The sequence below is a fragment of the Brumimicrobium sp. genome, assembly GCA_023957385.1.
GTDB lineage: Bacteria > Bacteroidota > Bacteroidia > Flavobacteriales_D > Crocinitomicaceae > Brumimicrobium.
Genome location: JAMLGZ010000001.1, coordinates 1614800 through 1730142 on the forward strand (window position 1 = coordinate 1614800; position 115343 = coordinate 1730142).

At 33.1% G+C, this 115343-nt stretch carries 107 protein-coding genes (2 of these 107 running past the window's edge); 73 read left to right on the plus strand and 34 right to left on the minus strand.

Features of this window, described 5'->3' with window-relative positions; all coding sequences use genetic code 11:
• The 4 genes in view from M9897_07075 to M9897_07090 are tightly spaced (at most 28 nt apart) and all read left to right on the plus strand, a layout consistent with a single transcriptional unit that may run on beyond the window.
• On the plus strand, positions 1 to 176 hold the end of the coding sequence (locus tag M9897_07075; GenBank protein MCO5268638.1) for a DUF3822 family protein. It extends 589 nt beyond the left edge of the window; 176 of the gene's 765 nt are visible here — the last part of the coding sequence; the start codon falls outside the window, past its left edge; the stop codon is at positions 174 to 176.
• Positions 167 to 709, plus strand: coding sequence for an RsmD family RNA methyltransferase (locus M9897_07080; GenBank protein MCO5268639.1), 543 nt, complete (start codon positions 167 to 169; stop codon positions 707 to 709). The genes M9897_07075 and M9897_07080 overlap by 10 nt, the downstream gene beginning before the upstream one ends.
• Positions 710 to 732: 23 nt before the next feature.
• The gene (gene coaD, locus M9897_07085) at positions 733 to 1197 is read left to right on the plus strand and encodes a pantetheine-phosphate adenylyltransferase (protein MCO5268640.1); all 465 of its coding nucleotides are present in this window, start codon (positions 733 to 735) and stop codon (positions 1195 to 1197) included.
• Positions 1198 to 1225: 28 nt separating this feature from the next.
• On the plus strand, positions 1226 to 2656 hold the full coding sequence (locus M9897_07090) for a hypothetical protein (protein MCO5268641.1): 1431 nt from the start codon (positions 1226 to 1228) through the stop codon (positions 2654 to 2656).
• Positions 2657 to 2662: 6 nt separating this feature from the next.
• Here the strand turns inward: M9897_07090 and M9897_07095 are convergent, their stop codons facing one another.
• Both M9897_07095 and tsaD read right to left on the minus strand, forming a co-directional pair.
• Positions 2663 to 3076 (minus strand): DCC1-like thiol-disulfide oxidoreductase family protein, encoded by a 414-nt coding sequence (locus M9897_07095; protein ID MCO5268642.1) that lies wholly within the window; start codon positions 3074 to 3076, stop codon positions 2663 to 2665.
• Between the two features lie 2 nt (positions 3077 to 3078).
• Positions 3079 to 4101 (minus strand): tRNA (adenosine(37)-N6)-threonylcarbamoyltransferase complex transferase subunit TsaD, encoded by a 1023-nt coding sequence (tsaD, locus tag M9897_07100; GenBank protein ID MCO5268643.1) that lies wholly within the window; start codon positions 4099 to 4101, stop codon positions 3079 to 3081.
• Between the two features lie 23 nt (positions 4102 to 4124).
• Between tsaD and M9897_07105 the strand changes: the two genes are divergently transcribed.
• Complete coding sequence (locus M9897_07105) at positions 4125 to 8780, plus strand: translocation/assembly module TamB (protein ID MCO5268644.1); 4656 nt, start codon at positions 4125 to 4127, stop codon at positions 8778 to 8780.
• A 69-nt stretch (positions 8781 to 8849) separates the two neighbouring features.
• Here M9897_07105 and M9897_07110 read toward each other — a convergent pair whose 3' ends face one another.
• On the minus strand, positions 8850 to 9569 hold the full coding sequence (locus M9897_07110) for a hypothetical protein (GenBank protein ID MCO5268645.1): 720 nt from the start codon (positions 9567 to 9569) through the stop codon (positions 8850 to 8852).
• A gap of 223 nt (positions 9570 to 9792) precedes the next feature.
• Between M9897_07110 and M9897_07115 the strand changes: the two genes are divergently transcribed.
• Positions 9793 to 9996 carry a hypothetical protein gene (locus tag M9897_07115; protein ID MCO5268646.1) on the plus strand — a complete coding sequence of 68 codons (204 nt, stop codon included), beginning with the start codon at positions 9793 to 9795 and terminating at the stop codon, positions 9994 to 9996.
• A gap of 70 nt (positions 9997 to 10066) precedes the next feature.
• Here M9897_07115 and M9897_07120 read toward each other — a convergent pair whose 3' ends face one another.
• The gene (locus tag M9897_07120; GenBank protein ID MCO5268647.1) at positions 10067 to 11500 is read right to left on the minus strand and encodes a S1C family serine protease; all 1434 of its coding nucleotides are present in this window, start codon (positions 11498 to 11500) and stop codon (positions 10067 to 10069) included.
• Positions 11501 to 11871: 371 nt separating this feature from the next.
• Between M9897_07120 and M9897_07125 the strand changes: the two genes are divergently transcribed.
• The 3 genes from M9897_07125 to M9897_07135 are packed head-to-tail and all read left to right on the plus strand — an operon-like array spanning position 11872 to position 14406.
• Positions 11872 to 12273 carry a hypothetical protein gene (locus tag M9897_07125; GenBank protein MCO5268648.1) on the plus strand — a complete coding sequence of 134 codons (402 nt, stop codon included), beginning with the start codon at positions 11872 to 11874 and terminating at the stop codon, positions 12271 to 12273.
• 17 nt (positions 12274 to 12290) lie between these two features.
• The gene (locus M9897_07130; protein MCO5268649.1) at positions 12291 to 13484 is read left to right on the plus strand and encodes a CHASE2 domain-containing protein; all 1194 of its coding nucleotides are present in this window, start codon (positions 12291 to 12293) and stop codon (positions 13482 to 13484) included.
• Between the two features lie 7 nt (positions 13485 to 13491).
• The gene (locus M9897_07135) at positions 13492 to 14406 is read left to right on the plus strand and encodes a hypothetical protein (protein ID MCO5268650.1); all 915 of its coding nucleotides are present in this window, start codon (positions 13492 to 13494) and stop codon (positions 14404 to 14406) included.
• 1 nt (position 14407) lies between these two features.
• Here the strand turns inward: M9897_07135 and M9897_07140 are convergent, their stop codons facing one another.
• From M9897_07140 to M9897_07175, 8 genes are read right to left on the minus strand one after another with little or no spacing between them, the layout of a single operon-like run.
• Positions 14408 to 14764, minus strand: a complete 357-nt coding sequence (locus M9897_07140) for a DUF488 domain-containing protein (GenBank protein ID MCO5268651.1) — start codon at positions 14762 to 14764, stop codon at positions 14408 to 14410.
• Positions 14765 to 14811: 47 nt separating this feature from the next.
• The gene (locus M9897_07145) at positions 14812 to 16491 is read right to left on the minus strand and encodes a C45 family peptidase (protein ID MCO5268652.1); all 1680 of its coding nucleotides are present in this window, start codon (positions 16489 to 16491) and stop codon (positions 14812 to 14814) included.
• Complete coding sequence (locus M9897_07150; GenBank protein ID MCO5268653.1) at positions 16475 to 18007, minus strand: FAD-dependent oxidoreductase; 1533 nt, start codon at positions 18005 to 18007, stop codon at positions 16475 to 16477. The genes M9897_07145 and M9897_07150 overlap by 17 nt, the downstream gene beginning before the upstream one ends.
• Positions 18004 to 21672 carry an MMPL family transporter gene (locus M9897_07155; protein ID MCO5268654.1) on the minus strand — a complete coding sequence of 1223 codons (3669 nt, stop codon included), beginning with the start codon at positions 21670 to 21672 and terminating at the stop codon, positions 18004 to 18006. The genes M9897_07150 and M9897_07155 overlap by 4 nt, the downstream gene beginning before the upstream one ends.
• Positions 21665 to 22831: a DUF2062 domain-containing protein gene (locus M9897_07160; protein MCO5268655.1), complete on the minus strand. Its 1167-nt coding sequence runs from the start codon at positions 22829 to 22831 to the stop codon at positions 21665 to 21667. Before M9897_07160 ends, M9897_07155 begins: the two co-directional genes overlap by 8 nt.
• 5 nt (positions 22832 to 22836) lie before the next feature.
• Complete coding sequence (locus tag M9897_07165; protein MCO5268656.1) at positions 22837 to 23322, minus strand: hypothetical protein; 486 nt, start codon at positions 23320 to 23322, stop codon at positions 22837 to 22839.
• A gap of 1 nt (position 23323) precedes the next feature.
• Complete coding sequence (locus M9897_07170; protein MCO5268657.1) at positions 23324 to 23695, minus strand: 3-hydroxyacyl-ACP dehydratase; 372 nt, start codon at positions 23693 to 23695, stop codon at positions 23324 to 23326.
• A 2-nt stretch (positions 23696 to 23697) separates the two neighbouring features.
• The gene (locus M9897_07175; GenBank protein ID MCO5268658.1) at positions 23698 to 24927 is read right to left on the minus strand and encodes a tryptophan 7-halogenase; all 1230 of its coding nucleotides are present in this window, start codon (positions 24925 to 24927) and stop codon (positions 23698 to 23700) included.
• A 79-nt stretch (positions 24928 to 25006) separates the two neighbouring features.
• Here M9897_07175 and M9897_07180 point away from each other — a divergent pair, with 79 nt between their 5' ends.
• The 8 genes from M9897_07180 to M9897_07215 all read left to right on the plus strand — a co-directional run bounded on the left by M9897_07180 (position 25007) and on the right by M9897_07215 (position 32608).
• Positions 25007 to 26524, plus strand: coding sequence for an aromatic amino acid ammonia-lyase (locus tag M9897_07180; protein ID MCO5268659.1), 1518 nt, complete (start codon positions 25007 to 25009; stop codon positions 26522 to 26524).
• 35 nt (positions 26525 to 26559) lie between these two features.
• Positions 26560 to 27291, plus strand: coding sequence for a 3-oxoacyl-ACP reductase FabG (gene fabG / locus M9897_07185; GenBank protein MCO5268660.1), 732 nt, complete (start codon positions 26560 to 26562; stop codon positions 27289 to 27291).
• A gap of 2 nt (positions 27292 to 27293) precedes the next feature.
• Complete coding sequence (locus tag M9897_07190; protein MCO5268661.1) at positions 27294 to 28514, plus strand: beta-ketoacyl-[acyl-carrier-protein] synthase family protein; 1221 nt, start codon at positions 27294 to 27296, stop codon at positions 28512 to 28514.
• A gap of 3 nt (positions 28515 to 28517) precedes the next feature.
• Complete coding sequence (locus M9897_07195; GenBank protein MCO5268662.1) at positions 28518 to 28760, plus strand: acyl carrier protein; 243 nt, start codon at positions 28518 to 28520, stop codon at positions 28758 to 28760.
• 14 nt (positions 28761 to 28774) lie between these two features.
• On the plus strand, positions 28775 to 29653 hold the full coding sequence (locus M9897_07200; protein ID MCO5268663.1) for a lipid A biosynthesis acyltransferase: 879 nt from the start codon (positions 28775 to 28777) through the stop codon (positions 29651 to 29653).
• 57 nt (positions 29654 to 29710) lie between these two features.
• Complete coding sequence (locus M9897_07205) at positions 29711 to 30844, plus strand: WG repeat-containing protein (GenBank protein ID MCO5268664.1); 1134 nt, start codon at positions 29711 to 29713, stop codon at positions 30842 to 30844.
• A gap of 140 nt (positions 30845 to 30984) precedes the next feature.
• Positions 30985 to 32052, plus strand: a complete 1068-nt coding sequence (locus M9897_07210) for an SAM-dependent methyltransferase (protein ID MCO5268665.1) — start codon at positions 30985 to 30987, stop codon at positions 32050 to 32052.
• A 73-nt stretch (positions 32053 to 32125) separates the two neighbouring features.
• Positions 32126 to 32608 carry a shikimate kinase gene (locus M9897_07215; GenBank protein ID MCO5268666.1) on the plus strand — a complete coding sequence of 161 codons (483 nt, stop codon included), beginning with the start codon at positions 32126 to 32128 and terminating at the stop codon, positions 32606 to 32608.
• On the opposite strand, the gene M9897_07220 is transcribed toward M9897_07215, so the two are convergent.
• On the minus strand, positions 32595 to 32984 hold the full coding sequence (locus M9897_07220; GenBank protein ID MCO5268667.1) for a hypothetical protein: 390 nt from the start codon (positions 32982 to 32984) through the stop codon (positions 32595 to 32597). The two genes, M9897_07215 and M9897_07220, sit on opposite strands and share 14 nt — an antisense overlap.
• A gap of 277 nt (positions 32985 to 33261) precedes the next feature.
• Here M9897_07220 and M9897_07225 point away from each other — a divergent pair, with 277 nt between their 5' ends.
• The 6 genes from M9897_07225 (at position 33262) to M9897_07250 (ending at position 37371) form a co-directional block, all read left to right on the plus strand.
• Positions 33262 to 34293 carry a DNA cytosine methyltransferase gene (locus M9897_07225; protein ID MCO5268668.1) on the plus strand — a complete coding sequence of 344 codons (1032 nt, stop codon included), beginning with the start codon at positions 33262 to 33264 and terminating at the stop codon, positions 34291 to 34293.
• Positions 34268 to 34510, plus strand: coding sequence for a hypothetical protein (locus tag M9897_07230; protein MCO5268669.1), 243 nt, complete (start codon positions 34268 to 34270; stop codon positions 34508 to 34510). Before M9897_07225 ends, M9897_07230 begins: the two co-directional genes overlap by 26 nt.
• A 32-nt stretch (positions 34511 to 34542) precedes the next feature.
• On the plus strand, positions 34543 to 35280 hold the full coding sequence (locus M9897_07235; GenBank protein ID MCO5268670.1) for a hypothetical protein: 738 nt from the start codon (positions 34543 to 34545) through the stop codon (positions 35278 to 35280).
• Between the two features lie 312 nt (positions 35281 to 35592).
• Complete coding sequence (locus tag M9897_07240) at positions 35593 to 36180, plus strand: nitroreductase (GenBank protein MCO5268671.1); 588 nt, start codon at positions 35593 to 35595, stop codon at positions 36178 to 36180.
• Positions 36165 to 36587 carry a hypothetical protein gene (locus M9897_07245; GenBank protein ID MCO5268672.1) on the plus strand — a complete coding sequence of 141 codons (423 nt, stop codon included), beginning with the start codon at positions 36165 to 36167 and terminating at the stop codon, positions 36585 to 36587. Before M9897_07240 ends, M9897_07245 begins: the two co-directional genes overlap by 16 nt.
• On the plus strand, positions 36580 to 37371 hold the full coding sequence (locus M9897_07250; protein MCO5268673.1) for a PorT family protein: 792 nt from the start codon (positions 36580 to 36582) through the stop codon (positions 37369 to 37371). The genes M9897_07245 and M9897_07250 overlap by 8 nt, the downstream gene beginning before the upstream one ends.
• Here M9897_07250 and mtaB read toward each other — a convergent pair.
• The 5 genes from mtaB to M9897_07275 all read right to left on the minus strand — a co-directional run bounded on the left by mtaB (position 37368) and on the right by M9897_07275 (position 41447).
• Positions 37368 to 38705, minus strand: a complete 1338-nt coding sequence (gene mtaB, locus M9897_07255; GenBank protein ID MCO5268674.1) for a tRNA (N(6)-L-threonylcarbamoyladenosine(37)-C(2))-methylthiotransferase MtaB — start codon at positions 38703 to 38705, stop codon at positions 37368 to 37370. The two genes, M9897_07250 and mtaB, sit on opposite strands and share 4 nt — an antisense overlap.
• A gap of 181 nt (positions 38706 to 38886) precedes the next feature.
• A complete protein-coding gene (locus M9897_07260; GenBank protein MCO5268675.1) occupies positions 38887 to 39309 on the minus strand; it encodes a DoxX family protein in 423 nt (140 codons plus the stop codon).
• 74 nt (positions 39310 to 39383) lie between these two features.
• Positions 39384 to 39878, minus strand: a complete 495-nt coding sequence (locus M9897_07265; protein MCO5268676.1) for a hypothetical protein — start codon at positions 39876 to 39878, stop codon at positions 39384 to 39386.
• A 1-nt stretch (position 39879) separates the two neighbouring features.
• Positions 39880 to 40650, minus strand: coding sequence for a hypothetical protein (locus M9897_07270; GenBank protein MCO5268677.1), 771 nt, complete (start codon positions 40648 to 40650; stop codon positions 39880 to 39882).
• On the minus strand, positions 40647 to 41447 hold the full coding sequence (locus tag M9897_07275) for a hypothetical protein (GenBank protein MCO5268678.1): 801 nt from the start codon (positions 41445 to 41447) through the stop codon (positions 40647 to 40649). Before M9897_07275 ends, M9897_07270 begins: the two co-directional genes overlap by 4 nt.
• Before the next feature lie 205 nt (positions 41448 to 41652).
• Between M9897_07275 and M9897_07280 the strand changes: the two genes are divergently transcribed.
• Genes M9897_07280 through M9897_07295 form a run of 4 tightly spaced genes read left to right on the plus strand, consistent with a single transcriptional unit; the run spans position 41653 to position 47859 of the window.
• A complete protein-coding gene (locus M9897_07280; protein MCO5268679.1) occupies positions 41653 to 42144 on the plus strand; it encodes a MarR family transcriptional regulator in 492 nt (163 codons plus the stop codon).
• A 9-nt stretch (positions 42145 to 42153) separates the two neighbouring features.
• Complete coding sequence (locus M9897_07285; GenBank protein MCO5268680.1) at positions 42154 to 43281, plus strand: efflux RND transporter periplasmic adaptor subunit; 1128 nt, start codon at positions 42154 to 42156, stop codon at positions 43279 to 43281.
• Positions 43282 to 43303: 22 nt separating this feature from the next.
• On the plus strand, positions 43304 to 46435 hold the full coding sequence (locus M9897_07290) for an efflux RND transporter permease subunit (GenBank protein MCO5268681.1): 3132 nt from the start codon (positions 43304 to 43306) through the stop codon (positions 46433 to 46435).
• A 23-nt stretch (positions 46436 to 46458) separates the two neighbouring features.
• Positions 46459 to 47859, plus strand: coding sequence for a TolC family protein (locus M9897_07295; GenBank protein ID MCO5268682.1), 1401 nt, complete (start codon positions 46459 to 46461; stop codon positions 47857 to 47859).
• Between the two features lie 27 nt (positions 47860 to 47886).
• On the opposite strand, the gene M9897_07300 is transcribed toward M9897_07295, so the two are convergent.
• From M9897_07300 to M9897_07315, 4 genes are all read right to left on the minus strand, one after another.
• Complete coding sequence (locus tag M9897_07300; GenBank protein ID MCO5268683.1) at positions 47887 to 48810, minus strand: alpha/beta hydrolase; 924 nt, start codon at positions 48808 to 48810, stop codon at positions 47887 to 47889.
• Positions 48811 to 48881: 71 nt separating this feature from the next.
• Entirely contained in the window at positions 48882 to 49778 is an 897-nt protein-coding gene (locus tag M9897_07305) for an outer membrane beta-barrel protein (GenBank protein MCO5268684.1), read from the minus strand.
• A 308-nt stretch (positions 49779 to 50086) separates the two neighbouring features.
• On the minus strand, positions 50087 to 51946 hold the full coding sequence (locus tag M9897_07310) for an ABC-F family ATP-binding cassette domain-containing protein (GenBank protein MCO5268685.1): 1860 nt from the start codon (positions 51944 to 51946) through the stop codon (positions 50087 to 50089).
• 3 nt (positions 51947 to 51949) lie between these two features.
• Entirely contained in the window at positions 51950 to 52522 is a 573-nt protein-coding gene (locus M9897_07315) for a DUF4293 domain-containing protein (protein ID MCO5268686.1), read from the minus strand.
• A 171-nt stretch (positions 52523 to 52693) separates the two neighbouring features.
• Between M9897_07315 and M9897_07320 the strand changes: the two genes are divergently transcribed.
• A complete protein-coding gene (locus M9897_07320; protein ID MCO5268687.1) occupies positions 52694 to 54760 on the plus strand; it encodes a caspase family protein in 2067 nt (688 codons plus the stop codon).
• Positions 54761 to 54961: 201 nt separating this feature from the next.
• Complete coding sequence (gene msrB / locus M9897_07325; protein ID MCO5268688.1) at positions 54962 to 55426, plus strand: peptide-methionine (R)-S-oxide reductase MsrB; 465 nt, start codon at positions 54962 to 54964, stop codon at positions 55424 to 55426.
• Here the strand turns inward: msrB and M9897_07330 are convergent.
• From M9897_07330 to ligA, 8 genes are read right to left on the minus strand one after another with little or no spacing between them, the layout of a single operon-like run.
• Positions 55423 to 56286 (minus strand): FKBP-type peptidyl-prolyl cis-trans isomerase, encoded by an 864-nt coding sequence (locus M9897_07330; GenBank protein MCO5268689.1) that lies wholly within the window; start codon positions 56284 to 56286, stop codon positions 55423 to 55425. The two genes, msrB and M9897_07330, sit on opposite strands and share 4 nt — an antisense overlap.
• Position 56287: 1 nt before the next feature.
• The gene (locus M9897_07335) at positions 56288 to 56809 is read right to left on the minus strand and encodes an FKBP-type peptidyl-prolyl cis-trans isomerase (GenBank protein ID MCO5268690.1); all 522 of its coding nucleotides are present in this window, start codon (positions 56807 to 56809) and stop codon (positions 56288 to 56290) included.
• 1 nt (position 56810) lies between these two features.
• Positions 56811 to 57821: a DHH family phosphoesterase gene (locus M9897_07340; protein MCO5268691.1), complete on the minus strand. Its 1011-nt coding sequence runs from the start codon at positions 57819 to 57821 to the stop codon at positions 56811 to 56813.
• Between the two features lie 13 nt (positions 57822 to 57834).
• Positions 57835 to 58335, minus strand: coding sequence for a hypothetical protein (locus M9897_07345; protein MCO5268692.1), 501 nt, complete (start codon positions 58333 to 58335; stop codon positions 57835 to 57837).
• Positions 58336 to 58346: 11 nt separating this feature from the next.
• Positions 58347 to 59234, minus strand: coding sequence for a hypothetical protein (locus tag M9897_07350; GenBank protein MCO5268693.1), 888 nt, complete (start codon positions 59232 to 59234; stop codon positions 58347 to 58349).
• A gap of 54 nt (positions 59235 to 59288) precedes the next feature.
• Positions 59289 to 60161 (minus strand): 4-hydroxy-tetrahydrodipicolinate synthase, encoded by an 873-nt coding sequence (gene dapA, locus M9897_07355; GenBank protein ID MCO5268694.1) that lies wholly within the window; start codon positions 60159 to 60161, stop codon positions 59289 to 59291.
• A gap of 1 nt (position 60162) precedes the next feature.
• Complete coding sequence (locus M9897_07360; protein MCO5268695.1) at positions 60163 to 60588, minus strand: hypothetical protein; 426 nt, start codon at positions 60586 to 60588, stop codon at positions 60163 to 60165.
• Positions 60588 to 62600: an NAD-dependent DNA ligase LigA gene (gene ligA / locus M9897_07365; protein MCO5268696.1), complete on the minus strand. Its 2013-nt coding sequence runs from the start codon at positions 62598 to 62600 to the stop codon at positions 60588 to 60590. The genes M9897_07360 and ligA overlap by 1 nt, the downstream gene beginning before the upstream one ends.
• Positions 62601 to 63494: 894 nt before the next feature.
• Here ligA and M9897_07370 point away from each other — a divergent pair.
• Positions 63495 to 63917: a hypothetical protein gene (locus M9897_07370; GenBank protein MCO5268697.1), complete on the plus strand. Its 423-nt coding sequence runs from the start codon at positions 63495 to 63497 to the stop codon at positions 63915 to 63917.
• 106 nt (positions 63918 to 64023) lie between these two features.
• Entirely contained in the window at positions 64024 to 65082 is a 1059-nt protein-coding gene (locus M9897_07375) for a T9SS type A sorting domain-containing protein (protein MCO5268698.1), read from the plus strand.
• A 1-nt stretch (position 65083) separates the two neighbouring features.
• Here the strand turns inward: M9897_07375 and prmC are convergent, their stop codons facing one another.
• Entirely contained in the window at positions 65084 to 65932 is an 849-nt protein-coding gene (gene prmC / locus M9897_07380; GenBank protein ID MCO5268699.1) for a peptide chain release factor N(5)-glutamine methyltransferase, read from the minus strand.
• Between the two features lie 326 nt (positions 65933 to 66258).
• Here prmC and M9897_07385 point away from each other — a divergent pair, with 326 nt between their 5' ends.
• From M9897_07385 to M9897_07395, 3 genes are all read left to right on the plus strand, one after another.
• Positions 66259 to 67296 carry a site-specific integrase gene (locus M9897_07385; protein ID MCO5268700.1) on the plus strand — a complete coding sequence of 346 codons (1038 nt, stop codon included), beginning with the start codon at positions 66259 to 66261 and terminating at the stop codon, positions 67294 to 67296.
• Between the two features lie 155 nt (positions 67297 to 67451).
• Positions 67452 to 68321 (plus strand): hypothetical protein, encoded by an 870-nt coding sequence (locus M9897_07390; protein MCO5268701.1) that lies wholly within the window; start codon positions 67452 to 67454, stop codon positions 68319 to 68321.
• 27 nt (positions 68322 to 68348) lie between these two features.
• A complete protein-coding gene (locus tag M9897_07395; GenBank protein MCO5268702.1) occupies positions 68349 to 69248 on the plus strand; it encodes a hypothetical protein in 900 nt (299 codons plus the stop codon).
• 158 nt (positions 69249 to 69406) lie between these two features.
• Here M9897_07395 and M9897_07400 read toward each other — a convergent pair whose 3' ends face one another.
• On the minus strand, positions 69407 to 70117 hold the full coding sequence (locus M9897_07400; GenBank protein ID MCO5268703.1) for a LytTR family DNA-binding domain-containing protein: 711 nt from the start codon (positions 70115 to 70117) through the stop codon (positions 69407 to 69409).
• A complete protein-coding gene (locus M9897_07405; GenBank protein MCO5268704.1) occupies positions 70114 to 71166 on the minus strand; it encodes a histidine kinase in 1053 nt (350 codons plus the stop codon). Before M9897_07405 ends, M9897_07400 begins: the two co-directional genes overlap by 4 nt.
• A 141-nt stretch (positions 71167 to 71307) precedes the next feature.
• Here M9897_07405 and M9897_07410 point away from each other — a divergent pair, with 141 nt between their 5' ends.
• The 3 genes from M9897_07410 to M9897_07420 all read left to right on the plus strand — a co-directional run bounded on the left by M9897_07410 (position 71308) and on the right by M9897_07420 (position 72722).
• Positions 71308 to 71760: a DUF420 domain-containing protein gene (locus M9897_07410; protein ID MCO5268705.1), complete on the plus strand. Its 453-nt coding sequence runs from the start codon at positions 71308 to 71310 to the stop codon at positions 71758 to 71760.
• Between the two features lie 114 nt (positions 71761 to 71874).
• Positions 71875 to 72558 carry a sel1 repeat family protein gene (locus M9897_07415; GenBank protein ID MCO5268706.1) on the plus strand — a complete coding sequence of 228 codons (684 nt, stop codon included), beginning with the start codon at positions 71875 to 71877 and terminating at the stop codon, positions 72556 to 72558.
• Positions 72555 to 72722 carry a hypothetical protein gene (locus M9897_07420; GenBank protein ID MCO5268707.1) on the plus strand — a complete coding sequence of 56 codons (168 nt, stop codon included), beginning with the start codon at positions 72555 to 72557 and terminating at the stop codon, positions 72720 to 72722. Before M9897_07415 ends, M9897_07420 begins: the two co-directional genes overlap by 4 nt.
• 50 nt (positions 72723 to 72772) lie before the next feature.
• Here M9897_07420 and erm(F) read toward each other — a convergent pair whose 3' ends face one another.
• Positions 72773 to 73573, minus strand: a complete 801-nt coding sequence (gene erm(F), locus M9897_07425; GenBank protein MCO5268708.1) for a 23S rRNA (adenine(2058)-N(6))-methyltransferase Erm(F) — start codon at positions 73571 to 73573, stop codon at positions 72773 to 72775.
• A 515-nt stretch (positions 73574 to 74088) separates the two neighbouring features.
• On the opposite strand from erm(F), the gene M9897_07430 reads away from it, so the two are divergent.
• From M9897_07430 to M9897_07605, 36 genes are all read left to right on the plus strand, one after another.
• Positions 74089 to 75255 (plus strand): adenine-specific methyltransferase EcoRI family protein, encoded by a 1167-nt coding sequence (locus tag M9897_07430; GenBank protein MCO5268709.1) that lies wholly within the window; start codon positions 74089 to 74091, stop codon positions 75253 to 75255.
• Positions 75252 to 76415, plus strand: a complete 1164-nt coding sequence (locus M9897_07435; protein ID MCO5268710.1) for a DUF262 domain-containing protein — start codon at positions 75252 to 75254, stop codon at positions 76413 to 76415. The genes M9897_07430 and M9897_07435 overlap by 4 nt, the downstream gene beginning before the upstream one ends.
• 156 nt (positions 76416 to 76571) lie before the next feature.
• Positions 76572 to 78350 (plus strand): serine/threonine protein kinase, encoded by a 1779-nt coding sequence (locus M9897_07440; GenBank protein MCO5268711.1) that lies wholly within the window; start codon positions 76572 to 76574, stop codon positions 78348 to 78350.
• Between the two features lie 226 nt (positions 78351 to 78576).
• Positions 78577 to 79428, plus strand: a complete 852-nt coding sequence (locus M9897_07445) for a site-specific integrase (protein MCO5268712.1) — start codon at positions 78577 to 78579, stop codon at positions 79426 to 79428.
• Positions 79425 to 80585 (plus strand): IS91 family transposase, encoded by a 1161-nt coding sequence (locus M9897_07450; protein MCO5268713.1) that lies wholly within the window; start codon positions 79425 to 79427, stop codon positions 80583 to 80585. The genes M9897_07445 and M9897_07450 overlap by 4 nt, the downstream gene beginning before the upstream one ends.
• Positions 80586 to 80702: 117 nt before the next feature.
• Entirely contained in the window at positions 80703 to 80942 is a 240-nt protein-coding gene (locus tag M9897_07455; GenBank protein ID MCO5268714.1) for a hypothetical protein, read from the plus strand.
• 58 nt (positions 80943 to 81000) lie between these two features.
• Complete coding sequence (locus M9897_07460; GenBank protein ID MCO5268715.1) at positions 81001 to 82014, plus strand: hypothetical protein; 1014 nt, start codon at positions 81001 to 81003, stop codon at positions 82012 to 82014.
• Between the two features lie 200 nt (positions 82015 to 82214).
• On the plus strand, positions 82215 to 83066 hold the full coding sequence (locus tag M9897_07465) for a site-specific integrase (protein MCO5268716.1): 852 nt from the start codon (positions 82215 to 82217) through the stop codon (positions 83064 to 83066).
• A complete protein-coding gene (locus tag M9897_07470; GenBank protein MCO5268717.1) occupies positions 83063 to 84223 on the plus strand; it encodes an IS91 family transposase in 1161 nt (386 codons plus the stop codon). The genes M9897_07465 and M9897_07470 overlap by 4 nt, the downstream gene beginning before the upstream one ends.
• A gap of 117 nt (positions 84224 to 84340) precedes the next feature.
• Positions 84341 to 84580, plus strand: coding sequence for a hypothetical protein (locus M9897_07475; protein MCO5268718.1), 240 nt, complete (start codon positions 84341 to 84343; stop codon positions 84578 to 84580).
• A gap of 184 nt (positions 84581 to 84764) precedes the next feature.
• Entirely contained in the window at positions 84765 to 85943 is a 1179-nt protein-coding gene (locus M9897_07480) for a hypothetical protein (GenBank protein MCO5268719.1), read from the plus strand.
• A 51-nt stretch (positions 85944 to 85994) separates the two neighbouring features.
• Positions 85995 to 86666, plus strand: a complete 672-nt coding sequence (locus M9897_07485) for a hypothetical protein (protein ID MCO5268720.1) — start codon at positions 85995 to 85997, stop codon at positions 86664 to 86666.
• Positions 86667 to 87100: 434 nt separating this feature from the next.
• The gene (locus M9897_07490; GenBank protein ID MCO5268721.1) at positions 87101 to 87304 is read left to right on the plus strand and encodes a helix-turn-helix transcriptional regulator; all 204 of its coding nucleotides are present in this window, start codon (positions 87101 to 87103) and stop codon (positions 87302 to 87304) included.
• Positions 87297 to 88679, plus strand: a complete 1383-nt coding sequence (gene dcm / locus M9897_07495; GenBank protein MCO5268722.1) for a DNA (cytosine-5-)-methyltransferase — start codon at positions 87297 to 87299, stop codon at positions 88677 to 88679. Before M9897_07490 ends, dcm begins: the two co-directional genes overlap by 8 nt.
• Positions 88663 to 90225, plus strand: a complete 1563-nt coding sequence (locus tag M9897_07500) for an ATP-binding protein (protein ID MCO5268723.1) — start codon at positions 88663 to 88665, stop codon at positions 90223 to 90225. Before dcm ends, M9897_07500 begins: the two co-directional genes overlap by 17 nt.
• A 3-nt stretch (positions 90226 to 90228) precedes the next feature.
• A complete protein-coding gene (locus M9897_07505) occupies positions 90229 to 92472 on the plus strand; it encodes a Z1 domain-containing protein (GenBank protein MCO5268724.1) in 2244 nt (747 codons plus the stop codon).
• Complete coding sequence (locus M9897_07510) at positions 92465 to 93457, plus strand: PD-(D/E)XK motif protein (protein MCO5268725.1); 993 nt, start codon at positions 92465 to 92467, stop codon at positions 93455 to 93457. Before M9897_07505 ends, M9897_07510 begins: the two co-directional genes overlap by 8 nt.
• Before the next feature lie 4 nt (positions 93458 to 93461).
• Positions 93462 to 94460 (plus strand): virulence RhuM family protein, encoded by a 999-nt coding sequence (locus M9897_07515; GenBank protein MCO5268726.1) that lies wholly within the window; start codon positions 93462 to 93464, stop codon positions 94458 to 94460.
• Between the two features lie 343 nt (positions 94461 to 94803).
• Positions 94804 to 95973 (plus strand): HEPN/Toprim-associated domain-containing protein, encoded by a 1170-nt coding sequence (locus tag M9897_07520; protein MCO5268727.1) that lies wholly within the window; start codon positions 94804 to 94806, stop codon positions 95971 to 95973.
• A 212-nt stretch (positions 95974 to 96185) separates the two neighbouring features.
• A complete protein-coding gene (locus M9897_07525; protein ID MCO5268728.1) occupies positions 96186 to 97037 on the plus strand; it encodes a site-specific integrase in 852 nt (283 codons plus the stop codon).
• Positions 97034 to 98194, plus strand: coding sequence for an IS91 family transposase (locus M9897_07530; GenBank protein ID MCO5268729.1), 1161 nt, complete (start codon positions 97034 to 97036; stop codon positions 98192 to 98194). Before M9897_07525 ends, M9897_07530 begins: the two co-directional genes overlap by 4 nt.
• Before the next feature lie 117 nt (positions 98195 to 98311).
• Entirely contained in the window at positions 98312 to 98545 is a 234-nt protein-coding gene (locus M9897_07535; GenBank protein MCO5268730.1) for a hypothetical protein, read from the plus strand.
• 248 nt (positions 98546 to 98793) lie between these two features.
• Positions 98794 to 99243 (plus strand): hypothetical protein, encoded by a 450-nt coding sequence (locus M9897_07540; GenBank protein MCO5268731.1) that lies wholly within the window; start codon positions 98794 to 98796, stop codon positions 99241 to 99243.
• Between the two features lie 17 nt (positions 99244 to 99260).
• Positions 99261 to 99752, plus strand: coding sequence for a hypothetical protein (locus M9897_07545; GenBank protein ID MCO5268732.1), 492 nt, complete (start codon positions 99261 to 99263; stop codon positions 99750 to 99752).
• A 313-nt stretch (positions 99753 to 100065) separates the two neighbouring features.
• Entirely contained in the window at positions 100066 to 100800 is a 735-nt protein-coding gene (locus M9897_07550; protein ID MCO5268733.1) for a hypothetical protein, read from the plus strand.
• A 191-nt stretch (positions 100801 to 100991) separates the two neighbouring features.
• Positions 100992 to 101675, plus strand: a complete 684-nt coding sequence (locus M9897_07555; GenBank protein ID MCO5268734.1) for a DUF4468 domain-containing protein — start codon at positions 100992 to 100994, stop codon at positions 101673 to 101675.
• Between the two features lie 28 nt (positions 101676 to 101703).
• Positions 101704 to 102099 carry a hypothetical protein gene (locus M9897_07560; GenBank protein MCO5268735.1) on the plus strand — a complete coding sequence of 132 codons (396 nt, stop codon included), beginning with the start codon at positions 101704 to 101706 and terminating at the stop codon, positions 102097 to 102099.
• 244 nt (positions 102100 to 102343) lie between these two features.
• On the plus strand, positions 102344 to 102697 hold the full coding sequence (locus M9897_07565; protein ID MCO5268736.1) for a hypothetical protein: 354 nt from the start codon (positions 102344 to 102346) through the stop codon (positions 102695 to 102697).
• A 59-nt stretch (positions 102698 to 102756) separates the two neighbouring features.
• The gene (locus tag M9897_07570; protein ID MCO5268737.1) at positions 102757 to 103788 is read left to right on the plus strand and encodes an aspartyl protease family protein; all 1032 of its coding nucleotides are present in this window, start codon (positions 102757 to 102759) and stop codon (positions 103786 to 103788) included.
• A 423-nt stretch (positions 103789 to 104211) separates the two neighbouring features.
• A complete protein-coding gene (locus tag M9897_07575; GenBank protein MCO5268738.1) occupies positions 104212 to 105243 on the plus strand; it encodes a S41 family peptidase in 1032 nt (343 codons plus the stop codon).
• Positions 105244 to 105504: 261 nt separating this feature from the next.
• Complete coding sequence (locus M9897_07580; protein ID MCO5268739.1) at positions 105505 to 107262, plus strand: carboxypeptidase-like regulatory domain-containing protein; 1758 nt, start codon at positions 105505 to 105507, stop codon at positions 107260 to 107262.
• Between the two features lie 273 nt (positions 107263 to 107535).
• Positions 107536 to 109497 carry a hypothetical protein gene (locus M9897_07585; GenBank protein MCO5268740.1) on the plus strand — a complete coding sequence of 654 codons (1962 nt, stop codon included), beginning with the start codon at positions 107536 to 107538 and terminating at the stop codon, positions 109495 to 109497.
• Complete coding sequence (locus M9897_07590) at positions 109494 to 110810, plus strand: ATP-binding protein (GenBank protein ID MCO5268741.1); 1317 nt, start codon at positions 109494 to 109496, stop codon at positions 110808 to 110810. Before M9897_07585 ends, M9897_07590 begins: the two co-directional genes overlap by 4 nt.
• Positions 110807 to 112936 (plus strand): DEAD/DEAH box helicase, encoded by a 2130-nt coding sequence (locus tag M9897_07595; GenBank protein ID MCO5268742.1) that lies wholly within the window; start codon positions 110807 to 110809, stop codon positions 112934 to 112936. The genes M9897_07590 and M9897_07595 overlap by 4 nt, the downstream gene beginning before the upstream one ends.
• A 546-nt stretch (positions 112937 to 113482) precedes the next feature.
• A complete protein-coding gene (locus M9897_07600) occupies positions 113483 to 115021 on the plus strand; it encodes a type I restriction-modification system subunit M (protein MCO5268743.1) in 1539 nt (512 codons plus the stop codon).
• On the plus strand, positions 115014 to 115343 hold the start of the coding sequence (locus M9897_07605; GenBank protein MCO5268744.1) for a restriction endonuclease subunit S. Its footprint extends 834 nt past the window's final position; the window shows 330 of its 1164 coding nt (coding positions 1-330); its start codon is at positions 115014 to 115016; its stop codon lies off the right edge, out of view. The genes M9897_07600 and M9897_07605 overlap by 8 nt, the downstream gene beginning before the upstream one ends.

Sequence of the window (115343 nt, forward strand, 5' to 3'; positions counted from 1 at the left end):
TTGAAAAGGAAAAGCTGAACACCGAAAAAGGAGAACTTTTTTTTCTATATTCCAACGAGAAAACTTTAAATGCTGTTCAAGCTGCTCAAAATACAATTAAAAATTTACACAAATTAGGATCTTTAGCTCTCACTGAAGCAGACTCTTCTATAAAACTTCAAACACTGTGCGTATAATTAGTGGTTTATTAAAGCGATATCGATTCAATCCACCCAAAGGATTCCCTTCTCGCCCTACAACAGATTTTGCCAAAGAAGGCTTGTTCAATTTGATTGTAAATGAATTTGATTTAGAAAATTTGAATATTTTGGATTTGTTTGCAGGAACGGGAAATATTTCTTTTGAATTCGCTTCTCGTCAAGCTGGGAAAATTATAGCAGTAGATAGCGATTTTAGAAGCATAAAATTTATTCAACAATTTGCCAAAAATCATAAGTTAGATGAATATCTTACTGCGTTGAAGTCAGATGCTTTTCGGTATATTGAAAACTCGAGGTTAGAAAATGATATCATTTTTGCAGATCCTCCTTTTAATTTTGAGCAGTATGAAGAGTTGATTGAAGCTATCTTGGCTAGTAAGATTTTAAGTGAAGATGGTTTATTTATTTTGGAACATGATCCACATCATGATTTTTCTAATCACCCTAAATTTAGGAGTAGTAGAAAATATGGGCATATTGTTTTTAGTTTTTTCGAACATAATCCGTAATTTGCCATTAATTTTAAAGAAGTATGAAGAAAATTGCTGTCTTTCCAGGTTCTTTTGATCCTTTTACCAAAGGCCATGAATCTGTGGTAAAAAAAGCTGTCGATTTATTCGATGAAGTAATCATTGGAATAGGATTCAATACATCTAAAAACTATTTATTTGACCTACAACAACGTAAAACACATATTCAATCAATCTTTCAACTTGAGTCAAAAGTAAAAGTGCAAGAATATACAGGGATGACAGTTGATTTTTGTAAACAAGTTGGTGCAGAATTTATCGTGAGAGGCCTCCGTGACACCAAAGACTTTGAGTACGAACGCAGTATTGCGCAAATGAATCTTGAAATTTCTGGCATAGAAAGTGTATTTTTTATGACCGTTCCAGAATTTGCTGCAATAAATGCTACAATTGTACGTGAGATATATAAAAGCGGTGGAAAAATTGATGCTTTTGTAACAAATTCAGAATTGCTCGTTACAAAATAGTTTGTAGCACACAGTAAATTTTTTGTGTATGAATAAGATGCTTGTTTTTATTTTATCTGTTTTTATTTCTGTAGTTGGATTTACTCAAACAAATACGATCTCAGGAAGAGCAAATGCGTATGTAGGGCAAGAAGTTAAGGTTTATTTCTATAAAGATTATTTAAGTCTTTTAAAAACAGAAGTAGCCAGAACGGAAGTGAAAACTGATTCTACATTCCAACTCAATTTCTCTAACTATAAAACGCAAAAGATTTACGTGGAGATTGGCCCAAATTTCTTTTCCATGTATGTTCAACCAGAAGGACAATACAATTTATTTGTAACTCCGGGGACACCGTATGAAGGACAAGGCACCATTGGTGTAGATGCCGAATTTTATTTCCTCGAATTATCTCCTGATGACATTAACTATAAAATCTTAGTTTTTGAAGATGAGCAACTTGCTTTTCTGGAAAATTTTTATGGACAAAAATCTGTAAATCCCACTTCTTTTGTAGTTCAATTAGAGAAATTTAAAGAAGATATTTCTACCAAATATAAGAGTGATACTAGTCTATTTTTGAAAACTTATATTCGATTTTCTATTGCTGATTTAGATAATCTGGCTTATTTGGGAGAAAGAAATGAATATGAGAAATATGATTTCTACCTAAAAAAATACCCGGTCAGCTATGACAACGATAGGTATATGAATTATTTCACTCATTACTACCAGAAATATGAAGCTCAATTATCCAATGAAGCACATGAAGGATTGGAGAAGGGGATTCATGCTGGGAGTCCCTCTGTAGTGATGAATGCTCTTGGTAAAGATTATACGCTCCAAAATGTTCGTATCCGTGAGCTTGTAATGATTGATATATTATCAGATATTTATCATACAAATTTATTTGATAAAGAAGGTATTATTCATATTTTGGATAGTTTGTCTGTAAAATCACTATTTCCTGAACATATGGAAATTGCTTCAAATATTAAATTTAGACTGCTTGATCTTGTGCCTGGATCTAGTATGCCAAAAATTCAATTCTCTGTAAATGGGAAAGTAAAAACATTGGAAGATTATAAGGGAAAACATTTGTATATACAGTTTCTTTCTAAAGAAATGAAAGCTTCATTGGATGATATTAAGCTTTTAGCACAAATTCAACAACGCTTTGGTCAATATATTCAGTATGTTACGGTTTTGGTAGTAGATAAAAATGATCCTCTACTAAAAAATGCAACTTCATTTATAAAGGAATATAAAATCAGTTGGGATCTGGCTGTAGTTGATAAGGATGATGAGTTACTTTCTAAAATAAGTGTGGTTAAATATCCATATTATATCTTGATAGATGCAGCATCATATATAGTGGCTGCTCCTGCGTTGAGTCCACGCCCTGACAGCAACTACAATACCATAGATAATTTGTTGATTAATATTACCCGCTATTATAAGAGTATAGACCATAAATAGCCTCATTTATTTCCTGTCTAAAAAATATTTCCGTTCATTTTCTGTTGGAATAATACAAGAGGGACTTTTTAACTGCAATCTTTTACGTGCAATCAAATTATAAAAAGAATCACGTATTAGACGAGGAAATATCCAGCCTAAATAAGAAAGAAGAAGGTATCTAGTTTTGAGATGTCGGCAGATCTTTAAGATAGCGGTAGAACGATTAAATAACTTCCCTTTCTCATAATAAAATAGAGAATTCATATCTATCTTTGTATGAAAGGTGGAAAGGAATTTGGTTGCTTCGGTTGATTGTAGTGCAATGAAATAAAAAGAATGTTTTCTATTTTTTAAAATAAACTGAATAGCAGCACTACAAAAGCCACAATCTCCATCATAAAAAACAATTCGCTCGAAGGAAGTAATGGAGGATTTCATAATTAGAATTTCAGTCTCGCTTCGGGACTAATATCTTGTGAGGCAAATTCACCATTAAGATAGAGATACCTTCCAGTAATGGCTACCATAGCTGCATTGTCGGTACAATATTCAAATTTGGGTATATGGGTTTTCCAATTTCTTTTCTGACCTTCTTCTTGTAGGCGTTTTCGTATTCCTGAATTAGCAGACACACCTCCTGCAATTGCAATTTCGGTAATATGATGCTGCTGTGCTGCCATAATGAGTTTGTCGAAAAGTATATCTATAATGGTAGTTTGAACGCTGGCACAAATATCTTTTAAATTATCTTTAATAAAATCTGGATCTTTTTGAGTTTGTTTTTGCAAAAATTGAAGAATATTGGTTTTTAATCCACTAAAACTGTAATTAAATCCTTCTACTTGTGGATGTGTGAAGGTGAAGGAATTTGGTTTTCCTTCTTGTGCATATTTGTCAATAATGGGTCCGCCAGGATAAGGAATTCCCAATAATTTGGCTGTTTTATCAAAGGCCTCTCCAGCCGCATCATCAATGGTAGTACCTATTATCTCCATTTCCAAGTAATCTTTCACCAGAACAATTTGCGTATGCCCTCCTGAAATTGTCAAACAAATAAATGGAAACGAAGGTTTATCCTTATTTTCATCGTCGATAAAATGAGCTAAAACATGCGCATTCATGTGATTCACTTCCATCATAGGGATATTCAACCCTAAAGCTAAAGATTTTGCAAAAGAGGTACCTACGATTAAACTTCCTAGGAGTCCAGGACCTCGTGTAAATGCGATAGCATCAATATCTTTTTTCTGAATGCCGGCTTTCTGGATAGCTGCATATACTACTGGTACAATATTTTGTTGATGTGCTCTGGATGCTAGTTCAGGAACTACTCCTCCGTATATTTCATGTACTTTTTGACCAGCAATTTCGTTGCTTAAAATGGCTTCATTTTTGAGGATGGCTGCAGAGGTGTCATCACAAGATGATTCAATACCTAGTATGATTATATCTTTTTTTGACAAGTTTAAATATCTTTGCTATAACGATGACAAAAGTACTCAAAATAATAGGCAATTCAATACTCATATTACTTGAGTTTTTAATTGTTTCTATTATTGCATTTGCTTTTTTTATACGTACTTCAGGATTTCAGACTTTATTAGCCCATTATGCAACAAATTATTTAACAGAATATCTAGGAGTTAAAGTATCAATAGGTAAAGTTGATGTTGCTTTTTTTGATAAAGTATATTTTGATAATTTATTTATTGAAGATCAGCACAAAGATACTTTGGCATATATTCAAGAATTATATGTGAATTTTGATTTATCAAAATCAGCAGACTTGCAATTTGATTTAGATAATGTTCAAATAAATCAAGCTGTATTTTTCCTAAAAAAATATCGCGATGAGGAAGTATTGAACCTCCAGTTTATTATAGACGCATTCAAATCAGATAAAACAACAACAACGCCTGATTTTTTAATTAACGCAACACATTTTAAGTTGAGAAATTCCACATTTTCATATATCAATGAACATAAGGAAAGAGTTTTATATGGTGTTGATTATAACTATATAGAACTAAAAGAGATTAATGTAGAAGCATTTGACGTACAAATTAAAAAAGATAGCTATGCAGCAAATTTTAAAGAAGTCTCTTTTATTGATCAAAGCGGTTTTAGATTAACAGATTTAGATGGATATGCTGTATTCAGTGAGAAAGGACTGAATATGGGAAAAGCTGAGCTAAAAACTAATAATTCAAATATCTATTTAAACTCTTTTAAATTACGTGGAGAGCATATTACTAGTTTTAAATATTTCATAGATTCCGTTTACATAGAAGGAGATTTGGATACTTCATTTGTTTCTTTGAAAGATATTGCATATTTCGCTCCTCAATTAAAGGGAATGGACGAAACTGTGACAATCGCGGCGTCAACTTCTCACCCTGTAAAGGATATGAAGATGAATAACCTCTATTTGAAATATGGAAAAGGATCTCTTGTCAAAGGAGATTTTTCACTACCCGATTTTAGAATTCTATCTGAGGCAGATATTTATCAACATTTAGATTATTTTTTAGTCTATAAGGAAGATTTAGAAAAGTTAAGATTGCCGGATTCTAGCCCTACCACCTATATAAAATGGCCTGAAACTTTAGAAAAATTAAATAAAATTGAAGGGTATAATTTTATAGCAACAGGTTCTTCTACCAATATTCACTTAAAATTTTCAACATTAGTTACAAATTTGGGTACTGTCCATTTTACGAATGATTTTAATTTTATATCTGATCGAGATTTTAAAGAAATTAAAATAATTCCTATAGCTAATACTAATAATCAACTTCAAGTTGAAAATCTCGATATCAATACAATATTAGGGAAAAATAAATATGGAAATATCAATGGGAATATTGGAATTAATTCGGCAACTATTAACAAAGATGGCATACAAGTAAAACAAATATCAGGTATTCTTAGAAATACTAAGATATATGATTATTCCTATGATTATGTTATTTTGGATAGAGTAGATTATCGTTTCATTTCACATAAGAATTCGTCTCAAAGTATCCTTAAAGGTAATGTTTATGTGCGAGATGAAAATCTTGATTTAACATTTAAGGGGTATGCGAATGTAGGTAATAAAATGGAAATCATAGGTGATATTGATTTGGAATGCGCCCGATTGAATGAGATTTTCCCAACTGTAAAACGTGAAGCAGAGATTAATACGACTATTTCAGTGGAGTTGAAAGGAAATGGATTGGATGATTTTGTTGGAAAATTATCTATTGATTCTATGTATTATCAAGAACCGGGAAAGGTGTTAGAAACTTCCGATTTCACAGCCTTTGTAATTCATCAAAAAGAAAAAGATAGTATAGAAATAGAATCTAAACTGATAAATGCTAAAGTTTATGGTAAGATTGATTATAAGTATATAATTGATCAATTAGGAAGTCAAATAGTAAAGATATTTCCAGCATTAGTAATTCCAGATAGTAGAGATTTAAAAAAATCTATTCCATCTCATTTTGAGTATGACTTAACTATTAAAAAAATTAATCCTTTACTAAATGTAATTTACCCTAAATTACAAATAGCAGATTATACGCATATAGATGGTGATTTTCAAGAAGCTAAAAATAAGGTTAATCTTAATATACACTCTGATTATATAGCGTTTGATTCAATTCGATTTAATAAAATCGTAGCCAACCATGAAGTCTCAAACGGAGAGCTATTATTACTTGTAAATGCTAATTCTTTTGAGCATAGAGATTCTACTTTCTTTAAAGAAATCCATTTAACCGGATTAGCATACAATGGTATGTTAGATATGCAATTAATGTTTGATAATACTAAAAATTTGCCATCGAATATTGAAATGATGATAAACATGCAGGATAAATCAGTTATTAGTGCCAATCTTTTCCCTTCATTTCTAACCGTGGGAACACATAAATGGAATATCCAAGACCAAACTTTTATGAGGTATTCTGAAGGATGTTTCTATTTAGGAAAATTAAAGATGGAACATGATAATCAATATATTTATGCGTATGGAAATTTATCGAATGACGAGAGTGATAAGTTATATGTTGACATAATGGACTTTCAATTAGATGAGTTTTCTGAATTTATGAACCCATTAACAAAATATTCTGGTATAGCTAATATTTCAGGATATCTTACTTCACCTACAAAAGGAATTAAATTCTATGGTGATGCTATAATACGAGATTTAGCTGTAAATAGTACCAATGTGGGTGACCTTTCGTTTAGCGCTAATTATCTCTCTAAAGATGAGAAAATAAATATGATTGGAGATATTTTTTCTATAGGTGAGCAAACATTTCAATTTGAGGGAGATTATTATATTGATAAAGAAAGGAAGGATGGAAATCTAGATTTTGATATGATTTTTAATTCTACAGATATTTCAATAGCTAATGAGTTTATGGATCCGGATGTCATGAAAGATATTCAGGGAAAGCTAAATGGTATGTTACATTTAACAGGGACACCAAATGAGCCTATTTTAACGGGTAAACTGATGCTTAAAAAAGGAATGGCTAATCTCTCTTTGTTAGGATCTAATTTTTATTTTGAAGGAGGAATTGAATCCTATGCAGATGGAATATTTGTGAATCAGATGCCAATGACAGACGAAGAAGGAAATGTAGGTTCAATTACAGGTTCTTTGTTCCATAAAGGATTTAAAGATATGTTTTTTGAATTACTATTTAACATGGAGGAGCATCCGTATAAACGTATGCCTAATGATAGATCTAAACCCTTGCCAGTTGAACGATTTTTAGTAATGAATAACACCTACGATGTTGATAGAGCATATTATGGCAAAGCGTATGTAACGGGAATAACGACAATTTCTGGTTATTTGGATAATCTTTCTATTAATGTGAATGCAAAAACACAGAAAGGAACGAGAATTGTCTTACCGATGTATGGACCAACAACTATAGAAGAAGATGGTTTCATTACCTTTAAGAAAGAAGGTGGAAATGAAGAGAAAGAGAAGAAGGTGGATCTTACAGGAGTGGATTTGAATATGAATATAGATGTGACAGATCAGGCGGAAGTCAAAATTATTTTTGATGATAAGACAGGAGATGAGTTGACGGCTCGTGGAGAAGGAAATATCCGTATGTCTGTGGATAAATTCAATGAGTTAGCGATGGAAGGAGTATATACACTTGCAGGAGGGTCGTATAATTTTGTAATGGGTCCATATCGTCAGACGTTTAACATTAATTCAGGAGGTATCTTACAATGGACAGGGAATCCTTATGATGCATTTATAGATGTGTCTGCATATTATAAAACAAATGCAAATTTTTCTACTGTTATGCCTGATGTTACTGATGCTAAATCATCTTCAAACCAAGAAGTATTTGCATATATAAATTTAACTGGAAAATTAATGGAACCTTCAATTTCCTTTGATATAGAAGCTCCTAAAGTGACAGATGCGGGGAGTGCCGTTCTGGCAAGAATAAAAAGTGATAGAGATGAACTGAATAGACAATTTTTCTCTTTGGTGGTTTCAAAATCTTTTCTCCCACTTAGTGGAACTTCAGGTTCAAGTGGAGCCACAGGAAGTGCATTCCTTGATTTAGCTTCATCTCAGATTAATGCTATTTTAAATAGAATGACGGATGGGTATAAAATGAATGTAAACTTGGATAATGACGATTATTCAGGACAGTTTTCTGGAGAATTAGGTATCTCAAAATCTTTCTTAGACGACCGTTTGTTGATTTCTGGATCAGTTGGAGTAGGGACGAAGAAAAGTGAAGATGTCACAACAGGCGAAACGGCAAGTGAAAGTCAATTCTTAGGAGATGTGGAAATTGAATATTTATTGAATCAAAAAGGAACTTTCCGATTGAATGTATTTAATAAATCAAATAACAACTATTCTATACAAAATGAAGGTAGAGGACAATTCACTCAAGGTGTTGGTATAAGTTATAGAGAAGATTTTTATAGTTTACATGATTTTAAGCTATTCCAATTTTTTGCGAATATGTTTAGAAAAAAAGAAAATTGGGTTAAAATACAAGAAGAAGAGGATGATAGAATCCCTATTCCTGACAAATATTTTAAAGCTGGAAAAGATATAAAAGAGGATGGAATTAAGCCAGAAGATGTAATAGGAGAGTAGATAGTCTTTATTTAAAATACCAAAAAAAGCAGTTCAATTGAACTGCTTTTTTCTAAATAATTTATAATATTAATTTACAATTTTATCGTACAATTCTTTCCATTCTTTATTATTCTCAAAGTATGGTGCGCCTAAATTCAACATTTTTCTAGCACCATCCATTTGTCTGTCGTCTTTTAATGCATCTGCGGATTCATAAAGACCAGTCATTAAGATCTTTTTATCTGCATCTGTTAATTTTGATACGTTTAATTGATTAAGGAGTTTTTCACCATCTTGCCATTTTATATTGGCTGTAGTTCTATCTCCTCTTCGGTATCTTAAGGCAGCGTCAAGATAGTAAGCAGGAGCATAACTTCTTCCAAATTTATAGAATCTCATTCCCCAACCAAAAGCTCTTGGATATTGCTTTACGTCTAATTCATTTTGAGTCAATTCAAGTAGAGACATTTTCATTTCTTCAATAAAATTTTCAAACTTAGCTGATACGTCACCACTCTTATCTAACATAATCATTTTACCTATAGCATTGTACGCATCCTTGTATGCATTCTTATACTTTTCATCTCTATCTCCGATAAAAGATATTTTATAAAGGCCATAAGCAAGATAATAGTATGGTGTAGGATCATTTTTAGTGCTATTTGATAAGGTGTATTTTTCAGCCGTTTTGATTAGTTTATCCCAGTTTTTATCTGCTTTAATAATTACTAAATCATCATAGCTTCCTTGTGCAAAAGTCCAACTTGAAGCAAAGAAAATTAAGGTTAATGCGAATAATTTTTTCATGGTATTAAATTTTACAATTTAGTTATCATTTTCAATAATCGTGCCTAGATATTTTGGCTTATACGTTTATTTAAAAGATAAGTTATAAAATGTAAAACTAATAAATTTCTTAATTGATATGTTAAAAAATAATAATTATCCAAAACAAAAATCTAATTATTTGGTTTATAGGTATAAATAACGTAACTTGTCAAAGTTATTCAATTAAATTAAAATATATAATATGGGAAGACCTTCAACAAGACCCGCAAGATTAAGAGATGGATATTATATCGAAGTGAAAAACGAAGGGTCCAATTCTAGTGCTATCAAAATTAGAAGAGACACGAAAGAGGAAATGCTTTTAGCTATAGAGGAATACAAAAGAATTAAGGATGTGGTAGTACTTGGAGAGCTAAGAGATGATAAATGGATTAGTCAAAATTAAACTAAAAAATCTAATTTTTTTTAAATAAGAAAGGGGAATTTGTATTCCCCTTTTTTGTTACTATCCATATTTAATACCACAACATTGGCTGATAAAACTTATCATTTTCATCAAAGTTTTGCGTATAAATTTGAGGTTCTTGCTCGTAATTCGATTCTTGTATTAAGAAATATTCAACACCTCCTTTAGGTCCATATATTCTCAATAAACTACCTAAATCAGCTAAAGTGGTAATGCGCCAAACATCATCAGCATCTGAATTTCCTCCTCCAATTAAGTAGAATGCATTTTTTTGTCTGTTGTATCCATTCTCACTAACACTATACACTTTTAATTGTTGAGATGACTCATCAACACTAACATTTGGAATCTTATGTAACATATAAGATCCTAATTGTTCCAAGTGAGTAGGTTTCAAATCTACAGCATCAATTGTAACATCTTTAGACGAAGTACCATCTGTGAGTGATATTTTCATTTTGGTATTAGGTTTTATTTTTTCACATTCACCTAATGCTTCTTCAACAGATCTAACCTCAATATCATTTATTTTAGTAATACTCCATCCTATAAATGCTGTTAATTTATTTGCTGCATCTGAACCTTTCATAACGTTAGATAAAACAGGTAGTTGATCAATTTGCATGGAAGGATACCAACCATCTTCACTTTTACTTACTTTATAACGTTGTTTTAGCTCTATTCCTATATATGCACGTGCTAATTTCCCTTTTTCTATGATGTCATTTACTATACGTAGAGCTAAAGGAGATTCTAAAGCAAAATTAATTTGTTGCATTAAGAAAACAGTTCCATTTTTGGGAGCAAATGCTATTTGAGAATTAATACCAACTACCTGTCCTTCTTCGTTAACTAAAGGGCCTCCACTATTACCCCATGTAACTGTTGCGGTACTTTGTATAAATCCATATTTACCCGTAACACCATCTCTAAATCTGTTGATCGCACTAACAATCCCATCAGTTACTGTATAAGGATATTCCCCAAGAGGATTACCAATAGCATATACTTTTGATGCGATTTGAGGTAGTTTAGTTGCAAATTCGAGGATGTTAAATTCTTTTCCCGGAGTGTCTTTGAATTCTAGAACGGCTATATCGTAGAATGAATCTCCACCAAGAACTTTCACCTCATATTTTTTTCTATTATAAGAATATACATAGAGACTTCCAGACTCATCTGCAGCGTTTTCAACAACGTGGGCATTTGTAATAATGTATTTTTTTCCATTTTTTTGTATAATAAATCCTGAACCTGACCCTAATGCATCAGATAATTCAAGAGATTTATTATATGCTTCTTCAGTAATATCTCCTCGGAAGCCCATTAGAACTTTGCCTATGGGTTGAGCTTTCTCAACAGCAACTGTAACTACTGCACTAAGTGCGTATTCAATTTTATCTGAAACGGATACTGCAGTTTGTGCAAATAATGACGAATAGCCCATACATAATAAGGCTAGTGTTAGGAATTTATTTTTCATTGTCTTTTATTTTAAAGTGATAAATATAATGAATATTTTAAATTGTGTGATAGATATACAAAAGCTATACCTAAATTTCTATGTGAAAGTAAAATACAGATTATGATGTCAGCCCTTGAGAACCTTGGTTGCTCAGTGTCTATTTGTGAATTATTCTTATTTCTGACATCCTTACAAATTGAACCCAATCCATATATAGTAGAAATCATGGTTTTATTAATTTATTATAAATGCACAACAGGTTATCAAAGTATGTTTTGGCACAGTAATTGAAAATAAAAAAATGTAAGCATTATAGTTAGTTTTATAAAGAAAACTTTTATATTCGCTTACGTTTAACTAAATTAATAACAATCTTTAAATTATTTCTTATGAGAAAAGTAATGATGAATTTAGGATTGGTTGTAGCTTTAGTTGTTTTATCAGCTAGCCTAAGTTTCGGCCAAACCAAACAAGCACCTGTAAGCGTAACAGGAAAAAAAGTAGAAGCTACTAGAGGAGCTTCAAAGTATGAACGTCCTACAACAGACGTTGTTGCACCACAACCAGATAATAGCCGTGGTTCTTGTTGTTTAAATTTTGACAACTATACTGGTTATTATGTTGATGTATGGGTTGATGGTACATACAGAGGACGTGTATCTCCATACGATTATGATGGATTATGCGTAGGTGACGGTTATACTACTTGGTACGCTGAAACTGCTGGTGGTACATACTACTGGGAAGGTTCAGGAAACTGCTCAGGTACTTATACTTTAAACTTGAAGTAAGAATAATTGACTGCTGAATGAAATCTAAAAATCAACAGTCTTTTAAATTATTATGTAGAGATGCTTTTATAGCATCTCTACTCATTTTTGGTGTTTTATTTTTAGTTAAAACACTTATTCTTAGTATTAATTACCTTAATCCAATTACCAAATCTTTCGAAGATTTTGAATTCACAGATTTATACTATTCTAATCTGAGAGAGAAATCATTATTAGTTAATAAAGACATTGTTCTCGTAAATATTGGGCGAGAAAGTAGGCAGTCGATTGCCAAACAAATTGAAATATTAAATAAGTATCAACCTAAAGTAATTGGTTTAGATGCATTATTTACTGAATTGAAAGATTCTGCTACGGATGAATTTCTTACGAAAATGATTCATGATGCTACCAATATAGTTCTTATAAATGAACAATTTTATAATAATGATACTAAGGAATCTACTATCCTTTCTTCGCTTCCTTTATTTACTCATGGGATATCTCAAGGGTTTGCAAATTTTTTATCTAAGAAAGATCAAACGATTCGATTGGTTGCGCCAAGTATCACTCTTAACGGGAATGAATATGAATCTTTTAGCTCCGAAATTGTAAAGAAATATTCTCCACATGCTTATCAAGTACTTAAACAAAGAGGAAGAAAGGCTGAAATTATACATTACCAAAATGAAAATTTCATCAAGATAGATGTTGAAGATTTAAATCACAATCCTTATCTAGAAGATATTATTAGAGGTAAAATTGTATTGATGGGTTTTATGGGAGATTATTTAGGAGATCAGGATTTGGAAGATTTACACCTAACTCCTCTGAATAAAAGTTATGGAGGTCATGCTATTCCCGATAAATATGGAGTCGAAATTCATGCACATATTATTAGTATGATACTAAAAGAGAATTATATAAATCGGATACCTTCCTACGTTAATTTTCCATTGATTTTATTAATTACCTTTCTTCACATGCTCCTTTTTATATATGTAATGATTCGACATGAAAAGTGGAGCTCATTTATAACTAAATTGGTGAGAATTATATCATTTAGTTTGTTACTCCTTTTTTCTTTAATATTATTTTACTATTTTAGGATTAAAGTTGAACCTGCTTTCTTGCTGATAGTAGTAATTTTTTCTTTAGAAATTTTATCAATATATCGTTCAGTTATACTTTGGCTTGCTAATAAACTTAATTTTAGAACCTATTTTAATTAGTCATAATATGAAGAATAGAGTAAAATTATTGGTGATCAATCTTGTTTGGATGCTTTTTTCATTTTCTTCTTTAGCACAAGATTATTTTGTTTATCATTTTACAGGAAAAGTATATTTTGTTGATAACCTAAATGCAAAATCCATTGTGTTTTACAATTATCCTGTTGCACCCACAACTCGATTTATTTTGGAGCAAAATGCGGAATTAATTATTCGAGATAAATCATACAATTTGCTTATTATAAAAGAAAAAGGAGAATATACTGAAAAGGATGTGCGACAGATATATAATGATAGTAAAATAAAACAAAATTTTGCTTCTTCAGTGTATGAGTTTATTGTTGCTGAAACTGTCAATTCAACTGGTGATATAGAGAGATATGCAGAAAGAAATATGCAACAAAAGGGAGGTGTATCTAGAGGTTGTATCAATTTTGATGAGATTTATCCTTTAAATGGGCAAGTCATGGCAAATGATAATCTCTTATTTAAATGGAATAGTTTTGCATCTGATTCGCAATATGAATTTAAAATTTCCAACAGTAATGATTTGAATTCTGAAAGAATCTTATTTTCCCACATAACTAATGATACGCTTATTAGATATAGTGATTTATCCTCTGATATTATGCTTGTTAGACAGCCTATGTATTGGGGAGTTAATATAAAAGGACAGGCAGCTTGTCAACGAAAAGAATTTCAAATTATGGATTCTGAGAAATACAGTACTTTACGCATTTCTTTACAGGATAGTATTGATAAAGGAGCTTCCATAATAGATCAGCTTGTTGAATTGGCTGTGAAATATGAAGAAAATGGACTTATTCAAGAAGCGATCGATTGCTATGAATTCGCTTTTAAGTCTAGCGATAATTATGCATTCCTTACGTTGGCTTTATTAACCCAAGCACGACATAATTAATTTACATCCTCTCTATTACCTCTTTCAAAACAACAGCTTGATTGTGTTCCTCATCTTTTGCCCCATACGTAAGAGTAACTTGTTGCTTTTTTGCAATTGCATGAATCTTCTCTAATAGTTCTTTATTGCTCTTTAGTTCTTCGGAATATTTCTTCTTAAATTCAGCATACTTATCTACTTCATGGTTAAACCATTTACGGAGCGGGGTCGATGGTGCAATCTCTTTCATCCACTCTTCAATATTTGCTTTTTCTTTGGAAACGCCTCTTGGCCAAACACGGTCAACTAAGATTCGGTACCCATCTGTTGGTGAGCTTTCTTCGTAGATTCTTTTTATGGAAATATTTACTGATGCCATAATCTTTCTTTTTAAATAAAACAATCTAGAAAATGAAAGGTTTGTTGCTACTTCACCTTTTTCGTTGCTTTTTTCAACATCTTCATCACCTCTTCCTTATCTTGAGTAGTAGTGATTTCTAAATCGGAAGCTATTTTAAAAGCATCTCTCGCCTTCTCATATTTCTCCATTCGGTAATATAAGACTCCAGCATTATAATGTACATACCAAAAATCAGGATTTAATTGACGATACTCTTCGAGCATGTCTGTATTGATTACTGCTTCTTTATCCTTTAGCCATCTGGATATTTCTTTATCTAAAGTTCTGTATTTTTCATAGTTAGCATATTCTGATGAATATAAAAAAGAATCTGTTGGAATAGTTAAAGAATCTATATGGTGAGACTTATAATCCGTGTTTTTATTTCCAAATATTTCATTTAAATCATAGGCAGTAAAGGCACCCAAATTATATGGGCTAGTAGAAATCCAAATTTGTTTTTTTTCAGGTTTAAATACTACTCCATGGTGACAAATTAATTGGTTAATAGCTTTCTCATTTCCATAGCCAATTTTCTTACCTCCCAATCCATCTTTATCTCGTAAAATGGCTGCCATTTTTGTGGGAGTAATAGGACTGTTTTCATCTAACAACTCCTGCATACGTTCATAGCGATACATAGAATGATAAGTTTCAATACGTTTTTTGTTGCGTTTATCTTTTCTGTATGAGTCACTTTGGAAGTGATTCGAACAAATAATTTCTTCTCCGCTGACTTCATAAACACCAAAGTTTTTAGGTGAAACCTCGATAATAACTACTTTATTGTCTTTGGCACTACTTACCATCAATGCTTCAGAAACAAATACCTCACTTTTTTGTGCAATAGCAATAGCTTCTTCTGTAGTTGAAGCATGTTCTAAGATATTTCTTGCTAAGATGGAAATAGGTTCTTTAGCCGTCCATGGAATTTTAGATTTCCCGGCATTCATAGTAATGGTTAATCCTTCATAATTCATTCCAGATACTACTCCCATCATGCCAGGCCAAGTCACAGAAACAAAAGGAATTCCTTCTTTTGGATTTACAAATAAAACCACTTTGTTTTCTGCAAAACGGTCGCTTAGATAGAAATCAAGATTTCTGCCCAAAATGAGTTCTCCGTCAGCACTACGACTTCCCCAAAGTCCGGCTGAAGTACATTGAACCATAGAAAAATCGACTAAAGCATGTCCAATATCATGTGCTCCATGATAATATAAATTTCGTAGATAAGCAGGACCTATGTAATTATACTCAGAAGTCATATATTTGGCTAGTCCATACAGTTCTACCTGATATTCATTGGGGAAATATTTGTAAATCTTACGGTTGTACCATCCTAAAAACTTTAACAAACGCATTTGCTTCTTTTTATTGGGTACCAAATCATCAATTTTCTCTACAAAGGCATCTTCTTGATAGCGCATTAAAGAATCCATTAATGCTCCACCAATGATTCCTCGTTCCATGGCATCACCTTCAAGATAAAGTTCCCATTGTTGGAATCGATTCTTTAGAAGGTAATTGGAATGATAGGTAAATAAACTGTCATGAACTTTTTGTATCTCTGGTTTGAAATCTTCGCTAGTATAACCTGTGAAATCAGGATAGTGCTCAATTGTTTGTCGAACTTTGCAGCTTGTTATAATTCCAACAACAATGAATATGATTAAACCAAATTGTATATTATCCTTTAATTTCATTTTGAATACGTTGTATAAGCTTCTTTCTACCAATAATTTCAGCACAAGTTGCTACTGCTCCTATAGTTGTTCCTAAAATCCCATGCATATTAATACTTTGTCCTGTCAAATACAAATTTGAAATCTTCGAATTTGGATAAACGAAGGTTTTAAGCGGATTATCTGCATCTTTTGCAAAACCGTACATATTTCCATTTTTACTACCAATATAATCTCGGTAAGAAAGTGGAGTAGAGGCATATACTGATTGAATATGTGTACGAATTCGTGGGAATTTCTTTTCTATTTCAGCAATAATTTGCTCGATTTTCTCTTCTTTGAATGCTTGATATTCTGTTCCTCTGTCATTTTCATTGACAATGGTATTCATCGTTTCTTTCCATTTTTCAACTTCTTTGAAAGACATGTATGTTAAAATGGATAGATTATCAGCATATTCCCTGTTGCTTAAACTTGGTCCCATGGAGAGCATATACATCTCAGGCCATTTCCCTTGGCAGCTTGAAGCATCCCATACACTTTTTTTATCTCTAAAATGATAAATGTTGTAATTGAGATAAGGAAAACTCTCCGGTTTAAATTTGATATAAACGCTAAAAGAAGAAGGAGTAAGCTCTAATTCTTTTATACGATTAGTAAATGATTTTCTAAAATGACCTTTACCAACCAATTTAATGGTAGCATTTAAATCAATATTAGAGATGAATTGTTTAGCGTAGTAATTTACACCGTCAATCGTTGTAACTCCGATTGGTTTTTCTCCTTCATAAATAAATTGTTTTACTTCTTGACGTTTGAAAATTTCGCCATTGTATTTTCGAAGTTGTTTGACTAATAATTTGGAGATTTGACTACCTCCCAACATACAACGCCATGCACTTTGAATGTAAGAGTTAACCGTTAAAGCATGTACATAAATAGGAGTTGTATATGCATTTCCGGCATATAGCAGATTATTTCCAGCTAAGACACATTTTAAATCTTCATTATCAGTTATGGAATCTAAAAATTCTTTCACCGATTGCGAGAAATATTCCATATTATATCCTACCTCATTATCTGCATCTATTTTGACGATATCATATAAAGCAAAAGTGTTGCAAATTTCTTGAATCCGCTTTGAATAGTCGGTAAGTGCTCGTTTTTCGTCAGGAAAATATCGACTCAGTTCCTCCACAAACTTATCATATCCTTGAGCAATGGGGTAGGCAATTGGCTCTTCTCCAAAACTAATTTTATCGAAAGCATCAGCATCCATGGGAGCGATTTTAAGCTCTTCCATAATGCCTAAATATTTGAAATAGTTATAAAGGTTTTCTCCTTTACCTAAACTGCCGATGTAGTGAACACCTGTGTCGAAAATAGTCTTATCGCGTGAGAAAGTTTGTAAACAGCCTCCATATTGATTATTTTTCTCTAGTACACATACGCGATACCCTTCCTTGGCTAAAATAACAGCGGAAGTTAGACCTCCCATGCCACTGCCAATAATGATGATGTCGTAGTGCTGATTCAAGAGCTTTGTTTTAATATCGTATAATCTGAAGTCTGTTCTTCTATTTCGTACCCGAATGTAGTGAAAATATCCAAATATGGAAGTTCTCCTACTAAAACAATTCTATCAAAACGATGGCTGTTTAGCAGGTCTTCAAAAGGCTGGAAATCTTCTAGTTCCGAAGAAATTAGAAGTGTGTTAGTTTTATGCGCATCTAAGGAATCTATATAGTGTAATTTCCTTTTATGAACGAGATAACTTTGTTTTGCAATGTTTCTGAAATACTCATTTTCAATGTAAGTATATACTTTTCTTTTCTGTTGTTGAAGAGTTAGCATTAAATCCCACACACCTAAATCATTGCCTATTCTTAGGATTTCAGCTTGATCTCCAATTTTTGAATTTAGTTTATAATAAATTTCTTTATTTGCTTCAAACTCAGCCTTTCCTTGTTTTTCAATTTCAGGAAGCTTATATAAGAAATTGAGATATATTTTTTGTTTAAAATAGTCAACACCTTCTTTTTCAATTCGAATTTCATCAAATCGTTTGTGGAAGTCACGACTAATTTCTTTAGTAAGTTCTTTTAGATTTCTCTGTTCTGTGGTTTCATCGAAAGTAATTCTCTTTCCAATTTCCAAGTAATGTTCTCCATCAAAGATGATAAAATCTCCTTTTGGCAAGAGATTGGAATTTCCATGAATATAGAGAGGGATGATATCTATATGATGTATTTGAGCTAATAGAAACGCTCCTTTATGAAAACGAGCAATAGAACCAGTTAAAGAACGAGTACCCTCTGGGAAGACAGCTAAGAAGGAACCTTTTTTAATGATTTCGGCTAATTTTTCTTCATCTCCTTGGATTCCATTTTTAGTAGGGAAATAACCAGCGGCTTGAACAGCTTTTCCAAAAATAGGAGAGTGGTATACCCATTCATTCACCATGAAAATAAAAGGAACGGGCATAAAACCAAAGGACAATGTATCTAAGAACGAGGAGTGATTGGCAATTATAATAGCAGGCTTATCAAATTTCTCATTATAAGGGTTGTTTAATACATTTTTCACCCCGTAATTTGAGTACATGACAGACTTTGTCTGTTTGGCAATCACTCTTCTAAATATTTTTAACTTTTTAACTTTATTGTATGGTATAATTGGAAGAATAATCATTCCGAATAATGATGTCATTACACTGATAAAGCCAAAGTAGCCAAACGAAAGGATAGCTGATATTAGCAAACGAAGACTCACAGGAGATTTACCTTTCTCAGGACGTTTTTCTATAAAATATCTGAAGACTCTAGGGTATAACACAAAAGTAATAACCATAGCTGAAGTGATCCCAATTAAGGCTATAGCAGATACCGACTTTAATGCGGGATGTTTAGCAAATATGAGAACGCCAATAGCTAAAACGGTAGTTAAAACTGCTAAAATAATGGAAGTTCTGTAAGTGCTTAGTTCATCTTCACCTGTTGTATATCTCTTTTGTAAGGCGCTTGTCATGAAGATGCTAAAGTCAACACCTAATCCAATAACTAATGTTGTAACAATAGTACTAAAAACATTCAACTCAAAGTTTAAAAGATAAACAAGCGTAGTTGTGAAAAATCCAGTTAAAACGATGGGTGTCATAGCTAATAAGGCTAATTCTATTCTTCTAAAGTAAAACAGCATAATCAGTAAAACAGCAAAGAAAGAGTAATTCATCAGCATTACGAAATCGTCTTTGATTTGTCCTAAGAACTGTTCATTGAGATGTTTTCTGTCTATAGGAATCACGTTTTCTTTCTCTAAACTCTGGATTGTTTCCATACGATGTAAGCTATCTGTGGTAACAATTGAAGAAATCGTGTAAAACCCATCTTTTTCAGCATAAAATTCATCTAACTGAAGAATTTTAAGGCTTTGGTATTCTGCTAATGAAATAGGTGAAAATGCTTTATTTAATGTATGAGTTAGCCCATCGAATGCATTGCTGTTAAATCCTAGATTAACTGCATCTTGTTGTACATTTTGAATGGTTTGCTGTTTTAAAGAATCTGCCCAGAAGTCATTCCATTGCTGGATTTTTTTTAGTTGATCTTCCTTAGAGAGAACTATACTTCCAATAGATGTATAATCCTCAATGACACCTTTTTGTTTGAGTTCTGTTAGTTTCTTTTCTATTTGATGGTTTTCACTTAGAATAAATTCCTCATTCTCACCGAATACAGATAGGTAAATGCTTCTTCCTCCAATGCTCCCCAAACTTTCGAGCTGATTTTGGGCTTCTTGCATATCTTGTGGCACATAATTTAAATCTGCAATGTTATCATTGAACTTTACCTTTGAAAAGAAGAAAGGAGCAAGGATTAAAACAACTAGAATGATGGCTAGCAAAACTTTATTCTTTTCAAATTTATGTTGTGCGATTCGGTCAATAATCGTGGTTTTTTTGACTATTTTAGGAATGTATAAATGTGGAATAATGACTAAAGCTCCTAGTGCAGATCCCATAATACTAATTGCTGCAAAAACACCTAAATCTTGGAGTACATCCGAATTGACAAATTTTAAACATAGGAATGCAATAGCTGTAGTCATGCTACTTGCTAAAACTGGTTGTGTAATTCCTTTGTAAAGCTGCTTAATATCCGGATGTTGCCTAAAATGTGTAATAATATGCAAAGGATAATCGACTGTAATACCAATGAGAATAGCACCAATACTAACAGATATAGCTGAAATAGAATCATGAGTCAAATAGAGTGTGGCTAGTGCTACAGATACACCACATACTGCGGGTATAAAGAGTAGGATAGGGACATAAACCTGTTTATAAAAGAAGATGAGAATTAAAACGAGAATACTCAAAGAAATAAAAACAGTACTTGTAATATCGAATTTAATTTGGTCAGCATTAGCTTTTGCAATAAAGGGAGCCCCAAAGTAGGTGATATTTGCTACGGTATGAGAATCAGTGTTTATTTCAGATTGATATTGGAGTAGATGTTCAACAAATTCCTCATTTCTTTTGGTATCTGTTCCTGAAGCTTCTGGAGTAATAAATAATAGGAGAGTTGAAGTATCTGCAGAATACAAGAAGCCATCATGGATAATAAAGTCTTTTGAGACGCCGATAGCACGTAGATTATTTAATCCTTTAAACGCAAAACCTAGTGGATCTTGCAAGATGAAATCTCTAGCAACAATCCCTGTTGGTGAAATGAGCGTAGAGTAGTTCTGTTGCATACGTTGTTGTATGCTATCTTTATTTAGATCTAGAGATATAAGATTATAATCTTCTTCATTTAAAAATAAAGGGAGATGTTCATAAACAAATGAAAAGGTTTCTCCTATTTCTTCAGCACCTACGATTCCTTGTATGTCTTTGTAATAGATGGAATCCTGATTTAACTTGACGAGAAAATCTTGTGCAATTTCACCTAATTGATCCTTGTTTTCAGGAGAATTAGCCTTTATCATCACGGTGATTTTATCTGAAAAATTCAGTTGGCCAATTACTTTTGCTGTAACATCGTTGTTCTCATCTTTAGGTAAGATTTTAGTAATGTCTTCCTCGAAATTAATTTGAAAAGCCAGGTAAATACAAGAAGATACTAATAGGACAATGCCTGCAAAAAAGAGGATTCTGAAGCGTTTAACTTTAAAATATAGGTATGTAAAAAACTTATCCATTCTTTCTTTTCTGCATCAAGATTAAAACACCATAGCTAGTAAATCCAACGATAAAAGCCATTGCGGATGCTAAAATAATACTCCCGACAATATAATCCATCAAATTATTTCCCATATTAGAGAAATCCAAATAATCTTTCGTTACAAATTCATGTCCTAAGAACATACTTCCAATTTTCAACGATGCCAAAACAATCACAGGAATCATAGGGGGAATACTAATATTAGATGCTGCAAAAGCCAATAATTTATTGAGTCGTAATATTACTGCTAAACCAATAACAGCTAATGTTTGTAATCCCCAAATAGGAAGTATGCCGATAAAAACTCCTAATGCAAGTGATAATGCTTTTATTTTAGGGCTATCATTACTTCCTAGTACATCTTCTAGAATAAACTTCTTAAAGCTTTTTTTTTTAAAGCTGCGAAAGAAGTTTCTAGGTAAGATATAGATTAATGTAATACTTACTAAAACTGTATTTAAAATACTTATTCTCGTGAAATCTTTGAAAGGTCTAAAATGACTAACGCGGGTTTCCTTAGGCTCGTATTTAATTTGAATTGGAATGTTCTTTACTGGAATATCTTTCCAAGCTGAACGTACAATACTTTCTATTTCAAACTCAAATTTCCATGTCACCCATTTTTTAGGCATGATGGAAATGGGGTATATACGAAAACCAGATTGTGTATCTTGTAATTTAATTCCTGTCTCAAACCAGAACCAGAAATTAGAAAATTTATTTCCAAAACTGCTCTTATTAGGAATGCCATCTTGTTGCATGTTACGAGAGCCGATAAACAGGGCTTCTGGTTCTTTTTCAGATGCAGCAATAAGCAGTGGTATATCTTCTGGGAAATGTTGTCCATCAGAATCTATGGTAATAGCATGTGTGAACCCCATGGAAAGTGCTTTTTTAAAACCATTACGGAGTGCCATTCCTTTCCCTCGATTTTTATCATGATGGACTTGTGTGAGTTCTGTATATTCTTTTAGTATTTCTTTAGTAGAATCAGTAGCGCCATCTTCAACTATAATAACTTTAGAAGAAACAACCACTTTTAGAACACCATCAATAACCTGTTTGAGTGTTTTTTCATTGTTATAGGTAGGAATAATGATACAGTAATTAATAGGCGCACATTTTACATCTTCCATTTTGGTTATTTGCTTTGGTTGAGTTCTTCTTTGGTAAATATTTTTAAATCTCTAGCAGATTGATCTATATATGCTTTAAGACTATTGGAAACATTCTTATACTTGGCAATTATAAATTTTTTATCCTCTTCAATATTTTGTTTGTATTTTAAAAAGCTAGGAATTTGATTTTGAATAATTAATCTAACTAATCTTATTTCTACATCATTTGGACTGGCTTTTATAGCATCTTCTAAATGATCTCTTCCTACTTTAAATAGACTTATTTTTTTAGGAATATTCACACCATAATCAGCGAGCATGATTTCAGAAGCACCAAAATAGGCTAATTTAAGATTGGCATCAATCTTCACTTCCTTTTGCATGAGTTCATTAAAAACAATAGCGTTTTCTTCGTTTAATCGAGCATTTTTGAAGGAATTACGTACATCTTCAATATACTGTGCATTGACAAAAAAAGTCCCCAAAAAAAGAAAGGCTAAAAGTCTCATGTTATTCGATTACATAATTTAAGTCCATCTTTACTGCATCAGTCGTGCCAAAGTAGCTTGTGTTCTTCACTTTTATTTCTCCTCCTTCCAATTCATCAATAAGTAGATTCAATCTCAAGTATGAATTGATAGTAGGATCAATCAAAGCTGTAAACTTGATGTTTTTTGATACTTTTAACGAAATATTCTTATTAACTAAGGAAGATACTATTTCCTTCACTATTTGAAGCATGCATACCCCAGGAACTATAGGTTTCCCAGGGAAATGCCCTTCAAAAATGGAATGATTCCTATTCAATTGAATAAAGGCATCATACTCATTTTCACTTAGTTTATCTATTTTATCTATTGTATAAAAATCGTCTTTCAGCATAATTACATATCTAATGTGTAGGCTAGATTGCTAATGATTTTTTCATGTTTTGTTACAAATGGATTTTCATCATTCCATACATAACCAGCTAACACATCACAGATTTTGAGTTTCACATCGTCGTTTCCTGGTTGATGGAAGAATAGTTTTTGAAGATTTCCGTTGTACCATTCTTTTACATAGGTTGAAAAAACTTCATATCCTTTGTTCATGTAATCAACATATTCTGTTTGCCAATCAACATTTTCTCCTTTGTATTGTCTAGCGTACAATTGCGCAGCTAGTAATCCTGAAGTAGTTGCTAATGATACTCCAGAAGAGAATACAGGATCTAAGAAGCCAGAACTATTTCCAGTAAGTACAAACCCTTTGTCATACATTTTACTTACAGTACACGCATAGTTTTTAAGAATATTTGGTTGGAACAAGAATTCGTTATTGATAAATCTGTCTCTGAAGTGGTCGGAACGATTAATGATTTTGCGAAGAGCTTCCTCTCCGTTTCCCGTAGGAGATAATGCTTCTAGAATTTCTGTATTTCCAGCAACTCCAATTGAAGTTGTTCCATTAGAGAAAGGAATTACCCAGAACCAAACTTTTTGCTCAATGACTTCAAATGTAATTTGAGTTCCCTCCACGCCAGCAGGACGATTTATGTCTTTGGTGTGTGTAAAGATTGAAGAATTTCCAGTTAAATTAGAAGGCGCGTCTAAGTTTAATAAACGTGGTAAAACTCTACCGTAACCGCTTGAATCAATAACGAATTTTGCATGAATTTGCTTTTTATTTCCATCTTTATCTTCTACAGTAGTAATTGAGTCGCTACCATTAAACTCGATACCAACTACAGAAGTTTCAAACTCAATATCAACTCCTTGACGTTCCGCCTCATCAGTTAATAATTTATCAAATTCAGCTCTTGGAACTTGCCAGGTCCAGTCCCAGCCATCTCCAAATTTTTTATCAAAGTAAAAAGTACAGTTAACGCCATCTCTTAGAAAGCGAGAACATAATTTTTTTTCATAACCTGCTTTTTCTATAGCAGGTATAAAGCCAACAGCATCTAGATTATCCATAACTCTTGGTATCAAACTTTCCCCAATAACAAAGCGAGGGAATTTAGTTCTTTCAACCACTTTTACCTTGATTCCTTGTTGGTTAAGATATGCTGAAGATACGGCTCCAGAAGGACCTGCACCAATCACTAATACATCAACGTTTTCTATTTTCATAATAGTTAGATTTAATTAAAAAATATATATCTTTGCACCGTTTTATAGGCACTAGATTTAAAAAAACAAATATATTTAAATGATTGAATTAAACAAATACCTTACTGCTAAAGATTTCCACACAATCGTACATAATAATGAAATTTTAGCTATTCATACCGACTTAAAAACCAAGTTAAATAATAGTCACAATTTTTTTAAGAATTTTTCCAAAAACAAAGTAATCTATGGTGTAAATACAGGATTTGGGCCTATGGCTCAATATCGTGTTTCTGAGGAGGACCAAAAGCAGTTGCAATATAACTTAATCCGTAGTCACGCTGCTGGCTCAGGTAAGGTTATGCCTGTTCCATTTATCAGAGCAGCTATGGTAGCACGTTTAAATTCAATTTGTCAAGCAAAATCTGGCGTGCACGCAAGTGTAATTGAAGTCTTAACGACGTTGATTAATAAAGAAGTTTACCCAATCATTTTTGAACATGGGGGGGTAGGAGCTAGTGGAGATTTAGTACAATTAGCTCATTTAGCTTTAGGTCTAATCGGTGAAGGTGAGGTGATTTACAAAGGAGAACGAAGAAACACTTCAGAAGTTTTTAAAGAGTTAGGAATTCAGCCTATTGAGATTTCGGTAAGAGAAGGTTTATCATTGATTAACGGAACTTCTGCTATGACAGGAATAGGGTTGATTAATTTTGAAAAATCTAATAAACTTCTACATTGGTCTATTGCTGCATCAGCATTAATTAATGAGTTAGTTGAGGCTTATGACGACCATATCTCAGTAGAATTAAATGAAGTAAAATTACATGATGGACAAATGCACGTAGCTTCTTTGATGAGAGATCAAATCAAAGGAACTAAGTTGATGAAGAACCGTGCTGAGATACTTTATTCAGGTGAAAATGATGAGCAAATTTTCAAAGAGAAAGTGCAAGAATATTATTCAATTCGTTGTATCCCTCAAATTTTGGGTCCTGTTTATGACACCATCCAAAATGTGGGACGTGTGCTAGAGAATGAATTAAACTCGGCAAATGATAATCCAATTATTGATTATGAAAGAGAAATGGTGTTCCATGGAGGTAATTTCCACGGAGATTATGTTTCTTTAGAAATGGATAAGCTGAAATTAGTGGTGACACGTATTTCTATGTTGGCAGAAAGACAGTTAAATTATTTGTTAAATGCGAAAATCAACGAAATACTACCTCCATTTGCTAACAGAGGGGTTTTAGGACTGAATTACGGTGTTCAGGGGGCGCAATTTACAGCAACTTCTACAACTGCTGAAAATCAAATGCTATCTAATTCGATGTATGTGCATTCTATTTCATGTAATAATGACAACCAAGATATTGTGAGTATGGGCTCAAATGCTGCTCAAATCACACATAAAGTAATAGAGAATGCATTTGAAGTAATGGCTATTGAGTTAATCACCATTTATCAAGCAATTAAATTCACAAATAAAATTGAAAAACTTTCTCCTAAAAGTCAAGAAATTATTGCTACTTTAGGGGAGGTTATTCCTGATATAATTGAAGATAATCCTGTTTATCCATATATTCAGAGAACCAAAGATTTTTTAATGAAATAGTTTTCTATTATTTTAAAAGTAAATAAAGATTACGTATGAAATATGCACTAATTACCGGAGGATCAAGAGGGATAGGGAAGGCTGTTTGTGAAGCATTGGCTAAAAATTCGGAGTACAACATTCTGATTAATTATGTTTCCAATAAGGCAGCGGCAGAAGAGACTCAGAAGATTGTTGAAGGATATGGAAAAAAGGCTGAAATTCTCTCTTTTAATGTTTCCAATAAAGAAGAAGTTGATAAGGTGCTAACAGATTGGCAGGATAGAAATCCGGATGCATGGATTGAAGTATTGGTCAATAATGCCAGTATTACCAGAGATGGTCTTTTTATGTGGATGGAACAAAACGACTGGAAAGATGTTATAGATACTAGTTTAAATGGTTTTTATAACGTAACCCGATTTGTAATACAGAAAATGCTACGTAAACGCTATGGTAGAATTGTCAATATGGTATCTGTTTCAGGAGTGAAAGGAACTCCTGGACAAACGAATTACTCTGCTGCTAAAGGAGCTATTGTGGCAGCTACTAAGGCGTTGGCACAAGAGGTTGGTAAAAGAAATATTACAGTGAATGCAGTTGCCCCTGGATTTATAAATACAGATATGACTGCAGAATTGGATCAAGGACAATTAATTCAGTTAATCCCTGTAAACAGATTTGGTGAACCCGAAGAAGTGGCTGATTTAGTAGAATTTTTGGTATCAAAAAAAGCCTCTTACATTACGGGAGAAACAATTAATATTAATGGAGGTATCTATTCATAAAAATGGAAAATAGAGTAGTTATAACAGGAATGGGTATTTGGTCTTGCTTAGGAAATAATCTTGAGGAAGTAAAACAATCTTTATTCGAAGGGAAGTCAGGAATTGTTTTCGAGCAAATACGAAAGGATTATGGATACCAGTCTGCATTAACAGGAAAATTAGATAAGCCTGAATTAAAGGATTTATTGAGTAGAAGACAGCGTATTAGCATGGGAGAGGAGAGTGAATATGCATATATGGCAACGATAGAAGCTCTAAAAAATGCTAAAATAGACCAAGATTATATAGACCAGAATGAAGTAGGTATCATTTATGGGAATGACAGTGTTGCACAGTCCACCTATGAGGCTATTGATATCATGCTAAAAAGAAAAGATACAGCGTTAATTGGTTCAGGTGCTATTTTTAAATCGATGAATTCCACCGTAACAATGAATCTATCTACTATTTTTAGATTACGTGGGATAAATCTTACGGCTAGCGCTGCTTGTGCAAGTGGCTCCCATTCCATAGGCTTAGCATATTTAATGATTAAGAATGGTTTGCAAGATGTCGTGATAGCTGGAGGTGCTCAAGAGGTGAATTTCTACGGCATGTGTAGTTTTGACGCCTTAGGAGTCTTTGCTAAAGAAGAAGATACCCCAACTATGGCGCTTAAGCCTTTTGATGCTAACAGAAGTGGTCTCGTTCCGAGTGGTGGAGCAGCTACGCTTATTATTGAAAGTTTAGAATCAGCTAAAAGACGAGGAGCTCCTATTATTGCAGAGGTACTAGGTTATGGTTTTTCTTCGAATGGAGGACATATTTCTACTCCTAATACAGTCGGACCAGCAACAGCTATGCAAAGAGCCTTAAAACAATCAGGACTTTCAGCAGAAGAAATAAAGTATATTAATGCACATGCTACTTCCACTCCTGTAGGGGATGCGAATGAAGCATCTGCTATATTTGATGTTTTTGGAGATAAGCCTTATGTGAGTTCTACAAAATCGATGACAGGGCATGAATGCTGGATGGCAGGAGCCAGTGAGATCATTTATTCCACTTTGATGATGCAGAATAACTTTATGGCACCAAATATCAATTTTGAGAAAGGGGATGAGGTTACAAGTAAAATTAATGTGATTCCTAAAAGAGTGGACGAAAAATTTGATGTATATTTGTCCAATTCCTTCGGTTTTGGAGGAACAAATTCAGCCTTAGTAATAAAAAAATACGATTAGAATATGACCATGAATGAAATTATACAAAAATTAAACAATGTTTTGGTTGATGAATTTGAAATTGATGCAGATACAATAACACCTAATGCAAATCTTCGAGACACCTTAGATTTAGATAGTCTAGATTATGTTGATCTGGTGGTGGCAATTGAATCTGTAAGTGGAGTAAAATTAGGAGAGGCGGATTTCAAACAAATTACAACCTTTCAAGACTTTTACAACATAATTGAAAATAAATTAGCCTAAATTAATTTCTAACCATGTCTGAGTCTGAATGGGACGGTTCTTCAAAAGGAAGTCTATTAGGATATAGAATATTTGTTTTTTGTATCCGCACTTTTGGATTAAGGAGTTCTTATCTTTTACTTTATTTTGTAGCTTTTTATTACTTCTTATTTTCTTGGAAAAGTAGCAAGAGTATCTATAGTTATTTTCGTAAACGCCAAAATTATTCTTCTCTAAAATCATTCTTTTCTATCTATAAAAGTTATTACATCTTCGGACAAACTTTAATTGATCGCTTGATGGTCTCATCTGGTAATAGGAATAGATTTACCTATGAGTTTGATGGGATAGAAAACATTAAAAATGCAATGAAAAAAGGGGGTGGGGCTATTTTAATTAGTGCTCATGTAGGGAATTTCGAACTTTCCGAGTATTTTTTTGATGATTTAGGAGAGGATATTGTATCAAATATTGTCACAACAGACAGGGAAAAAGAGCAAATCAAGCATTTCTTAGAAAAATTATCTTTAAAATCTCGCCTTAAATTTATCCTGATTAAGGATGATATGTCACACATCTACGATTTAAATGCAGCTTTAAGTAATAATGAATTGGTGTGTATAACGGGAGATAGGTATCTACCGGGAAGTAAACATTTAGAAGAAACTTTTCTGGGTGAACCTGCTTATTTCCCTGCTGGACCTTTCCTCTTAAGTTCACGGATGAAAGTACCTGTTCTATTTGTTTATGTCATGAAAGAGGGGACCTCTCATTATCATTTGTATGCAAGAGAAGCTCAAGATTTTCATAGAGATGAAAAGGCTCTATTGAAATCTTATGTGTCAAGCGTGGCTAATATGTTGGATAAATATCCATATCAATGGTTTAATTATTTTAACTTTTGGAAAAAATAAATTCCTAACTTTGGGAGGTATTTTATTTTTACTACTACATTCTAAATTTTAATTATTATGAAAAAGTTTCTATTGTTTTGTTTGTCTTTTACTCTATTGAGTATGGTTTCTTATAGTCAAGAACTAGCTTTAGTTAAAGAAAAGGACCTTTTTGGATATATCAATAAATCGGGTGAAGAAGTTATTAAACCTAAATTTGCTAAAGCAGAAAGCTTTTCAGATGGTTATGCTGCAGCAATGACTTCTGACAAGAAGTGGGGATATATAGATGTGAAAGGAGAGTGGGTTATCCAGCCTGAATATCAAAAAGCAAAAAAATTCAATTCAGGTTGGGCACTTGTCTTTGATGGTGTAAAATGGTCGTATGTTAATTCTAAAAATGAAAAATTAAAAGTTCCTTCTGCTGATAAGTATTTTGACTTTCAAGAAAATGGAATTGCTATTATTACAACTGTAGATAAGAAAGTAGGACTAATTGATAGATCTGGAAAATATATTTTGGAACCTCAATATGAAGTAATTAAACCATTTTCTAACGGAAGAGCTCGTTATAAAGATGGGGCAAAATGGGGAATGATTGATACAAAAGGTAAAGTAGTTATCAAGGCAGAATATGATGAAATAGGAGATTATAACAAGAATGGTTATTGGGCGAAAAAGGGTGCTTCTTTTGGCTTGTTTATGAATGATGATTTCAAATTGCTTGAAGGAATCGAAAAAATCTGGGATTTTACAGGACAATCAACGATTACTTATGCAAAGAGTAATGGGAAAATTGGTTTTATTGACAATAAAGGTAAGTGGGTGATAGAACCCACATACGATAAAGTCAAAGCATTTAATGCTGGTATGGCACCAGTTTATAAATCTAAAAAATGGGGTTATGTAAATGATAAAGGAGAGTTGGTGATTGAATTGAAATATGCTGATGCGGAAATATTTGGAGATAATGGTTTAGCTCCTGTGAAAGAATCTAAATCATGGGGTTTTGTTGATAAAACGGGGAAGGTTGTAATTCCTTTTCAGTATGAAATAACCTTTGGTTTCTCTGGATTGTTCTCTAACGGTTTTAACAAAGGATTTATCGATGGTCTAGCTCGTGTATCTTCTAAAAAGAATATGGGATTTATTAATGAAAAAGATGAAGTCATAGGTAAATGGTATCAACATGTTGAATTGTTTTCAAAATAAAAATGAAATAAATCCCTATTCTTCAATTTAAACTGCATTACAAAGAATACCTGAAAAATATCAGGTTTTTAAATAAATAATATATTATTATATAGAAGTATACACAAATTATTAAATTTACCCTCCAGCAAATCAGAAATATGTTTTTTAACGAAGAAAGTAAATCAGCATTAGATGCAATCGAATATGGACACTTGATAGCTTATGCGCCAATAGCATTTCAGGCTACCCGTTCATTAAGAAATTTGGGAATTTTAGATGAAATCATCAAAGCAGGGCGAGAAGGTATTACCTTAGAGGATATTGTGTCTAAAGTAGATGTGTCTCATTATGGTGTACGAGTTCTAGTTGAGGCAGGTTTAGGAATTGGACTAATCCTTGAGAATGATGGGAAATATACTTTGACAAAAACGGGAATTTTTATTATGAACGATAAGATGACTCGCATCAATATGGATTTTGTTCATGATGTTTGTTATGAAGGAATGTTTTATTTGGAGGAATCTATACTTAATGGAAAGCCAGAGGGACTAAAAGTATTTGGAGAGAAATGGAACACAATTTATGAAGCACTTTCTTCTTTGCCTTCCCAAGTACAAAAATCTTGGTTTGCGTTTGATCATTATTATTCTGATGATGCTTTAGCACAGGTTTTACCTTTAGTATTTAAAGATAAACCTGCTAAAATTCTTGATATTGGTGGAAATACTGGGAAATGGTCGTTGGCTTGTATGAACTATGATAAAGATGTTCGAATGGGTATTGTAGATCTTCCTGGTCAAATTAATATGGCTAAGAAAAACATAGAAAGTCAAGGGTTTATTGATCGTGTATCCTTCCATGAACTAAATATTCTGAATGAAGATAACAAGCTTCCTAAAGGATATAATGCTATATGGATGAGCCAGTTCTTAGATTGCTTTTCCGAAGCGGAAATTGTTTCTATTCTTAAAAGATGTTATGAAGCACTTACAGAAGATGATACTGTGTATATTTTGGAGCCATTCTGGAATCGTCAACGATTTAAAGCAGGAGCATTCTCATTACAACAAACTTCTCTTTATTTTACAGCTTTAGCTAATGGAAATAGCCAAATGTATCACTCAGATGTATTTATTAAAAATGTTCTGGAGGCTGGTTTTGAAGTTAAAGAAATTCATGATAGAATTGGTATTAGTCAGACTCTTTTAAAATGTAAAAAGAAGTAGTATTTCTACTTTTGTCATGAAGAATAGGGATATATTACCATCCTCCAATAGAAAAATATTTTTGATTGGCTTTATGGGATCAGGTAAAACTAAACTTGGAAAGAAATTAGCCAAGCAACTTACTTATAGCTTTTATGATATTGATGCTGAAATTGAAAGCCAATTTCAAATGTCAATTAGTGAATTCTTTCAAGCGTACGGAGAAGATGAATTTCGTAAACAAGAAACAGAAATACTGAATGCAATTGTTCTGAAAGATGACAATGCTATAATCTCAGTAGGTGGTGGCTTGCCGTGTTTTAACAATAATCTACAAACGATTAATAAATATGGTGTTTCTATTTATCTTAAAAGAACCATTAAAGAACTCTACAATAGATTGCGCGAAACGCCAGGGGATAGACCTTTATTAAAAGGGAAGAAAGATGAAGAACTACTTGATTTTATCACAACCACTTTGATGGATAGGGAAAAGTTTTATAAACAATCTAGTTATATTGTTGAACGAGAGAATCAAAATGAGAAGGATATTATAAAACTCCTTAATCTTTCATAATCCAATCTTTAGCTGAATCAAAAGATCGAAATATTTTTGTATTTGAAAAAGAGTTCTTGTGGAGAGTAAATCGCAACATTAATTCCATTGGTAAATTATCAATTACTAATGCGTATTTATTTTCCAGTTTATTGTGTTTCTGAAAATGATCAATCGTTTCATCTGTAGGGAGAGCCAAACTTCCTCGGGTATCTAAAATTACTTTATGAAAATCATCAGTTCTATGTTGAAGTATAAACACTAATTGTGCAGATATTTCTTTAACATCATAGGGTAAGTTTGTATTTTTTAAACGAACAATAAAGATGCCCTCTTCATTTATATGAATAGTAGAGATATCACTCTCGTAGCGGTTAGTATTAGTACTTTTAGACATTCAATATTGATTAATGCAAAGTAAATATAGAGTAAATAAATTAAATTAATAAATTTTATAGATTAAAATTTAAATTTTAACAAATTAGTTAAGAGTTACTTATAGTTGTCTTTATAAGTTTCAGTACTATAATATACCAAAAATAATCTTTAACATTAGTTTTTATTTACCTAGATTGTATTTGACTAAATCCGCTATATGATTAATAATATAACCAGTTATGTGATATGCCAAGACCACATTTCGTTCCAAAAGAAAATTTTCGTAAATTTACCGAATGGAATATTGGAAAGAGATAAATAATAAACTAAAACCTTGGATTGACACCGACTTAAATAAGACGGTAGTTGACCTTTTTGCAGGTTGTGGAGGTTTGTCTCTTGGGTTTGAAGCCAATGGATTCAAAACTATTGGTTATGAAATGGACGAAAATGCCTCAAACACATACAACACAAATCTTTTAGGAGAATGTATAACAGGGAAACTTACCCCTGAATCAACTTATCCAAAAGCGGACATTGTAATTGGAGGTCCGCCTTGCCAACCGTTTAGCGTTGGAGGAAAACAACTTGGATTAAAAGATTCGAGAGACGGTTTTCCTATCTTTCTTTCAGCTGTTCGACAATTAAATCCAGAAGTTTTTATGTTTGAAAACGTTCGTGGAATGTTGTACAAAAATAAATGGTATTTAAAAGAAGTAATTGATGAACTTGAAAGTTTAGAATATTATATTGATTACGCACTTTTAAATGCTGTAAATTATGAAGTTCCCCAAAACAGAGAAAGGGTAATTGTAATTGGTTCAAAACAGAAAATAAAATTACCTAACCCAATACATAAAAAAGTTACGGCAGGAGAAGCATTAGGGAATTTAGCATTTGAATTCGATGAAAATTCTAAATTTTTTACAGAATCTATGGACAGATATGTGGCAAATTATGAAAAAGCATCCAAATGCATCAATCCGAGAGATTTGTACTTAGACAAACCTGCCCGAACTTTAACTTGTCGCAACCTTGCAGGTGCAACAGGAGATATGCACAGAGTAAAACTTAAAGATGGAAGAAGAAGAAGAATTACAGTTAGAGAAGCTGCGAGACTTCAAAGTTTTCCTGATTGGTTTGAATTTCAGGGAACTGAAACTCATCAATATACACAAATTGGTAATGCTGTTGCCCCAAACTTCGCATTCCATTTAGCTAAAAAAATAAAAGCTCATCTTATGGAAACTTCTTCAGAAGATTATCCAGTAGCAGAATTTGAGCAACTTAAATTATTCGAGAATGAAGCAGTATATCAGTTCAGATAGTTCAAAAACATTTAGTGAAAAGCCTAAAGCTATTCAAGAACTCATCAATACAGCACTTTACATTCTTGACACTTTCGGAATTCCTATTGAAGGAACACCACGAAGATTAGAAAGAATGGCAATTGCATTTTTAGCAAGCGGAGATATAAAAACACTAAAAGACCTTACAAAAGTAAAAGACTTGAATAGTGGTTTTGCTCTAAAACAAGAGATATAATCAATTATGTAAACGAATACTTTAACGAAAGTATCAGTTCAGGTTCGTATGACGACATCAGAAGAAAAGATTTAAAGCTTTTGACAATTGCCGAAGTAGTTTTACAATCAAGTCCAAATTCTGCTACCAATGACTCAACTCGTGGCTATTCAATCAATCCAACTTATGCGGAATTGATAAGAAGTTTTGGAAAGAAAGATTGGGGAAAAACGGTTAAAGACAAACTAAAAAATATTGAGCCTTTAAGTAAAAAACTGAAAAGAGAAAGACAAATTTCAAAAGTTGAAGTTACACTTCCGTCAGGAGGGCAATTGACATTTTCAGCAGGAGAACATAATGATTTACAAAAAGCAATTATTGAAGATTTTCTTCCAAGATATGGCTTCGGAGCAGAAGTTTTGTATATTGGAGATACAGCGGACAAATATCTTTATCTTGAAAAAGAGAAATTAGAAAAGCTGAATTTCTTTGAAATTTCACACGAAGAATTGCCTGATGTTATTGCCTATTCCAAGAAGAAGAATTGGCTTTATTTAATTGAAGCCGTTCATTCGTCGGGCCCAATTTCAGAAATAAGACTGTTGCAACTTCAAAAGCTAACGAAAGATTGCAAGGCTGATATTGTTTATGTTACTGCTTTTTTAACCCGATCAAAGTTCAGACAATTTATAGCTGACATTGCTTGGGAAACCGAAGTTTGGATTGCTGATAATCCTGACCATTTGGTGCATTTTAACGGAGATAAATTCCTCGGACCTTACAAAAAGTAACAATAGGTATATCACATAACATTAAAAGCAAGCCGCGATAAACGCTTCAATTTTAAATTTTTGTTTAAATTTACATTTGTGCTTCGAGCTTGAATTTCGACTGAAAAGTCGGCCAGCTTTTAGTGCCAGACCGTTATGCATTTAAATTAAAATACAGATTATGGTGTTAAACCTACTGCCATTTGTAGCCCACGAAATGCATCTAGAATTGACTATCAATGAGTAATTAGTGACTTTATGCGTTTTTTTATAAATATGCATCGGGTTTAACTTAATATTCATCCTATCTTTGTATTTCATAAACAGAAAATAATGAGACATAATTTGAGTGAGATAGTTGAATTAATTAAAGATAGAAGAACTATTTTCCCTGAATTTTATAGTAGTAGAAAGGTACAGAAAGAACAGATTGAGCTACTTTTAAATGGTGCAGTTTGGGCTCCTACACATGGGTTAACTCAACCATGGAGATTTAAGGTTTTTATGGAAGAAGGTAAGGATAAATTGGGGGAGTTTTTGCGTGATTTATATCTTCAATTGACTCCGGTTGAACAACAAAAGAGCATTAAATTAGATCGTATGACAAGTCGACCAGCCAAGTCCTCAGCAGTAATTGCTATTTGTATGAAACGCCAACCTGAAGAAAAAATCACAGAGTTGGAAGAAATTGAAGCAGTTGCCTGTAGTGTTCAAAATATGTATTTACTTTGTACGGCTTATGGTTTGGGTGGGTTCTGGGCCACTCCAAAAGTTGTATATTCAGATGAAATGAAGCAGTTTTTGGGATTAGAAGAAAAGGACCGTTGTTTGGGTTTGTTCTATGTAGGATATCCCGCTGAAGAATGGCCTAAAGGTCATAGAAAACCAATTGAATATGTAACTGAATGGATAGAAAAATAGATAAAGTACATAAAGTTGAAAGCGTAATTGATTTAGGCTTGGTGAATTATGTGCCCCATCCTAAAAACCCAGATTATGTGGTTTTTCGTTTTACGGATATTAAAAAGGCGAATGAATTTGAACGACGCTTAACGGAAGCTAATATTTGGTTTGAAAAAGGGGAGGAGGAGTCAAGAACACGCCAAAGACTATACTACCTGTTTGGTGTTCATGAAAGAGATTATAATGCTGTGCAGAAAATCAATTATGAAGTAGAAGCTAAAATGCGTAGTTTTATAATAAAGAACAATATATTTCGTTGGGTCTTATTGATTTTTGTATTGGGAGTTATGTCGCTAGCTATGTATGGATATTGCACACGCCCCGATATGATGACTTCAGATACAGTGAATACGGTAGATGAATAAATATTGGGTAATTATATTGCTTTTTGGGATTGGAATCCACTCCGTATCTTTTGCTCAAAAGAAGCAAAAGAAAAATGCAAATACACCTAAATTAACCGAAAATTTCTTTGGCTTTCAGTTTAAACCAATAATTCCCTTTAGATACGTGGGAGATCAAACACTTCAACTAAATAAAGATCAATTTGAATCAACTATAAAACCTACTTTTGGTTATTATTATGGAGGAGTGGTTCGTGTAGGGTTAACTAAATTATTGGCGTTAGAGACTGGAATTAGCTATGTACGAAGAAATTATAATGTAGAATACCGTGTACCTGATTCAAGTTTGGTAGCAAAAGAAAAAATAGGTTTTGTAAGCTTTGAAGTACCACTCGATTTATTGGTCTATATTAGACTTGGCCAACAATTTTATATGAATGTAAGCGGTGGGATGTCGGGCAATTTTAATCCATCCAATATTCGTTCTCCTAAGCCAATTAACCCTTCTGATAAACATCTATTTATATTTGAAGGAAGAAGATTGCACTTCTTTGATTTTAATGTGAATGCTAATATCGGATTTGAATATAGAACAGAAAAAGCGGGGATTTTTTACTTGGGTATTTCTACACGAATCCCCTTATCTTATAAACTTTATGTAGCTACTGAATACAGATATGACACACAGAAAGTGGTTGCATTTAATCGCATTCGTGGTTCCGTATTTGGGTTTGATGTCAAGTATTTCTTCCCTAACTTGCGAAAAAAGGAATCACCTTTTATGCGAGGACCTATCGAGAATTAATTCAGTAATTTACTCAACAAAGAGAAAGCGTCTTCCATGACTTCAACGGAAACCACTCCGTCTTCATCAATTTTTAAATATTTTACAGTTTGTAATTGATTTTCCTGTGAAATATCATAAGGTCTTTTTACTCGGATATAATTTTCTGTAAAACCATGTAAAAAGCCGTTGTGATTTTCTGCTTCCCATAAAACGGTACCTGTTTTACCGATTTGGGATTCATAAAATGCACGTCTTTTCTTATCGGATAGAATATGTAAACGTTTGCTTCTTTCTTTTCTTACGTCCATAGGAACAACTCCTTCCATTTTGTTTGCAGTTGTTTGAGCACGTTCAGAATAAGTAAATACATGCAAATAGGAAATATCTAAATCGCGAAGATAATTGTATGTTTCCATAAAATGTTCTTCCGTTTCTCCCGGGAATCCTACGATTACATCAACTCCAATGCATGCATTAGGTGAAACGCGTTTAATTTCTTCAACTCGGTTTGTAAAAGTTGCACGTAAATACCTTCTTCGCATCTTCTTTAGTAATTCATCCGAACCTGATTGTAGAGGAATATGAAAATGTGGCGCGAAATGACTAGATTCTACTAAGCAAAAATCAATAATTTCATTCGTTAGTAAGTTAGGTTCAATTGAAGAAATACGATAGCGTTCAATTCCTTCAACTTTATCCAATTCTTTGATTAAGCCATAGAAATTCTCATCTCCACCTTGTCCAAAATCACCGATATTCACACCCGTTAAAACGACTTCTTTTACATTGGTAGAAGCAATTCGCTTAGCTTCAATGATAGTCTCTGCAATAGAAGCATTCCTACTCTTTCCACGTGCTAATGGAATAGTACAAAAGGTACAAAAATAATCACATCCATCCTGAATTTTCAAAAAGGAACGTGTTCTATCTCCATACGAAAAGGAAGGAATGAATTCTTTAACAGCTTTGATTTTTCCATATTCTACTGTCTTCTCTGTTCCATTCTGTGCTTGCTCAAAATGCTTTACTACATCAAATTTTTCATTTGCACCCAATACCATGTTTACCCCAAACATTTTGGCTATTTCTTCTGGCTTCAATTGGGCGTAGCAACCTATCATGATTAAAAAACTTTCAGGATTGATTTGCTTTGCTTTCCTAGCTATCTGGCGACATTTTTTATCTGCATTATCTGTTACAGAACAAGTGTTAATGACATAAATATCGGGAGAATCATTGAAGTCAACTTTGGCATATCCAGCATCTTCAAAACTGCGCGCAATTGTACTTGTTTCCGCAAAATTTAGTTTACATCCTAAGGTATAAAAAGCTACTCTTTTATATTGAATCATGATGATGTTTCGTCTTTTGAAAGTGCAAAATTAAGGAAAAGTATTATATGCTCATAATAAATCCTAGATCTCTTATCAATTCACAAAATAAAAAACGCCTTATAATCTCTTGAAATTGCGACTATAAGGCGTTTTAATATCTGTAATGGGCTTTGTTAAAAAAGCGACATATTCTAATTTCTTATTTTTCTTTAGCAAAGAGTTTGCTGTCTAAAGAGAATTTACCAGGGCCAGAAATAAGAAGTGTTGCAAATCCTAATAAAAAGAAGAGTTGCAATTCAAGACCTAATATTTTATCTCCCATAGTTGTATGGAAATAAATGATTACCATAAAGTTAATAATCAACATGATAGCTGCGGGACGAGTAAATAATCCTATCAAAATAAGTAACCCAGCAATTCCTTCAGCAAATGCAGCTAGGTAATAAGATAATGAAGCACCAATTCCGATTGGATCCATGAATTGAATCTCTTGTCCACTAAATATTACTGATAACTTACCCCATCCATGATTATATACTAAGAAAAAACCTAGCATAAATCTCAATAGTAAAATTCCGGCATCTTTGCCATTGTTCCATTCTTTTGTTAATAAATTCATCATACAGTTTATTTTTAAATTAAACAGTCAAAACAATGAAGATAGCAAAATGTTTACGAAAAGAATGAATATTTTTTTTATTTCACCTTTTCTTTGGAAAGATTCCATGTTTCGTAGAAGTATAATTGTCCAGTTGGTCTATTATAAAAATGGCGTAAAGTCAATTTTTTTGTAGTTGCTTTTACGATGGTTATAACACCCTTTGTTTGTGTATTATATTGATAATAATAGCTAAAACCAAGACTCTTCCCTCCGGGTGTGGCCCACCAAGAAGTAGCGCCATCAATGATAGGGATAATACATGAGTTAATTCCCCAAGTACTATAATTATTGGTATAGCTTAAAGAGAAGCTATTATCAATCTTTTCATCATCGTTTAAGTAAAAATGAAGATATCCTAGATCTTTGCTGGATTTGTAGATAGAGTCTTTTGATGAAATATCGTAATATTGTACTTCAACAGTTTCAATCTTCCAAGTTCCTGCAATCTTTGCTTTTTCCTTTCTGGCAAATTCTTTTTTGCAACCAATAAAAAGAACTGTAATCAATAATAGGGTTAAAATACGTTTCATATTACTCTGATCTAAATATGTAAAATGTAAGTCCTAAACCAAATGTAAATTGGTTATATGTTTCTTTTAAATCCATTCCTTCATAAATATATCCTGTGGTGTTGGCATCTGCAGGAAATGAAGATAAGTTGTTCATCGAATCTGTGGGATATTTTTGGTACCCTCTTTTTCCTTTTACCAGATTAGAGAAGGAGGGATAAGCACGTGCATCAAAATACATTCCAATAATATCGTTAAAGGTAATTGATAATTTAAGCCCAAAAACACCTGCAAATCTGTACGTTGAATATATGCCACTGTATTTAGAGTCTGAGCCATAACTCTTTTCTCCATTGGCATATTGCAGATAGGAATTAATACGCTGGTTATTGATAGACATTCCTGCATAAAAGGCAACATAGAATTTTTCTTTACCTGCTTTTCCTCCAATAATGAGATTTGTATTATAGGTAGAAAAGTTAAAATAGCGAGAATTATCAACATTATCAGCATAACTCAACATACTCTTTGCATAGCTAAATCCAAAATTTGTGTATAAAAACCAAACGTTCAAACCTGCGCTAACTTCTCCACCAAAACCAATGGGATTATACTTTAATGGTTTGCTTGGGCTGTTTTGTGTATTATATGAATCTGCAAAATTCTTAAACTCTTTAAAAGGCATAACAGAAACTAACCCACCAGCGTCAATGTAAGCCTCAATTATTCGTTGGGACTTTGCTACTGGAATCAATCCTAAAAATACGACTATGAGTATGATGTGTATTCTCATAAGTAGATAGATAAATTAAATGAATTATTTAAGGAACTTAGACGAAACATGTGATTAGCCTTTGAAAAGTCATCATCAACTTCATAATATCTGTCATAGAATTTTGCAGGCATGAGATAAGAGGATTTAATATCTAAAGCTACATGTCTAGTTTCCAGCAGTCGAATAGTTAAACCAAACCCAAATGAGAAATTCCATGATTTAGATTTTGATCCTCTTCCTAAAAATGCATGTTTATTTCCCATAGTAACATTCTTAATGTCATACGTTGTACTTTTATAACTGTATTTTAATTTATATACCGTTGTACCCATTTCATAGCCAATTAAAATATGGTTTAGAAAGTTGCTGTTGGATCTGAATATGGTAGCCAATGATGCATTAACATCTACATATATTCCGCCGTGTTTTGATTTTATCTCTAACTCTTCATCCCCACGTTGTCCTTTTGCTGAATTTGTGGCTCCTTGAAAATATAGATTGACAGTAAACATACGGCTACCCATGCCTCCTACACGCATTGCCCAACCTAATTTAATTCCCGTGTTTATACGATCCCATTTCATCGCTTTAGTAAGTGTTCCGGGAACAATAGTATTAGGTTTAACAATCAATAATTTATGATTATCACTGGGTAAAACACTCCAGCCGTGATTAAATTTAGATGTTAAATTTTCTATATATGCCTCACTGTATGTGTAAAGTCCTACATTATATCCTGCAATAAATCCATGATTTTGAGCATGGGAAATTATATTTCCAAGTAAAATGAATAAAGCTATGAAAGATAATCTCATGTATAAATCAGTTAGTTAATACAAAAATAATTTTATATTTTAAAATCAATATATGGCGCGACTATTTTTTGAGTATAGATATGGTTCATTTGTCTCTTGAAACACTGTGTTTGTCTAAATTAATGCAGAATTAACATTCTTTTTAGAATTTTGGTTCTGAAATTTCAGAACTAAGTGTAAATTTGTATCTGTTTAAGAAAAATCGGTGGATAAGAAACTAAAGAAAAGACAAGCAGAATTAATTGACTACTTAGGAGTTTTCTTTGTAGAGGATGAACATCTTACGCCAATTGAAGGGCGTATCTTGGCTTTGATTATTCTATTTGGAAAACAAGGGGTGACCTTTGAAGATATAATCACTGAATTATCTATAGGAAAGAGCACGGCTTCTTCTTATTTAGAAGACCTGCAAAAAAGAAAAAGAATTGAATTTTATATGAAAGAAGGCGATAGAAAACGCTATTTTATAGTTAAGAGAGATTCTTTAAATACATCCTTTGCTAAACTCGAGGAACAATGGACTACCCGAAGAATAAATTTTGAAAGAGTATTAAACTTTCAGAAGGATTGTATGTTACAAGGAGTGGTGAGTAAAGATAACTTTGATGTCGATTTCTTAATACAGTTTATAAAATATGCTGGAGAAGTTATTCAATCTATCCGGCACTTGAGAAATGAAATGACCAAATTTAATTAGATAATAAATATGAAAAGAAACTTTTTTAGTATAGTAATATTAGGAATTATATTGAGTTCTTGTGGAGGTAAGAATGACCAAAGTCAGGCGCAGAGACAACAGATGGTAGGAGTGATTAATATTCCTTCAGGAGATTTTATTACTTCAAAATCTTACCCTACGAGTATGGAAGGAATTACAAATAGTGAAGCAAGACCTAAAGTTTCGGGATATATCACAGATGTATTAGTAGATGAGGGACAACGAGTGCATAAGGGTCAATTGTTATTTCGATTGGAGACAACCTCGCTCAACGAAGAGGCTTCTGCAGCACAAGCCAATATCAATGCAGCACAAGTGCAAGTGGATCAATTGACCCCTTTAGTTGAAAAAGGGATTGTAAGTGCTTCACAATTAGAAACAGCTAAAGCTAAATTAGCACAAGCTAAGGCTGCATATAGTGCTATACAGGCAAATATTGGATATGCAAACGTGGTAAGTCCAGTTGATGGATATGTTGGACAAGTTAGAATCCGTAAAGGAAATTTGGTGAGTCCTGCTGATCGTAATCCACTAACTACAGTTTCTGATATCAGTAAAATATATGCGTATTTCACTATGAATGAACGAGATTATTTAGATTTTCTAAAGAATTCAGAAGGAAAAACAAAAGAGGAAAAAATTAAGAATCTCCCTGAAATTACGCTGCTTATGGCTAATGGAGATGAATATCCATATAAAGGAAAAGTGCAAACTATCAATTCTCAAGTTGATAAAGCTACAGGAACTATTTCTTTTAGAGCTTCATTTGATAATCCAGATCAGATTTTAACGAATGGAAGTACAGGAACTATAAAAATTCCAACTCAATATACGAATGTATTGTATGTACCTCGTAAATCAACCTTTGAATTACAAGGTATTACTTATGTAATGGTTACTGTGAAAGCAGGTGATAAAACAACGGTAGAGACTCGTGCGGTAGATATAATTGACCAAACAGCTGATTTTTATTTGATTAATGCTGTGAATGTTCAGAAAGGAGAAGAAATAGTTGGGGAAGGAGTAACTACTTTACGTGATGGAATGGAGGTGGTATCCAGACCTGTACCATTTGATAGTATAGCCAAACCTTTACCAGTACTTTTTCAAAAATAATTAGTGATAATATTCAAAAATTATGTTCAATAAATTTATAGACAGACCGGTTTTATCCACTGTAATCTCCATTATAATTGTCATTCTTGGAGTATTGGGTTTATATACTTTACCTATTACCCAATATCCTGATATTGCCCCGCCTACTGTGCAAGTGCGAGCAACTTATCCAGGAGCCAATGCAGAAACAGTATTGAAAAGTGTAATCGTACCCATTGAAGAGAAACTAAATGGGGTAGAAGGAATGGACTATATTAGTTCTACTGCTTCTAATAGTGGTATGGCAATGATTACTGTTTATTTTAAACAAAATTACGACCCGGATATTGCTACGGTAAACGTACAAAATAGAGTAGCCATGGCAAATCCATTGTTGCCTCAGGAGGTAAGACAAACTGGAGTGGTTACCCAAAAGCAACAAACGAGTTCTTTAATGTATTTAAGTTTCTATAGTGAAAATACAGAACACGATGAAGATTTCATTTCCAATTACTTGAATATTAACGTGGTTCCTGTTCTTCAGCGTGTTCCTGGGGTTGGAGATGTTCGTGTATATAGTTCTAAAACTTATGCAATGCGTATTTGGGTGGATCCAGATAAGATGGCTATGTATGAATTGGAACCTGCAGATATTGCTAACGCAATTAATACGCAATCACAAGAAGCAGCAGCAGGTAATTTAGGTGAAAATGCCGGACAGGCGTTCTCTTACACTATTCGTTATTCTGGTCGTTTGAGTCAGGTAGATGAATACAAAAATATTGTGTTAAAAGCGTTGGGTGATGGAAATTATTTGCGTTTAAAAGATGTGGCAGATATTAATTTAGGAGTTGAGAATTATGGGGTAACTACCAAAACAGCTGGACACCCAAGTGTTTCTGTTGCCATTTTCCAAACAGCTGGCTCGAATGCAAGAGAGATTATCCAGCAAGTGCACAAGCATTTTGCCGAATTTGAAGAAACGATGCCACGTGGTATGAAAATCAATATTGACTTTGATACAAACGAGTTCTTAGACGCTTCTATCAGCAAGGTGGTGCATACCTTAATTGAGGCGTTCTTATTGGTGTTCTTAGTTGTATTTATCTTCTTACAAGATTTTCGTTCTACATTGATTCCTGCTATATCAGTTCCGGTTTCTATTATTGGTACTTTCTTCTTTTTAAACCTTTTTGGGTATTCAGTAAACTTGCTGACATTGTTTGCATTGGTATTAGCAATTGGTATTGTGGTGGATGATGCCATAGTGGTAGTAGAAGCGGTTCATGCGAAATTGGATGGAGGGGAAAAGAATCCTCGTAAAGCATCACATGATGCAATGAATGAAATCTCGGGAGCTATTATCTCAATTACTCTTGTTATGGCGGCTGTGTTTATTCCGGTTACTTTTATCAGTGGACCAGCAGGAGTGTTCTATAAACAGTTTGGGATTACCTTAATGACAGCAATTTTAATATCAGCAATAAATGCCTTGACCTTAAGTCCGGCTCTATGCGCCCTTCTTTTAAAACCACATACTGAAAAAGGGAAAAAGGTGGATATACTCAAAGGGTTTAAAAATACCTTCAACGCTGGATTTAATGCCACTTTAAATAAGTATGCTAAATCACTTACTTTCTTCTATCGTCATAAGTGGATGACTCCGTTAGTGATTATTTTGGCTGGAGTTGGAATTTGGTGGACTTCCTCAACCGTTCGATCTGGATTTGTACCGAGTGAAGACCGAGCAATTATTATGATGAACGTTGCATTGCCAGAAGGTTCTTCCATAGATGCTACAGCAGAGATTAATAGACAGTTGTATAATAAGATTCATAAATTACCTGGAGTTGAGACTGTTTCTACTACTGCTGGATATAGCTTAATTGATGGACAAGGACCAAATTTTGGTTTGGGCTTTATAAAAATGAAAAAATGGGATGAACGTGAAGCGGATTCTCTTTCAGTAGATAATACAGTTAAGAAATTGTTTGGTGTTGCTGCTACTATTCCAGGAGCAAAAGTATTATTCTTTGGTCCACCAAGTATTCCAGGATTTAGCGCCTCTGGTGGTTTTGAAGTGAATTTATTGGATAAGTATGGAGGTAGTTTTGATGAGTTAAGCGAACAAACTAAATTATTCTTGATGAAATTGAATCAACGCCCCGAAATTCAGTATGCATCATCTTCTTTTACTACAAATTATCCACAATATCAGATGAATATCAATGTTCCTTTAGCTATGGAAGTAGGAGTGAATATCAATTCTATTTTTAAAACAATGCAAGGATATTTAGGGGGGATTTATACGGCAGATTTCTCTCGATTTGGAAAACAATTTAAGGTATATATTCAAGCACCACCTGAAAAACGTATTGAAACTAGCGATTTGAATAGAATGTACGTGCGTACCAAAAGTGGTGAAATGGCTCCTGTTTCTCAGTTTGTAACGCTAAAAAGAGTATATGGACCGCAATCTGTAACTAGGTTTAATTTGTATAACTCAACTAAGGTGACAGGTGCTCCAAATGTTGGGTATAGTTCAGGAGATGCTATCCAAGCAATTAAGGAGGTAGTTAGCGAAATGCCAGCCAATTATGGTATTGACTATTCTGGATTAACGAGAGAAGAGGTTAATGCTTCAGGTCAAACATGGATTATCTTTATGTTAGTTGTTGTTTTTGTTTACTTCTTGTTATCAGCACAATATGAAAGTTATCTATTGCCTTTATCTATATTGCTTTCTGTTCCTCTTGGTATTTTTGGAGCCTATTTTACAACGATGATGTTTGGTTTGGAAAATAATATTTATTTCCAGATTGCTTTGATTATGTTGATTGGGTTACTAGCCAAGAATGCTATCTTGATTGTAGAATTTGCCATTCAGAGAAGACGTCATGGAGAGAGTATTGTAGATTCAGCCATAGATGGAGCAAAAGCGCGTTTACGACCTATTTTAATGACTTCTTTTGCTTTTATTTTAGGTTTGATGCCATTGGTATTTGCAAATGGGGTAGGAGCGATTGGTAACAGATCTATCGGAACAGGTGCGGTTGGTGGTCTGTTGATAGGTACTATAACTGCCATATTTGTTATTCCTACTTTATATATATTCTTCCAGTGGTTACAAGAGAAGGTATCTCCTCCAAAATTTGATGTAACATCCAATAATTAAATGATTGATTTGAATTAAGCATAATGAGAAAAAATATTTTATATAAGGTTATTATTCTAGGGATTACTCCTTTTATCTTGTCTTCTTGTTTGGTTGCTAAGAAATATCAAACACCTGATATTTCAGCAGAAAATCTAGCTTATAAAGCAGATTCTATTTCAGGAGACACTCTAAGCATAGCAGGTGTAAAATGGGAAGAACTATTTAATGACCAAACCTTAAAAAGCTATATTTCAAAAAGCTTAGAAAATAACTTTGATGTACGTGTAGCAATTAAGCAGATAGATATTGCTGAAGCTTATCTAAAACAAGGTAAAATGGGATATTATCCAACGATTAACGGAAATCTCTCAGCAGGGCATCAGGAATTGTCAAAAAATTCACAAATGGGTTCTTTTTTTAAGAATGGTATCGATAACTTTGAGTTATCTGTTGGTTTATCTTGGGAGGCTGATATTTGGGGAAAGATTAGGAGTCAGAAACGGGCAATGGAGGCAAATTATTTATATAGCCAAGCGGCTAGGCAAGCTGTTCAAACTCGTTTAATTGCTAATGTGGCCTCTTCTTATTATCAATTAGTTGCTATTGACCAGCAAATAGAGTTAACCAAAGAGACTATTGAAACACGTAATAAGAGTGTAGAAACTATGACTGCCTTACAAGAAGCTGGAGTTGTAAATGCAGCAGCTGTAAAACAAGCAGAAGCGCAGTATTACAACGCTCATATTATCTTGATAGACTTGGAAAAACAAGCAAAATTAGTGGAAAATGTAATTTCTATTTTACTAGGAGAAGCTCCTCATACTATAGAAAGAACCAGTTTAGATAATCAAGTGATTTCATCTGATTTAAAGGTGGGAGTTCCTAGTCAATTGTTGACGAATAGACCAGATGTATTGATGGCTGAGTATAAATACCGCAATGCTTTTGAAATGAAGAATGTTGCTCGTTCTTTGTATTATCCATCATTTACTTTATCAGCTTCAGGAGGTTTTCAAAGTATTGATTTTAGCAAATTTTTGAATCCATACTCTTTATTTGCAAATATTTTGGGTGGATTAACTCAGCCTATCTTCAATCAACGAAAGATTCGTACACAGAATGAAGTGGCGAGCGCACAGCAAGAACAAACTTTGATTCAATTTGAACAAGCTTTTGTAAATGCCAGTAAAGAAGTTTCAGATGCACTGTACAATTATGAATCTGCTTCTGAAAAATTACAATTCCAAGATAAAATGGTCGAATCATTATCATTAGCTGAAGAATATGCTCAGGAATTATTAAATAATGGTTTAGCAAATTATTTGGAAGTATTAACTGCTCAAGAAAATGTATTGAATGCAAAATTAGCTGTTACCAATTTAAAATTAACGCAACTAAATGCCATGGTAGAATTATACCGTGCATTGGGTGGTGGAAAGTAGATATGTGCTAGCTTTTCGGAAGTAGGTTTATTGAATAAAACGTATCAGCGTATCAATTAAATCCTTGTTTAATGGGAGTTTTGGATTGTAATACGTAAGTATATTCGCTGTTCTTTCTTCTGGACCGTCTTTGAGAATATGACTCATTCCGTTGATTAAGACATATTGAGCATTTGGTGCCCCTTCGGCTAATCGTTCGGAATCTTTGGTAGTCACTTGAATGTCTGTACTTCCTTGAACAATGAGCGTGGGAATATCTAATTTAGCTATTTCGATTTTTGGATCGTATTTCATCCAAGAAATCAGATATGGTTGTACGCTCTTTCTGAAGATTGCTTCTAAATCTTTAGGAACGACATCTATTAATTCTCCCGTTTTTAATTTATCTAGGTATGGTTTGCATTTTTGACCCAATTCTTCTGATTGAGCAGAGATTTGCTCATAAAGAATTTCATCTATTGGTCGCCCCGCTCCTTCCAATGAAATATATTTGTCAACTTTCCTTTGTTGTGCTGCTAGCATGCCAATTAAAGAACCTTCAGAATGACCCACTAAGATAATATGTTGGTATTTCTTTTGAGCTAAAAAATCTACCCAAGCAAGCACCCATTCTGTATTGTTTTCAAATGTAAGATTTTCTTCTTTTAAATTTTTGGTTTGACTTTTACCTATCATCAACTTATCATAGCGAAGCGAAGCTATTCCGTGTTCAGCAAAAGACTCAGCAAGCATTCGGTAAGTGTTCATTTGCATAATGCCACTGTTTCCATTCCTATCTGTTGGTCCTGAACCTGGAATTATAATCACAACTGGAGCTTTTGTGCCTCCTGAAACACTTGTAAGTGTTCCATACATAGTTTCACCGTGAATATCAACTTTTACTTCTTTTTCTTTTTGTGCACAGATAAAACCAAAAAGGAAGAATGTGGAAAAGAGCAACAAATATTTCATAGTTCTATTTTTCTAAATGAATAAAAAAATCGCCTATTTTAGGTAGGCGATTTATACATCTTATTAAATGCTTAGAATCTGTATTTTACACCAACTTGAATTCCCATTTGACTAAAGCTTGTCTTTTGGTATAATTCATTTAGTGGTTTACTTGTATCATATTTAGTATTGTATGTAGGGTTGTTAGATTCTGGTGTCAATTCATCTACATACTCAATTTGAGTTTTAATTACAGGAATAGATTCTAAAATTTCTTTTCCATCTACTTTATAGGAAGTTGAAGCTCTATTCTTTTGCTTTATATTTAACGAAAGAGCAAATACTTCACCAAATATAGAAAGATTGTCGGTGATGTTGTAGTTAATACCTAATGCACCTTTGAATCCCATAGATAGATCTCCATTAATCTTAGTTACAATTTCATGCTTTTCTTTTACAATAGCTCCATTGTCAATACTTCCTTGAATCCATTCCGTATTCACTATAGTTGAACCGTAAACAGGAAGAATAATACCAACTTTAGCATATCCAGAAATTTTATTTGTTATACCTGTTGAAAGAAAAACAGTAGGAGCAATTCTAAGTTGACTAGAATGGGCAATATCTTCTCTTTTTTCATATTCATCATCTACGATGGCACCTCCATTATTAATAGATCTAGTTACTTTATTCATAAGTGTTTTACCTCCGATGAAATAATTAATCCCTAATTCGATACCAATATGCTCATTAATCATGTAACCTGGGGTTAATTGTAGATTAAGTCCTTGTCCAATAGAACCTGTTAAATTTTTTGTTGTTACAGATCCAACACCATTAACAATGTCTGTATGCGTTTCAGTTCCTAGCACATTTTTTGGGAAACCAAATCCATATCCTGCATTAAAATCTAAATAGAACCCTTGGGCGTTAGTATTGAATGCAAAGGCACCTAAAGTGATTGCACATAGTGTAAGTATTTTTTTCATAATTTTAATTTTAGTAAAGCTAAATTAGAAATAATTTTGAATATATAACCCGTTGTGTATTTACAAAATATATAAAATCAATAATTTCTAGTATATATGGATTGTATTCGATTGTTAGGATATATGAATAATTTACAAATAGACCCCGAACAACCAAGGTTCTCGGGGTGACAATTGTTTGGGACTACTATCGATCGGCAGAGCCGTCCTTCCTACCCTGAGATTGCCGAAGGGTATCTAGGACTGACATGGTAATCTGTATCTTATTCAAAATACACCATATATATTACAAATGAAGATATAACTGATTACATAAAATCAGCTAAATACATCCATCTTTCTGTTTTAGACTCTAATTCGGGAATAATTTCTCCCAATCGCTTGCTTGCTTGATTAAGGTCATTCGCTGTAGCATCTCCTGAAAGAATTTGTGTTAATTGTTCTTTTTCTTCTTCTAATAAAATAATTTCTTTATCCAATTGTTCAAATTCTAATTTTTCTTTGAAGGATAGTTTTGTCTTTTCTTGAGGTTCTTTTTTGGCTATAACAGGTGGTGGAGTAGGAGTAGATTCATTTTTTTTGGGTATCTGTTTTTCTTTTTGAAATTCCCTATAAGAAATATAATTTCCTGTAATATCCACAATCTTACCTTCTCCTTCAAATACAAAAATATGATCCACCATTTTATCCATAAAATAACGGTCGTGGGAAACTACAATCAGGCATCCAGGAAAATTTTTAAGATAATCTTCCAATACTCCTAGAATATATATGTCTAAATCATTAGTAGGCTCATCAAGGATAAGAAAATTTGGATTTGACATCAATACCTTCATGAGTTTTAGACGACGTTTTTCTCCACCACTTAGCTTATGAACAAAATTGTAGTGCATATTCCGAGGGAAAAGAAATTTCTCTAAGAATTGTGCAGCCGACATTTCTCTTCCTTTTTCCAATGGAATATATTCAGCTACTTCTCGAATCACATCAATTACTTTCATATCGTCGCTAACTTCAATATTCTCTTGTGAGTAATATCCAAAAACAACGGTATCTCCGATTACAACTTTTCCTTGATCTACATCTTCTGAACCTGTAATTATTTTTAAGAAAGTAGATTTTCCGACCCCATTTACACCTACAATGCCTAAGCGCTCCCTTTGTTGAAAGTTGTAGTTGAATTTATGTAGGATTTGGAGCTGTGGATAGCTTTTAGAAATATGATGCAATTCAAGAATTTTAGTACCTAAACGCTCCATTTTGATGTTGATTTCCAGTTCTTCTTTGGCTAAATTTTGACTAGCAATCTTTTTTGTTTCATGAAAAGCATCAATCCTAGCCTTCTGCTTGGTGCCACGCGCCTTGGGCTGACGTCGAATCCAATCTAACTCTTTGCGAAATTGACTTCTTGCTTTTCCAACTTCAATCGTTAAATTTTCTTCCCTTTCTGCTTTCTTTTCTAAGAAATAGGAGAAATTTCCTTGGTATTTATAAAGCTGTTGATTATCTAATTCATAAATCGTATCGGTAATAACTTCTAGGAAATACCGATCATGTGTTACCATAAAAATGGTAGATTTAGATTGCGATAGATATTCCTCTAACCATTCAATCATATCTAAATCCAAGTGATTGGTTGGTTCGTCTAAGAAAAGAAAGTCAGGTTCTGTAATTAATACTTTTGCTAAGGCAACTCTTTTGCGTTGCCCACCAGATAATTGACCAATCTTAGCTTGAACATCATTTAGTTTTAGTTTTGATAAAATCTGTTCAACTAAGCTATCTAAATTCCATGCATTGAGTTCGGAAACCTTCTCAAATAAAGAGGCAATTTTCTCTTCATCGTGAGTATTCAATGCTTTGGAATATTCTTTGAAAGTGTTAAGCTTTGGTAAGTCGTGATTAAAAATCTCTTCGTAAATCGTATTTTCTGGATTTAATTCATCTGCTTGTTCCAAATAAGCAATTACAATATCATTTCGAAAAACAACTCTTCCGCTATCTGAGGGCTCTAAACCAATGAGACAGCGTAGTAACGTGGACTTTCCAGTACCGTTTTTGGCAACTAATGCTACTTTTTGACCTTGTTCTATTCCAAAAGTAAGGTCTTTAAAGATGGTACGTTCCCCGTACGTCTTTGTTAAATTTTCTACCGAAAGATAATTCATATTTTAACGGATTCGGTCTATAGATTTCACTAATTTTAAGTCGCGATTAATTCCAAGATTTGCTAAAAATGAAAAAGCAAGCGATAAGATAATGCAATAAAATCCAAAACCAAGTTGAATAGAATTATTAACAGACTCTTCATTTATGGAAACTGAGTCCTTAAAGTATGCGTAAAGAATCAATACACAAATAGCTGAAAGAAGGTTTAATACAAATAGGAGTCGTCCTAATTTTAGTTGGCGTGCTAGCTTTTTATATCCAAGCAATACGATAATTGCTAACATAGATAGTAAGATGGTTATAGAATAAAAGGGAAAATAAAAAGTAGGAATACTTTTCATATTGTTAAGCAATTTGGAAGTACGCATTTTATCTTGGAGTATCTCTGTATCTTTTGCGTCAAGAGAATTTTGCATGGTAAGGTCTTTTTGCACACCATACACATTGGAATACACTATCATTTCAAATGTACCTTCTTTTTGAATCTTAGCTGTGTACACAGAAGTGCCAACGCTTAAAATGATTAAAAACAAGAGTGTTAAGAGAAGATAAACAGATTGAATACGCTGTATCATATTATTAATTTTCCACAAAGATAGTGCTTCCAATTAATTATTGAATGAGATTCAAATATTAAGGAAGTTATTTTGGCATAATTTATGAAAAATGGAATCGATTTTAAATTAACTTCATTTAAAATTAGTATTTTCGTTGATATAAATATACCAATCACTAAAGACCCAAGTATGAAAAAAACACTTTTATTTACATTTCTGAGCATAGGATTTATTTTTCCAGTTTTAGCTCAGAACAACAAACACGCATTAATTATTGCGTTAAGCGAGTACAACAGAGAAACAGGATGGAGAAATATTAACTCAGCAAATGATGTTCAATTGATTAAGAATGCTTTGATTGCAAAAGGATTTGCCGAAGAGAATATCATTGTTCATAGCGACGGACTAACTAAAGATGGTATTTTAGATGCTATTCAAAAAGATTTAATAGACAAAGTACAGCCTGGAGATATGGCTTACTTTCAATATTCGGGTCATGGACAACAAGTAGCTGATGATAATAATGATGAAGTAGATGGATTAGATGAGGCACTTGTACCGGTAGATGCTCCAGTGGGAAATAGATATAAAGACCCGAAAACGGGGCAAGTCGTGAACTATGATGGAAGCAAGCATTTACGTGACGATGATTTAGGTGCTATTTTGGATAAGTTACGTACTAAATTAGGAACAACAGGAAATGTCATGGTAGTTATTGATGCATGTCACTCTGGTTCTGCCACTCGTGGGATTGGTTTGGCTAGAGGTACAAGCGAACCTAACGTTCCTGATGGATGGAAAGCACCTGCATCAGCTTCTTCACGAGGCGCAGTAGAAACTGAAACTGGATTTGGTCTGATAACAGTTGAACAAAATAAAGCAGGAATGGTTTGTTTCTTTGGTTCCAGCCAAGACGAATTAAACTATGAATATGAAGATAATGATGGTAAACGCTATGGTTCTTTATCTTATGCCTTGAGTAAAGCATTGACAGAATCTAAAAGCACAACTAGTTACCGAGCTTTGTTTGAAAATATTAAAAATACAATGGGTGTAATTGCCCCAAAACAAGTACCTCAAGTAGAAGGTGTGATTGATCAAGAAATCTTAGGAGGTAAATTGTTAGATGCACCATCTTATTATAATGTTATTGATTGGAAAGCTACTAATAAAGTGGAAATTAATGTAGGTAAACTTCAATCCATTAACAACGGGTCTATCGTATCTTTTTATCCTCCAGACACCCGTTTAGGTACAGATTCTAAGAAAGCACCTGCGAAACCTATTGCTACAGGGAAGGTTGTTTCTGCAGGCTGGACTAGCTCAGAGATAGAATTAACAAGTGGAGCATTAACTAAAGAAGATGCTGAAAAAAGCTGGTGCTACATCACTGAAAAGAGTGTGGTAGAAAAACCATTAACAGTTCAAATTTCTGCCTCATCTAAAGATGCGAAAGTAGTTCGTAAAATAATGGCTGAATATCCAACCTTGGTAATTACGGATAAACCAAACTCTGATTTATTGTTGGAAGTTGGAACAGGTGCAAGCACAAGAGGTGCAAGCTTAGTGACCATTACAACCAAAACCGATAATGTGATTTATGAGAAAGCCTTGGCTGATGCTAAAGGAGTGCAAGAAGATGAAGTAAAAGCAGCTGTAAAATCAATGGCTAATTATGCGCAAGCTAATTTAATTAAAGGAATTGAAATTGAAAATTCTTCTATGCAAGGAGAAGTAATTATTGTTCCGATTAAAATTAGAGAAGGTGCAGATATGAAAAACTTGAAAGATGGAGATACTGAAGAATTGGATCCAGCTACGTTAAAAGATGCGAACGGTATTGTACGTGTTCCAATTGGTACTTATATTCGTTTTAAAGTGAGAAATAATTCTAGTAGTAAACTATATTATGCACTTATTGATATTGATCCAAACAATAATATAACAGCCGTATATCCAGATGCTAAACACACTCCAAGCGAGTTTAAATTAGAAGGTTTTGGTGTTTCTGATAAAACAAATTTTTTCCGTGCTGGTGCTCCAGAAGGAGGAGAGGTACTTAAGCTAATCATGAGTGACAAACCTTTAAACTTAAGAGAGATTATTGGAACAAGAGGCGGGTCAGAAGGTTCTTCACCGATTGAAGCACTTATTCAAAGGTCTTATAATTCAACTAGAGGACCAGAGGAAGTTCCTATTACAACTGAAAATATCGGAGTATATACATTTACTTATCAGGTTGAAAAAGCAAAATAGTTTTTGAAAATTGAGACCCTAACACTTCTTCCTTCGTTGGTATAACATTATTAAGAGAGTGTGGGGCGGTTTGCTGCCGTCCGATAATAGTCACTTACAATTAGACCCCGAGAGCCTTGCTTGTTCGGGGTCTATTTGTGAATTATTTTTCATTTTTGAAACAAATGAAACTATTGATGGTTATTTATTTAGATTGAAAGTATGATGATGGAGAAAAGTAAGTATTATTCACGTAAGGATAAAGGCGCCTTACAAGTCTCTAATGAAGAGTGGAAACAACTTTTACCAACTGATTTATATGCCGTAGCTCGAGAAGCGGCAACTGAACGCCCTTTTATTGGAAAATATTATCTAACTGATGAAGTAGGAGAGTACTTCTGTGCAGTATGTGGGAATCACCTGTTTCGCTCTGATACAAAATTCATGAGTAGTTGCGGTTGGCCTAGCTTTTTCGAAGCTAACAAACGTGCCGTTAAGTTCGTGGAAGACCATAGTCATGGAATGCATCGCATAGAAGTTTTATGTGCACGTTGTGACTCTCATTTAGGGCATGTGTTTAATGATGGTCCAAAGCCGACTAATATGCGTTATTGTATGAATTCTATTAGCTTAGATTTTGAACCAAGAAGTGAAAAAAATGAAGAAGCGGAAAATGAGAGTGCCTAAGAATTAGCCTTCTTTATGACTCGAGCAATTTGAATATCGTAAAAGATATCTTCATTTGGCTTAACCATCCCAATCAAACCTTTATTTCCGTATGCCCATTTGGAAGGGATTTTTACCATAATACGGTCGCCAGACTTAGAGACACGTAGCGCTTTTTCCAAACCAGGCATTACGCTAATATCACCCATGACTAATTTAAAGGTCGAACCTCTCTGGTAGTTGTTGTCGTAACGTGGTTTACTTTCTGAGCTCACAAAATAGTTGATATATACTTCATCTCCAGTATCAATCAAATCTCCTTCACTATTTGTTTCATCGTATTTCCAAACTTCCACACCATCAATTGAGTGAGTAGGCTCAAATCTATCTATAATTCTAAGAGATAAGATGGTATTTGAATTTGGTGGAATAATTCCTTTTATTCCTTTCTCACCTCGTCCAAAGCGCGCTGGAATAAATATATCTACGTCATCACCTACACGTAATTGTGTCATAGCTAAATCCCAGCCTTCTGTTTGTTGGTGCCATCCCACGATGAAGGGAACAAATTGTTTTTTGACAATATGGTTTCCGTCGAAAACAGTTCCATCCTCTAATTTCTCGCGAAAGTCTATCTTCACCATATCTCCTTTTTGAAGCAATTCTCCTTTTCCTTTTTTGAAATAGGTAATAGTTATCCCATTAGGAAGTCGTAAAGTGTCGCTAGCTATTTCAGGAGTAGATTGCTTTTTGGTGCTAATTTTTTCAGTAGTAGTTGTGTCTTTTTCATTCTTTGGAGGGTTTTCATTTTTCTTAACCCCTTGCAGATTGCAAGAGAATAAGAGAATGGCACTTACAAGTAGGATAGCAACATATTTCATATTAATATACTTTTATAAGTTCAACATCTACTAATACCACTTCTAGCGGTGGAATTTTATTTCTATCTCCTAATAATCCATGAGCTAGCGGACTGGGAATAATGAATTGCGCCTTATCACCTTCAGATAAATATTTAATTCCCTCCATAAGTCCAGATTCAACATGATCTTTATCTACTTTAAATTGACTCACTTCATTTCCTTCTGTCTGATAAATGAGCGTATTGTCTAAAAGACTCATTTTGAATTTTACATCCACAACCTGATTGCTTGTTACGGTAGGACCTTCCTCATCTTGATAAATCCAATACCGCAATCCTGAACCTGTTTCTTTGAAATTGGCATTTGCATGTTGTTTGAGATATAAGCGGATTTTAATTTCTTCTTCATTTGAGAATTTACTATTCAATTGCGTAGATTGTTCTTTTGTCCACTTAGGTTTTTGTATTTTTTCTTCGGTTTTACTTTTACAAGCAAGAAGAATAACAATAGCAATAAAAAATAATAAGCAATTCTTTATCATATCAATCGAACTCAGGTAAAACATCCTTAATTTTAGCAATTGCAGCATCCATACTTCCGACCCATTTTCCACCAGCAGCATTTAAATGACCACCTCCCTGGAAATATTTACTTGCCATGGTATTTACTGGATTGTCTTCTCCTTTTGAACGAAAAGAAATTTTAATTATTCCATCTTGTTCCATTAAAAAGATAGATTTTTTAATTCCCGTAATAGATAAACCTTCATTTACCAGTCCTTCTGTATCTCCTTTGGTGTAATGATACTTTTCTAACTCATTTTGAGATAAAGTAATCAAAATAGTTTTATGCTTTTCTAGCACTTCAGTTTTTTGATCGATAGCAAAAGCCCATAATTGAAGTTTCTCAAATGAATTTGTATCATAAACTGCTTCGTGTATCATGTGAGGCTTCACGCCATGTTCCATTAATCGAGCAATTACTATATGCGTATGAGATGTCACACTAGGGAATCTAAAAGATCCACTATCCGTCATGATACCACAATATAAAGCATTGCCAATATTTTCATCTAATAATTCATCATCACCCATGGCGTGAATGAAATCAGTTATAAGTTGTGCCGTAGAACAAGAGGCTACTTCTGAAAAAGTATAATCAAACCCATGTCCAGGATATAAATGATGGTCAATCATTATTTTGGTGGCAGAGGCTTCCATTAAAGCTTGTTCTAAAATTCCTGTTCTATTTAGCGTATTAAAGTCTAGACAGAAAAGAATAGTAGCTTCCTTTATCTTTTGGAAAGTTAATTCTCTTTGTTCTTCTGCATTTAGAATAGTCTCCGTGCCATTCATCCATTGAAGGAAGTAGGGGGCAGGGTCGGGGTGACAAATAGTAACTTCCACTCCTTTTTTTTGGAGATAATGATACAATCCCACAGAACTACCAATAGAATCTCCATCAGGAGATTTGTGGGCAACAATAACTACCTTTTGCTTGACTTCTAGTAAATCTTTTATATGAGCAATACGTTGCTCATCAAATGTTTGCATATTTTATATCTAACTATTGTAAGCCAGTTTCGTTTGGACGTCTAGCTTCAATAAGCACTAAACCACATTTAGAATCGAGCGTAGAGTTTGTTTCTCCCGATACTCTTACCTTAATAGATAAGCGTCTAGTTCTTTCAGAATAAAAAACAGGCTCGTCATTCCCTCTGTTTTCGCTATCAAATAAAACAACATCTTGACTTACATACGTCTTTTGGCCATCTTTTTCTACGGTTCCGGTTTCTTTTCCAATTACTTGAAAAGAGACATCTTCTTCAGAGAATTTTGTTCCAAACCCGCTAGCAACTCTAATTCTGTATTTAATTTTAGGTTGTAAAATAAATACCATTTCGTATGCTTCACCAGGTTTTAGATAGCCTTTTTTAGATTGGGAGTTAATAGACCAACCTTCTTTAGTATTTACTGAAAATATTTGTGTAAAATCAGGACATTGACCGTAAATAAATACGCTTGACACGATACTAATTAAAACAAGAATACTTTTTAGATTTCTCATGGGGATAATTTTTATGAAATTATGGAAATTATGGACTTTCTGATTTCTTCTACTTTGGCTTTCATATCGTCGTACGATTTCTCATTAAATACGCAAGACATACCTCCGTCCAAAACCTTCACGTTTTCTTTTTCTTTGATTTCAATTTTAGAATCTCTACAATCTAATTGATTATACATATCTAAAATTGCAGATAAATTAGTTAATGAATTCTTAACATTCTCGTTATCTCCATACATTTGAGCGAATCCTTCAAGATTCTCTAGCATATAGCGCTGATCTAGGATATACTCCTGAATATCTAAATTTTCATTGAATTCTCCAGCTGAATGGAATAAGATATGAAAAGTTTCTATCCATGATCCTGTTAGAATTAATGCCAATTCTGCACCTTTATTGTTCTCAATTAACTGGTCGAATATTTTTAAATAGTTGTCAGAAGAAAGCTCATATAATCTGTCGTTGTCTCCTTCTGCAGATTCGATCTCTTTTAGCAATTCTTCTCCATAAATTTTAGTAATATCGATTTCACTACCAAGTTTATCTAACACGGAAACATAGTTTATAAACACTTTCTTTCCTTGATTATACTTCAATAAATAGGCAGCATCAGATAAGTAAACACCAAAATTCAATGCTTTTTGTTCGATTGTATTGTAATTTTTTGCACTTGCCAAATCGTTAACAATCGTTTGATCTACTTGATTTGTTAAGGTGTATAATAAGTCGTATTGCTCATTCGGAGAAGGAATCGAATAAACCACATCATTTTTAGGTAATTCATCTAATTCCGTTAGATCTTCATCGCTCACAGTAACTTCTTTTCCTGCATCATTTGTACATGCTGAAAATACTAACACTGCAAATAGTAATGTGAATAATTTAAAGTTAGAAATCATATGTAAATTTTAAAATCGAAATCAAATATAGTGAATAAAAATAATTAAGAGGATTTATTTGAACTTTTTTAGTTCATTTTCCATTCTGAGTCTTAGCTCTTTACTCACAGATGTAAGAGGTAAACGTACATAATCTCTACATATATCTAATAAATCTAAGCAGCATTTTATACCTGATGGATTTCCTTCTGCAAAGAAACTTTTGGTAATGTCTAGCATACTGAAATGTAGTTTTTGAGCTGTTTCTATATTCCCTTGAAGCATTGCATCAACCATAGAAGAATACGTTTTTGGTAAACCATTAGCGACCACAGAGATAACACCATCAGCGCCCATAGCCATTAAAGGCATTGTTAAAGCGTCTTCTCCAGAAACTACAGCAAAATCTTTTGGTCTGTCTTTTAAAATATCCATCACCTGTTCTATATTACCAGAAGCTTCTTTGATCCCTATGATATTGTCCACTTTTGCTAATTCAAGTGTTGTAGCTGCTGTCATATTACTCGAAGTTCGTCCAGGAACATTATATAGAATTATGGGGCTTTGAGCAACTTTGGCAAGCGCTGTAAAATGTGCGATTATTCCTCGTTGACTTGGTTTGTTGTAATGTGGTGATGCACATAAAAACGCATCTATTCCTGTAGCGTCTATGTTTTTATATGCCTCAACAAGTTCAGCTGTATTATTACTTGCTAAACCTAAGACAATGGGGAGTCTACCTTTGTTTTGTTCGATGACAATCTTTAAAGTCAATTCCTTCTCTGAAGCTGTTAAAGTGGCAGCTTCACCAGTAGATCCTTGAACAACTAGAAAGTTGGTCCCATTTTCTATTTGATAATCAACCAATTTTCGTAAACCATTCTCATCCACGCTTCCATTTTCATTGAAAGGAGTCACTAGCGCTACTCCGGTTCCTTGTAATTTCATATTATTTAAGTTTAGTAATATATTCGTTTATTTTCTGGTACAACTGCTGATTGTCAGCGAACGTACCTTTTAGCACAATATCTAAAGGTAATTGATTTTCAGGTCCAACACTTACAAGCTTGGAATTCTTTGCTATTCTTTTTGTAAAAGAATTTTTCGTTTCCAAGATTAATAAAACCCCATTCTTGTTATGTAAAGCAAGTCGAATGTCTGGGTTTTTAATTTTGCCAAAAAGAGTAAAATCCTTTTTGGTAAAAGGTAAATGTGTATCCGTAACAATAATATCAGCCAAATTTTCTTTCTTCTCAACACCTATAAGATAGGTAAAGGAATGACCACCAACCATGTTGCTTTCCAGCTCATGAGTTAGCTTTTTAAAAGTTTCCTTACCTGTCCAGGAACATAAAACAACAATATGCTTTCCCATTATTTTCCTTCGATTAGTTGTTTAAATTCTTCTTCGCTTAATATCTGAACCCCTAAGTCTTGAGCCTTTTGCAATTTGGAAGGTCCCATGTTTTCTCCTGCCACGATAAACGAAGTTTTGGCAGATATGCTTCCTACATTTTTTCCTCCATGTGCTTCGATGATTGCCTTTAATTCATCTCTAGAGAAAGACTGGAATACTCCAGATACAACGATGGATTTCCCTTCTAACACATTACTCTCCAATTGTTTCTCTTCTATTTCGAAGGTTAAACCAATTCGTTGTAAGTGTGCGACGATTTCTCTATTTTCAGCTTGTTCAAAATGTTGTTGGATGGCAATGGCTATTTTTTCTCCAACTTCATCAATTCCGATTAATTGGTCGTAACTTGCCTGCATAATAGCATCCATGTTTTTAAGTGCTTTTGCTACTTTCTTTGCTACTGTTTCTCCTACATATCGAATTCCTAGAGCAAATAAAACGCGTTCAAAAGGTACTTGTTTGGATTTTTCGAGACCTTCCAATAAATTATTTGCTGATTTTTCAGCCATTCGTTCCAGATTCACCAATTGATCAAAAGTCAATTCATATAAATCAGCACTGTTGTGGATAAGTCCTTCACGAAAGAGTTGTTCGATAGTTTCTTCTCCCAACCCTTCAACATCCATAGCCTTACGACTAATAAAATGGATGATGCGTCCTGTGATTTGAGGAGGACAACCGAGATCGTTGGTGCAATAATGTATAGCCTCTCCTTCGAATCTCTTTAAAGCAGTGCCACATTCAGGACAGGAAGTAATATAATTGATTCGTTGTGCATTGGGTTTTCGTTGTTTTATGTCAACTCCCACAATTTTCGGAATGATTTCTCCTCCTTTTTCAACGAATACAACATCTTTCTCATGTAAATCGAGTTTATTCATCTGATCTTCATTGTAGAGAGAAGCTCGTTTTACAATTGTACCACCTAAAGAAACGGGAGTTAAGTTGGCTACAGGAGTAATAGCTCCAGTTCTTCCTACCTGATAGGTAACCTCTTCCAAAGTTGTTATAGCCTGTTCTGTTTCGAATTTAAAAGCGATAGCCCAACGTGGAGATTTAGCTGTGTAACCCAATTCTTCTTGTTGCGCAAAACTATTCACCTTAATAACTACACCATCAACTGCAAAAGGTAAATCATGTCTTTTTTCATCCCAATAGTGAATGAAATCCATGATGCCTGAAATGGAGTTTGTTTTTGTGATATAGTTTTTTTGTGGAGTTGGAATTTTAAATCCCCAAGTTCCAGCGTCTAATACAGCTTCGTAATGCCCTTCTTCAAAATCAACTCCATATACTCCGTATAAAAAACAATCCAAACCACGACTTGCAACGATGGATGAATCTTGTTGTTTCAGCGTTCCTGAGGCCGTATTTCGTGGATTAGCGAATAATTCCTCACCCTCATCTTCACGTTGTTTGTTGAGTTTGTTAAAAGCTTCAAAGGGGAAAATAATTTCACCACGAATTTCAAAGGTTGGAGGGAAATTTCCATGCAATTGCAAAGGAACTGTACGAATGGTTTTAACGTTTGCTGAAACATCTTCACCTTTTGTTCCATCACCTCGTGTAACAGCTCTCGTAAAGGTACCATTGTCATAACGGATACCGATAGCCACTCCATCATATTTTAATTCACATACGTATTCGATGTTGTTCCCTACTAATTTATGAATGCGATTTTCCCATTCTATAATTTCTTCTTGAGAATAGGTGTTACTTAACGAAAGCATAGGGTATTCATGAACTATCGTGGCAAATTTCTTAGTGATATCACCACCCACTCGTTTTGTAGGACTATTTTCGGAGGCTAATTCAGGAAACATCACTTCCAAATCTTGTAATTCTTTGAGCATCTTATCGTACTCAAAATCCGAAACCTCTGAAATGTTTTCTACATAATACTGATGGTTTAAATGATTAAGTAGTTCACTTAACTTGTGTACCCGTATTTCAGCTTCTTGTTTAGTCATTGTCATTCTTGAATGGCGTAAAATTAATTAAAAATTCGCCATTTTCTGAAGCGTATTTAGGGAAGATATAAACATTTAATTGAAGATTGTAGTTGAAGAACAGATTTCGTTCGCTGCGCTTCAATTACCGAGAAGTGGTTGAAGAACAGATTCCGTTCGCTGCGCTTCGATTACCGAGAAGTGTCGTCGATTTATCCCTGATAAGTTGCTCCTCAGCAGAGCTTATTTCCGCTTCCATCGATAATGCAAAAATAAATAAAATGTAAATGAATTTTAGGATTAAAATAAAATGTAAATTTATAACAGGATTAAAGAGAAAAAGTGTAAACTTTTTTTAGGACGAGACAGAATAGATTCCGTTCGCTGCGCTCCAATTACCGAGAAGTGGTTGAAGAACAGATTCCGTTCGCTGCGCTTCGATTACCGAGAAGTGGTTGAAGAACAGATTCCGTTCGCTGCGCTCCGGAATGACAACCGTCACGTAGTTAGAGGGAGAGGGGGCGGCTACGCCGCCCCCTCTCCCTTATTATTTAAGGGTTAAGCGTCATTCCGGAGCGCAGCGAACGGAATCTAATACCCTTTTTGTAATGGTGGTTGTTATTCTGCAGGGAACGGAATCTAATACCCTTTTTGTAATGGTGGTTGTTAGTCCTTAGCGAACGGAATCTAATACCCTTTTTGTAATGGTGGTTGTTATTCTGCAGCGAACGGAATCTAACCCTTTTTGTAATGGTGATTGTTAGTCTGCAGGGAACGGAATCTAATCTAATCCTTTCTGTAACAGCGAATGAGAGTCCGAGGCATACGGAATCAAAAATATTATTCACTTTTAAAACTAGAAATCCTTATATTTGAAACCACAAGTTGATTTATTTATATTTAAAACAAAAAACCATGAAAATACTATTATTTCTTTCTTTAATGAGTAGCGTATTTACTTTGAACGCTCAAATTGCACATGATTTAGAGATTTTTTCCGAAAATGGTGAAAAATTCACTTTGATTCTGAATGGTAGAAAGATGAATGAAACTCCTGTTTCTAATATTCAAATTGTGGATACAGACAAGGATTACTTTAATGCTGTGATAGAATTTGAAGATGCTTCTATTCCATCCATAGAGAAGAAATTTCTACAAATTGCAGAGCCTAATTCAGATATTGATAAATATCCTGTTTCTTGTGTATATAAAATAATTAATAAAAAAGGGAAGTATAGTTTGCGTTTCGCATCCAGATCTCGAAAAAAAATACAAGAAACTATTATAATTTATAATAATCCGGAACCTGTAAATGGGAAAATTATAATTTCTTGGTAATATTCTTCGACTTAATTATTAGGCTTATGAAATCCACAATACTACTAGTTAGCACCATTTTTTTTTTGTGTTAGGACTAAATGCTCAAAACATCAACGGTTCATTCATGTACGATGGAATTAACAGGTCTTATTTTTATTATTTACCTACCAATTATAATCCATCAGTAGCTGCGCCGTTGATTTTAAATTTGCATGGACACACGTCTAACAATTCGCAGCAGGAAATGTATTCCAATTTTAAGCCAATTGCAGATACAGCTGGATTTATTATGGTGTATCCTCAAGGAACCAACAGTGTATATTCTGGAGCACCATTTTGGAATTACAACATTTGGCAAGAAACGGTAGATGACTTAGGTTTTTTAAATGCCTTAATTGATACAGTGTCTTCTCATGTAAATATTGACCCGAGTCGTGTGTATTGTACTGGCATGTCTAATGGTGGATTTATGAGTTACTATATGGCCTTATATTCTAATAAATTTGCAGCTGTTGCTTCCGTAACAGGAAGTATGGCAAAATCTGAGAATGGTTCGCCGGCAATTCCTATTCCAGTGATGCAAATTCATGGAACAGCTGATATTGTGGTGCCGTACAATGGTGATATAACAATGCGTCCAATTGAGGAAACAGTAGGGAAGTGGGTAACTTGGAATCAATGTAATTCTACGCCAACAATTACTCCAGTTCCCGATATAAATATTTCAGACAATGCCACGGCAGAGCACTATGTATATACAGGAGGCATCCATGGAAATACGGTTGAGTTTTATAAAATAACCAACGGTGGACACACGTGGCCAGGATCTCCAATACCACTTATAACAAATGGAAATACCTGTATGGATTTTAGTGCAAGTAAAGAAATTTGGAGATTTTTTAGTCAGTATTCTCGTCCAGATTTGGCTTTAGAACTCACCAAGGAAACCCCATTAAATATACAAATCTATCCTAATCCGGCGAATGAAGAGCTTTGGATTAGTTCCGAAGGGACAAGTTTTAAGGGAGAGATTTATTCCTTACAGGGAGAGTTAGTGTCTTCTTTTGAGACAAAAAACACAATCCACAAGACAGACGTATCTCATTTAGAGAGTGGTGTTTATGTGGTTCAATTAAAAGTGGGAGAACAAGTTATTGAAAAGAAACTGGTAATCACTCATTAGATTATTTGACAGCTTTTATCATTCTTTCTTTCCCTTGTAAATCTACCCGTATCTCGAGGTGAGAGAAGCCTATTTGCTGGAATAATTCTTTCACCGATAAAGCCTTGTCTTCATGGATTTCAACATAGAGATTACCGTTCGGTTTTAGTTGTTTGAGGGCATATTCTCCAATGTTACGATAGAAAATAAGAGGATCCTCGTTGCTGACAAATAAAGCCAGATGAGGTTCATAATTAAGCACATGGTCTGCCATCAAACTTTTCTCCTTTTGTGGAATATAAGGTGGATTGGAAACAATGATATCCCATGTACGATTGGGAAGGGTAGTGGTAAGCAGTGCATCTCCTTGGATAAAACTGACTGAGAGTTTTAATTTCTCAGCATTTTCTTGAGCTAAATGAAGTGCATCCTGAGATTTATCGATTCCCATAATATCTCCCAATGGAAATACGCTTTTAAGAGCCAAAGGAATGCAGCCTGTACCAGTTCCAATATCCAATGTAGCAGGATTTTTACCTTTCCAGTCATTTGCTATCCAATCCACAAGTTCCTCTGTTTCTGGACGTGGAATCAATGCCCTACGGTCTGTGTTCAATTCCAAACCATAAAAGTAAGTAGTACCGAATACATATTGTACTGGTTCACCTGCTTGTATCTTCTGAATGTCAGTTTCTATTTTCTGAATTAGTTCACTAGAAACTTCATCTTGTTGTTTGAGTAACAAACTACTTGCATCACAATCCAAATATTTCATCAAGCACATCTTAGAAAGCTGTCTCAATTCTTGATTCGTGAATTGCTTTTCAAGTGCTTTTTGAATGTGTATTTGTAGTTCTTGTACTGTGGACATGCATTGAGAATTAGGGGGTAAAGATAGTGGAATTAGTTGAAAGTTGAAAGTGGAAAGTTGAATGCCGATAGCTATCGGTAGGAAAGTTGATAGTTGAAAGTTGAATGCCGATAGCTATCGGTAGGAAAGTTGAAAGTTGAATACTGATAGCTACTGGTAGGAAAGTTGATAGTTGTCAGTATGATAATTGGTTAGCTGTATATCGCTTTCAATTTTTCTCTATCAGTAACTTACATCATAATCTGTATTTTATTTTAAATGAACAACGAGTAGCTTATGCATAGTTTGAATAATTTTTGTAAATTAGAAGATATAAACCACCAAATATGAAAGCAAAACCTATTATTCACCATGAGCAGAAGCGTATTGCGCTTTATTTCGAATATGATATAGAGAAGATTAAAGAAATCAAACAATTGCGAGGGGCAAAATGGAGTTATAATTTACGAGCATGGCATATACCAGACACATCTGAATATCGTAAGTTGTTTAGATTGCCATTATATCATGAAGAAATACTTTCAATATCTAGTGTAAACAAGCTTACTCATTTTGAGAAATGGCTATTATCAAAGCGTTATAGTGCTAATACTATTAAAACTTACATAGATGTAGTAAGAGTTTTTTTGATCTTTTTCAAAGACAAAGCTATTTCAGAGATAGCTAATGATGATATTATTCGATTTAACAATGAGTATATATTGAAACGAAAATTATCGAGTACCTATCAGAATCAATTTGTTAATGGGTTGAAGTTATTTTTTAAAACAGTAGAAAATAAAAAGATGGAGTTAGAACTTATTCATAGACCTAGGGTAGAACGAAAATTACCACATGTTTTAAGCAAAGAAGAAGTAAAGGCCATTCTCACGGCTCATTCTAATATGAAACATCGGGTAATGTTAAGTTTGATTTACGCTTGTGGGTTAAGACGAAGTGAATTACTCAACTTAAAGCCTGAGGATATACTCTCCGACAGGCATTTAATCCACGTTTACCAATCAAAAGGGAAGAAAGATAGAATAGTTCCGATAAGTGATAAGATTATTGAAATGCTTCGGGAATATTATCGAGTTTATCGTCCTAAAATCTGGATGTTTGAGGGGCAGGAGCCAGGCATGCAGTATTCATCGAGAAGTTTACAATTGGTCTTTAAAAACGCACTCATAAAAGTAAAAATCAAGAAACCAGCCACACTACATTGGTTAAGGCATAGCTATGCAACTCACTTATTAGAATCAGGGACAGACATTCGGTATATTCAAGAGCTATTAGGGCACAATAGTTCACGTACAACTGAAATTTATACACATGTAAGTAACAGAAATATACAGCAGATTAGAAGTCCTTTTGATGATTTGTAATAAAACATTTAGTTACTCCAAAATTTTGATTATATTTGGTTTAAAATAAACGAAACGGAGTTGCGCCAAGTTGACAAGTAATTGTTATTAAGGCGAAATGATGTTGCGTGTATAAATAAGTTGTGCGTCAGTTTAAAACAAACCATTCAAATAATATGAGCAAATACGGAGACATTCAATATTTAATAGACAGACCTGAACCAAGTGAAATCTTCCTTCGGGCAAGACATATGGCAGGTGTTCAATTACAAGAACAATTTAGTGCTAACAACGACAAGACTGTCAACTCAAGTTATGACGGTTTCAAATGGATAAAAGCAGAATTGACATACCCTTCATTTGACAACCTAACATTTGCTTATAAGAATTCAATTTTTTCAGTTGTCATTGAATTGATAGACGACAAAGGAAGTTCAATGACAAGACAACAAAAAGACCGACTTTTGAAAGCTTGCGAAGAAAATAACTTAATTCCTTGCACTTTTAGACTTAAGTTCAGAGAAAAAACGGACAATTTTTTAGGAAAACTGATTGATAATAAAGACCAGCTTGACTATGAGTTGACACCATTAGAACAAGGCTGGAACTTGTATGACGTAAAGACAAATCAAAAAGTAAATCCATTAAATATTGCAAGTAATGAAAAGACAAGAATGTCAAAATGGGAATTAAGCAACTTTGCAATTCAAATTGTGAGAAATGATTTGGAAAAAGAAGGAAATGAAGTTTTGTCATTCTGCGACTTACCAGAAGTAAATCCACAAATTTGGTTTAAAAACAAAAAAGGTGAGACAGGTTGGGTAATTGTGAAACACATTAAAAATGATAATGACTTGGACTACAGGGAATGGGTAGGTCTTGAAGATAAAAGTCCACAATTGAAACCTTTTGACGGATATTTTGCGTCTGTTCAAATAATTCCTTCAGTTGGCTGGAATGGAGTAACAGAATTCACTCCTGACTTATACAGAGGTGACGGAATGTATGTTAATTACAAGGGTCTTGAACGAATTTATGTGTCGTAAAAAAACAATTAAAATTAAAATATAAATATGGGATTATTAAACTTTTTTAGAAAACCAAAAAAAACTGAATTGCAAAATACAGTTGATGAGATTTATAAAGATTTGTTTCCAAATGGAGAAAAAGATTTAAAAACTGGTATAGACTTTTTATTGCAATTAACAAGCAATAAACTCTCTTATACAGAAGCGAGATTAATATACATTAAATCATTTTCTCTTTCTAAGATTTCTAAAGATTTTAGTATTGAAAGATTAACGCAACATTTAAACGGTCAACCAATCAATTATTTTTCAAAAAAACAGATTGAAGAGTATTTTGTATTTTTAATGAAGCAAAATGGTATAAATGTTCATTTATTGAGTAATGATGAATATTACGAAAAAATGTTTCAGTCTTTACTCGATGAGTTCAATTTTTTCTATCCAGAAATCGTAACTTTAAATACCTCTTTTGATTTTTTTACAGATAATGGCAAAGTTATAGTCCAAAAAGACAATCAAATTGGTTTTATATCCTCTAATTCTTTTAATTGGCTTAGATACGTGTATAAGAATAACGATACATTACATAAAAAAATTATCACTTTATTTTCCGAAAAAAATACAGGAAATTATTCTGAGCTTAAATCACAAATTTTAAAACAATTCCGCCATAAAGATAAAGATATAAACGCTTTTTTAGATAATGAAAAAAATACTATAGAATTATACAAGATACTTTCTGCTTATAATGTATTTATTGATAAATCAGTAAATAGTTTACTAAATGTTTATAAAAAAGATAAAATAAATGTTGAATTAGAAATTAGACAACTTAATAATAATTATTTACCATCAATACATATAAAAGATGCTTCTAATTTAAGTGTTTATGATATTTGCAGTATTTTTTTGAGAGATGTTCTTTCAGGGGAAAAGTTGCAATAAAACCGAACGCACAACATCAGTTTGGCAAAATGGCGGGTTCAGTGCTAAATTGAACATTCGGAATTCTAATAAACTTTAGTGCTAAATTGAAAGTTAGTGCTTCGATTTCCGCCACTTCGCCAAGCTGCAAAACGTTATCGGTTATTGAATTTAAAACCTCACAACATCAATTTCTTAATCGTATCAAATTCGTCACGAAAGGAATTACTTACCGTAAAATCTTTTTCACTGATGGAAAGACCGTTTGTAGTGTAGGAATCAATTTTTTTAATGTTGACGACTTGCGAGCGATTAATTTGTAAAAATAAGGACGGTGGAAAATAGTTTTTTATTTTTTTTAAGGTAATTAACGGAATGAGAGGTCTTCGTTGTCCTTCTAAATATATTTTCACATAATCTCCCATACTCTCTAAATAGATCACCTCTTGCGGTACTATTTTAACCTGTTCGGCTTCTACTTTGATGAAAAAAGGTTCGATATTTTGTGTCTGACTTCTTTGAAGTTGTATCGCTTTCTTCACCTTTTCCACAATCTCCAGAAAGTCCTTAAAACTAAATGGTTTCAACAAAAAGCCAATGGAATCAATCTGGTATTCTTTCATCGCATATTGGTTGTAGGCAGTTACGAAAACAACTGCGGGCTTCTCGCTAAATTGGTTAATGATTTTGCTAAATTCTATTCCGTTTAAATGGGGCATTTCAATATCTAAAAATACACAGTCCACCTTTGTTTCTCCCAGAAATTGAAGTGCTTCTGAAACCGAGTAAAAAGTGCCTAGCAATTCAAAATAATCAACTCTTTCAATCGCTTTTTCAATCAATTCTAAAGCTAAGGGTTCATCGTCAATGGCGATACATTTTATTTTCATTTTAAATTAATTTTTAAAGTCGTAATATACTTGCCACCTGTTTGAATTTGCTTCAAACTGTAGTTATCTCCATACAAAATATCCAGGCGTTTTTTCGTATTCTCAATTCCTATACCTTTTGATTCATCTGTCCTTTCAAACCAATGGTTTTCTGTTTCTAAAACCAAGGTATTTCCCTTTATATACGTACCAATTTTGATAATACAACCCTCTTCCGAACTAACCCCGTGTTTGAAACAATTTTCTATAAAAGTAAGCAGCAGCATGGGAGCTATTTTTGCCTCTAAATGAGGTGCAGTAATGGTATATTCCAAGCTTACATTAGAAGATAAACGATGAGACATCAATTCTAAATAACTACGAATAAAATTCAATTCGTCATTTAAAGAAACAAAATCCTGATTTTCCTCATTCATCGCATAACGCATCATTTTGGAAAGTGTTAGGATGGCGTTTTGAGATTTTTCTACGTCTTTATGCGTCAGTGCGTAAATGGTGTTCAGGGTGTTAAAGAAAAAGTGAGGGTTGATTTGTGCTTTTAAATTACCCAATTCGGCTTTCGCTTTTAATTCTTGTAAAGCCAGTTTTTTACGTTCTTCTAAATTCCATTTTTTGATTAGAAAATTGGTAAATCCTACTCCCAAAACAATAGCGGTTACAAAGAAAACGTAATAATTGACATAGGACTTGTGTTCCGAAGCAATGAAGGTTTTTTCCGGATATAAACTATGGTACACTTTCTCTTGTAAATTGAGTGCGATTTCGGTTAAGCTCATCAACCCAATCACACTGCCCGAAATGGCTAAAAATAAGAAGATATAAGGCAAACTGATGGATTTTTTGACCGTTCTCGGTATCGCAACCCGAATGTTGAAATAATAAGCACCCAATAAAACAATAAAAAACACAAAGTGATAAATATGGTAAGCCACGGGAAGACGTGCAGGATAAAGTAAAGGTATTACAAAAAATAAGACAATGGCTAAAGTTAACCATCCCATAATCTCTAAACCATAATTTCTAACTGAGAATTGTTTCATTTTGTCCATCAGAATTATTTACAAAGTAAACTGTTATTATAAAATCAAAAAATTAAATCATCGAGAAAAACTCTCACTTCACCGAATAAATTTTAAAATGCAAAATATTAGAACCAATTTTGACGTGTAATAATTAATAAAACTAAAAATATGAATGTAGCCATTATCATTATGACCCTTGTTCTGATTATCACTCTTTTTTCGCCATTTGGAGTTTATTATGGTATAAAATTAGCCAAGAAAAAAGACTATCAATCCCATCGTAAAATTCAGAACATTATCTTTATTGTCTGTGTGGTGGGCGTTTTGGCTTTGGAAGGACTTATTAATTCTGCTGGTGGCTCTGGAAGCATCGCATCCGAAAGTGTGTATTACGATACTAAATTTTTTAAATACACCTTATTTTCTCATATTATTGTTGCTTTGTTGACTTATTTAATTTGGTTTGTTTTAATCGTTATTTCCAACATCGGCTACCGCAAAAGTCTTCCCGGCAAATTGTCTAAATTTCATAAGAAAACAGGTATTCTTACTTTCGGAGGACTTGTATATACAGCGGTAACAGCATTGATTGTCTATGTGATGAGTTTGAATTTAATTTAAAGAACTACAACAAACCGATAACAAACGGTTTGCCAAAAGCGGCAATAACTACTTCGATTTAAAGATTTATGTTAAATTTGTAGTTCTTGCTTCGGGCGAAAATTTTACGTTAAAATGCCGCCTTCGGCAAGCCGTAAACCGTTAGCACCAATATTAACAGACGACACGATATCGACAGAAGTGACTGAAATAAAATCAAATATCAAAACGACCATATTTCAAGCGAAAAAACTTTTTGACGAAGGCTATGAATTGGCGTTTCAGACAAAAAAGAAATTAAAACCTTGGGACAAAATTTTTGACTTGTGGAAAACCGCAGCTCTGGCAGGACATACAAGAGCACAATTCTATTTGGGAACTTGTTATGACTTTGGAAATGGTGTTGACAAAGACGTTTCAGAAGCATTTAATTGGTATTTGAAAGCTGCAAAAAAAGGAAAAATGGAAGCTCAATATAACATTGGCTTTTTTTACAAAGAAGGTGAATTAGTAAAACAAGATTATAAAAAAGCAGTTCATTGGTATTCACTTGCGGCAATTCAGGGTGACACTGAAGCTCAAAGGGATTTAGGTTATTGTTACTTTTATGGACAAGGTATAAAACAGGACCTTTCAAAAGCAATTTATTGGTATAAAAAGGCTGCTGGCAAAAATGATGACAAAGCTCTTTACAACTTAGGTTTGTGTTATGAATTTGGAGACGGAGTGACGAAATCAATTCGTTGGGCAAGACATTATTATTTAAAAGCGAGTAAACTTGGACACAGAAGAGCAACTAATAAGTTAAAGAAGTTATGACAGTGGACAGAAGAAATACTGGTGCTAACAGCACCTACCCAAAAGGCGGGGTTTCGTGTTCCAAAGATAGTTTGGTGGTTAATCAAACATTAGATTTTCAAATCAAGTTTTGTGGTAAAAATCCCGCCCTTCGGGTAGCTGCAAACCGTTATGCGGCAGCTTAAAAGACGACACCAAACCAGAAAAATCATCTTGACAACCACCCGACTTTGAACTACGAAGGATGAAATTTTTCAGGGACAACTTCCAGCATTTCCAAAAAACAGTTTACCCATTGACTTGGAGACAAACAAACAATTTGAGCATTAAGGTTTAAACCGAATTTTTCCGAAATTGACCTGACCTGACTTTTCCTGAAAATCGACTTTAAAGCTGTTTTTACAGATAAATCAGGTTTCTCTAACAGACAGGAAATAAATGCTAAGTATTTGGCTTTAAACTTAAAATCAAAAAATAACTGTTTTCTTTTAATGTTTAACAGGGCTGATTTGACAGTTGGCGGTGGAAAGAAACTTTCAGGACCTACCTCATAGACAAGTTTCAAATCAAAAAAAGTATGATAGAAAACGGTATATGGATTGTAAAGCTTCCTCGAAAATAACTTTTGTGTAGGTTCTAACTGAAGGACAATGGAACCTCCCAGAAAATTTCCAAGACTCTCAAACATCAGGATTTTGAAAATATCGGAAGTAATGCCATAAGGAATATTTGACACCACTTTGAAAGGAAATTTCGGAACTGCAAAATTCCTAAAATCACAACCGACAACTTGAACATTTCGGGCATCAGAAAATAATTTTCGTAAATGTTCAACCAAAGCTGTGTCGTTTTCAATAGCAACAACATTGTTGGCGATTTTTAATAAATGAACAGTAAGAAACCCCTTGCCTGCCCCAATATCTAAAACCGTATCCTGATTACTTATATTTGCTTGTCTTATTGCATCTTTTATTAGCACTTTATCAATAGTAAAGTGCTGACCCGTAAAACGAACGGGCAATTTCTTTTTTGTCATTAGTAACTTCTTACAGGTGAATACTTGAATTCAAATCGTGGAGAAGTGAATAGACAGTATTACCCGACAGAGCAACTATGACAACGTAACGCCTTTACAAAAAAGTCGGTACACGAAACCCATAGACTAATTGTCTTGACCTAAAAGAGATTGGAATTTTCAGGACTGCCTATCACTTAGATAGAAGTCCAAGGTCTGCTGAAATACATAATTCAAAAATTGAAATTGCTTGACTGCAAATTTAGTAACTTTGCTTGACAAATTAACGAGAAAGAAGAGAAAATGAAAACCGACCGCATAACATCACCTATACGCAAGCAGGGGTTTCGTGCTTCGTAGGACAGTTAAGTGGTAAATTTAAAGTTCAGTTCTTCGTAGGAAGTTCAGTGGTTAAAATCCCTGCCTGCGTATAGCTGAGAACCGTTGGCAGCAAGGCTAACGGAATCGGCAAGAATAAACATTATGCCATAAATTAAAGTCCGTTTTGACTTGTTGCCGTAAATCGGTAACGGCAAATGGCGGACAAAAAAGCAAAAAACAGTAATTTAACAAAGGCGAAAAATGCAAAAAATGATGAGTTCTATACTCAATATCATGACATCGAAAAAGAAATAAATGCATATCTTGACTATGATGCAAATATATTTCGTGGTAAAACAATCTTATTACCTTGCGATGACCCTGAATGGAGCAATTTTACAAAATACTTCGCTCAAAATTTTGAGAATTTTGGAATAAAAAAATTGATTAGCACAAGCTACGCACCCGATAGCAAAAAATATAAAGGTGGATATCAACCAACCCTATTTGAGACTTCTGACCCAAAATTTGACGAAAAGAAAACAATTACAAAAGGAAAAATATTTACACTTACTCACGATAAAACAGGAGATGGAATAATTGATATAGACGATTTAGAATGGAGCTATTTAAAAGGAGATGGCGATTTTAACAGTAAAGAGATTATTAAACTAAGAGACGAAGCTGATATCATTATAACTAATCCTCCCTTTTCTCTTTTTCGAGATTTTTTTGCGTGGATTGTTGAAGCTGAAAAGAAGTTCCTAATTATAGGAAATATCAATGCAATCACATATCGAGAGTTATTCCCTTTTATTCAACAAAATAAAGTATGGCTGGGTGCGACTAATTTTAATACTGGAATGTATTTTAGAGTACCCAAAGATTTTAAATATGCTAAATCATATAAATTTGAGAAAGAGCAAAATGGGGAAAAAGTAAATCGTGTTCCTGGTGTTTGTTGGTTTACCAATATCGACCATGGAAGACGTCATCAACCTTTGCCTTTAATGACTATGAATGATAATTTAAGGTATAGTAAGCACAAAGAAATTAAGGGAAAAGAATATAGGAAATATGACAATTATGACGCCATTGATGTGCCATTTACGGACTCTATTCCAAGTGATTATGATGGAGTTATGGGTGTCCCTATCACTTTTATAGATAAATATTGTCCTGAGCAATTTGAAATTATTTGGAGAGGGGGAGATATTGAATGGGCTGAAAATGAGTGTGATTTTTTCACACCTCCAAATATCGAGAGGGCTACTGAATATAAGAAACAGGATAAAACTTGGAGGATACAAAATCCCTATCTATTAACAAATGGAAAAGTAAAAACAGTTTATCAACGAATTTTAATCAAAGCAAAAAGATGAAAACAATATTACGAACAGAAATAACTATTAAAGACATTTGTGATGGATTCGTTTACAACGAATTGGAAGGAAAAGGACTTTTTGGATTGTCGGGAAAGCTAACGATACAACCCGAATATCAACGAAATTATATTTACGCAGACGGAAAGCGTGATGTTGCCGTAATCGAGTCAATTTTGAAAGGTTATCCACTTGGTTTAATCTATTTCAACAAAGTAAGTGATGATAATTTTGAGGTTTTGGACGGACAACAGAGAATTACAAGCTTTGGACGATATGTAACTGGAAAATTTGCTATTATTGATGATAATGGTTATCCTCATTATTTCGATAAGTTACCAAAAGATAAACAGCAAATTATTTTAGAAACTAAGCTTTTAATATACGAATGCGAAGGAACAGAAACCGAAATCAAAGAATGGTTTAGAACTATCAATATTGCTGGAGTTCCATTAAACAACCAAGAACTTTTAAACGCTGTTTATTCTGGTCCTTTCGTAACACTTGGGAAAGAAGAGTTTTCAAATTCTCAAAACGCCTATATTCAAAAATGGAGTGCTTATGTTTCGGGAAATGCTAATCGTCAAGACTTTTTAGAACGTGCGTTGGAATGGGTAAGCAAAGAAAACGTAGGCGATTATATGAGCCGACACCGTTTTGATGATAACATAAACGAACTCAAAAACTACTTTAATAGCGTGATTGATTGGATTTCGGCAGTTTTTACGGACGTTGAAACCGAAATGCGAGGTTTAGAATGGGGAAGATTGTATGAAACGTACAGAAAACAGCCTTACAATCCTCAAAAAGTTTCCGAACAAGTTCGGGAACTTTACGCTGACCCTTATGTAAAAAATAGACGTGGAGTTTTTGAATTTATTTTGGGCGGTTCCACCGCCACACAACTTTTAGATGTTCGAGTTTTTGACGAAGCAACCAAAAAAGCCGTTTACACAAAACAAACTGCTGAAGCGGAAGAAAAAGGAATTTCAAACTGTTCACTTTGTGCCATCGGACACGATTCTAATAAAACCAAAATTTGGAATCTAAAAGATATGGATGCCGACCACGTTACAGCGTGGAGTAAAGGCGGTGCAACTGATATTAAAAACTGCGAAATGTTGTGTAAAACACATAATCGAGCGAAAGGGAATAGGTAATGAATAGTACAAAACTGTCAAGTGTTGTGTCGAGAAGATAATCGGAGGAAATTGGGGAAATAATTATTTTAATTTTTTATCTAACTTTATCCAATGTTATAAACATATTGAATATTTTTTTAATTTTTGTTAACAATAAGAAACTAAAGTGCCAAAATGAAGAAAGGAAAGCAAATAATCATCAATCAAATAAGCTATCAACTTATCGAAACAATTGGTAACGGAGGAAGTGCTACTGTCTGGAAAGCACTATTCAATGAAAAAGAATATGCGATTAAGATTATTAATTCGGGTGAAACCAACAAAATAGAACGATTTAAAAATGAAATAGAATTCTGCAAAACCAGTAATAATGAAAATATTATCAAGATAATTGCTGATGGCAAACACAATGGTAAACCTTGTTATGTAATGCCTCTCTACCCTCAAACATTTAGGGATTTGATAAATAAAGAAAAAAATGCTATTAAATTGATCACCCTTATTTTAGAGTTATGCAAAGCATTAAAATACATTCACGGAAAGGATGTTTTTCACCGTGATATCAAACCAGAAAATATCTTAATTAACGGGGATAGTTTAGTATTAGCTGACTTTGGCATCGCCCATTTTAAAGATTTTAAACTTACTAAAAAAGCAGATTTACTTGCGAATCGAGATTATGCATCACCAGAACAAAGAGAAAAAGGTAGAGCCGATAGAATAGAAAAGCATGCTGATATATTTGCACTAGGACTAATAATCAATGAATGCTTCACAAAGCAAAACCCTTCGGGTTCTGATTTTAAACTTATTGCTGATAGTCATCCATTATATGCCAGTCTTGATGATTTAGTAGCTAATATGATACGACAAAATCCCATTGATAGACCAAATATTTATACAGTTATTACAGAAATAAAATACATCCACAATAAAATCAAGAAAAATATAGAAGATATTGCAAACAATCTTAAAGAGCGAACTCAATTCCCAAAAATGAAAGAATCGGTATTAAAAACCGTTATACAAAGAGCAAGTGAAGATATTCTTTTTGGCAAAATGTTATTTACATCAAAATCTGTAGAAGAACTGAGTAAATACAATCATAATTGGCACATGAAAATTGGCTACATGGTAGATGATTTTTTATTCAATCTATATATGCAGGAAAAAATTCACGCTTTGTGTAAAGCAAAGTTTGAATATGAAAGTAGGCGTCATGGAAGAAAAAGTTGGTATGAATCTCTTGATCTAGAAAATGATAGTAACCATAAAATCCTTTATGAGCAAATAAACGATATACTTTTGAGGTATGCTTTGAAAGAAAAAGGGGAGTCTCTTTTTGATTTATCAGGTCAAATTTTGAAATACTTTTCTTCGTGTGCTGATTATCATTGTCAAGAAATTTTAGGAAGCATAAAACAAGAAGAAAAATTTGCACAAGAATACCTTAAAGATACACCGATAATTGCAATTGTACAAACTTTAAAAGATGGTATAATTCATAACATAGAGTCTTTATTAAAAGGGATTGATGGATTAGGAGGGCAATATGACTTTGACTTTATAAAGCATATTTCAATAAATCCAGAACGTATAATGAGCTATCATTACAATGAAGATGATAGCAATTTAATTGATGGTCATTATCAAAAACAAGAAATTCAAATACAAAAGATACTAACTAATTTCCAAAAAGAATGGAAAATCACTTATAATCGGATAAATGAAGAAAAGTTTTCTATAAAATTCGAGACATATAATCAATTTGAAAAGTTTAGAAAATTTGCGTTTGAACTGTCTAAACCTCATTATGTTTTTGAGGGAGATGTGATAGGTATTTTTAGGAAACCAAATTATGTTGGTGATATGGTAGAGTTAAAGTTAGGAACGGCATTTGAAATTTCTAATACTGTTGCAAAAATTATTGGTCAACGAAAAATATACGAGTAATAAAGTATATCAAAGCCCAGACTGCCAACAAACGGCTTGCCAAAAGCGGCAATAACTGCTTCGATTTAAATATTTATGTTAAATTTGTAGCTCTTGCTTCGGGCTAAAATTTTACGTTTAAAATGCCGCCTTCGGCAAGCCGTAAACCGTTGAACTAAACCGACCAAGTCGGTAATTCCCAAAACATTCCATAACTTTTAGATTTCATTTTAAAAATCAAAAAGTTATGGAGAATAAATTTTCCCCAGCCATAGCGCTGTTAAAACGAGAAATGGAGATTCGCAATTACAGCGATTGCTCTGTGAGAAGCTACTGTGAGACTATGCAGGTCTTCGAGTCGTATGCAAACAAGACCTTGGATAAACTGACCAGCGAGGATTTGAAACAATACTTGCATCATTTAGTAAAGTCAAAAAAAGTTTCACCATCTTATATCAATCAAAAGATTAGTGCGTTTAAAATCTACACCGAAGATGTGTTAAAAAAAGAATGGGAACCCATTGCAATAAAACGTCCTAGATTGCCGCGAGAACTACCCGAAATTATTTCCTTGGAAGAAGTTAAATTGATGATTGAGCGTACTCAAAACATCAAACATCGGGTGATGATTATGACCATGTACACGGCAGGATTGCGCAAAATGGAATTATTGCAGTTAAAACCGAAGGACATTGACTCAGAAAACGGTTTTATTATCGTGCGTCAAGGTAAAGGAAAGAAAGACCGAAGAACGATTCTTTCAAAGCAAACCCTAGAGGAATTACGCTATTATTACAAGTGTTTTAGACCAAAAGTTTACTTGTTTGAACCAAATGGGCATCCAGGGAAGAAGATGAGTGTCCGAACTTTTGATAAAGTAATTCATGATGCTGCACAAAGAGCGGGCATCAAAAGAAGAGTAACCCCTCATTTGCTACGACATAGTTTTGCTACCCATCTCTTGGACAAAGGAATTAACCTAAAGATTATTCAATCTTTTATGGGGCATAGTTCTATCCGAACTACTTCGATTTACCTGCATCTTTCAAATGCTAGCTTAAAAAACATTGTCTCACCTTTTGATGATCTTCGCTTATGAAAACAAAGCAAAATAAACGACAAAAAGTAGAGTTGTCCGATATTTTTAGTGAAGTACTCAACAAAGGACTGAATCTGAATGACTTGCATCCTTTTCAAGAAAAAGCATTTCAGGCTATTTTAGCTTGTCGAACAGTAAAACTAGGAGGACATGTTGCAGAGTGCAATCACTGTCATCATTACAGAAACGCCTACAACTCATGTAGAGACAGACATTGCCCGAAGTGTCAAATGACACGAAAAATACAGTGGGTGGATAAACTGAAAAGCAATTTACCAGAAGTGAAGCATTTTCATTTGGTTTTTACCATTCCAGAATCACTCAACAAGTTGTTTTACATCAATCAGCGCATTGCTTATGATAGTTTGTTTAAGGCTGCCAGTCAAGCACTTATGCAATGCGGAGAAAACAACGAGTATCTTGGTGCTAAAATGGGAGGCGTAGCAGTGCTACACACCTGGGGACAAACTATGTCCTACCACCCACACATTCACATGATTGTTCCCTCGGGAGGTTTAACAGAAGACGGCTTTGAATGGGTGCCATCCCATAAAAAGTTCTTTCTGCCAGTGAAAGTTTTAAGTGCTATTTTTCGAGGACTATTGATGAAAACGTTAGAAAAAGAGTATGCTATCGGCAAATTAAAGCTGCCGGATGATATTCAAAATTTTAAGCAAATTAAAGATACTTGTTATCAGAAAAAGTGGGTTGTTTACAGTGAAAAACCTTTTACTACTCCTGATAACATCATCAAATATCTTGGCAATTACACACATCGAGTTGCGATTTCCAATCAACGAATTATCAGTCATAAAAATGGGAAAGTCACTTTTTATTACAAAAACTACAAGAAAGCAGGACTTAAAAGTGTAATGACATTGGATGAATCAGAATTTGTCCGACGATTTTTACAGCACATTCTGCCTTCAGGTCTTTGCAAGGTAAGGTACATTGGTTTTTTAGCTTTGCGACATCTAAAAGAAAACGTAGAGTTATGTGCCACCATAAACAAAAGTGAACGTTTCTTTCCGAAGTATGAAGGCTTAAATGCCTATGAGGTATATCGAGAAATCAAACAGCAAGATCCTTTGCTATGCCCGAAGTGTAAGAAGGGGCACATGGTCATTCGAAAGCCGATAGAAAGGGCGCCTTCGTGACAGTATATTTAGTGAAACGCTCTTTGACTCAAGATAGTTTTTTTTTTAAAACGGGACAAAACCGTAACGGGATAGGTATGTCTTATCGGTAACATATTGTAAAAATAAACGATATGAATGAATGGGGTTTATTCTTTTCAGAGCCCAAAAAAGCAATTAAAAACGCTTTTTCATCATCGAAATATTATTCGAGAGAATACCATGCCCATAGCTCCTAAAACCATCTCAAGCTCAATTATTACTCAGGCTTCGTTCAACTTCATTGTATCATCAATTTTCTTTATTTTAGCTTTATTGGCTTCATTTTCAAAAAAATGGGGATGGGTATTTTTTGTTCCTGATTTTATGTATATTTGAAAGAAAAATAACGATACAATCGTATAGAGTTAGTGGCAACTTGAAAAAACGAAATTCGATGAGATTATTATTCACATTTTTAATTCTAATTTTTTGTACTTATGCAATTGCACAGAACAAAATAAAAGAATTTGAACATTACAATATTTCAGATAAAAAAGACAATATAGATTTCATTGTTCTTAGAAAAAATAAAAATATTAAAAAACCAACCTTACTGTTTTGTCAAGGCTCTCAACCTGTCCCTTTGTTTTTGAAAGACAATAATGACACAATTAATCTGCAATTATCTAACTTCGATTTAGAATATATTAGCGAGGAATATAATTTAGTTGTTGTTTCTCGACCTTTTACGCCAATAATAGTGGATACTTCAGAAATAAATTCAGTGTATAATTATGTTACAGATAAATATAATAATCCTAACTCTTATGATACTTCTTATTTAAAAAGTGATACTAAAGAAATCACTAGTAGAAGAGTAAATAAGGTTTGGGATTTTCTTAAAAAACAAAAATGGGTGGATAAAAGTGAATTTATAATTGCTGGTCATTCCCAAGGTTCAAGAGAAGCCGTAGAAATTGCATCTAACAACAAAGATGTTACTAAAATAGGTTTGTTTAGTTATAGCCCAGACGGAAGGTATCAGGAAACTATAAAACGAAATAGACAAAGAGCAGAAGCTGGAAAAATTTCTTGGGAAGAAGCTGACTCGCTAAATTTAAATTGGTTAGAATATTACAAGAGCACTTTGGTCGATTACGATAAATTAGACAGATTATATTCTTATAGTTGGAAATCATTTAATGAACCTAGTCTTCCAAAATTACTAAAATTGAAAATCCCAATTTATATTGCATATGGTTCGAATGATATTGGCTCAATAAACTGTGATTTATTGCCCTTTCATTTTGCCGAAAAAAACAAAGATAATTTGACCATTAAAAGATACGGAGGATTAGAACATAACTTTTTTGAAATAAACGAAAACAAAGAACCAGTTTATGACAAGCCACATTGGATAGAAGTTATGAATAAATTTATTGATTGGTCTAGAAAGAGCAGCCACTAACACTCGGTTCGGTCGTCAGCCGGGTTAATCGCTTCGTTTTAACATTTTTCGTAAGAAAAAAATTATTAACTTCGTGTCTAAGATTATTGTAAAAATCCGCCCGAACGCCGAGCCGAGGAAACGTTGAACTAAACCGACCAAGTCGGTAATTCCCAAAACATTCCATAACTTTTAGATTTCATTTTAAAAATCAAAAAGTTATGGAGAATAAATTTTCCCCAGCCATAGCGCTGTTAAAACGAGAAATGGAGATTCGCAATTACAGCGATTGCTCTGTGAGAAGCTACTGTGAGACGATGCAGGTCTTCGAGTCGTATGCAAACAAGACCTTGGATAAACTGACCAGCGAGGATTTGAAACAATACTTGCATCATTTAGTAAAGTCAAAAAAAGTTTCGCCATCTTATATCAATCAAAAGATTAGTGCGTTTAAAATCTACACCGAAGATGTATTAAAAAAAGAATGGGAACCCATTGCAATAAAACGTCCTAGATTGCCGCGAGAACTACCCGAAATTATTTCCTTGGAAGAAGTTAAATTGATGATTGAGCGTACTCAAAACATCAAACATCGGGTGATGATTATGACCATGTACACGGCAGGATTGCGCAAAATGGAATTATTGCAGTTAAAACCGAAGGACATTGACTCAGAAAACGGTTTTATTATCGTGCGTCAAGGTAAAGGAAAGAAAGACCGAAGAACGATTCTTTCAAAGCAAACCCTAGAGGAATTACGCTATTATTACAAGTGTTTTAGACCAAAAGTTTACTTGTTTGAACCAAATGGGCATCCAGGGAAGAAGATGAGTGTCCGAACTTTTGATAAAGTAATTCATGATGCTGCACAAAGAGCGGGCATCAAAAGAAGAGTAACCCCTCATTTGCTACGACATAGTTTTGCTACCCATCTCTTGGACAAAGGAATTAACCTAAAGATTATTCAATCTTTTATGGGGCATAGTTCTATCCGAACTACTTCGATTTACCTGCATCTTTCAAATGCTAGCTTAAAAAACATTGTCTCACCTTTTGATGATCTTCGCTTATGAAAACAAAGCAAAATAAACGACAAAAAGTAGAGTTGTCCGATATTTTTAGTGAAGTACTCAACAAAGGACTGAATCTGAATGACTTGCATCCTTTTCAAGAAAAAGCATTTCAGGCTATTTTAGCTTGTCGAACAGTAAAACTAGGAGGACATGTTGCAGAGTGCAATCACTGTCATCATTACAGAAACGCCTACAACTCATGTAGAGACAGACATTGCCCGAAGTGTCAAATGACACGAAAAATACAGTGGGTGGATAAACTGAAAAGCAATTTACCAGAAGTGAAGCATTTTCATTTGGTTTTTACCATTCCAGAATCACTCAACAAGTTGTTTTACATCAATCAGCGCATTGCTTATGATAGTTTGTTTAAGGCTGCCAGTCAAGCACTTATGCAATGCGGAGAAAACAACGAGTATCTTGGTGCTAAAATGGGAGGCGTAGCAGTGCTACACACCTGGGGACAAACTATGTCCTACCACCCACACATTCACATGATTGTTCCCTCGGGAGGTTTAACAGAAGACGGCTTTGAATGGGTGCCATCCCATAAAAAGTTCTTTCTGCCAGTGAAAGTTTTAAGTGCTATTTTTCGAGGACTATTGATGAAAACGTTAGAAAAAGAGTATGCTATCGGCAAATTAAAGCTGCCGGATGATATTCAAAATTTTAAGCAAATTAAAGATACTTGTTATCAGAAAAAGTGGGTTGTTTACAGTGAAAAACCTTTTACTACTCCTGATAACATCATCAAATATCTTGGCAATTACACACATCGAGTTGCGATTTCCAATCAACGAATTATCAGTCATAAAAATGGGAAAGTCACTTTTTATTACAAAAACTACAAGAAAGCAGGACTTAAAAGTGTAATGACATTGGATGAATCAGAATTTGTCCGACGATTTTTACAGCACATTCTGCCTTCAGGTCTTTGCAAGGTAAGGTACATTGGTTTTTTAGCTTTGCGACATCTAAAAGAAAACGTAGAGTTATGTGCCACCATAAACAAAAGTGAACGTTTCTTTCCGAAGTATGAAGGCTTAAATGCCTATGAGGTATATCGAGAAATCAAACAGCAAGATCCTTTGCTATGCCCGAAGTGTAAGAAGGGGCACATGGTCATTCGAAAGCCGATAGAAAGGGCGCCTTCGTGACAGTATATTTAGTGAAACGCTCTTTGACTCAAGATAGTTTTTTTTTTAAAACGGGACAAAACCGTAACGGGATAGGTATGTCTTATCGGTAACATATTGTAAAAATAAACGATATGAATGAATGGGGTTTATTCTTTTCAGAGCCCAAAAAAGCAATTAAAAACGCTTTTTCATCATCGAAATATTATTCGAGAGAATACCATGCCCATAGCTCCTAAAACCATCTCAAGCTCAATTATTACTCAGGCTTCGTTCAACTTCATTGTATCATCAATTTTCTTTATTTTAGCTTTATTGGCTTCATTTTCAAAAAAATGGGGATGGGTATTTTTTGTTCCTGATTTTATGTATATTTGAAAGAAAAATAACGATACAATCGTATAGAGTTATAGGAAACTCTGAATAAACACTAATAACTAATAATACAATATTTTCAACATAGATTTAATAAAAACAAACTTGTTTTTTTATTTTTTTGGTTAAATGAAAAAAACAATGTAAATTAGCTATGTATTTTATTGTTTAATTTAATTTTTTTATTATGGAAGCAACAAATTCTAAAATTAATTTATCCTTTATGGATGAGAATATGAATCCATTTATAACAAAAAGAGTGGTTATTTCTAATGGTGATACAATTCTAGAATATAGGAATGTAAATAAGATTATAGCTGAAATTCCTTCTAATTCAAGTATAAGAGTTGTTTGGACATCAGGCGGTTATGACACTATGGAGCAAATTCCTTTAAACTTAGAACCAAATAAGAAATATGATTTTATATTTCACTGCTTGGATCGTTCAAAAGTAGTTGAGCAGACAACTCCTTACATTATTTTTGAGGAAAAAGATGCAGAAGCGAAATTAAAGTGGAAATGGGATGCGGAAAACAAACATTTGACAGGGAATATTGACGCTAAGGAAGGAAAAATAGTTGACATTGGAGTATGGGTTGACATTAATTTGACCAATAGACCAAATTCAGCAACAATAAGTTCTACCACTACAGCCGCTTCATTGGATTGGTCTATATGTTTTCCCCCAAATGTTAACTTAACAGGAAGCTTTGGTAGTTCCAGTAGTTTGTATCCAGGCAAGTTTGATTATAAATTTGAGCAAATTAATGACTCTCTGCAATTAGCAGGTATTAGAAAAGCAAATTATAAAGAGCATATAATTGACACTTTCAACAAGGAGCCGTTTCAATCTGAGTTAAGAGCTATCAATGGTGATTTAATTCAATCAAATTATTATTGGCCTCAATACGCAATAAAAGAAGGGCTTTATCATATTAAGCCAGCTAATTTGCCTGATGATTTTATTCCTCTTTCTCTACCGCTTAAAGTAGAGCTAGATAAAGTTAGTCTATACGAGTACTACCCACCAAATGTTAATGATATTCAGGCTTATCAATTTTCAATTCTCGCTGAATATTATCACACTCGGGCAACAGTTTTTTCAATTATTCATAATCAAGAAAATAAAATAATTGAAGCTTTTACATCCCCAACAGGTGATCAGCAATACTCAAATGGATATTTTGGAGTATTTACATTGCCAGCAAATAAAAAATTAGAAGTTCTGTCATATGTTGATCCTGATGGAAACAAACATAATCTTTCTGAAGATATTGACTACATAGTAGAAACAAAAAATAACTTAAATTTTATTAGTGTTCGTATTCCAATTGATTCGGTTACAGTTTGTCTTCAATATAACTAAAAATCAACCTAAATTCATCCAACGTTTGAATATTAAAATAAATACGAGGCGTTGGATGAATTTATTAATCGTATCAAAATGAATAGAAATTTATTAACTTCGTTAATTGTTATTACGATAATATTAGTGTGTAGCTTTCTTCTAGAATACTCTAGTTTTATTTGGATTGTTATTATTATAATAAATTTATTATTTATATTATCGATATCAATTGTATGGATAGTCAAAAGAAAAAACATATCAAAAAAAATTAAGGCATCTTTGGTTTTAATTTGTTTCTTATTATTAGGGGTTTTTATTAATACATTACTGCCTTATAAAAATCTTAATCCTTTAAATGATAGCTCTCTTTCCATAACAACAAAAATTAAATTATTGTATAACACAGACCAATCGGACAGGAAATATTTAAAATCATATGTTTTTAAAAAATATGGCGACATCGTTAATAAAAGAGATATAAGAAGATTAGAAACAGCTAAAAAATACTTTTCCAAATATGAAAATGGTGAATTAAATCTAAATAATCAAGAGAAATTCTATTTAGCAATGATTTTTCATCATGGTCAAAAAACAAGTGATTTCAAAATAGCTTATCAATTAGCGTCTGAAGTTGTTGATTCCAAAGAAGAAATCAAAAATGCTACTTGGCTAAAAAAAGCAACTTATGACCGTCTTTTAATCTCACAAGGTCATTCGCAAAAATATGGTACACAACGCTAAAAATCCTATATCTTATTTAATTTTTGAAATAGAGCTTCCTATAACAAGCGGTTTGAACGCAAGGCGAGATAATTGCTTCGATTGAACATTTTCGAAAAGAAAAAAGTATTATCTTCGTATCAACATTTGTCGATAAATCCGCCCTGCGTCAAGCCGCCAAACCGTTGTAGGCAAGCCAGACGAACAGAGTAGATGAAGATTTTTGACAGAAATGTATTTTTATTTTTTTGCCAACGCACGGGAAAACAATTTTTGCCAACGCTCAAATGGCACATTTGGTTTTTTCAACACACAAGCCAAACGCAAAAAACCAAAAGAGCCATTTTTTTGCCAATACTATTGCATTAAATGAGCTTTTTTTATCTCATTTAATGAGATGAGATTAATAAATTAAGTTATTTTTGTAACAGATGAAATACTAGATAACAATTAAAATGAACCGAATAAAAGTGGTTTTAAAAGAAAAAGGAATTAAACAAGTTTGGCTCGCCAAAAAACTTGGCAAAAGCTACAATATGATAAACTCATATGCGCAAAACAGAAGACAACCAAGCATTGAGGACTTATACAAAATAGCTGAACTTTTAAACGTTGATGCGAGAGATTTGTTAATGAAAAGTTCAAAAACGAATGATTAAAAAGAAATTAAAATTTATAGATTTATTTGCAGGTCTTGGTGGTTTTCACAAAGCATTACACGAACTTGGACACGAGTGTGTATTTGCAAGTGAACTTGATATAACCTTAAGAAGTGTTTATAAACAAAATTGGGGTATTGAAGCACAGGGAGATATAAAAAAAATAGTTGATAATGAAATTGAATCTATTCCCGAACACGATATCTTGTGTGCTGGATTTCCTTGCCAACCCTTTTCAAAAGCAGGTAAGCAATTAGGAAGAGAAGATGACAGAGGGACATTATTCGATGAAATAATTAAAATCCTTAATTTTAGAAAGCCAAATTATTTCATCTTAGAAAACGTTCCCTTTATAAAACAACACGATAATGAAGAGACGTGGAAATATATGCAAGACGAACTCTCATCATTGGGTTATGAAGTAAATTACCAAATTTATTCTCCTCAAGATTTTGGAGTACCACAACACAGAAAGAGAATTTTTATTGTAGGTTCATTAAATGGATTAGACCATTTCTCATTTGATGATATTGACAAACAAAAGTCTCCATTAATAGATATTCATCAATTCGTAGAAGAAGAACCAGCTGTATTTAAAGAACTACCTAAACCCAATCAGGAATTTTTAAAACTTTGGCAAACATTTATTGACCAAATACCAAAAGACACCAAATTACCAGGCTTTCCAATTTGGGGAATGGAGTTTGGAGCAACATATCCTTATGATAAATCGTACCCTTTAAAATTATCTGCAAAAAATCTTGGTAAATACAAAGGGAATTTTGGAGTTAGTTTGGATGGAATGTCAAAAGCAGAACAGAGAGCCAATTTGCCAAGTTATTCAAGAGTTGAAAAAGCTTTTCCTAATTGGAAAAGGAATTATATTAGACAAAATAGAGAGTTCTACGAAGAAAACAAAAAACACATACAGAAAGTAATTTCTGAAATAGCAAAAAGTCCATCCCAGAGTTGGCAAAAATTGGAATGGAATGTTGGTGATGGAGAAAGAAAAATAGAAAATTATATTATACAATTCAGAGCATCTGGCATACGAGTAAAAAAAGCCGACTTTTTCCCGTCACTCGTTTGTACAAATACACAAATCCCGATTATTGGCTGGCAAAATCGTTATATAACTAGAGAAGAAGGACTAAGATTACAATCCCTAGAAGGCATTCAACTACCCGAAAACGATAATGCAGCTTTTAGAGCTTTGGGAAATGCCGTTAATTCTAAAATAGTCAGATTAATTGCTGAAAAACTAATTCAAAATCCATCTGATTTTATTAGTACTGAAACTAAAGTAAAAACACTTAATGGAGTAATCATTAACTCTCAAAATAAAAAAGACTTGGTATATGAAGGAACTAAATAATGTAAGCATTAGACCAGGTGTAACAATCCTTTCAGTTTTAAAACACCTTAACTATAAATCGTATTATGCTTTAGCTGAGTTTGTAGATAATGCAATTGATAGTTATTTAAAAAATGAAGATGAGTTAAAAGAGATTGAAGGAGAAAATTTTAGATTAAGAGTTGATATTGAATTCGACAACCATAACAATCGTATTCAAATAAAAGACAACGCTGCTGGTATTCATTCCAGAGATTATCAGAGAGCTTTTAGAGCGGCAGAATTACCTCCTGATAATTCCAGATTATCTGAATTTGGTATGGGTATGAAATCAGCCGCTTGTTGGTTTTCCAATAAATGGCAGGTCAAATCAAAAGCTTTAAGTGAAGAAATAGAACGTACAGTAGTTTTTGATATTTCAAAAATTGTAGAGGATAAGATTGAAGAATTGCAAATTGAAATCAACAATGCTAATCCTAATTCTCATTATACCGTAATAACTCTTTATGATGTGGATGAAAAAATGCCTATAAGGAGAGGGTTAGGTAAAGTAAAAAGGCATTTGGCAAGTATTTATAGGGACTTCTTTAGGAAAGAAATACTTGATCTATATATTAACGGAGAAAAACTAACCTATACTTCACCACAAATTTTAAACGTACCATATTATGAAACACCAGACGGTGAAAACATCTATTGGAAACAAGAAGTTGATTTTGATTTTGGTAATGATAGAAATGGAGGAAAACTAAGGGCTAAAGGATTTATTGCCATTATGGAAACAATGTCTGTTAGTGATAGTGGATTTGCGTTATTTAGACGAGGAAGAGTGATTGAAGGAAGTGCAGATAATGATGAAGGTTTTAGACCACCTGCCCTATCTGGCTCTTTAGGAAGCCATAGATATAAAAGGCTCTTTGGGGAACTACATCTCGAAGGGTTTAAAGTAAGTCATACAAAAGACGGTTTTCAATGGGACGATAATATGGAAGCCTTTTTAGAAATATTAAAAGAAGAATTAGAAGGAACTGATTCAATTCCTATTTTAAAACAAGCCGACAGATACAGGGTTAGGGAAAGTGCAAAAAACTATCAAAAAGTCTCAAAAAAGGTAGTTGACAATACTACTAATAAAATTCAAAATAACATATCCCAAGATGTTCAAAATGTTATTTCTAGACCAATTTCAAATGTAGTTGAAGAGCCAACTTTAGAGGAAGTTTCTAAATCCTATTACAAAAAATTTCCATTAAATATTTCGAATATTGATTATATGGTTCATATAGAGTTGTCTTATGATGAAGCAATTGATGAGCTAATCCAAGTCGGAGACCACTTAATACCTGAAAGCACACCAAATTTCAAGAATATAGGTGTAAGATTATCACTTATTCATCCATTTATGGTGGAATTTGCAGGAGATGACTATAAAGTTATAGAACCTCTTTTAAGAATGGTAGTAGCGTTAGGTTTGTCTGAAATAATCGTCAAAAAATCTGGCGCACCAATAACAGAATTAAGAAATAATATGAATGAGCTTTTGCTCGGTTCGCTATCAAAACTATAAAGTATGTCAGAAATCGAAAACATCAATATAATGTCTAACGCTACAAATAATAACAATTGGACACCTCAATATGGAGAGGAAACGGAAAAACTTTTAAATAAGGTTTTCAACAACGACGTAGAATCAAAAGATAAAGTTAGGAAAGAAGCATATGAGATAATGAAATTATGTGGTAATCCAGACCTACCAACAAATGATGACACAGGGTTAGTTTTCGGATATGTGCAAAGTGGAAAAACATTATCTTTTACTGCATTAACAGCTTTAGCAAGAGACAACAATTATCAAATTGTAATTATTTTGGCTGGTATTTCAACAAATTTAGTTGACCAATCCTATAATAGACTACAAAATGATTTAGGAATAAATCAAGGTTTTCATAGAAAATGGGTAATGCTCAATAATCCCAAAGATCCTAGTCGAAATCCACAAGATAAAAATACAATCGACAGAGAACTTCAAAATTGGAGAAAACCTAATACCCCTGCTGATTTCAAGAAAACTCTCCTAATTACTGTAATGAAAAACACTAGTCATCTCAGAAATTTACTCGCTGTGCTTAGACGTATTGATTTAACACACGTTCCTACTTTAATAATTGATGATGAAGGTGACCAAGCTAGTATGAATACGAAGGCGAGTTCCAATGCTAAGAGAGCAAAAGAAACCGGAGTTCATACAGAACAAGAAATGAGCACAATATATAGTAGAATAAGAGATTTGAAAAACATTTTACCTCACCATACTTTTATTCAATACACTGCTACACCTCAAGCCCCCTTATTCATAAATATTTTAGACAACCTTTCCCCTAATTTTATTCAATTACTAACTCCAGGAGAGAAATATACGGGAGGACGGGAATTTTGTTTAGAAAATCACTTTATATTAAGAGAGATTCCTTACTCCGAAATTTACAATGAAGACAATATTTTTGATGAAGCTCCTGAAAGTTTAAAAGAAGCGATGCGAATATTTTTTCTAAGTGTTACTTCGGGTTATTTGATGGGAGATAAAAAAGGAAATCCCAAAAACCGCTCGATGATGGTTCACCCCTCTCGTTTAGTTGATGACCACGGCATTTATTATGAATGGGTTACACTTATTAAAAACGAATGGGGGAAAGTCCTATTGGAACGACCAAATAATGATGAAACAAAACAACAATATATTTCAGAGTTCAGGGAAGCTTATAAAGATTTAAAAGCAAATGCTCCTGAAGTACAACCCTTTGATGAACTTTTAGAAGTATTAGGACATAATATTAATAATACAGCAGTTGAACAGTTGAATTCCCAAGCTGGCAGTTCAGTTGACTGGGGCAGTAACTACTCTTTTATACTTGTTGGAGGACAGGCAATGGATAGAGGTTTTACTGTAGAGGGGTTAACCATTACTTATATGCCACGAAATAAGGGAGTAGGAAATGCAGACACTTTACAACAGAGAGCGAGATTTTTTGGTTATAAAAGAGACTATCTTGGGCATTGTCGGGTCTATCTTGATGCTGAAAATATTCATATGTTTAGTGAATATGTAAACCACGAAGAAGATATTCGTAAAAAATTATTAGAACACAAACTTTCTGGGCAACACTTAGACGAGTTAGAAAGAAGATTTGTCTTAGATGAGATGTTTAAATTAACTCGCAAAAATGTATTATCAGAGGATCTAACAAGAACCACTTTTGGTAACAAATGGGTTAGAATAAGGGCACCTCACGACAGTGAAATTATTATTAAAAACAACAGAGAGGTTGTGGATGATTTCATTAAAAAACACAGAGATTTATTTAGTGAGGATTCTGGACATAATGCTCGAACTGAAGAGCAAAAGAATCTTATAGCAAAACTTCCATTAAAAGAATTATTTACAGACTTATTACAACTTTTAAAATTTACAAGACAAACAGACTCCACTACTTATACAAACTTAAAATCTGTTATTGATTTATATACAGATGAATTTCCACCAGAAGATAGTTTTGTGTATATAATGTCAAAAGGAAACTCAAGAGTACGAAAGCTAACTAAAAAAGATGAAATTCAGCAATTATTCCAAGGTAAGAACCCGAGAACTGGAGAAGTGATTTACCCCGGAGATGAAAAAATAAAATCTAATGATTTTGTTACTGTTCAAATCCATAATTTAGATTTTAGAGATACTGACTATAAAAACATCATCACAATTGCAGTATGGATACCTGCACGTCTTTCACAGTCATTAATTTCAAAGGAGAATGCTTGATTTAAAGAAAATATACGACAAACTTCCCTTGCCAAAGTCAAATAATATTAATAGTTTCTCTGCAATAACCATTAAGGGATTTGATAATCATAGAATTGCCAAAGATTCCAATGACAATCCAAGTCTTTTGATTTTTATTTCAGAAGATAACCAAGATTTTTTTGTAGCTAATCAAAATTTATTTAACATTCAGATTACTCACAATGTGAAATGTGAAATTGAAGCAGAGAACAAAATAATTCACAATAACTTTTCAGTAGCATCATACATTGGACAAAGTGAAAGTGTTAAAGATATATTTCTCAAAACTTGTCAAGTACTAATCAGTTCTTTAGGGCAAAATCCAACGAATAAAAAGATCAAAAAAACAGTAGATAAATTCATTGAACTTTTTAAATCGTTTAACGAACCACCCAAAAAATCAATTCAAGGTTTATGGTGCGAATTATTTCTAATAAACCTATCCGATAATCCCGAAAAATTAATTATCGGATGGCACAGTATTCCCGAAGAGAAATTTGATTTTAGTTTTGAAAAATTACAAATAGAAGTAAAAAGTTCAACGGGAAAATCCAGAACACACCATTTTAGTTCAGGTCAATTAAACCCAATTAAGAATACTGATATAATCATTACCTCTGTACTTGTAAATTCAAGTCCATCAGGAATGGGAATAATTGATCTCATTCGAAAAATTGAAAGAAAATTAGAAACTTTTCCTAAGCAAAAAGAAAAATTACATTTATTAGTTTATTCAACAATAGGTACAGATATAGAAAGAGTTAATGATATCAAATTTAATTATGATTTTTCAAAACAATCACTACGTTTCTATAAATCAGAGGAAATTCCACAAATTGAATTTAACAATATTCCAAAGGAGGTTTCAAATGTTAAATTTGAAAGTAACCTATTGAACTCAAAACATCTTGAAACAGATATAGATAGCATATTAAACATCTATTTAGCTGACGTAAAAAAATAATAGTATGCAAGAAAATAAATCTCAAATAATCATTTATCAAACCGAAAATGGAGAAACAAAATTAGATGTTCGTTTCCAAGACGAAACCGTTTGGTTGACGCAAAAGATGATGGCGGAATTGTTTCAGACAACTTCTCAAAACATAACAATTCATCTAAAAAACATCTTCGAAGAAGGTGAATTAGAGGAAAGTTCAACTTGTAAGGATTTCTTACAAGTTCAAAAAGAAGGTAATAGAGAAGTCAAAAGAAACCAAAAGTTTTACAACCTTGATGCCATCATTTCAGTAGGATATAGAATTAAATCTCACATTGCCACAAAATTTAGGCAATGGGCAACACATCAATTAAGAGATTATATCGTAAAAGGCTTTGTCTTAGATGATGAACGGTTAAAAAATCCAGATTTACCATTCGATTATTTTGAGGAACTAGAAAGGCGAATACAAGATATTCGTACCTCAGAAAAACGCTTTTATCGCAAAATTACCGACATATATGCAACAAGTGTAGATTATGACCCTACGCTTGATATTAGCATAGAATTTTTCAAGACAGTTCAGAACAAACTGCATTGGGCTATCACTGGTCAAACAGCAGCCGAAATTATCAACAGCAGAGCAGATAGTGCAAAACAGAATATGGGACTAACAAATTGGCGTGGTAATAAAATTAGAAAATCAGATGTTTCTATTGCTAAAAACTATTTAAATGAAAATGAATTATCTGCTTTAAATAATTTGGTTGAGCAATATTTAATTTTTGCACAAGGTCAAGCACAACGAAGAATCCCAATGTATATGAAAGATTGGATTGATAAATTAAATGGATTCCTTCAACTAAATGACCGAGAAATATTAACGAACGCAGGTAGTATTTCTCACGAATTAGGAAAAGCAAATGCAGAATTAGAATATGACAAGTTTAAACAGCAACAACAAAAGATGATAGGAGAAAGTGATTTTGATAAAATAATTAAAAAAATTGACAATAAATCGAAATAACCAACACACAGCAAGCACATTAGCAATTCGCACAAGCCAACGCACAAACCAAAAATTGCAAAAGAGCTTGCTTCCCTACCCGATAAAAAATTGATTTTCCCCTTTCTAAAAAAATAAAAAATACGGGGAATCGTAAAAATAAAAATATAGCGTTGAATGATGGCGAGCCTACAACAAGTGGTTTGCCAAAAGTGGCAATCATCTCTTCGTTTTAAAGATTATTGTTAAATTTGAAGTGTGTGCTTCGTTTCAAAGTTGGTTCTGAAAATGCCACCTTCGGCAAGCCCCAGCCCGTTATGGGCAAGGCTAAAACCGACAAAACAACGACAAACAGAATTTATAAATGGGGTCTTTTTCACAAATAACTTTTGCAGACTATCCAGTTTTTGACAACAAGAATTGGTATTACCCTGAAATTGTAAATGCACTTTTTCTGCCAGAAGACTTTATTAGTGAAAAAAGAAAATATTCAACAAGAAATCGTTTGGTTTGGGGAGATGCATATGAAAACGAAAAAGGGACTTTTGAATTTAAAGGTTATAGACAAACGGTTAAGGTTTGCAGAGACCGTTTAGAAATTTTTGGAGCATCTTTTAAAAAGGCAAAGAAGGATTTTCAACAAGCAAAAAAAATATCACGACAAGAAGGATTTTACAATTTTACTCTAAGTAGCATAACATACAACCAATATTTAGCTGAAATCAAAAGCATCATTGACTCTAAGGAAATTACCTATGACCAACTTAATGTAAATTTTAGAGAAAGTTTGACATCGGGAGAATTAGGTGTATATGGTTTCTCATTGGATAGCCATTTACATTCAATTCTCAGCGTTTTGTCTGACAATGATTTTGTTGAGTACGACTTGACTGATGTAATTAATGGCGGTTGGGTATATGAAGACCAGGCAAAAAACGTTGACTCTGAAAAAATAATCATACTAACAGAAGGTAAATCGGATGTTGAATTTATCTCTAAAAGCATTGAAAAACTATATCCGCATTTGAAGGATTATTATCACTTTATAGACTTTGACGAGTACAAGGTGGAAAGCAGTGCATCTGCATTGGTAAAATTAATAACATCTTTTTCAGCGGCAAATGTAAAGCATCCCATAATTGCTCTATTTGACAATGACACAGCAGGTCTTAAAGAGATGAAAAAATTGACTCCTAAGAAAGTTCCAGCAAACATTAAAATTTTAAAGTATCCAGACATCTCTATTGCAAAAAAATATCCAACAGTTGGACCAACAGGTAAAAAGAAAATGAATGTTAATGGTCTTGCTTGCTCAATTGAAATGTATTTTGGAGCTGATGTTCTAACAAGAAACAACGAACTCATTCCAATCCAATGGAAAGGCTTTGAAGAAAAAGAAAAGAAGTACCAAGGTGAAATTGCGGATAAAAACTATGTTCAAGAAACTTTTAGAAAGAAATTAAAAAAGACAGAAGTGACTGAAATTGAAGAATTAAACAAATTGCTGAATGAGATATTTAACGCATATAAATAGAAGCCCAGCCCATAACAAACGGTTTGCCAAAAGCGGCAATAATTGCCTCGATTCGAAGATTTATGTTAAGTTTGTAGTTCTTGCTTCGGGCGAACATTTTGCGTTAAAATGCCGCCTTCGGCAAGCCGAAAACCGTTGAACTAAACCGACCAAGTCGGTAATTCCCAAAACATTCCATAACTTTTAGATTTCATTTTAAAAATCAAAAAGTTATGGAGAATAAATTTTCCCCAGCCATAGCGCTGTTAAAACGAGAAATGGAGATTCGCAATTACAGCGATTGCTCTGTGAGAAGCTACTGTGAGACTATGCAGGTCTTCGAGTCGTATGCAAACAAGACCTTGGATAAACTGACCAGCGAGGATTTGAAACAATACTTGCATCATTTAGTAAAGTCAAAAAAAGTTTCACCATCTTATATCAATCAAAAGATTAGTGCGTTTAAAATCTACACCGAAGATGTGTTAAAAAAAGAATGGGAACCCATTGCAATAAAACGTCCTAGATTGCCGCGAGAACTACCCGAAATTATTTCCTTGGAAGAAGTTAAATTGATGATTGAGCGTACTCAAAACATCAAACATCGGGTGATGATTATGACCATGTACACGGCAGGATTGCGCAAAATGGAATTATTGCAGTTAAAACCGAAGGACATTGACTCAGAAAACGGTTTTATTATCGTGCGTCAAGGTAAAGGAAAGAAAGACCGAAGAACGATTCTTTCAAAGCAAACCCTAGAGGAATTACGCTATTATTACAAGTGTTTTAGACCAAAAGTTTACTTGTTTGAACCAAATGGGCATCCAGGGAAGAAGATGAGTGTCCGAACTTTTGATAAAGTAATTCATGATGCTGCACAAAGAGCGGGCATCAAAAGAAGAGTAACCCCTCATTTGCTACGACATAGTTTTGCTACCCATCTCTTGGACAAAGGAATTAACCTAAAGATTATTCAATCTTTTATGGGGCATAGTTCTATCCGAACTACTTCGATTTACCTGCATCTTTCAAATGCTAGCTTAAAAAACATTGTCTCACCTTTTGATGATCTTCGCTTATGAAAACAAAGCAAAATAAACGACAAAAAGTAGAGTTGTCCGATATTTTTAGTGAAGTACTCAACAAAGGACTGAATCTGAATGACTTGCATCCTTTTCAAGAAAAAGCATTTCAGGCTATTTTAGCTTGTCGAACAGTAAAACTAGGAGGACATGTTGCAGAGTGCAATCACTGTCATCATTACAGAAACGCCTACAACTCATGTAGAGACAGACATTGCCCGAAGTGTCAAATGACACGAAAAATACAGTGGGTGGATAAACTGAAAAGCAATTTACCAGAAGTGAAGCATTTTCATTTGGTTTTTACCATTCCAGAATCACTCAACAAGTTGTTTTACATCAATCAGCGCATTGCTTATGATAGTTTGTTTAAGGCTGCCAGTCAAGCACTTATGCAATGCGGAGAAAACAACGAGTATCTTGGTGCTAAAATGGGAGGCGTAGCAGTGCTACACACCTGGGGACAAACTATGTCCTACCACCCACACATTCACATGATTGTTCCCTCGGGAGGTTTAACAGAAGACGGCTTTGAATGGGTGCCATCCCATAAAAAGTTCTTTCTGCCAGTGAAAGTTTTAAGTGCTATTTTTCGAGGACTATTGATGAAAACGTTAGAAAAAGAGTATGCTATCGGCAAATTAAAGCTGCCGGATGATATTCAAAATTTTAAGCAAATTAAAGATACTTGTTATCAGAAAAAGTGGGTTGTTTACAGTGAAAAACCTTTTACTACTCCTGATAACATCATCAAATATCTTGGCAATTACACACATCGAGTTGCGATTTCCAATCAACGAATTATCAGTCATAAAAATGGGAAAGTCACTTTTTATTACAAAAACTACAAGAAAGCAGGACTTAAAAGTGTAATGACATTGGATGAATCAGAATTTGTCCGACGATTTTTACAGCACATTCTGCCTTCAGGTCTTTGCAAGGTAAGGTACATTGGTTTTTTAGCTTTGCGACATCTAAAAGAAAACGTAGAGTTATGTGCCACCATAAACAAAAGTGAACGTTTCTTTCCGAAGTATGAAGGCTTAAATGCCTATGAGGTATATCGAGAAATCAAACAGCAAGATCCTTTGCTATGCCCGAAGTGTAAGAAGGGGCACATGGTCATTCGAAAGCCGATAGAAAGGGCGCCTTCGTGACAGTATATTTAGTGAAACGCTCTTTGACTCAAGATAGTTTTTTTTTTAAAACGGGACAAAACCGTAACGGGATAGGTATGTCTTATCGGTAACATATTGTAAAAATAAACGATATGAATGAATGGGGTTTATTCTTTTCAGAGCCCAAAAAAGCAATTAAAAACGCTTTTTCATCATCGAAATATTATTCGAGAGAATACCATGCCCATAGCTCCTAAAACCATCTCAAGCTCAATTATTACTCAGGCTTCGTTCAACTTCATTGTATCATCAATTTTCTTTATTTTAGCTTTATTGGCTTCATTTTCAAAAAAATGGGGATGGGTATTTTTTGTTCCTAATTTTATGTAAATTTGAAAGAAAAATAACGATACAATCGTATAGAGTTATGAGAGAGTTAAAACCAACACTTCGTAACGGATTCAGGCAAGGACGTGAACCACCGTTACATTATTTAAACAGTCAAATTCGAGGTCAATTTCTGACTTCGAGTAATCAATCATTTTATCAAAAATTTAAAATGGAGTTCAGAAACCATTTTAAAAAACGGAGCGGAATCCGAAAAGCTAACGAGTAGGAAAATTTTAAATTTTAAGGAAATGAAAAAAAAAGTATTATTAGGGATGATTACAGCATTATTTCTTGTTAGTTGTGGAAATAAATATGACAAAATAACTTTTAATTCGGAAAATAATGAGTACGAGTTATTAATAAACACAAAAAGCAATAATTCAATCGACATTGATGAAATTAAATTTTCAATTGGTAAAAGCATTAAAGACTCTCTAAAACTTTCAGACAGTAGAATTCTAGAAATTGCAAATAAAGGTATAGAAAATGCAGATGCCAAGATAAAGCACAAAATGACTTATCAATATCCAAAAATCGCAAGTATATACTTCGTTCCCAACAACAATGATATTGAAGTTTTTTTTATGGGTAGTGCAGAAAACTCTTATGGAGTTAGGGATAAAGTTATGTCTTTTGTTTGTTTCGATAAAAATGGCGAAATCATAATCGATGATAATGATTTACCACTAGTTAGATAGTACAATTTTCTGAACTGATGATAGAAGAAAAAGACACATTAGAAAAGGAAACAATAGAGAAGTTAAATTATCTATCGACAAAATCAAAGGAGTTATTAGATAGACAAATATCTACCTATAGAACTCATCATTTTAAAGCAGGTATAGTCATTTCAATATTATCAATTTTTACGCCTTTATTTATAAGTAATACAAAAGTGGAAAATTGTATTTTAAATTATTTAATTATTTGCTCATTAATATCGGTTCTTCTATCGATTATTTTAATGGTTAAAATTTTAAAGTCAGAAAAACTGGATCAAGGGTTTAATCCAAATCAACTTGATTCTCTTGTAAATAAAGATTTTAAAGACATAATATTATTTGAAATAGGAGCTAAACGAGAATCCTTTGTTGCTAACGCTAAAAAAGTTAGTAAACAAAATAAAATATTTAACATTGGTTTGAATTTAGCTGTATTAGGAATCATATTGTCGATTGTGTCAATTATTATATCAAAAATGATTTGAATTATGAATAAGAAACAAAATACAAAGCAAAATGTCAAAAAGACTACTGAAAAATTAATTATACCTAAAGTATCAAAAGATAAAAGGATACAATTGGATGAGGATAAAAAGCCGAAAGACAAAGGAAAATAACCCTCTCATAACATGCTATTACTCGCAAGCCGAAATAACTACTTCGATTAACATTTATCTTTAGAAAAAAGTCTTATCTTCGTATCTAAGTTTAATGCTAAAAGTCGGCCAGCGAGTAGTAGCTTCCCGTTACAGGCAATGTGGGGCGACAGTACATTACAACATTTTTATTAATCGAAAAATGAACAGAATAACAATCATTTTCGCAATTCTTTCCTTGATTACAAGCGGATGTCATTACCGCATACTTTCTTCATCCTGGTCCAATCATGGACAGTTCTACCCGCCGATACTTAGTGAACAAACTTACAAAGTATATCAACAACCGACACCATTTGACTATGTTGAGATTCTTTACTTGGGAGAAGATTCAACTTTTGTCCAAATAGTAGCAGGACAGTTGAACTTAGATCCGATCAAAGGAACATATGAAATTAAACATGGAAGACTCATTTTTCAACCTGATAATAGCGACCGAAATAAAGTCAACACAGTTTATTTTGATAAGACAGAAATTCAAGACAGCATTATGTTCACCGCATTTTCAACTTGGGACTATCAAATCCCTATTGAAATGATAACATTCGAATATCCAGACTCGACAATTCATGAGAATTTCTTTTTCGCTGGCGATACAGTTCGATTATTATTCCCGAGAAATTTTGACACTATTAAAGTCTATTCAACTTATTTAGACAATAGGCCAGTTCACATTACATCTAATATGCTCAGAGATAATAATTTAGTAAGTATTTATTTTGGCATGAGTTACCCTGACAGCTATAGGATAGATGACAATGAGAAATGGAGATTCTCAATAAATAAGAACAAACTGAGACATCAAACATTTTCTATGTTCAGAAAACGACACCCGTACTATTATCAAGGAGAAATCGAAATAAAAAAAGATTTATGATTTAGAAAAGAAACACTGCCTGTAACAGCATCTAAGAAAACATGGGGCGCAATCAGGTAGCGAGACATTTTGTACTTTGGTTCAAACATTTTCCCGGCCGAGAGCGATGCGGTGTTAAAATGCCCCACGTTTCTTAGCTGCGAAACGTTAGAGGCAATTAACGATTTAATAATAAATAAAAACAAATAATAATGTTAGATAAAACAAACAAATTTTTAGCGGTTATACTTTTAATATCCATTCCTTTATTTAGCTTTTGCCAAGAGGAAAATACTAACAAAGAAATTGAAAAGATAGTTGAAGTTCCTGAAATGAATAAAGCTAATCTTTATAGTAATGCTCTTTCATTTTTTGCAAATAACTTTAAATCTGCAAATGATGTTATTCAGATGAAAGACGAAACATCTGGAAAAGTTATTGGAAAAGGAATTGTAAAAAACGGCAATGCTAATAGAAATATTAAAATAGCAATTGATGTTAAAGATAATAAATATCGATATACGATAACTATTGAGCCTTTCATCGAATTAAAAAAAGTTGAATTAGAAGATATTAATAAAATTGGTTCTGTAAAAGGAAAAACATTTATAAGATACGGTTATGTTAATGGAGCTTTAACTATCGATAAAGATAATTCTTATATTGAATGTATTGGTCAATTCAGTTGTAACGGAGAAAAATATTATTACTCTGGTAAAAATGAAATATTAGGATTATCAAAAAAAGCAAAAGAAGAATGGCAACAAAGTGTAGATAATAAAATATCTGAAGTAATAAATGAATTAGAAATAAACCCTACAAACAAAGAGGATTCGGAGTTAATTAATTTAATTAAAAACCTTGAAAATGAAATGTCAAAAAAGGATGATTGGTAAAAACTAATAACTTTAAATCTATATTAATATGTGGTTCAAAAAAAATAAAAAAATAGATTTATCTTCAAATAACAGCAATGTTAATGGGTCAATTAAAGATATATATGGTGATGATTACGATAGTTTAACATTTGCTACAGAAAGATTGATTGAAGCGACTAATTTGTTATTTACAAACAAAAAGAAAGAAGCGCTTAAATTGTTATTAAGTAACTTTAAGCTACTTGAAGAAAATAAAGAAAACTTAGGTTATCAGACATTTCTTAGAGATGTTCCTGTCGTTGTAAACCTCTTTGCTGAACTTAAACAGAAACCAAAGGGTCGAGAATTTTTAGAAACTATTATTAAGAGCTATCCTAATGATGAAAGGGTAGGAAAATGGGAGAAGTTGTTTAAAAAATATTTACAAGAGGATAATGAATGAATCTCATTGTTTAGAAATGATTATAATGCCTCTAACCTGTCGTTTTGCGTCAGGCGGGTTAATTGCTTCGATTTAACATTTTTCGTAAGAAAAAATTTTTATCTTCGTACTAATATTTAACGCTAAAATCCGCCCGAACGCAAAGCGCCGACCGTTATGCACAAGCAAATTTAACAATTAAAAATTTGTATTTTATGAAAATAATTCGTAATATTTGAAAAATAAACATAAAAAAACGAACATTATGGGACGTATTTGGAATGGCGAGAATGCCAAATTAAAACTAGATGAGCTTTATGTTCTTTCCGATGGTGAGAGAATAAAGCAAGCACAGATGATTCGAACTGACCTGAAAGCATGGGCGCTGGAAAACTTCTGTTTCTCTGATTTACAAAAAAGATGTTTAGAAAGTATTTCTGAAACTTATCTTGAAGAAGTCGGACAAATGATAGCAAGAGCTATCGAAAAAAGGTATCCTATAGAACTTGCTGTTACTGATGACACTTTGCCAGTAGCACAAAGAGTTAGAAAAGGCGGTGTAGATGTGGGATGGTCTAAGGATGGTGGATTTTATATTAGAATCTGGTTTGAATGGTAATTAATTTTAATTAAAGCACAACAATCTCAAAATTGTTGTACTTTTTTATTTGAATAATCATGAAATATTTTATATCTTTTACCCTACTAATATTTACTTATTCTTTGAGTTTTAGTCAAAATAAGTATAAAACAAGTTTTGAAACTAACAATGATACAACACTGATTATTTTAAAAGTAAATTTAGATGGTAATAACTATCGTTTTATTTTTGATACAGGTGCACAAATTAGTGTCATTTTCAATCAAAGTAATATTGACTTATCAAAATCAAGAACCGTGAAGGCTATTGACGTGTATGGTAAATCTTCTGATGTTTCTATAATTAGAAAAAAAATCACTATACCTTCGATTAAGGCAGCAAATAAAGGTTATTGTCTAATTATGAATAATAAGCCTGCTTTTATGGATTATCTGAATATTGACGGTATTATTGGCGCTGATTTAATAAACAAATATGATTGGAAAATTGACTTAAAGAAATTGGAAGTAATCCGTATAGATAAAAAGGATAAACCTAATTCTGATAGCTTATTTACCATCCCCACTCATTACGAAAATGAACGCACTAGAGTAATTGATACTTATGTAATAAATAATGGAGATACTTCTTCTTACACTATTGACACAGGTGCAAGTTTAATTATAGCAACCTATAAACCTGATTCTTTAATCAAAACCAACCAAGCAAATATACTTCAATCATACACCTATAATTTCACTATAACAAGTAGTTATCTTGAAGATACTTCATATATTAGCATGGAAAATATTAAAATAGGGGATCTTAATATTGAAGAAATTCCATTTTCAAATCGACGTAAAATAGGTACTCATAACACTATTGGCTTGTCTTTTTTCAAACCCTTTGGAGAGTTTTATATTTTAAATTCTAATAATATTGTTCTAACTCCAAAAGTAGAAAAATATCAATATTATTTCCCGAACTTCAAAATAATTAACGGTACAATAATGTCTCAATATCAAAAGATTAATGAACCAATATCTCCTTCTTATTTAGGAAAAAAAATTAATGAGTCAGACGAATTCAAAGTTACAGACATAAACGTTCCAATAACTAAATACAGATAATAAGCCAGTGCATAACAAGTCATCTTGTGCAAGCTGGGTAAATCGCTTCGATTTACCATTTATCGAAAGAAAAATATTTGTATCTTCGTGTCTAAGTTTAACGTAAAGAGCCAGCCTGCACAAGGTGCCAAACCGTTATCGCTCAGTGTAGGGTAAACATAGTTTAAGATTATCATTAATCAAATAAAAACAATACATTTGTTTGTAATTTTCATTGAAAATAATAATGAAAGAAGATGTGGAAAATTATTTAATCCACTGGTAAAATCAGAATTAACCCGACAACATAGATGAAGAATGAAAAGGAAGACATTTAAAATAATATTAAGATTTTTTCTTATATCGGTTGCACTAATTTTAGTTGGCGGAATATCATATTATTATTTAGGTCGCCAATGTAACTGTTCTTGGGACTATAAAAAGATGAAAGAAAAAATTGAATTAAATTATGCAGGATTTCACGATAAAATAGAGAATAGAGAAGATGAGTATAATAAATTAGTTGAAGAAATTGAAAAACAGACTAAAAACACAACTGATTTTAAAAAATGTGATAAACTGTTAAAGGATTATATGTCATTTTTCAATGATAGACACATATATATGCAAGTCTCTGACCCTTCAACATTTAATAAGCCAGCTAAAACTCCGTCTTTTCAAAAAATAGATGATAACTTTTGTCTTTTAACGTTGCCTTCTTTCGCTACTGAAAATATAAATGGAAATAAAAATGCTGAAGAAATCGACAGTATTATTAATGCAAATCATAAAATAATTGTTACTACACCATTTTTGATTATTGACATAACAGGAAATGAAGGAGGCGTAGATTATGCTTATGATCCGATTCTGTCTTATATTTTTTCTAAAAAAACATATGCAATTGATGTTGCAGAATTTTGGTCTAGCGATGACAATATTGCTCGAATTGAAAATATTTTAAAAATGCCGAATTTGCCAGAAGATACAAAACAACAACAACAAGCAATGCTAAAAGCAATGAAAGCAAATAAAGGTTCTTTTGTAAATCCATTTGGTGCAGATATTGTTAAAAATGAATTAGATACAATTTATCCAATACCTATACGAGTCGCCATTTTAACGGATGAAAAAAATGCAAGTAGTGCAGAACAATTCTTACTTGAAGCGACATTAAGCGATAAGGTAATAACTTTTGGGACAGGAAATACATCAGGTACATTGGATTACTCCAATATATACTTTGAATTTTTACCATCCTCGTATCATCATACAATATTTTCAAACATCGTTGGTTTTGATAGAGTTTACGGTCGGGCAATGGCAATACCAACTTCTCGTTCATTAAGAGTAAAACAAGGAGAAAATTTTGATGAACACGGTTATACTCCTAATATTTTAATTCCAAAAAACACTAAAAATAAAATCGCATTTATCAAAGCGTATTTATTAAGCGAGAAAAAAGGAATTCATTGATTCATTTTGATTTTTTATATGCTGTTTGTTAATAAAAAATGTAAATTAAATCTTTGTAGAATGTAACTTAAAAATGAAAAACACCGAAGCGATAACCCGTGGTTCAGAGAAATGGCAAGATAAATGCTTCGTTTTGAAGATTGTCGAAAAAAAGAAATTTATGCTTCGTGCTTAAATTTACTCTAAAAGTTGCCACTTCTCTGAGCCACCAGCCGTTATGCACAAGGTTAGACAACGCACGAATTAACAAAATAGCAATCAATGAAAGAATTTTTTTGGATATTACTTTTTTTCCTGGGTTTGAGTAAATCAATGCTTGGTCAAAATCAAATTGAGATAGAGGGTAAAATATTTGATAAGGAGACAAATGAACCTATTCCATTCGCAAATATTTACAACAAAAGTTCAAAAAAAGGAACAATAAGTAATACAGGCGGTTATTTTAGAATTTTAATCAATGAAGTAACAGACACAATTACTATTTCTTCCATTGGTTACAAGGAGCAAACTATAAAGATTAAAGCAGACAAAAAAAACTATCTTATTTTTCTAGAGGAAAACATTCTTTTATTAAACGAAATAATAGTAACACCAAAAGACAATGCGTATTTGTTTGAACTAATACAAGCAAGCAAGAAATCTATTTCAAATATTGAAAGGAAATCGAAAGCGTACTACGAGTTAAAGAGTTTTGTAAATGACAGTCAAATAGAACTTGTAGAAGGTTATTACAACATTGACGTGAGGGGATATAAACTGATGAACATACATTTGAAGGCAGGAAGAATAGCTTTACGCCCTACTAGCAACCGTATTTTTGCTTCATTAGAAAGTTCAAGAGCATTACTTATGTTAAACATATTTGGAAAAAATGACCATTTCCCAACGAATCCAATGGAACTAACTAAATCGAAATTAAGGAAAAACTATTACCTTAATTTGGATAGTAAGTATCTTGACGAGGCTAATGACTCAATATACATAATTGAATATAAGCCTAAAGACACAACAGGATTATTTTTTCATGGAAAACTATGGATTAATAAGACAAAGAATCATCTTCTAAAAATCACATTAAATTGTGATAACACTTTAAAACATCCATTCTTGCCTTTATTTCCATCAGATAAAATTTCTAATGTCAGTTTATTCATAACTCAATCTTTCAATATGTCAAGTGGTCAAGTAGTATTTAAACACACCGACTTTATTTACAAAATTGATTATATAAGCAGAATTGGAAAAACGGAAGAGCAAAACTATACAATCCTGACTAATGCTGTTTTATATGCGTACGATTATGAGAACTCCTTTAACCTACCATCTTTTGATTTTAAAGATTTTAACATTGGCGACTATCGAAAAATAAACACAATGCCTTACAATGATTTCTTTTGGACTTACAATGATGAATATCGCATGAACGATAGTATCAATGCCAATCAACTTTTTTTTGCTGACAGTTCCTCCTTAACTAATATAACCCTCTTCAAATCCAATAATATTTCAAAAAACGGTCTTTTTGAGCACCCTTACGTTAGTTGGTCAAAAAATAGGATAAAATTTCGTGAAATTTTGCAAGACACTTCTGTTATTAATGTAACAACTGGATTTAAGTCAGAACAATACAAACTTGTCGTTAAAATTTATTTTGACATTAATTCTTACAAAGATTCAACCCATATTATTACTTCCACAGTAATCGACCCCTATGAAAGTTTTTATCATCTTCCAATAGATAATCAAACTCATTGCTTTATAAATATTTACTTTGACCTATGTGAAATTGCAAGACGAGAATTGGAAGAAAAATTAAAAGCCTCAAAAAACAATGTATATAGAGTAAAAGAAATTTATAACGACTTTATGAACCAGTTTGAAACTAAAAGAAATGAGTATCTAAAAGCTGTTGAGAGAGGGACAAATGAAAAAGAAATAATAAAATATAACAACATTGTATACGAAAAATTGGGGATAGACAATATTGAATTATTTCAACCATACAAAAATGAAAAATAACCCTGTGCATAACATCACCTATACGCAAGCAGGGGTTTCGTGCTTCGTAAGACAGGAAAGTGGTAGATTTAAAGTTCAGTTCTTCGTGGGAAGTTCAGTGGTTAAAATCCCTGCCTGCGTATAGCTGAGAACCGTTATGCCAAACCCATGTAAAAAGAAACCATTGATTATAAGCGACTAAATATATCTTTAAGATAATCAGACAATTTGAATAAGATGATTTAAGGACAAAAGACTTGTTTTTATTATCTTTGGTATTTGAATAAGAATCATATGGAAGACATCTTAATAATAGTTGGTTTTTGTATTTTATTAATATATTTATTAATACTCTTAATATTTAAGGTTTTTCAATTTTTAATTCGCTCAATAAATAAACTATTCAAAACAAGGAAGCCTATAAAAACACAGAAAGCGTTTTCAGATGTAAAAAAACACGATGTGAACAAAAGTCCAAAAATAAAAACAAATATATCGTCATCAAATGTTAAAACAGCTGCTAAAGACGATTCTATTATTGATGTAACAGGACAATCCTATAAAATAAGTACAAGTAATAATTTAAAGAAGTTTATAAATGGTATTCCTGTGTGGAAAACCCGCAATATTTCCTCTTATTCTGAAATCGAAAACGCAACAAATCAGCAAAAGAAATTTTACAAAATCTATAAAATTAATTTTTTAAATGACATATTCTTTGATTTGGAAGGAAATTCAAATTATGCTTTTATTTTGCTATTTGACATATTGGAAGAATTTGAAATTCATAAAAACATTAATTTATTGGAACATCGTCTTAAATCTTTAGGCGAGAATTACCCCGAAGTTAAAACATTTAGTACAATGTTTTTAAATGATGAAAAAAAGATTTTCTTTGAATCATCATCACAAGAGGAAAACACTGTTCAAAAACATTACTACAATGACAATAGATTAGGTAATAAATATAGACTTCAATTGGATTTAAAAGATGATGAAATAACAATTTTAAATTCATTAGTTGACACCAATAATAAATTTAATTCAATACTATTCTGCGAATTTCAACTAGTAACTCTACTGTTAGGTTGTATTAAAGTACTCAAAGAAAGGTATGGAGTTGAGAAACTAACTAACATAATCGAGATTATTCTTGGTGAAGAACGCAATATAAACTTCAGATTATACAGCAATACTTACAATATTAGCTCTAACAATGTTGTCTATCAATGTGTCTATAAAACTTGTGAAAATTCATTACGTGATTATTTCAAAGTTGGGAGAAAAAGTGACATACAATACTATTTAAAAACTAAAGAATCAGTTAATCTTTTTAATGAGAAAATATTAATCGTTATTCAGGATTTTATCGATTCAAGTATTTCCGGAATTAAGGAAATAGACATTGAAAGTGAAATTGAAATAAATAACTATAGTCGGTCGAGATATAAACATAAGCTAAAACATTTATCCGATACTTTTCAGAAAACTAAATTACAAGACTACAAGAACGCTATTGAAAATTTAGCCAAAAGAAATCAAGGAAACCCTTATATTGAAAATATTTTCTACGAAGCTTCAAAGTTCATTTCTAAGTATGACAAATTAATGTCATTATCATTTTATGTTCAATATATTTATCATGATTTAGACTCTGACAATTTTGATAACAAACAACTAACAAAAACTATCCAAAAAAGCCTTTTTAAAACCGATGAACAAATTCAGGATTTTAAGCAGATTATTAATGATTTAATTTTAGATAGAGATTTAGAAAAGGCATTAAAATCTGTTACAAAAATTTATGAAGTAAAACGAAAAAAAATACAATTGGATAAAACCTCAATCAAAGAAGTACAACAACAATCTGCAGGAACGGTTGACCTCCTAAATGAATATTTGCGTGATGACTTTGAAGAAGAAAACAATTCAATCCAGTCTCAAGAAATAAGCAATGATGAAATTATGATTGAATTAACTCAAAAGAAGGAAGAATCTCATCAATCGATGTTTTTGAATGAATTATCTTTAAATCCTACACAAATTTCTGTTTTAGGATTATTTCATAAAAACAACTTGTCGGTTCCTCAAATTGACATTGAAGATTTTGTAAAGACTAAAGGTTTTTTAAAAAATCAAGTTATTGATAGTATTAATGAAACTTGTTATGAAATTTTAGATGATGTTTTAATCGAGGAAGAAGATGATTATTATACTATAATACCTGAATATTTTGAAAAAATAAAAGCAATATGATGAACAATATAAAACCAAAAGAAGCAACTTCTATAATCAATTCTTTAACTGGAGGAGTAGTACCGAAGATTGGCATTCAACACATAACAGTTGGACGTTCTGAGGAAATTAATGCAGTTATATCCGCATTAGAAGATGTAAAGAATGGTCATAGTATGGTGAAGTTCTGGATAGGTGATTTCGGTTCGGGCAAATCATTTATGCTTCACTTGCTTAATACCGTTGCGTTAAAACAAAAGTTTGTTGTTACTAATGCTGATTTTACACCCGATAATCGTTTGTACTCTAATGACGGAAAAGGAGTTGCTCTATATTCTGCAATAATGGATAATATTTCAATCCAAACAAAACCTGAAGGCGGTGCTTTACCTACTCTATTAGAAAAATGGATTGAACAAGTAATTACAAAGACGGCAGATGAAAACAACATTTTATTTGTTGAAATCAGAAATGAGCAATATTTGAAACTCATTCAAAACAACATAATGAAAACTATAAACGAAATCACAGAAGTAGGTGGCTTCGATTTTGGAACTGTTATTTTGAAATATTATGAAGGTTATATTATAGGAGATGAGCAGCTTAGACGGAATGCTTTAAAATGGTTAAAAGGTGAGTACAGTACAAAAACAGAAGCAAGACAAGATTTAGGAGTTAGAGAGATAATTAATGACCTTAATTATTATGATATGCTTAAGAATTTCTGTAAGCTATTTGTAAGTATGGGTTATAGTGGTTTTATGATAAATTTAGACGAAGCAATAAATCTTTACAAGATTTCAACTTCTGTAATGAGAGCAAAGAATTATGAAAAAATCTTAACTATATATAATGACTGTTTTCAAGGTAAAGTATCTAATTTATTTTTCAATTTTGCAGGTACAAAAGAATTTCTAGAGAATCAGCGTAGAGGTCTATTCAGTTATGATGCTTTAAAAACAAGACTTGCAACCAATAAATATGAGACAGCAGAAATAAGAGATTTTTCTCAACCTGTATTAAAACTATTTCCACTTGATCATAACGAGATTTTTGTTTTATTGAAAAAGTTAAAATCAATTTTCGATTTTAATTATAAAACAGTAATTGAAGTTTCAGACGAGGAAATTCAGCAATTTATGGAGGAAATATATAACAAACCAGGTGTGTCAGAGTTTTTGACACCTAGAGATGTTATTCGGAATTTTCTAAATATCTTAAATATTATTAGACAAAATCCAACAGTGGATAAAAAAAATCTGTTTGGTGAAATAGAAATAAGAGATGAACGACCGGACGACCTTTCTCAATTGGATAATATAGAAGAATTATGAATTCCTTTGAATTACTTTCAGAACCAATACGAAAATTCATTCATGATAAAGGTTGGGAAGAGCTACGACCAATTCAAAACGCTGCTATTTCAAGAATTTTAAGCTCTAATGAAAATTTTATTTTAGCATCAAGAACAGCATCAGGAAAAACGGAAGCTGCATTCTTACCAATACTTTCTAAAGTAAACTTTAATGATTCTGGCGTCCAAGTCCTATATGTTTCGCCATTAATCGCCTTAATAAACGACCAATTCTATCGTGTTGAAGAACTTTGCAAAAACCTTGATGTAACTGTTACAAAATGGCACGGAGAAGCAAATAAAACTTTGAAAGATAGATTAATCAAACAGCCAAATGGAATTGTTTTAATCACTCCCGAATCATTAGAAGCAATGTTTGTAAATAAACCATTCCATGTTAAACAGTTATTTTCAAATCTAAAATATGTTGTTATTGACGAAATACATTCTTTTATTGGAACAGACAGAGGAACTCAATTGAAATCTATTTTAAGCAGACTTCAAAGGGTTAATTCCAATTCATTTAGTGTTGTAGGTCTTTCGGCAACAATTGGGGATTACAATGAAGCAAAGAGATTTACTGGAGATGAGTTAAAAACCAAAGTATTATTAGACAGAACTGCAAAAGATATCAATGTTCTATTCCGCTTTTTTAAAAATGAAAATGAAGAATTGCCTTTAGAACTTTTGAAAGACTTATATGTTGAAACCAAAGACAATAAAGTTTTAATCTTCCCAAACAGCAGAGGACGGGCAGAAGAAGTAGCAGTAAAACTCAAAAAAATATCTGAGAGAGTAAATGGACATCCAAATTACTTTTCACATCATTCTTCAGTTGATAGAGAAGTAAGAGAATATGTTGAGTCCTTTGCAAAGGACAATAAGCGACATAACTTTTGTATTTCATGCACATCAACTTTAGAGCTTGGTATTGATATAGGTTCTGTTGATGAAGTTGTTCAGATAGATGCAACTCACAGTATTGCTTCATTAATTCAAAGAGTTGGTAGAAGCGGAAGAAAAGAAGGTGAAAGCAGTAAATTATTCCTTTATGCTACTACTCAATGGACTTTACTACAATCTATAGCTTGCTGGCTTTTATACAAAGAGGGTTTTATTGAACCACCCGAAATAAATGTGAAACCTTATGATATTTTAGTTCATCAAGCATTGTCTATAACTAAAGGTCATTCAGGAATTCTATTAACAGAACTGATAAGACAACTAAAAGAAAATTCAGCTTTCAATTTAATTGAGCAATCTGAAATTGAAGAAATACTTCAACATTTGATTGAAATTGATTTCCTTGAAAAACTTCAACACGAGGTTATCATCGGTGTTGATGGCGAGAAAGTTGTAAATAGCCGTGAATTTTACAGCGTATTCAAAACCGAAGAGAACTTTAAAGTTGTAAATGCAGGAAATACAATTGGAGAAGTGCCTTTTTCGCCCCAAATTATTGAAGATGAAAACATATTGCTATCTGCAAAAATATGGAAGATTAAATTCGTTGACCAAAAAGCGAAAAAAATAGAAGTAATTCCAGCAAAAGACGGGAAAAAGCCTATGTTTTTTGGTGGTGGCACGGTTGTTCATCAAAAGATTAGAGAGAAAATGTTTGAGGTATTGTATTCTAAGACTGAATATGACTTTCTTGATAAACCAAGTTTTGATGAAATTGAAATGATGCGAAAAGATTTCGCTGTTTTCGACATAAGGGATTTGCAATCTGAAAGACCTTTATTAACTGCAGAAAAATATCTACAACTATTCACATTTACTGGGACACGAGTCAACAGGACGATACAATTACTTTTGAATATCGCTGGAATTAAGAATATATTTGACGACGGTAATAGCTCATTTGAAATTAAAGTTTCTAAACAAGAATTGATTTCTAAATGGGATTATTTATCGGTTCCATTAACTGATATTGATACACATATTTCAACGCTCATAGAAGCCAAACCGACACTTTTAGACTTTTCTAAATGGGGAAATTATTTACCAAAACGTTATCAAATCAAACTATTGAAAAATAGATATTTTGACATAGAACAAACAAAGAAATTATTAACCACAATCAAGTTAATTGACAATGAATAAGCTATTTAAGAGTAATTATTTCAATTTGCTTTTTTCTTAGTTTAACACTTTCGCAATAACAACTGGGCATGGCATAACATCAAATAAGCACCAGCCACAATAAATGCTTCGCACCACGTTTCTTGTATAAATTAAATTGTATCTTCGTATCTAAGTTTAACGTAAAAATGTGGCCGTTGCCTATTTGAGAACCGTTACCAGCAAGCGTAGAGAACGACACGACAACATCGAAACGACTGACATAAACAAGAAAAAGTAAACCATTTTGACAGGTGACCAAGGACATAAAAACGATACAACAAACGGACAGCGAGTAAGCCGACACTCATTGCCTACCCTTCTGTGTTTTATTTTTTTTCCCACCGCACAAAATATTTTGAAATTCAATGCCAACCCGCAAATGGCACATTTGGTTTTGCCCGACACACAAGCCGACCCTTCGCAAAACCAAAAGAGCCATTTTTTGCCACCGCACCAAATGACGAGAATGGGCATTAAAAACTTAAATTAGCAGACTTTAAACGAATTAATACTTAACAGAATATAATGGCTAAACAAAAAGCAACAACGGAAGAACCTTTAGAGAAACAACTCTGGAAAGCAGCGGACAAACTCCGAAAGAACATAGATGCTGCCGAATACAAGCATATTGTATTGGGTTTAATCTTCCTGAAATATATCTCTGATGCTTTTGAAGAATTATATGCAAGACTGAAAGCAGACGAAGCAAACGGTGCAGACCCCGAAGACAAAGACGAATACAAAGCAGAAAATGTATTCTTTGTTCCGCAGGATGCCCGATGGGCTTACTTGCAGTCGAAAGCGAAACAACCTGAAATTGGAAAGTTTGTGGACGATGCAATGGATGCCATTGAAAAAGAAAACGCTTCCTTGAAGGGGGTTTTACCCAAAGTATTTGCCCGACAAAATCTCGACCCGACAAGTTTGGGTGAACTCATTGACTTGGTTGGAAACATTGCCTTAGGTGATGCCAAAGCAAGAAGTGCCGATGTGCTTGGACACGTTTTTGAATATTTTTTGGGTGAGTTTGCCCTTGCAGAAGGCAAGAAAGGCGGACAGTTCTATACGCCAAGAAGCGTTGTAGAATTATTGGTTGAAATGTTGGAGCCATACAAAGGCCGTGTTTTTGACCCTTGCTGTGGTTCGGGTGGTATGTTTGTGCAAAGTTTGAAATTTGTGGATAGCCATGCAGGGCGTGTAAACGATATTTCCATTTACGGACAAGAAAGCAACCAAACCACTTGGCGATTGGCCAAAATGAACTTGGCTATTCGTGGCATTGACAGTTCACAAGTGAAATGGAACAACGAAGGTTCTTTTTTGAATGATGCCCACAAAGACCTGAAAGCCGATTATATTATTGCCAACCCACCGTTTAACGTGAGTGATTGGGGAGGTGATTTAATGCGAACCGATGGACGTTGGCAATACGGTACACCGCCAACAGGCAACGCCAACTTTGCCTGGATGCAACATTTCATTTACCACTTAGCACCAAGCGGACAAGCTGGTGTTGTTTTGGCAAAAGGTGCTTTGACTTCTAAAACATCAGGCGAAGGCGACATAAGAAAAGCATTGGTTGAAAACGGTTTGATTGATTGTATTGTAAACCTGCCTGCCAAATTGTTTTTAAATACACAGATTCCTGCTGCCTTATGGTTTATGAGCCGAAACCGTACAAACGGAAAATTCAGAGACCGAAGCAACGAGATTTTATTTATCGATGCCCGAAACTTAGGGCATTTGATAAACCGAAGAACCCGTGAACTTTCACAGCAAGACATTGACAAAATTACCAGCACTTACCACAATTGGAGAAACCTTGATGGCAAGTATGAAGACATTGCTGGCTTTTGTGCTTCTGCTCCTATTAGCAAGGTAAAAGAATTGGACTATGTGCTTACTCCGGGCAGATATGTGGGTTTACCTGATGAAGAAGACGACTTTAATTTTGTAGAGCGCTTTGCCAGCTTAAAAGCCGAGTTGGAAGCCCAGTTTAAAGAAGAAGCAAAACTGAATGAAATGATTGCTGCTAACCTTTTAAAGATTAATATCAATGAGTGAGTGGAAAGAGGGCACATTAAAAGAAATTGCTGAAATTGAAATGGGACAATCACCCAGTGGTGATACTTGTAATTCTAATGGACAAGGAATTCCTTTACTAAATGGACCTACAGAATTTGGGGCCAGAAATCCAATAGCTGTTCAATATACAATTGATGCAAAACGGTTAAGCAGACCAAATGACATTCTATTTTGCGTAAGAGGCTCTACCACAGGAAAAATGAATTGGTCTGATAAAAAGTATGCAATAGGTAGAGGATTGGCAGCAATAAGACACAAAAAAGGAGATAACTACAGGTATTTTATAAGAGGAATTATTGAC

What these genes read in the sequence shown, in the direction of transcription:
- M9897_07165 (MCO5268656.1), bottom strand. Translation starts at nt 23,322, where the DNA reads ATGAGACTTTTAGCCTTTCTTTTTTTGGGGACTTTTTTTGTCAATGCA.
- M9897_07195 (MCO5268662.1), top strand. Translation starts at nt 28,518, where the DNA reads ATGACCATGAATGAAATTATACAAAAATTAAACAATGTTTTGGTTGAT.
- M9897_07230 (MCO5268669.1), top strand. Translation starts at nt 34,268, where the DNA reads ATGAAGCAGTATATCAGTTCAGATAGTTCAAAAACATTTAGTGAAAAG.
- M9897_07160 (MCO5268655.1), bottom strand. Translation starts at nt 22,831, where the DNA reads ATGGAAGATGTAAAATGTGCGCCTATTAATTACTGTATCATTATTCCT.
- M9897_07265 (MCO5268676.1), bottom strand. Translation starts at nt 39,878, where the DNA reads ATGAAACGTATTTTAACCCTATTATTGATTACAGTTCTTTTTATTGGT.
- M9897_07210 (MCO5268665.1), top strand. Translation starts at nt 30,985, where the DNA reads ATGTTTTTTAACGAAGAAAGTAAATCAGCATTAGATGCAATCGAATAT.
- M9897_07525 (MCO5268728.1), top strand. Translation starts at nt 96,186, where the DNA reads ATGGAGAATAAATTTTCCCCAGCCATAGCGCTGTTAAAACGAGAAATG.
- M9897_07385 (MCO5268700.1), top strand. Translation starts at nt 66,259, where the DNA reads ATGAAAGCAAAACCTATTATTCACCATGAGCAGAAGCGTATTGCGCTT.
- M9897_07510 (MCO5268725.1), top strand. Translation starts at nt 92,465, where the DNA reads ATGCTTGATTTAAAGAAAATATACGACAAACTTCCCTTGCCAAAGTCA.
- M9897_07320 (MCO5268687.1), top strand. Translation starts at nt 52,694, where the DNA reads ATGAAAAAAACACTTTTATTTACATTTCTGAGCATAGGATTTATTTTT.
- M9897_07390 (MCO5268701.1), top strand. Translation starts at nt 67,452, where the DNA reads ATGAGCAAATACGGAGACATTCAATATTTAATAGACAGACCTGAACCA.
- M9897_07275 (MCO5268678.1), bottom strand. Translation starts at nt 41,447, where the DNA reads ATGAGATTATCTTTCATAGCTTTATTCATTTTACTTGGAAATATAATT.
- M9897_07490 (MCO5268721.1), top strand. Translation starts at nt 87,101, where the DNA reads ATGAACCGAATAAAAGTGGTTTTAAAAGAAAAAGGAATTAAACAAGTT.
- M9897_07240 (MCO5268671.1), top strand. Translation starts at nt 35,593, where the DNA reads ATGAGACATAATTTGAGTGAGATAGTTGAATTAATTAAAGATAGAAGA.
- ligA (MCO5268696.1), bottom strand. Translation starts at nt 62,600, where the DNA reads ATGACTAAACAAGAAGCTGAAATACGGGTACACAAGTTAAGTGAACTA.
- M9897_07470 (MCO5268717.1), top strand. Translation starts at nt 83,063, where the DNA reads ATGAAAACAAAGCAAAATAAACGACAAAAAGTAGAGTTGTCCGATATT.
- M9897_07350 (MCO5268693.1), bottom strand. Translation starts at nt 59,234, where the DNA reads ATGATTTCTAACTTTAAATTATTCACATTACTATTTGCAGTGTTAGTA.
- M9897_07520 (MCO5268727.1), top strand. Translation starts at nt 94,804, where the DNA reads ATGGGGTCTTTTTCACAAATAACTTTTGCAGACTATCCAGTTTTTGAC.
- M9897_07115 (MCO5268646.1), top strand. Translation starts at nt 9,793, where the DNA reads ATGGGAAGACCTTCAACAAGACCCGCAAGATTAAGAGATGGATATTAT.
- M9897_07130 (MCO5268649.1), top strand. Translation starts at nt 12,291, where the DNA reads ATGAAATCTAAAAATCAACAGTCTTTTAAATTATTATGTAGAGATGCT.
- M9897_07295 (MCO5268682.1), top strand. Translation starts at nt 46,459, where the DNA reads ATGAGAAAAAATATTTTATATAAGGTTATTATTCTAGGGATTACTCCT.
- M9897_07580 (MCO5268739.1), top strand. Translation starts at nt 105,505, where the DNA reads ATGAAAGAATTTTTTTGGATATTACTTTTTTTCCTGGGTTTGAGTAAA.
- M9897_07455 (MCO5268714.1), top strand. Translation starts at nt 80,703, where the DNA reads ATGAATGGGGTTTATTCTTTTCAGAGCCCAAAAAAGCAATTAAAAACG.
- M9897_07420 (MCO5268707.1), top strand. Translation starts at nt 72,555, where the DNA reads ATGACAGTGGACAGAAGAAATACTGGTGCTAACAGCACCTACCCAAAA.
- M9897_07430 (MCO5268709.1), top strand. Translation starts at nt 74,089, where the DNA reads ATGGCGGACAAAAAAGCAAAAAACAGTAATTTAACAAAGGCGAAAAAT.
- M9897_07220 (MCO5268667.1), bottom strand. Translation starts at nt 32,984, where the DNA reads ATGTCTAAAAGTACTAATACTAACCGCTACGAGAGTGATATCTCTACT.
- M9897_07515 (MCO5268726.1), top strand. Translation starts at nt 93,462, where the DNA reads ATGCAAGAAAATAAATCTCAAATAATCATTTATCAAACCGAAAATGGA.
- M9897_07505 (MCO5268724.1), top strand. Translation starts at nt 90,229, where the DNA reads ATGTCAGAAATCGAAAACATCAATATAATGTCTAACGCTACAAATAAT.
- M9897_07535 (MCO5268730.1), top strand. Translation starts at nt 98,312, where the DNA reads ATGAATGGGGTTTATTCTTTTCAGAGCCCAAAAAAGCAATTAAAAACG.
- M9897_07500 (MCO5268723.1), top strand. Translation starts at nt 88,663, where the DNA reads ATGAAGGAACTAAATAATGTAAGCATTAGACCAGGTGTAACAATCCTT.
- msrB (MCO5268688.1), top strand. Translation starts at nt 54,962, where the DNA reads ATGATGATGGAGAAAAGTAAGTATTATTCACGTAAGGATAAAGGCGCC.
- M9897_07480 (MCO5268719.1), top strand. Translation starts at nt 84,765, where the DNA reads ATGGAAGCAACAAATTCTAAAATTAATTTATCCTTTATGGATGAGAAT.
- M9897_07205 (MCO5268664.1), top strand. Translation starts at nt 29,711, where the DNA reads ATGAAAAAGTTTCTATTGTTTTGTTTGTCTTTTACTCTATTGAGTATG.
- M9897_07145 (MCO5268652.1), bottom strand. Translation starts at nt 16,491, where the DNA reads ATGAAATTAAAGGATAATATACAATTTGGTTTAATCATATTCATTGTT.
- mtaB (MCO5268674.1), bottom strand. Translation starts at nt 38,705, where the DNA reads ATGATTCAATATAAAAGAGTAGCTTTTTATACCTTAGGATGTAAACTA.
- M9897_07090 (MCO5268641.1), top strand. Translation starts at nt 1,226, where the DNA reads ATGAATAAGATGCTTGTTTTTATTTTATCTGTTTTTATTTCTGTAGTT.
- M9897_07570 (MCO5268737.1), top strand. Translation starts at nt 102,757, where the DNA reads ATGAAATATTTTATATCTTTTACCCTACTAATATTTACTTATTCTTTG.
- M9897_07595 (MCO5268742.1), top strand. Translation starts at nt 110,807, where the DNA reads ATGAATTCCTTTGAATTACTTTCAGAACCAATACGAAAATTCATTCAT.
- M9897_07370 (MCO5268697.1), top strand. Translation starts at nt 63,495, where the DNA reads ATGAAAATACTATTATTTCTTTCTTTAATGAGTAGCGTATTTACTTTG.
- M9897_07300 (MCO5268683.1), bottom strand. Translation starts at nt 48,810, where the DNA reads ATGAAATATTTGTTGCTCTTTTCCACATTCTTCCTTTTTGGTTTTATC.
- M9897_07200 (MCO5268663.1), top strand. Translation starts at nt 28,775, where the DNA reads ATGTCTGAGTCTGAATGGGACGGTTCTTCAAAAGGAAGTCTATTAGGA.
- M9897_07305 (MCO5268684.1), bottom strand. Translation starts at nt 49,778, where the DNA reads ATGAAAAAAATACTTACACTATGTGCAATCACTTTAGGTGCCTTTGCA.
- M9897_07475 (MCO5268718.1), top strand. Translation starts at nt 84,341, where the DNA reads ATGAATGGGGTTTATTCTTTTCAGAGCCCAAAAAAGCAATTAAAAACG.
- M9897_07285 (MCO5268680.1), top strand. Translation starts at nt 42,154, where the DNA reads ATGAAAAGAAACTTTTTTAGTATAGTAATATTAGGAATTATATTGAGT.
- M9897_07095 (MCO5268642.1), bottom strand. Translation starts at nt 3,076, where the DNA reads ATGAAATCCTCCATTACTTCCTTCGAGCGAATTGTTTTTTATGATGGA.
- dapA (MCO5268694.1), bottom strand. Translation starts at nt 60,161, where the DNA reads ATGAAATTACAAGGAACCGGAGTAGCGCTAGTGACTCCTTTCAATGAA.
- dcm (MCO5268722.1), top strand. Translation starts at nt 87,297, where the DNA reads ATGATTAAAAAGAAATTAAAATTTATAGATTTATTTGCAGGTCTTGGT.
- M9897_07345 (MCO5268692.1), bottom strand. Translation starts at nt 58,335, where the DNA reads ATGAGAAATCTAAAAAGTATTCTTGTTTTAATTAGTATCGTGTCAAGC.
- M9897_07310 (MCO5268685.1), bottom strand. Translation starts at nt 51,946, where the DNA reads ATGAATTATCTTTCGGTAGAAAATTTAACAAAGACGTACGGGGAACGT.
- M9897_07110 (MCO5268645.1), bottom strand. Translation starts at nt 9,569, where the DNA reads ATGAAAAAATTATTCGCATTAACCTTAATTTTCTTTGCTTCAAGTTGG.
- M9897_07435 (MCO5268710.1), top strand. Translation starts at nt 75,252, where the DNA reads ATGAAAACAATATTACGAACAGAAATAACTATTAAAGACATTTGTGAT.
- M9897_07440 (MCO5268711.1), top strand. Translation starts at nt 76,572, where the DNA reads ATGAAGAAAGGAAAGCAAATAATCATCAATCAAATAAGCTATCAACTT.
- M9897_07565 (MCO5268736.1), top strand. Translation starts at nt 102,344, where the DNA reads ATGGGACGTATTTGGAATGGCGAGAATGCCAAATTAAAACTAGATGAG.
- M9897_07315 (MCO5268686.1), bottom strand. Translation starts at nt 52,522, where the DNA reads ATGATACAGCGTATTCAATCTGTTTATCTTCTCTTAACACTCTTGTTT.
- M9897_07445 (MCO5268712.1), top strand. Translation starts at nt 78,577, where the DNA reads ATGGAGAATAAATTTTCCCCAGCCATAGCGCTGTTAAAACGAGAAATG.
- M9897_07360 (MCO5268695.1), bottom strand. Translation starts at nt 60,588, where the DNA reads ATGGGAAAGCATATTGTTGTTTTATGTTCCTGGACAGGTAAGGAAACT.
- M9897_07375 (MCO5268698.1), top strand. Translation starts at nt 64,024, where the DNA reads ATGTACGATGGAATTAACAGGTCTTATTTTTATTATTTACCTACCAAT.
- M9897_07460 (MCO5268715.1), top strand. Translation starts at nt 81,001, where the DNA reads ATGAGATTATTATTCACATTTTTAATTCTAATTTTTTGTACTTATGCA.
- M9897_07560 (MCO5268735.1), top strand. Translation starts at nt 101,704, where the DNA reads ATGTGGTTCAAAAAAAATAAAAAAATAGATTTATCTTCAAATAACAGC.
- M9897_07330 (MCO5268689.1), bottom strand. Translation starts at nt 56,286, where the DNA reads ATGAAATATGTTGCTATCCTACTTGTAAGTGCCATTCTCTTATTCTCT.
- M9897_07575 (MCO5268738.1), top strand. Translation starts at nt 104,212, where the DNA reads ATGAAAGAAAAAATTGAATTAAATTATGCAGGATTTCACGATAAAATA.
- M9897_07530 (MCO5268729.1), top strand. Translation starts at nt 97,034, where the DNA reads ATGAAAACAAAGCAAAATAAACGACAAAAAGTAGAGTTGTCCGATATT.
- M9897_07215 (MCO5268666.1), top strand. Translation starts at nt 32,126, where the DNA reads ATGGGATCAGGTAAAACTAAACTTGGAAAGAAATTAGCCAAGCAACTT.
- M9897_07120 (MCO5268647.1), bottom strand. Translation starts at nt 11,500, where the DNA reads ATGAAAAATAAATTCCTAACACTAGCCTTATTATGTATGGGCTATTCG.
- M9897_07405 (MCO5268704.1), bottom strand. Translation starts at nt 71,166, where the DNA reads ATGGACAAAATGAAACAATTCTCAGTTAGAAATTATGGTTTAGAGATT.
- M9897_07600 (MCO5268743.1), top strand. Translation starts at nt 113,483, where the DNA reads ATGGCTAAACAAAAAGCAACAACGGAAGAACCTTTAGAGAAACAACTC.
- M9897_07555 (MCO5268734.1), top strand. Translation starts at nt 100,992, where the DNA reads ATGTTAGATAAAACAAACAAATTTTTAGCGGTTATACTTTTAATATCC.
- M9897_07400 (MCO5268703.1), bottom strand. Translation starts at nt 70,117, where the DNA reads ATGAAAATAAAATGTATCGCCATTGACGATGAACCCTTAGCTTTAGAA.
- M9897_07395 (MCO5268702.1), top strand. Translation starts at nt 68,349, where the DNA reads ATGGGATTATTAAACTTTTTTAGAAAACCAAAAAAAACTGAATTGCAA.
- M9897_07585 (MCO5268740.1), top strand. Translation starts at nt 107,536, where the DNA reads ATGGAAGACATCTTAATAATAGTTGGTTTTTGTATTTTATTAATATAT.
- M9897_07410 (MCO5268705.1), top strand. Translation starts at nt 71,308, where the DNA reads ATGAATGTAGCCATTATCATTATGACCCTTGTTCTGATTATCACTCTT.
- M9897_07465 (MCO5268716.1), top strand. Translation starts at nt 82,215, where the DNA reads ATGGAGAATAAATTTTCCCCAGCCATAGCGCTGTTAAAACGAGAAATG.
- M9897_07590 (MCO5268741.1), top strand. Translation starts at nt 109,494, where the DNA reads ATGATGAACAATATAAAACCAAAAGAAGCAACTTCTATAATCAATTCT.
- M9897_07190 (MCO5268661.1), top strand. Translation starts at nt 27,294, where the DNA reads ATGGAAAATAGAGTAGTTATAACAGGAATGGGTATTTGGTCTTGCTTA.
- M9897_07545 (MCO5268732.1), top strand. Translation starts at nt 99,261, where the DNA reads ATGATAGAAGAAAAAGACACATTAGAAAAGGAAACAATAGAGAAGTTA.
- M9897_07125 (MCO5268648.1), top strand. Translation starts at nt 11,872, where the DNA reads ATGAGAAAAGTAATGATGAATTTAGGATTGGTTGTAGCTTTAGTTGTT.
- M9897_07170 (MCO5268657.1), bottom strand. Translation starts at nt 23,695, where the DNA reads ATGCTGAAAGACGATTTTTATACAATAGATAAAATAGATAAACTAAGT.
- M9897_07250 (MCO5268673.1), top strand. Translation starts at nt 36,580, where the DNA reads ATGAATAAATATTGGGTAATTATATTGCTTTTTGGGATTGGAATCCAC.
- prmC (MCO5268699.1), bottom strand. Translation starts at nt 65,932, where the DNA reads ATGTCCACAGTACAAGAACTACAAATACACATTCAAAAAGCACTTGAA.
- M9897_07540 (MCO5268731.1), top strand. Translation starts at nt 98,794, where the DNA reads ATGAAAAAAAAAGTATTATTAGGGATGATTACAGCATTATTTCTTGTT.
- M9897_07260 (MCO5268675.1), bottom strand. Translation starts at nt 39,309, where the DNA reads ATGATGAATTTATTAACAAAAGAATGGAACAATGGCAAAGATGCCGGA.
- M9897_07415 (MCO5268706.1), top strand. Translation starts at nt 71,875, where the DNA reads ATGCCGCCTTCGGCAAGCCGTAAACCGTTAGCACCAATATTAACAGAC.
- M9897_07335 (MCO5268690.1), bottom strand. Translation starts at nt 56,809, where the DNA reads ATGATAAAGAATTGCTTATTATTTTTTATTGCTATTGTTATTCTTCTT.
- M9897_07135 (MCO5268650.1), top strand. Translation starts at nt 13,492, where the DNA reads ATGAAGAATAGAGTAAAATTATTGGTGATCAATCTTGTTTGGATGCTT.
- M9897_07155 (MCO5268654.1), bottom strand. Translation starts at nt 21,672, where the DNA reads ATGGATAAGTTTTTTACATACCTATATTTTAAAGTTAAACGCTTCAGA.
- M9897_07175 (MCO5268658.1), bottom strand. Translation starts at nt 24,927, where the DNA reads ATGAAAATAGAAAACGTTGATGTATTAGTGATTGGTGCAGGTCCTTCT.
- M9897_07105 (MCO5268644.1), top strand. Translation starts at nt 4,125, where the DNA reads ATGACAAAAGTACTCAAAATAATAGGCAATTCAATACTCATATTACTT.
- M9897_07140 (MCO5268651.1), bottom strand. Translation starts at nt 14,764, where the DNA reads ATGGCATCAGTAAATATTTCCATAAAAAGAATCTACGAAGAAAGCTCA.
- M9897_07340 (MCO5268691.1), bottom strand. Translation starts at nt 57,821, where the DNA reads ATGCAAACATTTGATGAGCAACGTATTGCTCATATAAAAGATTTACTA.
- M9897_07290 (MCO5268681.1), top strand. Translation starts at nt 43,304, where the DNA reads ATGTTCAATAAATTTATAGACAGACCGGTTTTATCCACTGTAATCTCC.
- M9897_07270 (MCO5268677.1), bottom strand. Translation starts at nt 40,650, where the DNA reads ATGAGAATACACATCATACTCATAGTCGTATTTTTAGGATTGATTCCA.
- coaD (MCO5268640.1), top strand. Translation starts at nt 733, where the DNA reads ATGAAGAAAATTGCTGTCTTTCCAGGTTCTTTTGATCCTTTTACCAAA.
- M9897_07245 (MCO5268672.1), top strand. Translation starts at nt 36,165, where the DNA reads ATGGATAGAAAAATAGATAAAGTACATAAAGTTGAAAGCGTAATTGAT.
- M9897_07550 (MCO5268733.1), top strand. Translation starts at nt 100,066, where the DNA reads ATGAACAGAATAACAATCATTTTCGCAATTCTTTCCTTGATTACAAGC.
- fabG (MCO5268660.1), top strand. Translation starts at nt 26,560, where the DNA reads ATGAAATATGCACTAATTACCGGAGGATCAAGAGGGATAGGGAAGGCT.
- M9897_07180 (MCO5268659.1), top strand. Translation starts at nt 25,007, where the DNA reads ATGATTGAATTAAACAAATACCTTACTGCTAAAGATTTCCACACAATC.
- M9897_07225 (MCO5268668.1), top strand. Translation starts at nt 33,262, where the DNA reads ATGGAATATTGGAAAGAGATAAATAATAAACTAAAACCTTGGATTGAC.
- M9897_07450 (MCO5268713.1), top strand. Translation starts at nt 79,425, where the DNA reads ATGAAAACAAAGCAAAATAAACGACAAAAAGTAGAGTTGTCCGATATT.